This window comes from Pseudomonas sp. B21-017 (assembly GCF_024749245.1).
In the GTDB taxonomy this organism is placed as follows: domain Bacteria; phylum Pseudomonadota; class Gammaproteobacteria; order Pseudomonadales; family Pseudomonadaceae; genus Aquipseudomonas.
Window position 1 is genome coordinate 1689880 of record NZ_CP087194.1, and the last position, 115343, is coordinate 1805222.

General features: G+C 56.6%; 105 protein-coding genes (2 of these 105 only partly in view). 80 read left to right on the forward strand and 25 right to left on the reverse strand.

Annotation, left to right across the window (positions count from 1 at the left end):
• The 3 genes from LOY28_RS07470 to LOY28_RS07480 form a co-directional block, all read left to right on the forward strand.
• Positions 1–400, forward strand: the 3' portion of a protein-coding gene (locus tag LOY28_RS07470; RefSeq protein ID WP_018926212.1) for a GTP 3',8-cyclase MoaA. Its footprint begins 569 nt before the window's first position; 400 of the gene's 969 nt are visible here — the last part of the coding sequence; its start codon lies off the left edge, out of view; the stop codon is at positions 398–400.
• 246 nt (positions 401–646) lie between these two features.
• Positions 647–1252: a DUF4823 domain-containing protein gene (locus LOY28_RS07475; RefSeq protein WP_018926211.1), complete on the forward strand. Its 606-nt coding sequence runs from the start codon at positions 647–649 to the stop codon at positions 1250–1252.
• 16 nt (positions 1253–1268) lie between these two features.
• Positions 1269–1829, forward strand: coding sequence for a DUF1285 domain-containing protein (locus tag LOY28_RS07480; RefSeq protein WP_258613287.1), 561 nt, complete (start codon positions 1269–1271; stop codon positions 1827–1829).
• 57 nt (positions 1830–1886) lie between these two features.
• Here the strand turns inward: LOY28_RS07480 and LOY28_RS07485 are convergent, their stop codons facing one another.
• Positions 1887–2759, reverse strand: a complete 873-nt coding sequence (locus tag LOY28_RS07485) for a triacylglycerol lipase (RefSeq protein ID WP_258613288.1) — start codon at positions 2757–2759, stop codon at positions 1887–1889.
• 243 nt (positions 2760–3002) lie between these two features.
• On the opposite strand from LOY28_RS07485, the gene LOY28_RS07490 reads away from it, so the two are divergent.
• The 10 genes from LOY28_RS07490 (at position 3003) to LOY28_RS07535 (ending at position 13899) form a co-directional block, all read left to right on the forward strand.
• A complete protein-coding gene (locus LOY28_RS07490) occupies positions 3003–3719 on the forward strand; it encodes a FadR/GntR family transcriptional regulator (RefSeq protein WP_018926208.1) in 717 nt (238 codons plus the stop codon).
• Positions 3720–3760: 41 nt separating this feature from the next.
• Positions 3761–4636: an SMP-30/gluconolactonase/LRE family protein gene (locus LOY28_RS07495; RefSeq protein ID WP_258613289.1), complete on the forward strand. Its 876-nt coding sequence runs from the start codon at positions 3761–3763 to the stop codon at positions 4634–4636.
• A gap of 273 nt (positions 4637–4909) precedes the next feature.
• Entirely contained in the window at positions 4910–5728 is an 819-nt protein-coding gene (locus tag LOY28_RS07500; protein WP_018926206.1) for an SDR family oxidoreductase, read from the forward strand.
• Between the two features lie 130 nt (positions 5729–5858).
• Positions 5859–6863, forward strand: a complete 1005-nt coding sequence (locus LOY28_RS07505; RefSeq protein WP_018926205.1) for a substrate-binding domain-containing protein — start codon at positions 5859–5861, stop codon at positions 6861–6863.
• Positions 6864–6928: 65 nt separating this feature from the next.
• Positions 6929–8473: an L-arabinose ABC transporter ATP-binding protein AraG gene (gene araG / locus LOY28_RS07510; protein ID WP_019650447.1), complete on the forward strand. Its 1545-nt coding sequence runs from the start codon at positions 6929–6931 to the stop codon at positions 8471–8473.
• Positions 8474–8482: 9 nt separating this feature from the next.
• On the forward strand, positions 8483–9451 hold the full coding sequence (gene araH, locus LOY28_RS07515; RefSeq protein WP_018926203.1) for an L-arabinose ABC transporter permease AraH: 969 nt from the start codon (positions 8483–8485) through the stop codon (positions 9449–9451).
• Between the two features lie 195 nt (positions 9452–9646).
• On the forward strand, positions 9647–10360 hold the full coding sequence (locus LOY28_RS07520; RefSeq protein WP_026286427.1) for a GntR family transcriptional regulator: 714 nt from the start codon (positions 9647–9649) through the stop codon (positions 10358–10360).
• Positions 10357–11355 carry an ADP-ribosylglycohydrolase family protein gene (locus tag LOY28_RS07525; protein ID WP_258613290.1) on the forward strand — a complete coding sequence of 333 codons (999 nt, stop codon included), beginning with the start codon at positions 10357–10359 and terminating at the stop codon, positions 11353–11355. The genes LOY28_RS07520 and LOY28_RS07525 overlap by 4 nt, the downstream gene beginning before the upstream one ends.
• A 155-nt stretch (positions 11356–11510) precedes the next feature.
• Complete coding sequence (locus LOY28_RS07530) at positions 11511–12977, forward strand: cytosine permease (RefSeq protein WP_018926200.1); 1467 nt, start codon at positions 11511–11513, stop codon at positions 12975–12977.
• Positions 12970–13899: a PfkB family carbohydrate kinase gene (locus LOY28_RS07535; RefSeq protein WP_258613291.1), complete on the forward strand. Its 930-nt coding sequence runs from the start codon at positions 12970–12972 to the stop codon at positions 13897–13899. The genes LOY28_RS07530 and LOY28_RS07535 overlap by 8 nt, the downstream gene beginning before the upstream one ends.
• Before the next feature lie 42 nt (positions 13900–13941).
• Here the strand turns inward: LOY28_RS07535 and LOY28_RS07540 are convergent, their stop codons facing one another.
• The 3 genes from LOY28_RS07540 to LOY28_RS07550 all read right to left on the reverse strand — a co-directional run bounded on the left by LOY28_RS07540 (position 13942) and on the right by LOY28_RS07550 (position 15411).
• Positions 13942–14322: a Rho termination factor N-terminal domain-containing protein gene (locus LOY28_RS07540; protein WP_018926198.1), complete on the reverse strand. Its 381-nt coding sequence runs from the start codon at positions 14320–14322 to the stop codon at positions 13942–13944.
• Between the two features lie 53 nt (positions 14323–14375).
• Positions 14376–14630, reverse strand: a complete 255-nt coding sequence (locus LOY28_RS07545) for a hypothetical protein (RefSeq protein ID WP_018926197.1) — start codon at positions 14628–14630, stop codon at positions 14376–14378.
• A gap of 127 nt (positions 14631–14757) precedes the next feature.
• Positions 14758–15411: an HD domain-containing protein gene (locus tag LOY28_RS07550; RefSeq protein WP_019582749.1), complete on the reverse strand. Its 654-nt coding sequence runs from the start codon at positions 15409–15411 to the stop codon at positions 14758–14760.
• Between the two features lie 356 nt (positions 15412–15767).
• Between LOY28_RS07550 and LOY28_RS07555 the strand changes: the two genes are divergently transcribed.
• The 10 genes from LOY28_RS07555 to LOY28_RS07600 all read left to right on the forward strand — a co-directional run bounded on the left by LOY28_RS07555 (position 15768) and on the right by LOY28_RS07600 (position 24281).
• Positions 15768–16250, forward strand: coding sequence for a GNAT family N-acetyltransferase (locus tag LOY28_RS07555; protein ID WP_018926195.1), 483 nt, complete (start codon positions 15768–15770; stop codon positions 16248–16250).
• A 155-nt stretch (positions 16251–16405) separates the two neighbouring features.
• A complete protein-coding gene (locus LOY28_RS07560; RefSeq protein ID WP_258613292.1) occupies positions 16406–17047 on the forward strand; it encodes a hypothetical protein in 642 nt (213 codons plus the stop codon).
• A 14-nt stretch (positions 17048–17061) separates the two neighbouring features.
• On the forward strand, positions 17062–17556 hold the full coding sequence (locus LOY28_RS07565; protein ID WP_258613293.1) for a PAAR domain-containing protein: 495 nt from the start codon (positions 17062–17064) through the stop codon (positions 17554–17556).
• 6 nt (positions 17557–17562) lie between these two features.
• Positions 17563–18294, forward strand: a complete 732-nt coding sequence (locus LOY28_RS07570; RefSeq protein ID WP_258613294.1) for an alpha/beta hydrolase — start codon at positions 17563–17565, stop codon at positions 18292–18294.
• Between the two features lie 7 nt (positions 18295–18301).
• Positions 18302–18799: a hypothetical protein gene (locus LOY28_RS07575; protein WP_177325186.1), complete on the forward strand. Its 498-nt coding sequence runs from the start codon at positions 18302–18304 to the stop codon at positions 18797–18799.
• Positions 18800–19138: 339 nt separating this feature from the next.
• Positions 19139–20131: a 2-dehydro-3-deoxygalactonokinase gene (locus LOY28_RS07580; protein WP_258613295.1), complete on the forward strand. Its 993-nt coding sequence runs from the start codon at positions 19139–19141 to the stop codon at positions 20129–20131.
• 19 nt (positions 20132–20150) lie between these two features.
• Positions 20151–20771: a 2-dehydro-3-deoxy-6-phosphogalactonate aldolase gene (locus tag LOY28_RS07585; RefSeq protein ID WP_018926189.1), complete on the forward strand. Its 621-nt coding sequence runs from the start codon at positions 20151–20153 to the stop codon at positions 20769–20771.
• Positions 20772–20818: 47 nt separating this feature from the next.
• Positions 20819–21967, forward strand: a complete 1149-nt coding sequence (dgoD, locus tag LOY28_RS07590) for a galactonate dehydratase (protein ID WP_018926188.1) — start codon at positions 20819–20821, stop codon at positions 21965–21967.
• Between the two features lie 139 nt (positions 21968–22106).
• Positions 22107–23417, forward strand: a complete 1311-nt coding sequence (locus LOY28_RS07595; RefSeq protein ID WP_258613296.1) for an MFS transporter — start codon at positions 22107–22109, stop codon at positions 23415–23417.
• A 60-nt stretch (positions 23418–23477) separates the two neighbouring features.
• Entirely contained in the window at positions 23478–24281 is an 804-nt protein-coding gene (locus tag LOY28_RS07600; protein ID WP_018926186.1) for an IclR family transcriptional regulator, read from the forward strand.
• On the opposite strand, the gene LOY28_RS07605 is transcribed toward LOY28_RS07600, so the two are convergent.
• A complete protein-coding gene (locus LOY28_RS07605; protein ID WP_258613297.1) occupies positions 24278–25330 on the reverse strand; it encodes an NAD(P)-dependent alcohol dehydrogenase in 1053 nt (350 codons plus the stop codon). The two genes, LOY28_RS07600 and LOY28_RS07605, sit on opposite strands and share 4 nt — an antisense overlap.
• Positions 25331–25520: 190 nt before the next feature.
• Between LOY28_RS07605 and LOY28_RS07610 the strand changes: the two genes are divergently transcribed.
• Entirely contained in the window at positions 25521–26411 is an 891-nt protein-coding gene (locus LOY28_RS07610; RefSeq protein WP_018926184.1) for an AraC family transcriptional regulator, read from the forward strand.
• Positions 26412–26494: 83 nt separating this feature from the next.
• Here LOY28_RS07610 and LOY28_RS07615 read toward each other — a convergent pair whose 3' ends face one another.
• Positions 26495–28159 carry an electron transfer flavoprotein-ubiquinone oxidoreductase gene (locus LOY28_RS07615; RefSeq protein WP_258613298.1) on the reverse strand — a complete coding sequence of 555 codons (1665 nt, stop codon included), beginning with the start codon at positions 28157–28159 and terminating at the stop codon, positions 26495–26497.
• 546 nt (positions 28160–28705) lie between these two features.
• On the opposite strand from LOY28_RS07615, the gene LOY28_RS07620 reads away from it, so the two are divergent.
• The 10 genes from LOY28_RS07620 to LOY28_RS07665 all read left to right on the forward strand — a co-directional run bounded on the left by LOY28_RS07620 (position 28706) and on the right by LOY28_RS07665 (position 38201).
• Positions 28706–29455 (forward strand): electron transfer flavoprotein subunit beta/FixA family protein, encoded by a 750-nt coding sequence (locus LOY28_RS07620; protein WP_007903904.1) that lies wholly within the window; start codon positions 28706–28708, stop codon positions 29453–29455.
• A gap of 2 nt (positions 29456–29457) precedes the next feature.
• Positions 29458–30387: an electron transfer flavoprotein subunit alpha/FixB family protein gene (locus LOY28_RS07625; protein ID WP_086944612.1), complete on the forward strand. Its 930-nt coding sequence runs from the start codon at positions 29458–29460 to the stop codon at positions 30385–30387.
• An 80-nt stretch (positions 30388–30467) separates the two neighbouring features.
• Entirely contained in the window at positions 30468–31316 is an 849-nt protein-coding gene (locus LOY28_RS07630) for an ABC transporter substrate-binding protein (protein ID WP_258613299.1), read from the forward strand.
• Between the two features lie 9 nt (positions 31317–31325).
• Positions 31326–31682 (forward strand): DUF4398 domain-containing protein, encoded by a 357-nt coding sequence (locus tag LOY28_RS07635; RefSeq protein ID WP_064616625.1) that lies wholly within the window; start codon positions 31326–31328, stop codon positions 31680–31682.
• Positions 31679–32491, forward strand: a complete 813-nt coding sequence (locus LOY28_RS07640) for an OmpA family protein (protein WP_064616627.1) — start codon at positions 31679–31681, stop codon at positions 32489–32491. Before LOY28_RS07635 ends, LOY28_RS07640 begins: the two co-directional genes overlap by 4 nt.
• A 202-nt stretch (positions 32492–32693) precedes the next feature.
• Positions 32694–34133 (forward strand): PLP-dependent aminotransferase family protein, encoded by a 1440-nt coding sequence (locus LOY28_RS07645; RefSeq protein ID WP_018929883.1) that lies wholly within the window; start codon positions 32694–32696, stop codon positions 34131–34133.
• A gap of 87 nt (positions 34134–34220) precedes the next feature.
• A complete protein-coding gene (locus tag LOY28_RS07650; protein WP_086944614.1) occupies positions 34221–34688 on the forward strand; it encodes a translation initiation factor 2 in 468 nt (155 codons plus the stop codon).
• A gap of 167 nt (positions 34689–34855) precedes the next feature.
• The gene (locus LOY28_RS07655; protein ID WP_007942053.1) at positions 34856–35110 is read left to right on the forward strand and encodes a YkgJ family cysteine cluster protein; all 255 of its coding nucleotides are present in this window, start codon (positions 34856–34858) and stop codon (positions 35108–35110) included.
• Positions 35111–35151: 41 nt separating this feature from the next.
• Complete coding sequence (locus tag LOY28_RS07660) at positions 35152–35754, forward strand: START domain-containing protein (protein ID WP_258613300.1); 603 nt, start codon at positions 35152–35154, stop codon at positions 35752–35754.
• A gap of 353 nt (positions 35755–36107) precedes the next feature.
• Positions 36108–38201, forward strand: a complete 2094-nt coding sequence (locus LOY28_RS07665) for an LTA synthase family protein (RefSeq protein WP_018929880.1) — start codon at positions 36108–36110, stop codon at positions 38199–38201.
• Between the two features lie 60 nt (positions 38202–38261).
• Here LOY28_RS07665 and LOY28_RS07670 read toward each other — a convergent pair whose 3' ends face one another.
• On the reverse strand, positions 38262–38420 hold the full coding sequence (locus LOY28_RS07670) for a DUF3309 family protein (protein ID WP_172901242.1): 159 nt from the start codon (positions 38418–38420) through the stop codon (positions 38262–38264).
• A 288-nt stretch (positions 38421–38708) separates the two neighbouring features.
• Between LOY28_RS07670 and LOY28_RS07675 the strand changes: the two genes are divergently transcribed.
• The 3 genes from LOY28_RS07675 to csrA all read left to right on the forward strand — a co-directional run bounded on the left by LOY28_RS07675 (position 38709) and on the right by csrA (position 40261).
• Positions 38709–39524 carry an SDR family oxidoreductase gene (locus LOY28_RS07675; RefSeq protein ID WP_018929879.1) on the forward strand — a complete coding sequence of 272 codons (816 nt, stop codon included), beginning with the start codon at positions 38709–38711 and terminating at the stop codon, positions 39522–39524.
• Positions 39525–39589: 65 nt separating this feature from the next.
• A complete protein-coding gene (locus tag LOY28_RS07680) occupies positions 39590–39922 on the forward strand; it encodes a YnfA family protein (RefSeq protein ID WP_258613301.1) in 333 nt (110 codons plus the stop codon).
• A 153-nt stretch (positions 39923–40075) separates the two neighbouring features.
• A complete protein-coding gene (csrA, locus tag LOY28_RS07685) occupies positions 40076–40261 on the forward strand; it encodes a carbon storage regulator CsrA (protein ID WP_064616631.1) in 186 nt (61 codons plus the stop codon).
• 5 nt (positions 40262–40266) lie between these two features.
• Here csrA and LOY28_RS07690 read toward each other — a convergent pair whose 3' ends face one another.
• The 5 genes from LOY28_RS07690 to mnmC all read right to left on the reverse strand — a co-directional run bounded on the left by LOY28_RS07690 (position 40267) and on the right by mnmC (position 47417).
• On the reverse strand, positions 40267–40494 hold the full coding sequence (locus LOY28_RS07690; RefSeq protein WP_003199186.1) for a YheU family protein: 228 nt from the start codon (positions 40492–40494) through the stop codon (positions 40267–40269).
• A gap of 65 nt (positions 40495–40559) precedes the next feature.
• Positions 40560–41750, reverse strand: coding sequence for an osmoprotectant NAGGN system M42 family peptidase (locus tag LOY28_RS07695; protein WP_018929876.1), 1191 nt, complete (start codon positions 41748–41750; stop codon positions 40560–40562).
• A gap of 37 nt (positions 41751–41787) precedes the next feature.
• Positions 41788–43536: an N-acetylglutaminylglutamine synthetase gene (gene ngg / locus LOY28_RS07700; protein ID WP_138867012.1), complete on the reverse strand. Its 1749-nt coding sequence runs from the start codon at positions 43534–43536 to the stop codon at positions 41788–41790.
• A 3-nt stretch (positions 43537–43539) separates the two neighbouring features.
• Positions 43540–45312: an N-acetylglutaminylglutamine amidotransferase gene (locus LOY28_RS07705; RefSeq protein WP_111454906.1), complete on the reverse strand. Its 1773-nt coding sequence runs from the start codon at positions 45310–45312 to the stop codon at positions 43540–43542.
• A 122-nt stretch (positions 45313–45434) separates the two neighbouring features.
• A complete protein-coding gene (gene mnmC / locus LOY28_RS07710; RefSeq protein WP_258613302.1) occupies positions 45435–47417 on the reverse strand; it encodes a bifunctional tRNA (5-methylaminomethyl-2-thiouridine)(34)-methyltransferase MnmD/FAD-dependent 5-carboxymethylaminomethyl-2-thiouridine(34) oxidoreductase MnmC in 1983 nt (660 codons plus the stop codon).
• 320 nt (positions 47418–47737) lie between these two features.
• Between mnmC and pap the strand changes: the two genes are divergently transcribed.
• Together pap and LOY28_RS07720 are read left to right on the forward strand one after the other, a co-directional pair.
• Positions 47738–49261 (forward strand): polyphosphate:AMP phosphotransferase, encoded by a 1524-nt coding sequence (gene pap, locus LOY28_RS07715; RefSeq protein WP_028938966.1) that lies wholly within the window; start codon positions 47738–47740, stop codon positions 49259–49261.
• Positions 49262–49366: 105 nt separating this feature from the next.
• A complete protein-coding gene (locus LOY28_RS07720; RefSeq protein ID WP_258613303.1) occupies positions 49367–50551 on the forward strand; it encodes a thiolase family protein in 1185 nt (394 codons plus the stop codon).
• A gap of 86 nt (positions 50552–50637) precedes the next feature.
• Here LOY28_RS07720 and LOY28_RS07725 read toward each other — a convergent pair whose 3' ends face one another.
• Positions 50638–50841 (reverse strand): DUF6316 family protein, encoded by a 204-nt coding sequence (locus LOY28_RS07725; protein WP_258613304.1) that lies wholly within the window; start codon positions 50839–50841, stop codon positions 50638–50640.
• A 201-nt stretch (positions 50842–51042) separates the two neighbouring features.
• Here LOY28_RS07725 and LOY28_RS07730 point away from each other — a divergent pair, with 201 nt between their 5' ends.
• A complete protein-coding gene (locus tag LOY28_RS07730; RefSeq protein WP_258613305.1) occupies positions 51043–52002 on the forward strand; it encodes a DMT family transporter in 960 nt (319 codons plus the stop codon).
• Between the two features lie 131 nt (positions 52003–52133).
• Here LOY28_RS07730 and LOY28_RS07735 read toward each other — a convergent pair whose 3' ends face one another.
• Complete coding sequence (locus LOY28_RS07735; protein ID WP_018929868.1) at positions 52134–53528, reverse strand: class II fumarate hydratase; 1395 nt, start codon at positions 53526–53528, stop codon at positions 52134–52136.
• A gap of 192 nt (positions 53529–53720) precedes the next feature.
• On the opposite strand from LOY28_RS07735, the gene LOY28_RS07740 reads away from it, so the two are divergent.
• The 7 genes from LOY28_RS07740 (at position 53721) to LOY28_RS07770 (ending at position 61565) form a co-directional block, all read left to right on the forward strand.
• Positions 53721–54251 (forward strand): DUF2059 domain-containing protein, encoded by a 531-nt coding sequence (locus LOY28_RS07740; RefSeq protein ID WP_018929867.1) that lies wholly within the window; start codon positions 53721–53723, stop codon positions 54249–54251.
• Between the two features lie 12 nt (positions 54252–54263).
• On the forward strand, positions 54264–54563 hold the full coding sequence (locus tag LOY28_RS07745; protein ID WP_007939900.1) for a BolA family transcriptional regulator: 300 nt from the start codon (positions 54264–54266) through the stop codon (positions 54561–54563).
• Positions 54564–54665: 102 nt separating this feature from the next.
• Positions 54666–55607, forward strand: coding sequence for a rhodanese-related sulfurtransferase (locus LOY28_RS07750; RefSeq protein ID WP_258613306.1), 942 nt, complete (start codon positions 54666–54668; stop codon positions 55605–55607).
• A 36-nt stretch (positions 55608–55643) separates the two neighbouring features.
• Complete coding sequence (locus tag LOY28_RS07755; RefSeq protein WP_172901241.1) at positions 55644–56246, forward strand: DsbA family protein; 603 nt, start codon at positions 55644–55646, stop codon at positions 56244–56246.
• Complete coding sequence (locus LOY28_RS07760; protein ID WP_258613307.1) at positions 56239–58065, forward strand: ABC transporter ATP-binding protein; 1827 nt, start codon at positions 56239–56241, stop codon at positions 58063–58065. Before LOY28_RS07755 ends, LOY28_RS07760 begins: the two co-directional genes overlap by 8 nt.
• Before the next feature lie 201 nt (positions 58066–58266).
• On the forward strand, positions 58267–60726 hold the full coding sequence (locus LOY28_RS07765) for an EAL domain-containing protein (RefSeq protein WP_018929862.1): 2460 nt from the start codon (positions 58267–58269) through the stop codon (positions 60724–60726).
• Between the two features lie 77 nt (positions 60727–60803).
• On the forward strand, positions 60804–61565 hold the full coding sequence (locus tag LOY28_RS07770) for a TenA family transcriptional regulator (protein WP_218584820.1): 762 nt from the start codon (positions 60804–60806) through the stop codon (positions 61563–61565).
• Positions 61566–61625: 60 nt separating this feature from the next.
• On the opposite strand, the gene LOY28_RS07775 is transcribed toward LOY28_RS07770, so the two are convergent.
• From LOY28_RS07775 to LOY28_RS07795, 5 genes are all read right to left on the reverse strand, one after another.
• Positions 61626–62552: a GGDEF domain-containing protein gene (locus tag LOY28_RS07775; RefSeq protein ID WP_018929860.1), complete on the reverse strand. Its 927-nt coding sequence runs from the start codon at positions 62550–62552 to the stop codon at positions 61626–61628.
• A 374-nt stretch (positions 62553–62926) separates the two neighbouring features.
• Entirely contained in the window at positions 62927–63667 is a 741-nt protein-coding gene (locus LOY28_RS07780) for a YciK family oxidoreductase (RefSeq protein ID WP_007939907.1), read from the reverse strand.
• A 181-nt stretch (positions 63668–63848) separates the two neighbouring features.
• Complete coding sequence (gene mupP, locus LOY28_RS07785) at positions 63849–64520, reverse strand: N-acetylmuramic acid 6-phosphate phosphatase MupP (RefSeq protein ID WP_018929859.1); 672 nt, start codon at positions 64518–64520, stop codon at positions 63849–63851.
• A gap of 4 nt (positions 64521–64524) precedes the next feature.
• Positions 64525–65223, reverse strand: a complete 699-nt coding sequence (gene ubiG / locus LOY28_RS07790; protein WP_018929858.1) for a bifunctional 2-polyprenyl-6-hydroxyphenol methylase/3-demethylubiquinol 3-O-methyltransferase UbiG — start codon at positions 65221–65223, stop codon at positions 64525–64527.
• 57 nt (positions 65224–65280) lie between these two features.
• On the reverse strand, positions 65281–66615 hold the full coding sequence (locus tag LOY28_RS07795; protein ID WP_258613308.1) for a TRZ/ATZ family hydrolase: 1335 nt from the start codon (positions 66613–66615) through the stop codon (positions 65281–65283).
• Positions 66616–66723: 108 nt separating this feature from the next.
• Between LOY28_RS07795 and mtnA the strand changes: the two genes are divergently transcribed.
• From mtnA to LOY28_RS07920, 25 genes are all read left to right on the forward strand, one after another.
• On the forward strand, positions 66724–67800 hold the full coding sequence (gene mtnA / locus LOY28_RS07800) for an S-methyl-5-thioribose-1-phosphate isomerase (RefSeq protein WP_018929856.1): 1077 nt from the start codon (positions 66724–66726) through the stop codon (positions 67798–67800).
• 336 nt (positions 67801–68136) lie between these two features.
• Complete coding sequence (gyrA, locus tag LOY28_RS07805) at positions 68137–70806, forward strand: DNA gyrase subunit A (RefSeq protein ID WP_018929855.1); 2670 nt, start codon at positions 68137–68139, stop codon at positions 70804–70806.
• Positions 70807–71025: 219 nt separating this feature from the next.
• Complete coding sequence (gene serC / locus LOY28_RS07810) at positions 71026–72111, forward strand: 3-phosphoserine/phosphohydroxythreonine transaminase (protein ID WP_258613309.1); 1086 nt, start codon at positions 71026–71028, stop codon at positions 72109–72111.
• The gene (pheA, locus tag LOY28_RS07815; protein ID WP_007899727.1) at positions 72111–73205 is read left to right on the forward strand and encodes a prephenate dehydratase; all 1095 of its coding nucleotides are present in this window, start codon (positions 72111–72113) and stop codon (positions 73203–73205) included. The genes serC and pheA overlap by 1 nt, the downstream gene beginning before the upstream one ends.
• A gap of 12 nt (positions 73206–73217) precedes the next feature.
• Positions 73218–74330 (forward strand): histidinol-phosphate transaminase, encoded by a 1113-nt coding sequence (gene hisC, locus LOY28_RS07820; protein ID WP_086944627.1) that lies wholly within the window; start codon positions 73218–73220, stop codon positions 74328–74330.
• A 28-nt stretch (positions 74331–74358) separates the two neighbouring features.
• Positions 74359–76566, forward strand: a complete 2208-nt coding sequence (locus LOY28_RS07825; RefSeq protein ID WP_018929852.1) for a bifunctional prephenate dehydrogenase/3-phosphoshikimate 1-carboxyvinyltransferase — start codon at positions 74359–74361, stop codon at positions 76564–76566.
• Positions 76563–77252 (forward strand): (d)CMP kinase, encoded by a 690-nt coding sequence (gene cmk, locus LOY28_RS07830; protein WP_007939921.1) that lies wholly within the window; start codon positions 76563–76565, stop codon positions 77250–77252. The genes LOY28_RS07825 and cmk overlap by 4 nt, the downstream gene beginning before the upstream one ends.
• Before the next feature lie 119 nt (positions 77253–77371).
• On the forward strand, positions 77372–79063 hold the full coding sequence (gene rpsA / locus LOY28_RS07835; protein WP_018929851.1) for a 30S ribosomal protein S1: 1692 nt from the start codon (positions 77372–77374) through the stop codon (positions 79061–79063).
• 217 nt (positions 79064–79280) lie between these two features.
• Positions 79281–79559, forward strand: coding sequence for a hypothetical protein (locus tag LOY28_RS07840; protein WP_019650498.1), 279 nt, complete (start codon positions 79281–79283; stop codon positions 79557–79559).
• A gap of 150 nt (positions 79560–79709) precedes the next feature.
• Positions 79710–80006 (forward strand): integration host factor subunit beta, encoded by a 297-nt coding sequence (gene ihfB, locus LOY28_RS07845; RefSeq protein WP_003369729.1) that lies wholly within the window; start codon positions 79710–79712, stop codon positions 80004–80006.
• A gap of 27 nt (positions 80007–80033) precedes the next feature.
• The gene (locus LOY28_RS07850; protein ID WP_018929849.1) at positions 80034–80273 is read left to right on the forward strand and encodes a LapA family protein; all 240 of its coding nucleotides are present in this window, start codon (positions 80034–80036) and stop codon (positions 80271–80273) included.
• Between the two features lie 227 nt (positions 80274–80500).
• Positions 80501–81577, forward strand: a complete 1077-nt coding sequence (gene rfbB, locus LOY28_RS07855; protein WP_258613310.1) for a dTDP-glucose 4,6-dehydratase — start codon at positions 80501–80503, stop codon at positions 81575–81577.
• On the forward strand, positions 81574–82467 hold the full coding sequence (rfbD, locus tag LOY28_RS07860) for a dTDP-4-dehydrorhamnose reductase (protein WP_018929847.1): 894 nt from the start codon (positions 81574–81576) through the stop codon (positions 82465–82467). The genes rfbB and rfbD overlap by 4 nt, the downstream gene beginning before the upstream one ends.
• Positions 82464–83372: a glucose-1-phosphate thymidylyltransferase RfbA gene (rfbA, locus tag LOY28_RS07865; RefSeq protein WP_018929846.1), complete on the forward strand. Its 909-nt coding sequence runs from the start codon at positions 82464–82466 to the stop codon at positions 83370–83372. The genes rfbD and rfbA overlap by 4 nt, the downstream gene beginning before the upstream one ends.
• A 423-nt stretch (positions 83373–83795) precedes the next feature.
• Positions 83796–85238 carry a mannose-1-phosphate guanylyltransferase/mannose-6-phosphate isomerase gene (locus LOY28_RS07870; RefSeq protein WP_026286698.1) on the forward strand — a complete coding sequence of 481 codons (1443 nt, stop codon included), beginning with the start codon at positions 83796–83798 and terminating at the stop codon, positions 85236–85238.
• A gap of 148 nt (positions 85239–85386) precedes the next feature.
• Positions 85387–86760 (forward strand): phosphomannomutase/phosphoglucomutase, encoded by a 1374-nt coding sequence (locus LOY28_RS07875; RefSeq protein ID WP_018929844.1) that lies wholly within the window; start codon positions 85387–85389, stop codon positions 86758–86760.
• A 101-nt stretch (positions 86761–86861) separates the two neighbouring features.
• Complete coding sequence (gmd, locus tag LOY28_RS07880; protein ID WP_018929843.1) at positions 86862–87956, forward strand: GDP-mannose 4,6-dehydratase; 1095 nt, start codon at positions 86862–86864, stop codon at positions 87954–87956.
• A 10-nt stretch (positions 87957–87966) separates the two neighbouring features.
• Positions 87967–89052 (forward strand): DegT/DnrJ/EryC1/StrS aminotransferase family protein, encoded by a 1086-nt coding sequence (locus LOY28_RS07885; protein ID WP_018929842.1) that lies wholly within the window; start codon positions 87967–87969, stop codon positions 89050–89052.
• A gap of 101 nt (positions 89053–89153) precedes the next feature.
• Positions 89154–89936 (forward strand): ABC transporter permease, encoded by a 783-nt coding sequence (locus LOY28_RS07890; RefSeq protein ID WP_026286697.1) that lies wholly within the window; start codon positions 89154–89156, stop codon positions 89934–89936.
• Positions 89933–90703, forward strand: coding sequence for an ABC transporter ATP-binding protein (locus tag LOY28_RS07895; RefSeq protein WP_018929840.1), 771 nt, complete (start codon positions 89933–89935; stop codon positions 90701–90703). Before LOY28_RS07890 ends, LOY28_RS07895 begins: the two co-directional genes overlap by 4 nt.
• Entirely contained in the window at positions 90693–92978 is a 2286-nt protein-coding gene (locus LOY28_RS07900) for a glycosyltransferase (protein ID WP_018929839.1), read from the forward strand. The genes LOY28_RS07895 and LOY28_RS07900 overlap by 11 nt, the downstream gene beginning before the upstream one ends.
• Positions 92969–94618 carry a glycosyltransferase gene (locus LOY28_RS07905; RefSeq protein WP_245220370.1) on the forward strand — a complete coding sequence of 550 codons (1650 nt, stop codon included), beginning with the start codon at positions 92969–92971 and terminating at the stop codon, positions 94616–94618. Before LOY28_RS07900 ends, LOY28_RS07905 begins: the two co-directional genes overlap by 10 nt.
• Positions 94618–95247, forward strand: coding sequence for an acetyltransferase (locus LOY28_RS07910; protein ID WP_018929837.1), 630 nt, complete (start codon positions 94618–94620; stop codon positions 95245–95247). Before LOY28_RS07905 ends, LOY28_RS07910 begins: the two co-directional genes overlap by 1 nt.
• Before the next feature lie 38 nt (positions 95248–95285).
• Positions 95286–96353, forward strand: a complete 1068-nt coding sequence (locus tag LOY28_RS07915; protein ID WP_050563968.1) for a glycosyltransferase family 4 protein — start codon at positions 95286–95288, stop codon at positions 96351–96353.
• Positions 96354–96452: 99 nt separating this feature from the next.
• Entirely contained in the window at positions 96453–97805 is a 1353-nt protein-coding gene (locus LOY28_RS07920; protein ID WP_018929835.1) for a hypothetical protein, read from the forward strand.
• Positions 97806–97928: 123 nt separating this feature from the next.
• Here LOY28_RS07920 and LOY28_RS07925 read toward each other — a convergent pair whose 3' ends face one another.
• Complete coding sequence (locus tag LOY28_RS07925) at positions 97929–99938, reverse strand: acyltransferase family protein (RefSeq protein ID WP_258613311.1); 2010 nt, start codon at positions 99936–99938, stop codon at positions 97929–97931.
• A gap of 320 nt (positions 99939–100258) precedes the next feature.
• Between LOY28_RS07925 and LOY28_RS07930 the strand changes: the two genes are divergently transcribed.
• Entirely contained in the window at positions 100259–101368 is a 1110-nt protein-coding gene (locus LOY28_RS07930; RefSeq protein WP_258613312.1) for an acyltransferase, read from the forward strand.
• 161 nt (positions 101369–101529) lie between these two features.
• Positions 101530–102681: an acyltransferase gene (locus LOY28_RS07935; RefSeq protein WP_258613313.1), complete on the forward strand. Its 1152-nt coding sequence runs from the start codon at positions 101530–101532 to the stop codon at positions 102679–102681.
• Positions 102682–103083: 402 nt separating this feature from the next.
• On the opposite strand, the gene LOY28_RS07940 is transcribed toward LOY28_RS07935, so the two are convergent.
• From LOY28_RS07940 to LOY28_RS07970, 5 genes are all read right to left on the reverse strand, one after another.
• Complete coding sequence (locus tag LOY28_RS07940; protein WP_258613314.1) at positions 103084–105201, reverse strand: glucosyltransferase domain-containing protein; 2118 nt, start codon at positions 105199–105201, stop codon at positions 103084–103086.
• An 80-nt stretch (positions 105202–105281) separates the two neighbouring features.
• Entirely contained in the window at positions 105282–105695 is a 414-nt protein-coding gene (locus LOY28_RS07945) for a GtrA family protein (protein WP_258613315.1), read from the reverse strand.
• The gene (locus tag LOY28_RS29915; protein ID WP_018929829.1) at positions 105695–106648 is read right to left on the reverse strand and encodes a WxcM-like domain-containing protein; all 954 of its coding nucleotides are present in this window, start codon (positions 106646–106648) and stop codon (positions 105695–105697) included. The genes LOY28_RS07945 and LOY28_RS29915 overlap by 1 nt, the downstream gene beginning before the upstream one ends.
• On the reverse strand, positions 106641–107588 hold the full coding sequence (locus LOY28_RS07965) for a glycosyltransferase family 2 protein (protein WP_018929828.1): 948 nt from the start codon (positions 107586–107588) through the stop codon (positions 106641–106643). The genes LOY28_RS29915 and LOY28_RS07965 overlap by 8 nt, the downstream gene beginning before the upstream one ends.
• On the reverse strand, positions 107585–108682 hold the full coding sequence (locus tag LOY28_RS07970; protein WP_018929827.1) for a DegT/DnrJ/EryC1/StrS aminotransferase family protein: 1098 nt from the start codon (positions 108680–108682) through the stop codon (positions 107585–107587). The genes LOY28_RS07965 and LOY28_RS07970 overlap by 4 nt, the downstream gene beginning before the upstream one ends.
• 279 nt (positions 108683–108961) lie before the next feature.
• Here LOY28_RS07970 and LOY28_RS07975 point away from each other — a divergent pair, with 279 nt between their 5' ends.
• From LOY28_RS07975 to fabF, 6 genes are all read left to right on the forward strand, one after another.
• Positions 108962–109975, forward strand: a complete 1014-nt coding sequence (locus tag LOY28_RS07975; protein WP_258613316.1) for an SDR family oxidoreductase — start codon at positions 108962–108964, stop codon at positions 109973–109975.
• Entirely contained in the window at positions 109972–110994 is a 1023-nt protein-coding gene (locus LOY28_RS07980) for a glycosyltransferase family 4 protein (RefSeq protein WP_018929825.1), read from the forward strand. The genes LOY28_RS07975 and LOY28_RS07980 overlap by 4 nt, the downstream gene beginning before the upstream one ends.
• Positions 110995–111109: 115 nt before the next feature.
• Positions 111110–113104 carry a nucleoside-diphosphate sugar epimerase/dehydratase gene (locus LOY28_RS07985; protein WP_032834265.1) on the forward strand — a complete coding sequence of 665 codons (1995 nt, stop codon included), beginning with the start codon at positions 111110–111112 and terminating at the stop codon, positions 113102–113104.
• A gap of 113 nt (positions 113105–113217) precedes the next feature.
• Positions 113218–113553 (forward strand): helix-hairpin-helix domain-containing protein, encoded by a 336-nt coding sequence (locus tag LOY28_RS07990; RefSeq protein WP_018929823.1) that lies wholly within the window; start codon positions 113218–113220, stop codon positions 113551–113553.
• Between the two features lie 193 nt (positions 113554–113746).
• Entirely contained in the window at positions 113747–114541 is a 795-nt protein-coding gene (locus LOY28_RS07995; RefSeq protein WP_258613317.1) for an SDR family oxidoreductase, read from the forward strand.
• A 31-nt stretch (positions 114542–114572) separates the two neighbouring features.
• Positions 114573–115343 carry the 5' portion of a beta-ketoacyl-ACP synthase II gene (gene fabF, locus LOY28_RS08000; protein WP_258613318.1) on the forward strand. Its footprint extends 504 nt past the window's final position, so the window shows 771 of its 1275 coding nt (coding positions 1–771); its start codon is at positions 114573–114575; its stop codon lies off the right edge, out of view.

Sequence of the window (115343 nt, forward strand, 5' to 3'; positions counted from 1 at the left end):
GGGGCACTTGGCCAGTGATTCCAACGCCTTCCTGCAACAGTTCGTCAGCCTTCAGCAATTGCTGAGCCTGATCGGCGAACACTACGAATACCTGCAGGCCGACGCGCCGGTCGATGCCACGGCGGTGCGCTACGAGATTCCGGGACAGGGCCACTTCGGCGTGATCGCCAACGAAAGCGTGCCGTTCTGCCGTACCTGCTCGCGTCTGCGCTTGTCGTCCACTGGCTGGCTGCATGGCTGCCTGTCGTCGAGCAATCGCCACTATGTCGGCGATCTGCTGGACAAACCCCGTCATCAGGCATTGCCGGCCTTGCAGCGACTGCTGGTGAAGGCTCTGGGGGACAAGCAGGAAGTGGCGTTCTCCGGTGGCGCGACCATCATGAAAATCATCGGCGGCTGACCGGGTCTTGCGGTGAAGGGCGCTTGCTGTGGCGAGGGAGCTTGCTCCCGCTGGGGCGCGAAGCGGCCCTAAAATTACCAAACGCTCCGCATTCCCTGGAACTTACGACTGCTGCGCAGCCGAACGGGAGCAAGCTCCCTCGCCACAGGTCTGTTCAGACTGAAAATGCACATGACCTGAGCTGGCGCGGAAGCTGCATCCCTCGGCCATTCGCCGGTTTTCCGTCACCGGCTTCTGGAGGGAAGGATGCGTAGCCTGGTTTTGCTGCTGGCCGTTTTGGCGCTTGGCGGCTGCATGAATGTCAGCGATATGGCCGAAGGAACTCGCTACCACATGAGCGACGCGGGGCTGCTGGACCACAGCGACAGCCGTCGCGTGAATAACATCCGCATTCAGCCAGATTCGTTCATCTACATCGCCCAGGGCGCCTTCGCGCCACCGGGCATTGCTTCTCCGCGACCTAACGTGGTGGCCGAAGAAGCCTTCAACGGCTTTATCGAATATTTCCCGATGGTCCGCCGCGCCCGCGCACCGGAAGGCCTCGACGCCGCCATGGGAGAAGCCCGTGCCGCCGGTGCTCACTACCTGCTCTATACACGTTTTGCCAAGGCCGACGACCGCATCGGCAACGCGGACGATTTGATCGACCAGGAGCGCTCGGATCGCCTCGGGATCGACAGTGGCGTCATTCAGATCATGTTGATCGAGACCAGCACCCAGTATTTGATCGATACTGCACGTATCAAGAGTCGTGGCGGTTTACTGACGTTCTACGATAACAGGCCAGAAGATCTTCTGGGCCCGCCGCTGGAGCAATACGCTCGTAGCCTGTTGGGGCTCAGCGATCAGTAATTAAAAGGAGAACGCCATGAGTGGCCCGCAAAAAGCCAATGACCTGTTGGGACAAATCCCCAAAACCAAAGGTTTGCCACCGGTCCACTTGTGGAACCCCGACTTCTGCGGCGACATCGACATGCGCATCTCCCGCGACGGCACCTGGTATTACCTGGGCACGCCGATCGGGCGCAAGCCGATGGTCAAGCTGTTCTCCACCATCATTCGCCGCGACGGCGATGATTACTTTCTGATTACTCCAGTCGAAAAGGTCGGCATCAAGGTCGACGACGCACCGTTCGTGGCGATAGCCGTGGAAGTCGAAGGCGAGGGTGAGGCTCAGGTCTTGCGCTTTACCACCAACGTCGATGAAACCACCGACGCCGGTGTCGAGCACCCCATGCGCGTGGTGATCGACCCGGTGACTCAGGAGCCCGCGCCGTACGTGCATGTGCGCAGCAACCTTGAAGCGCTGATTCACCGCAATGTGTTCTACCAATTGGTAGAGCTGGCGGTGAGCCGTGAGATTGACGGGCAGGGCTGGCTCGGTGTCTGGAGCGGTGGCGAGTTTTTCCCGATCGGACTTGAGCCGTAAGCGCTGAACCCGAGAAACGAAACGGCCCGTTATTGCAGCGGGCCGTTTTTTATGGGCTTACAAACCCTTGCTCTTGAGCCGGGCGGCGTGTTCAAGGTAGAGCATCACCGGGCTCACGTTCCAACTGTTGATCCCGGCCATCTGGTTGACTGCATCAAAGTGGTCCATGGGGTAATCCGAGCGGATCACTTTGCCCAAATGAGAGCTGTAGCGGCCGACCAGCCCATCATTGGCGTGCTTCTCTTTATAAAATAGCTGCGACAGCACTTTACAGTTCAAATGGGTCGGGTCGAGGAGTTGCAGGCTTTGAAAGTTCTGCACGATCCCGCTCCAGGAGAAGTAATACACGCCGTTCTCAACTTCGTTGCCTTCCCCGCCCCAAACCTTTGGCAGCCCTTGCGGGTACTTGCGATTGAAGGCGGCCAGGCCTGCGCTGGTCAGCGATTCGAACGCCGCTTGAGGGTCGATGGGGTTTTCCGGATGGCCACTGATCAACGAAATGAAGGTGCCGACTGCGCCTAACAGGGCTAATACCAAGGCTTCGGGTAATTCTCCGGGTGTCAGTGCCTTGTGCAGTTGGTCGGCAATCTCGGAGCCGTGGTTAGGGCAACTGACCGAGGTGACCGACGCAACCTTTTCCGGGTACAGGGCTGCGACGTAGCGTGCGGCCAGCGGACCTTGGCTATGGCCGATCAGATTGACCTTGGCGGCGCCCGTTTCCCGCAAAATACGGTCGACGTGTTCGAGCAGTTTTTCACCGCGTTCCTCATTGCCGTTGACGGTTGGAATATTCACGGCAAACACCTGGGCACCAGCACGTTCCAGGGCTTCCTCGATTTCGAAGAAGTACGGATAACCGGCGATTCTGTCGAAGCCGAAAAGACCGTGAACCAACACAATGGGGTATTTCGTAGACGCATCCATGTCCATGTTCATACCTGACGATAGCGGATTTTAGTGAAGCAGCCTGATCTGTTGCGGGCTAACCGTAGTTTACAAAGTGGGTGGGTTCAAAGCGCCGGGGGAGTAATCGGACGAACAGTCATGCCTGTGTTGGCAAGAACTCCAGAAAAATCCAATTGACACCCAATCATATGATGATTAGCGTGGGCATCCATTGCGAACGGCTTTCGTGTCGTTTCATTTTTATTTTCACCGGGCGGTGAGGTACCCATGTCCAGCAGTTTTCACGCGTCGACGGTTGATTGGCTGGGGTGCTGGATTGCCGCTGGCCAGGTGAAGCCCGGTCAGACCATCAAGGTTGAAGCCGACTTGGGCGAGCAGCTTGGGGTCAGCCGTACGGTCATCCGCGAAGCGATCAAAACCCTGGTCGCCAAAGGCATGCTCGAAGTCGGGCCGAAGGTCGGCACGCGGGTGTTGCCGGTACGGCGCTGGAACCTCTTCGATCCACAAGTCGTCGGCTGGCTGTCGCGCAGCGGTTTGCCGGAAAACTTCGTCGACGACTTGCTTGACCTGCGTCGTACCATCGAGCCGATGGCGGTGCGTTGGGCCTGCGAGCGCGCGACGGTGGAACAAGTGCAAGCCGTGCTTCAGGCCTACAACGCGCTGGAACGAGCCGTAGACAGCGGCATCGATTACAACCGCGCCGACCAGTTCTTCCACGAGTGCATCCTCGCCGCCAGCCACAATCAATTCATCGAACAAATGGTCCCGGCCCTCGGCGCGCTGCTGGCGGTGTCGTTCGAAGTGTCTGCCGCCGACCCGGACGAACTGCGCCGAACCTTGCCGATTCACAAAGACATGGCCGACGCCATCGCCGCCCGGGATGCTGCGCGGGGTGTGTGGGCCTGCATGACCCTGATCGATAACGCCGACCTGGCGATCAAACGGTTTTACCCCCAAGTCATGGCCGACAAGAAGGCAAGCTGACCAGGCTCGCTCCCACATAAAAAGCATAAAAAGGAGGTTTCATGACGTGGACTGCGGTTACCGAACACCGTGCGCGACTCGGTGAAGGTCCGTTCTGGGACGCACCGACCCAGGCGCTGTACTGGGTCGATATCGCCGGCCAACAGGCGCTGCGATTGATCGGCGCCAATGTGGAAATCTGGCAGATGCCGGAACACGTGTCCGCATTCATCCCCTGCGAAAGTGGCGATGCCCTGGTGACATTGAGCAGTGGGGTTTATCGGCTGGACCTGAACTCTCCCGGCCTGGAGCCTCGGCTGACCTTGCTCTGTGTGGTCGATCCGCAACCCGGCAATCGCGCCAACGAAGCCCGCTGCGATGCCTTGGGCCGGCTCTGGCTGGGCACCATGCAAAACAACATCGGTGAGCAGGGCGAAGATTTGCCGATCGTGCGCCGCTCCGGTGGCCTGTTTCGCATCGACCGCGATGCTCGGGTCACGCCGCTGCTTCGAGGGCTCGGCATCCCCAACACATTGCTATGGAGCGACGACGGCACAACCCTGTATTTCGCCGACAGCCTCGACGGTACGTTGTACCAACATTTCATCCATACCGACGGCAACCTCGACACCGCCTGCGTCTGGTTTGGCCCCCACGAACGGGGTGGCCCCGACGGCTCGGCGATGGATGCCGAGGGCTATATCTGGAACGCCCGCTGGGACGGCAGTTGCTTGCTCAGGCTGAGCCCGGACGGTCATGTCGATCGGGTGATCGAACTGCCTGTCAGTAGCCCCACCAGTTGCGTGTTTGGTGGGGAAGACTTCAAAACCTTGTACATCACCAGTGCGGCGAGCCCGCTCAACCATCCATTGGATGGTGCGGTGTTGTCGGTTCGAGTCGATGTGCCCGGAAAGCCCTGTCAGAGATTTGCAGGTTAAATCCCAATATATGGGATGCAAAATTATATATTGAGATTTGTTGGTGGCCGGGTTTATAGTCGGCCCCATCAGTTACACGCACTCACACTTAAAAAAACAAAACAGGTGAAGTGATGCAGCGATATTCCACCGTCCTCCCTTGGGTCGACAGTGCTTCAGGCCGCCCCGGCGCCCGGGCGTTTGCACGCCTGCCTGCCTATTCCCAAAAGCCTTTTGACCGGACATCGACAGATGTCCGGTTTTCGTCGTGCCCTCGAACAGGAGTGTTGATCCATGGCTGAACCCCTTTCCTTGCCACCGGTGCCCGAACCGCCGAAGGGTGAGCGCCTGAAAAACAAGGTCGTGCTGTTGACCGGCGCCGCTCAGGGGATCGGCGAAGCGATTGTCGCGACCTTTGCGTCCCAGCAAGCCAAACTGGTCATCAGCGATATCCAGGCCGAGAAAGTCGAAAAAGTCGCGGCGCATTGGCGTGAACAAGGCGCGGATGTCGTGGCGATCAAGGCCGACGTATCGCGCCAGCAAGACCTGCACGCCATGGCCAAGTTGGCCATTGAGCTTCACGGTCGCATCGACGTGCTGGTCAACTGCGCCGGGGTCAACGTGTTCCGTGATCCGCTGCAAATGACCGAGGACGACTGGCATCGTTGCTTCGCCATCGACCTGGACGGCGCCTGGTATGGCTGCAAAGCCGTGCTGCCGCAGATGATCGAGCAGGGCATCGGCAGCATCATCAACATCGCCTCGACCCATTCCACTCACATCATTCCCGGCTGCTTCCCGTACCCGGTGGCCAAGCATGGCTTGCTCGGGCTGACCCGCGCCTTGGGCATCGAATACGCACCCAAGGGCATTCGCGTCAACGCCATCGCACCGGGCTATATCGAAACCCAACTGAACGTCGACTACTGGAACGGCTTTGCCGACCCTCATGCCGAACGTCAACGGGCCTTCGACTTGCATCCACCGCGCCGCATCGGTCAGCCAATCGAAGTGGCGATGACTGCCGTGTTCCTGGCCAGCGATGAGGCGCCATTCATCAACGCTTCGTGCATCACCATCGATGGTGGTCGTTCGGTCATGTACCACGACTGAATAACTTGGGTTTCAGGCGCAAAACTACGCCTGAAATACAATCATCATACGATATGACTATTGGCTACATGCTTCGACCGCTGTATTGGCTTTCAACTAACGCTCAAAAAAAATAACAAGGAGTCAGCTTATGAAACGTCGTCGTGGGATCCGTTCCCTGTGCTGTGCCGCTTTGGCGGTCACCGCGGTCAGCCTGAGCAGTACGTTGCTGGCGGCCGAGGAAGTGAAGATCGGTTTTCTGGTCAAGCAGGCCGAAGAGCCCTGGTTCCAGACCGAGTGGGCCTTCGCTGAAAAGGCCGCCAAGGACAAGGGCTTCACCGTCATCAAGATCGCTGTGCCTGATGGCGAGAAAACCCTTTCGGCCATCGACAGCCTGGCGGCGAACGGCGCCAAGGGCTTCGTGATCTGCCCGCCGGACGTCTCCCTCGGCCCGGCGATCATGGCCAAGGCCAAGCTCAATGGTTTGAAAGTGATCGCTGTCGATGACCGTTTCGTCGATGCCGGCGGCAAGTTCATGGAGGACGTGCCATACCTCGGCATGGCAGCTTTCGAAGTTGGCCAGAAGCAGGGTGCCGCCATGGCCGCCGAAGCGAAAAAACGCGGCTGGGACTGGAAACAAACCTATGCGGTGATCAACACCTTCAACGAACTCGATACCGGCAAGAAACGCACCGACGGTTCGGTTAAAGCCCTGGAAGACGCCGGGATGCCGAAAGACCACATTCTGTTCTCGGCCCTGAAAACCCTCGACGTACCTGGCAGCATGGACGCCACCAACTCGGCGCTGGTGAAGCTCCCGAGCGGGGCGAAAAACCTGATCATCGGCGGGATGAACGACAACACCGTGCTGGGCGGCGTGCGCGCCACCGAAAGCGCCGGTTTTGCCGCCGCCAACGTAATCGGTATCGGCATCAACGGCACCGATGCCATCGGCGAACTGAAGAAAGCCAACAGCGGCTTCTTCGGCTCGATGCTGCCGAGCCCACACATCGAGGGCTACAACACCGCCAGCATGATGCACGAGTGGGTCACCACCGGCAAAGAACCGCCGAAATACACCGCCATGGACGACGTGACGCTGATCACGCGCGACAACTTCAAGCAGGAACTGGAAAAGATCGGCCTGTGGAATTGAGGGTCGGTTGATTTCATTGGTGGCCCCGGCGACGGGGCCGCCTGATCGGTGTGATGAGGTGGGTTATGCACGCACACGTACAAACAGATGAACAGCGCATTGGCGGCAGCCTGCGCTTCAACGGGATCGGCAAAACCTTTCCCGGGGTGAAGGCGCTGGACGGCATCAGCTTCGTCGCGCATCCGGGGCAGGTTCATGCCTTGATGGGCGAGAACGGCGCCGGTAAATCCACACTGCTGAAGATCCTCGGCGGTGCTTACACGCCGAGCAGCGGCGACCTGCGGATCGGCGAGCAGACGAGGGTCTTCAAATCCACTGCCGACAGCATTGGCAGCGGGGTCGCGGTGATCCATCAGGAGCTGCACCTGGTGCCGGAAATGACCGTGGCCGAGAACCTGTTTCTTGGGCATCTGCCGGCAAGTTTCGGCCTGATCAATCGCAGCGTTTTGCGGCAACAGGCACTGGCCTGCCTCAAAGGCCTGGCCGATGAAATCGATCCACAAGAGAAAGTCGGGCGCTTGTCCCTCGGTCAGCGGCAACTGGTGGAAATCGCCAAGGCGCTGTCCCGTGGCGCGCATGTGATTGCGTTCGACGAACCCACCAGCAGCCTGTCGGCGCGGGAGATCGACCGCTTGATGGCGATCATCGGTCGTCTGCGCGACGAAGGCAAAGTGGTGCTCTACGTCTCCCATCGCATGGAAGAGGTCTTCCGCATCTGCAACGCGGTAACGGTGTTCAAGGACGGTCGCTTCGTGCGCACCTTCGAGGACATGAGCGCGCTGACCCATGACCAGTTGGTGACGTGCATGGTCGGCCGCGACATTCAGGATATCTACGATTACCGCAGCCGCCCGCGTGGCGCGGTGGCGCTCAAGGTTGACGGTTTGCTGGGGCCGGGTTTGCGTGAACCGGTGAGTTTCGAGGTGCACAAGGGCGAGATTCTGGGTCTGTTCGGCTTGGTTGGCGCGGGCCGCACCGAGCTGTTTCGCATGCTCAGCGGACTTACCCGCAACACGGCCGGACGCCTGGAGTTGCGTGGACATGAACTGAAACTGCGTTCACCGCGCGATGCCATTGCGGCGGGGATTCTGCTGTGCCCCGAGGACCGCAAGAAGGAGGGCATCCTGCCGCTCGCCAGTGTCGCCGAGAACATCAACATCAGTGCTCGTGGTGCTCATTCCACCTTCGGTTGCCTGTTGCGCGGGCTGTGGGAAAAGGGCAACGCCGACAAGCAGATCAAGGCGCTGAAGGTGAAGACGCCCAACGCGGCGCAGAAAATCATGTACCTGTCCGGCGGCAATCAGCAGAAGGCGATTCTCGGTCGCTGGCTGTCGATGCCGATGAAAGTCCTGCTGCTCGATGAGCCTACACGCGGCATCGACATCGGCGCCAAAGCCGAGATCTACCAGATCATCCACAACCTGGCCGCCAGCGGTATTGCGGTGATTGTGGTGTCCAGCGACCTGATGGAAGTCATGGGCATTTCTGACCGCATCCTGGTGCTCTGCGAAGGCACGATGCGCGGCGAACTGACCCGCGAACACGCCAATGAATCCAACCTGCTGCAACTGGCTTTGCCACGCCAACGCGCTGCCGACGTGGCGAACTGAGAGGTGACTATGACCATCCAAAACAACGCTCTGCCAACCCCGCGCAAACCGCTGGACCTGCGACGCTTTCTCGATGACTGGGTAATGCTGCTGGCGGCCGTCGGGATCTTCGTGCTCTGCACCTTGCTGATCGACAACTTCCTGTCGCCGCTGAACATGCGGGGTCTGGGCCTGGCGATTTCCACCACCGGAATTGCCGCCTGCACCATGTTGTATTGCCTGGCGTCGGGGCACTTCGACTTGTCGGTGGGCTCGGTGATTGCCTGCGCCGGCGTGGTCGCGGCGGTGGTGATGCGCGACACCAACAGCGTGTTCCTCGGCGTCAGTGCGGCGCTGGTGATGGGGCTGATTGTCGGGCTGATCAACGGGATCGTGATCGCCAAGCTGCGGGTCAATGCATTGATTACCACGCTGGCGACGATGCAGATCGTTCGTGGCCTGGCTTACATTTTTGCCAACGGCAAAGCGGTGGGCGTGTCCCAGGAGTCATTTTTCGTCTTCGGTAACGGCCAGTTGTTCGGCGTGCCGGTGCCGATTCTGATCACCATCGTTTGCTTCCTGTTTTTCGGCTGGCTGTTGAATTACACCACCTACGGGCGCAACACCATGGCCATCGGTGGCAACCAGGAAGCGGCGTTGCTGGCTGGGGTAAACGTTGACCGAACCAAGATCATCATCTTCGCCGTGCACGGGGTGATTGGTGCATTGGCCGGGGTGATTCTGGCGTCGCGCATGACCTCGGGTCAGCCGATGATTGGCCAGGGTTTCGAGCTCACAGTGATCTCGGCTTGCGTGTTGGGCGGGGTGTCGCTGAGCGGCGGGATCGGGATGATTCGGCATGTGATTGCCGGAGTGCTGATTCTGGCGATCATCGAGAATGCGATGAACCTGAAGAACATCGATACCTTCTATCAGTACGTGATTCGCGGTTCGATCCTGTTGCTGGCGGTTGTGATCGACCGACTGAAACAGCGCTGATTTTCCCCGGGGGAGCAGGATGTCCGGCACATGGATACTGGATGTGCCGACGCCTTCGCGGGCAAGCCTCGCTCCTATAGTACCGTGCAGATCCCCCTGAGCGAGGCTTGCCCGCGAAAGCGGTCTGTCTGTCACACAATCCAGCCACAAAATATCCCTTGCTCGCCCTAATCCCTTTCGGTTATCACTTTGTACATGGTTAGACAGGTACGATTTGACAAGAAACAACGGATTATCGATGAGCTTGTCCGGCGCATCGAAAGCGGCCTCATGGAGGACGGCTTGCTATTGCCGGGTGAACATCAGTTGGCTCAAGAATTCAAGGTCAGCCGCGGCACGCTGCGTGAAGCCCTGGCCGAACTGAAACGGCGTCACTACATCGCCACGCAAAGCGGAGTCGGTTCCATCGTTACTTACGACGGCGTAGTGCTCGATCAGAGCAGCGGCTGGGCCCAGGCACTGGCGGACAGCGGGGCGTTGATCAATACCGAAGTGCTGCGGCTGGAGGCGGTGACTCGGCCTGACCTGCTGTCGCGGTTCGGCACCGATCAATTCATTACCCTCGACCGTCGCCGGCGCGCCACCGACGGCACGCTGGTGTCTCTGGAGCGCGCGTTGATGCCCGCGACCGGAGGCCTGGAAGGCCTGCCGCGAGTGGGACTGATTGATAACTCCCTGACCATCACGTTGGCTGCCTACGGCTATGTCGGCGAGCACGGCGATCAGTGGATCGGTGCTGAACCCTTGAACGCCGAAGACGCCGAACTTCTCGGGCGCCCGGTCGGCACGGTATTTCTCAAGGCCCTGCGCACCACCTACGACCGTCAGAACCGTTTTATGGAGCAGGTCGAAAGCCTGCTCGATCCGGTGCACTTTCGCCTGCATTTGCAGTTTGGAGCTCCAAAATGACCGCGCTCAACCGTGCCCTCGGCGCGTTCTATGGACTGGCCCTGGGCGATGCGCTGGGCATGCCGACCCAATCCCTGAGCCGCGCCGAAATCAAGGCGCGCTTCGTTGAAATTACCGATCTGCAAGACGCCGGCCCCAATCAACCGATTGCCGCGAACTTGCCCAAAGGTTCGATCACCGACGATACCGAGCAGGCGATTCTGGTCGCTCGGTTGTTGATCGAGGGCGAGGGCCGGATCGAACCGGCGGTACTGGCCCAACGATTGATCGAGTGGGAAGCCGGGATGCAGGCCAAGGGCTCGCAAGACTTGCTCGGCCCTTCGACCAAACGCGCGATCGAAATGATCCTCGCCGGCCACTCGCTGGAAGAGGCGGGGCGCTATGGCACCACCAATGGCGCGGCGATGCGCATCACCCCGGTGGGGATTGCGGCCGATGTCGCCGATCCTGAGCGTTTCATCCGTGCCGTGGTGCAAGCCTGTCAGGTGACCCACAACACCACGCTGGGGATTGCCAGTGCGGCGGCGGTGGCGGCAGTGGTTTCCGCCGGGATCAACGGCATGGACCTGGGCGAGGCGTTGAACCTTGGCCAGCAATTCGCGCAGCAGGCAGAAAGTCACGGCCACTGGGTCGCCGGCGGGCGGATTGCCTCGCGCATCAGTTGGGCGCGGAGTATCGGCATCGACAGCGACAAGGCGTTGCTGGCGGATTTGCTGTACGACGTGATCGGCACTTCGGTGGCCGCACAGGAATCGGTGGTGGTGTCGTTTGCGCTGGCCCAGCAAGTGGCCATCGGCGAGATGACGGCCTTTGAAGCGCTGTGCATGGCCGCGAGCCTGGGCGGTGACACCGACACTATCGCGGCGATGCTCGGCGCGATGCTCGGGGCCTGTCTGGGGCTTGAGAGTTGGCCGATGGCGATGATCGAGCAGGTTAAAGCGGTTAACTCGTTGGAGTTGGAACCGTTGGTAAAAGGTCTGTTGGCTTTACGTTGACTGAGCTGGCCCCCATCGCGGGCTTGCCCGCGATGAATACGCCGCATACTTGAATTTTTCACCCGCAATGGAATGCACAAACACGGGCAGGACAGCCGGCTGTTGTTTTGTCCTCCGAGATTGCCCACACCATAACAATTGCAAGGAGCATTTTCATGAGTTCATCGAACGCCGGGCAAAGCGCCGGACAACTGGAAACCCGTGGTATAGAACCGGTGCCGGAGGGGGAGTGCAACGGTCATCCGCTGCAACTGTTCTGGGTCTGGTTTGCGGCCAACATTTCCATTCTCGGCTTGCCGTTGGGTGCCACGCTGGTGGCCTTTCGCGGCCTGGCGATCTGGCAAGCGATCATCGTCGCGATCCTTGGTGCCGCCGGTTCTTTTGCGGTGGTGGGGATCATCTCCATTGCCGGTCGTCGTGGCCGCGCACCGAGCCTGACATTGTCGCGGGCGATCTTCGGCGTACGCGGCAATATCGGCCCGACGCTGGTCTCGCTGATGTCGCGCCTGGGTTGGGAAACGGTCAATACCACCACCGCCGCGTTCGTCCTGCTGTCGCTGTGCTCGATAGTGTTCGGCTCGCCGGTGGAAGCCAAAAGCGCGCCGCTGCTGACCCTGGTGTTCATCGCGATTTTCGTGCTGCTGACGTTGTCGGTGTCCGGTCTCGGCCACGCCACATTGTTGGTGATCCAGAAATGGGCAACCTATGTGTTCGGTGCGCTGAATATCCTGGTCGGTGGTTTCCTCTGCGCGACCATCGATTGGAGCGCCGTATTCAATGCCACGCCAGCACCGCTGAGCGCGATGATCATCGGCATCGGCACCATGGCCGCCGGCACCGGGATCGGTTGGGCCAACGCCGGCGCGGACATGTCGCGCTACCAGCACCGCAGCGTCAAAGCGGTGCGCCTGGTGGCGTCGGCGGCGTTCGGTGCGGGGATTCCGCTGGTGCTGCTGATCACCCTTGGCGGTCTGCTGTCGGTGGGTAACAACGATCTGGCCTCGGCCACTGACCCGATTGTCGCGATCCGCGACATGCTGCCGAGCTGGATGGCGGTGCCGTACCTGATCACCGCGTTCGGCGGGCTACTGCTGTCGAACAACCTGTCGGTGTACTCCGCCGGGCTGACCACCTTGACCCTCGGTCTGAAGGTCAAGCGCGTGTACGCGGTGGTGGTCGATATCGTGGCGATCTTCGCCGGCTCGATCTACTTCATGCTGATCGCCGAGAGCTTCTACGGTCCGTTCATTACCTTCATTTCCTTGCTGGCGGTGCCCATCACGGCGTGGGTCGGAATCTTCGTGGTCGACCTGATCCATCGTCATTACTACAGCCCCAAGGACCTGCTGGACGTCAGCCCGAGCAGCGCCTACTGGTATCGCGGCGGCGTCGAATGGCGTGCATTCGGTGCGTGGGCGGTGGCGATTGTGTTGGGTTTCAGCTTCACCACCATTGGCACCACTGAACAAGATGTCTGGTTCCGGGGCTTCCTGTCCGACTCATGGCTGGGCCACAACGGCTTGGGCTGGATCGTGACGTTCGTGGTGGCTGGCGGGATTTACTGGGTGCTCGGCGGCGCCAAGGACCGTCGTACCGCGTTGCTCGAGCCTGCGCATGTCTAGGCTGCTGCACACCGGCCAGGTCATCATCGACCTGGTCATGGCCGTGGACAAATTGCCTCATTCGGGCGGTGACGTGCTGGCGCAATCCGCCCATTTTGAGGCGGGCGGCGGTTTCAATGTGATGGCCGCGGCCCGACGGAACGGCTTGTCGGTGGTCTACCTCGGGCGCCATGGCAATGGCCGTTTTGGTGATCTGGCCCGGGAGGCGATGACGGCAGAAGGCATTCGGATCGGCATCGCTCACCGTGCTGAGCGCGACACCGGGTTGTGTGTCGCACTGACTGAAGCCTCGGCCGAACGCACGTTCATTTCCTACATCGGTGCCGAAGGCGAATTGACCGCCGAAGACCTGGCGAGTGTGCCGGCCGAGGCGGGCGACTTTGTCTATGTCAGCGGCTACAGCCTGCTGCATGCCGGCAAGGCTCAGGTGCTGGTGGATTGGGTGCTGGAGTTGCCGGACGGGATCAAAGTGGTATTCGATCCGGGACCGTTGGTGGATTCGCCGGACGCACCGCTGATGAAGGCCTTGCTGCCGCGCATCGATCTGTGGACCAGCAACCGTGTCGAGGCGCTTCGGTTTACCGGGGCGTCGGACACTGCCGAGGCGTTGAATATTTTGGCGGATCAGTTGCCGACGGACGCCCTGGTGGTGGTTCGCGATGGGCCGCAGGGTTGCTGGATCAGCCAGCATGGCGACCGTCAGCAGGTGTCGGGATTCAAGGTCTCGGCCGTCGACAGCAACGGTGCGGGGGATGCCCATGCCGGGGTGTTTGTGGCCGGGTTGGCGCAGGGCTTGTCGGCGGCTGAAGCGGCACGGCGGGCGAACGCGGCAGCGGCGTTGGCGGTCACTCGTTGGGGGCCGGCGACTTCGCCGGGGGCGGCGGAGGTGGACGCGTTGATCCGCGAGACTTTTAGCGCCTGATCAGCCGCCATCGGCCCTCAAATTCACCCTCAATCCTGACTTTCAACCCGCCTTGCGCAACGCCTCGATCAACTCTTGCTTGCGCATGCTCGAGCGCCCCGGAATCTTCTTCGCCCGGGCTTCCCTCATCAGGCTGTCCACCGTCTGGGTATCGCGTGACGCCTTGCTGTTGCGCGGTTTGCCCTCACGGGTGGCGACTGCACGGCGGGCTGATTCCTTGCGATCGGCAGACTTGGCAGCGGCCGGTTTCTTGCGTCCCGAGCCGCCGGCGCGCTCACCGCCACCCGACTGCTTGTTTACCGTCGCCCAGGCGCGGGCCTCGGCTTCATCTTTCGACACGCCTTTGCGTTCGTAGCTTTCTTCGATGTGTTCGGCCTTGCGTTTCTGCTCGGCGGTGTATTTGTCTTTGCTTCCACGAGGCATGGGATTTCTCCTGGCTATAGGAGCTGGCGCAGGCTTCGCCAGCTCCTGCTCGGTTAGTTATCCAGTTTGCGCGCCGCCTCAACCCCAGCGGCGCTGAGTTTGATCGGCAGGTTCAGCGAGTGCTCGCCGGCTTCGTTGCAGATCACATGACCGTGCTGGATCAGCCCACGCTCCTGCAGCGTCGCAAGGGTGCTGGCCACGACTTTCTCCCCCCGGTAATTGTCCAGAACCTCCTTGCCCAAGCCGCTTGGATGGGCATGCAGCAGGCGGGTCAGGACTTCTTTTTCCAGGTTTTTATCGACGTTCATGGTGACCTCTTGGTTGGGATGGACGAGTGTTGCTCCTCGCTCGCATTGGCGAGCCCTTACTCGATATTGGTCCGTCCCCGACCGGGATTGGTGCCTGATGAACGACGAGCGGTGTGGCTCTGGCTCCTCAGCCGACGCCGATTTCTTCCTTGAACAGCTCCATGAATCCCTTCAAGCGTTGATGGCGAACCTGTGCCAGACGCTGGCCGGTGGTCGTTTGGAAGCCGTCCGCCAGGTGCAGCAATTTGGTCTGGAAATGATCGAGGCAAAAGCGTTTGTCATCGTAGTCCCGCTCGTTTGCCTCCGGGTCCACAGGGTCGTACAGCGCGCTACCCATGCGCCCGGCAATGTAGAAAGTACGCGCCACGCCGAGCATGCCAAGGGAGTCGAGGCGGTCGGCGTCCTGGATGATTCTGGCTTCGAGGGTCGTGGGTGTGATGTTGGCGCTGAAGCTATGGGCCTCAATGGCATGGACGACCGCAGTGATTTTTGCGTCAGGCCAATCCATGGCTGTCAGCACTGTCGACGCTTTCTGCGCCGCCAGCCGTGACGCCTGGGAACGCAGCGGCGAGTTCTTCTCCACCGCCACGCAATCGTGCAACAGCACGGCGGCCAGCAGCACCTCAAGATCACCGCTTTCTTCAGCATGAAGCGTGCGCACGTTGTGCCATACCCGTTGCAAGTGCGACAGATCGTGGGCGCCATCCTCGCCAGGTTCCAGCGCATGGGGCAGCAGTTCAGAAGCCAGATTCTGCAGAGGTGCGAAAGCAGCGGTGCTCATAAATGTCCTAAGTATGAAAACGCTTTTGTGGCGAGGGAGCTTGCTCCAATGCCAGTAAGTTAAACCGTAAATGCAATCCGTAGCAGCTGCCGAGCCTGCGAGGCTGCGTTCGGCTGCGCAGCAGTCGTGAATCCGGCTGACGCGGTCTGCCTGACGCACCGCAAGTTCTGGTTTGACGACTGCTTTGCAGCCGAACGCAGCCTCGCAGGCTCGGCAGCTGCTACGGAGAGTGTGTTACGGCTGAGATTACTTAGCGAATCGACATTAGCCACAAAGGCCCCCTCCATCATTTCAAATGTGACGAGCGCCGCGCGCGGACTTAGTATGGCGTTTTCAACTTTTGACAAGGCACGTCCATGACGATCGAAATCCGCCCGGCAACCCCCAGCGATGCTCCGCAAATCCTCGCGTTCATCACTGAACTGGCCGACTTCGAACGTGCCCGCCACGAAGTCATCGCCAGCGTCGCCGACATCGAGCGCAGCCTGTTCAGCGAAGGCGCCACCGCCCATGGCCTGATCTGCCTGCGCGATGGCCTGCCGATCGGCTTCGCGGTGTTCTTCTTCAGCTATTCCACCTGGCTGGGCAGCAATTGCCTGTACCTCGAAGACCTCTACATCACCCCTGAACAACGGGGCGGCGGCGCCGGTAAAACCTTGCTGCGCCACCTGGCAAAAATCGCCTGCGCCAACGACTGCGGCCGTTTCGAATGGAGCGTGCTGGACTGGAACAAACCGGCGATTGAATTCTACAAATCCCTAGGCGCACAACCGCAGGAAGAGTGGGTGCGGTATCGGATGGATGGGGCGGTGTTAAGGGATTTTGCCGAGGGCGGCTGATCGATTGATGGCGATCTGATACGCATCGGTTGTCTACACCGCTCTAGTCCGGCATTCTGTGCGCCTTTTGCGCGCTCACGGACGACACTTGCAATGCCCTTGGCACTCTTCCTCCACGCCCGTGGAGCCTTTGCTACGTCAATGAGTGACTGGCGATGAGCGGACTTCGGGCGACGATGCGTTTGTATGGCCTGGTGAAAAACCTTGGCTCCACGGACGACCGCCATCGCCAGCCGGTGGACATCCTTTGCACTCTCAACCGCACGGGCGGTAAGGCGATCCGGGCGTTCGTCTCGCGTCTGGATGCCGAGTTGATGACGCGTAGTCGCGGTCTTGAGGAGTACCGCGTTGTTCCGCTTCGCACGTTCGATCCAAATCAGTTGATCCAGGATCAACAGGGCTGGCTGACGCTACACGTCTGCTGTGGCTTCGTTGTCCTGGCGGATCAATCATTATTGAATAATGGCACATTGTTACCCATGGGCTGGTACGTCTATTCCGACATCGGTCAATGGACCGCAGAGCATTACATCGACTTCGGCCCGCAGATGACCAGCCTGCTGCAAACATCCTATGACCGGATCGGCTTGCGCGACTACAACGCCTGGCTCAACGACTTCGACAGCGTCTCGGATGCGGATATGGAATGGCAAGTCGCCGAGGCCTGGCAAACCCTTCACAACGTTTCATCTCCCAGCCATGACGATTGTCACGCGCTATTCGACCCGGTCGATAACCGCTGGCGCTTCGCCGCGGCCGAAATTGATATCTATCAGCCTCACCCTGAACCTCAGTAGCAAGGAGCTTTGACTTGAGTGGAAAACCCGCTGCGCGCGTCACCGACCCGACCGCGTGCCCGTTGCCGGGCCATGGCACCAACCCGATCGTGTCCGGTTCCCCGGATGTGTTCTTCGACGGCCTCGCCGCTGCACGCATGACCGATAAATCCGCCTGCGGCAGCCCGATCACCGGCGCCGTCTCCAGCACGGTATTTATCAATGGCCTCAACGCTGCAACGCTCGATAGTACTGGTGGTCACGGCAACGTGGTGGTTGGTGGCTCCGGAACTGTGATTATTGGGCAAAGTGGAGGAGGCGCTGCATTTAGTGGATTGCTGCCGATGCCGGTGCACTTCACGGACAGGTTGCAAGTGGTCAATGAGGCGACTGGAGAGCCGGTTCCCTATCACCCCTACACCATTCAGCGTGGGGACGGCAGCGAAGAGCATGGCATCACGGATGCGTCCGGGTTTACCCATACCGTCAGTTCGCATTTGGCTGAAACCATTAAATTGTTTGTGGAGTGACCAAGGATGGCCGGTGAAAACGCGACGGTAGAAACACCCTTGGCAAAAAGAGAGGTGAAAACTCATACGCTTACGTGCAAGACAGATCAGTCTGTCAAGCAGGTTTCTGTTGGCTTACGAGATTTGGTTATATTTTTTATAGGTGGCGCGGGGGATCAAGAAAGCTATTATCTTACTGGCCCTAATAATAACATTGGTTATGTTCGTGATATAGCTATTGCAGATGCAAAAAAGTTGAATATATTTAATCGCTGTCCTTCGTGGGCTCTCAGCTATAATGCATTTATTAGTGATGAAGACTTAGAAAAGAATGTAATCAGTCGAATACCCAATTGCTCCACAGCGGTTTACATTGTGGGCCATAGTCTCGGTGGATGGAATGGTGCTCATTTATCTAGTATTTTGACCGATAGGGGGTTTAAAGTAAAGATGTTGATGACTTTAGATCCTGTCGGTGAGGGTAAAGTTGTTTACGGTATATCAAACATTTACAGGCGAGAGCCAAAGCCGAAAGCCGAATACTGGGTGAATATTCGAGCAGCTGCTGTCAACTGGAATTTTTCGGATCTGGTGGCAGACTTTGGTGAGCAATGGGAAGTCACGCAAGGTCCGAATGTCATGGGCAGGGTCGATATCAACCATGCGGATGCCAACCTGATGTTTATGCAAGTATTGCCAACCGGAAAGTCGGCTCGTCAGATATTCAATGAGTCTATTTTAAGCTATTTCAGGGAGTGATATCTGTATGCGTAAGCTCTGTCTTTTTTTTGTAATTTTAATGTGCTCGGCCTGTTCTTTAAATCATGGAAAACCTATCGCTACGCTCCATTATTCAAAAGTTGAACAGCTTCGAGATACAGGTATCTATCAAGTTTATTTTACGTCTGATGTGGCGATTCTCGGATTGTTCAAGTCACGAATTGGTGAAGGGCTTGTATGTTCGTTGGAAGATGACATGGATTTCTCTCAAGCGCATCACATTAGACGTTCCGGTTTTGGCTTTGTAGAAAGGGTTGTGGACAGTCCACAAGAAATCTATAAGGCTGACGTTATTTTCAGTGAGTCTGAAAGTGGTAAGGGAGGGGAGAAGTATTTGCAGGGTGAAGCATTAGTCCCGTTGTTGAGAGGGCGTGATTATATTTCTTGTGTGTTTAGAGTTCATACCACCACATACAAGACGTATTTCTCAAACCTCATGTATGTACCAGTCGGAGAGTTGTTGAAGGCTGCCACTAAAAAGTAAAAGTAAAAAACTCCCTGCCAATAAGGCTCGCTGTTTTAAAAGGGCAAGCGGCCTTATCACTCCGTTGCTTCCCAGTTACCGCTCATCAAACTCTTGAAAATCCCGGTCTTCCCTTCATCGAAGGCCGATTTCCAGTACGTATACCCCTGACTGAAATCAGCAATCTCGGCGGTCTAACCCACGCGGTGGGTGAGGCCGAGTTGCAGAGCTTTGGCGAAGAAAATCTAGCTATATTTGTAAATCCCATAATGTGGGAATGATATTTATATATTGAGATTTCTCTGCGTCCAGGTCTATAGTCCAGCTCACTCACTGCCAAAAAACAAAACAGGTGAAGCGATGCTGGCGCAATTGATCGCGCTCGATTGGGGGACAACCTCATTACGTGCTTACAAACTCGGCTTCGGTGGCCAGGTGCTGGAACAGCGGGCGCTGTCGTCCGGAATCATGCAGCTGCCCAGGACGCCGCGAACCATCGCCGGTCAGGCATGCACCGACGGTTTTGAACTGGCCTTCGATGAGGCTTGCGGTGACTGGCTCGACGCGCAGCCAGATTTGCCGGTGATTGCCTGTGGCATGGTCGGCAGTGCTCAGGGCTGGCGCGAAGCGGCTTACTGCGACACGCCGGCGAATGTCGCCAATCTCGGAACTTCCCTACAAACCGTTCGCAGTCTTCGCGGTGTCGATGTGCATATCGTGCCGGGTGTGATTCAGCGTTCGCGCTTGCCCAACGTCATGCGCGGCGAGGAAACCCAGGTGCTCGGTGTGCTGCAGAATCTGCCGAGCGGGGCGGGTAGCGATCTGTTGATCGGCCTGCCGGGCAGCCATTCGAAATGGGTGGAAGTGGCCGACGGCTGCATCGTGCATTTCGATACCTTCATGACCGGCGAAGTCTTCGCCGTGCTCAGCGAACACAGCATTCTGGGGCGTACTCAGCAGCGCGGTGGGGCTTTCGATGGCGATGCTTTTGACCGTGGCGTGCAAGTGGCGCTGTCGGCGGATGGCGAGATCGGGCCGCTGTCGACGTTGTTCAGTGCCCGCAGCCTGGGGCTGACCGGCGAGCTGAGCGCTACCGCTCAGCCGGACTATCTGTCCGGCCTGTTGATCGGCCATGAACTGTCGGCCCTGGCCAATGTTCAGCGGCGTCGACGCAATAGCGTGCACCTGCCCTCGATCATCCTTATCGGCAATGCCCAACTCTGCACTCGCTACAGCCGGGCGCTCGACGCCTGCGGTTTTACCCGGGTGACCCTGGCCGAGCAGGCCACCGAACGCGGCTTGTGGCAGTTGGCGGTCGCCGCCGGACTGGTCACTGCAAACCCATCCCGTTAAACCTGACTGGAGGTCTGACATGCTCAAGCAAGCATTGGCACAAAACGGTCTGATCGCGATCTTGCGTGGCCTGCGTCCGCAAGAGGCGGCAGCCGTCGGCGAAGTCCTGTATTCGGCCGGATTTCGCGTCATCGAAGTGCCGCTTAATTCCCCTGAACCGTACGAAAGTATCCGCATCCTGCGCAGCACATTACCCGCCGATTGCCTGATCGGCGCGGGCACGGTGTTGACGCCGGAACAGGTCGAGCAGGTGAAAGCGGCGGGCGGCCAGGTGATCGTCATGCCCCACAGCGATGCCAAGGTGTTGCGCGCGGCGAAGGCAGCGGGGCTGTTCCTGTCGCCGGGCGTGGCGACGCCGACCGAAGCCTTTGCCGCGCTGGCCGAAGGGGCGGATGTGCTGAAGATGTTCCCGGCCGAGCAGATGGGCCCAGCCGTAGTGAAAGCCTGGCTGGCGGTGTTGCCCGCGGGGACGGTGCTGGTGCCGGTGGGCGGGATTACGCCAGACAACATGCAGGTGTTTGTCGAGGCCGGCGTCAAAGGTTTCGGTCTCGGCTCCGGGTTGTTCAAACCGGGCATGACGGCTGACGAAGTAGCGGTGCGCGCCAAGGCATATGTCGCTGCATGGAACGCTCTGCGTTAAGACTTTCTGGCGCTGTGAGCGCTGCATCTACAAGAGAGACAATAGAGATGAAAATCACCAAACTCACCACCTTCATCGTTCCGCCGCGCTGGTGCTTCCTCAAGGTCGAGACCGACGAGGGAGTGACCGGTTGGGGCGAGCCCGTGGTCGAAGGCCGCGCGCACACCGTCGCTGCTGCGGTCGAGGAATTGTCCGACTACCTGATCGGTAAAGATCCACGCAACATCGAAGACATCTGGACGGTGCTCTACCGTGGCGGCTTCTACCGGGGCGGGGCGATCCACATGAGCGCGCTGGCCGGTATCGACCAGGCATTGTGGGACATCAAGGGCAAGGCGCTGGGGGTGTCGGTCAGCGATCTGTTGGGCGGCCAGGTGCGGGACAAGATCCGGGTGTATTCGTGGATCGGTGGTGATCGCCCGGCGGACACTGCTCGCGCCGCGAAGGAAGCGGTCAGCCGTGGTTTCACCGCGGTGAAAATGAACGGCACCGAAGAGTTGCAGTTCCTCGATTCCTTCGAGAAAGTCGACCAGGCGCTGGCCAACGTTGCCGCCGTGCGCGATGCGGTCGGCCCGAATGTCGGCATCGGCGTGGACTTCCATGGTCGGGTGCACAAGCCGATGGCCAAGGTGCTGATGAAGGAACTCGACCCGTACAAACTGATGTTCATCGAAGAACCGGTGCTCAGTGAAAACTACGAAGCGCTGAAGGAGCTGGCGCCGCTGACCAGCACACCGATTGCCCTCGGTGAGCGGTTGTTCTCGCGTTGGGATTTCAAGCGTGTGCTCAGCGAAGGCTACGTCGACATCATCCAGCCTGATGCGTCCCATGCGGGCGGCATCACCGAAACCCGCAAGATCGCCAACATGGCCGAAGCCTACGACGTGGCGCTGGCGCTGCATTGCCCATTGGGGCCGATTGCCCTGGCGGCGTGCCTGCAACTGGACGCGGTTTGCTACAACGCGTTCATTCAGGAACAGAGCCTGGGCATCCATTACAACGAGAGCAATGACCTGCTCGATTACGTGAAAGACCCGCGAGTGTTCGACTACGACAAAGGCTTCGTGAAGATCCCCAATGGGCCGGGCCTGGGCATCGAGATCAACGAGGAATACGTGATCGAACGCGCCGCCGTCGGCCACCGTTGGCGCAATCCGATCTGGCGCCATGCCGATGGCAGTTTTGCCGAGTGGTGATACTCACGCGGTGATCGTTCCCACGCTCTGCGTGGGAACGCCTCACCGGACGCTCTTGGGCCGTATGGCTGCGTTCCCACGCAGAGCGTAGGAACGATCAACCACCATGACCTCAATAAACATAAGAAGAGGCACCCCCATGCAACCGCAAACCCTCACCGGGCAGGCGTCGTTGGTGACGCCCAGTCGCAAGCGCTTTTTCATCATGGTCCTGTTGTTCATCACGGTGGTGATCAACTACCTGGACCGCAGCAACCTGTCCATTGCCGCCCCGGCGCTGACCAGCGACCTGGGCATCGATCCGATCCACGTCGGGCTGATTTTTTCCGCGTTTGGCTGGACCTACGCCGCCATGCAGATCCCAGGTGGCTGGCTGGTGGACCGGGTGCCGCCGCGCATTCTCTATAGCGTCGCATTACTGCTGTGGTCGCTGGCCACGGTGATGCTCGGCTTCGCCGCCAGTTTCATTGCATTGTTCGTTTTGCGCATGGCGGTCGGTGCACTGGAAGCGCCGGCGTACCCGATCAACAGCCGCGTAGTGACAACCTGGTTCCCCGAGCGCGAACGCGCAACAGCCATCGGTTTCTACACCTCCGGGCAGTTCGTCGGCCTGGCGTTCCTGACGCCGGTGCTTGCCTGGCTGCAACACCAATATGGCTGGCACATGGTGTTTGTCAGCACTGGTGTGGTGGGCATTCTTTGGGCGGTGATCTGGTACGCGGTGTATCGCGAACCACGGGATTTCAAGGGCGCCAATGACGCGGAAATCGAGCTGATCCGCGAGGGTGGCGGGTTGGTGGATATTCAGGCCGAAGCCGCCAGGGCCAAGGCGAAATTCAGCTGGATCGACCTCGGAATTGTCCTGAGCAAGAGCAAATTGTGGGGCATTTACCTCGGCCAGTTCTGCCTCAATTCGACTTTATGGTTCTTCCTGACGTGGTTCCCGACTTACCTGGTGAAATATCGCGGCATGGACTTCATCAAGTCTGGCTTGCTGGCGTCACTGCCGTTTCTCGCAGCGTTTGTCGGCGTGCTGTGCTCGGGGTTCTTCTCGGACTTTTTGATCCGTCGCGGCTACACCGTAGGCTTCGCCCGCAAGCTACCGATCATTGGCGGACTGCTGATTTCCACCTCGATCATCGGCGCCAACTTCGTCGAATCGACGCCGCTGGTGATTGCCTTCCTCGCGCTGGCTTTCTTCGGCAACGGTCTGGCCTCGATCACCTGGTCGCTGGTGTCGACCCTGGCCCCGGCACGCTTGCTCGGACTGACCGGTGGGGTGTTCAATTTCATCGGCAACCTGGCGGCGATTACCACGCCAATCGTCATCGGTTTCCTTGCCTCCGGTGATTCGTTTGCCCCGGCGATCACCTATATCTCTGTTCTGGCGTTGCTGGGTGCGCTGTCCTACGTGTTGCTGGTGGGCAAGGTCGAGCGTATCAAGTTGTAGTCGCAGCCGTCCGGCGACCATAATGCCGCCCGTTCCCTCGCTCAACGGTAAAGGCTGGATATGCAGGAAGACGCCCCAAAAATCGCCAAGGACGCCGCGCCGACCGGCACCCAGACACTGCTTCGTGGCCTGGGTGTGGTGCAGGCGGTGGCCAGTGGCGCCCGCGATCTCAAGGAAATCGCCCGGCTGATCGGCACGACGCGCAGCACCACCCATCGTCTGGCCAGTTGCCTGGTGGACGAGCGTTATCTGCGGGTCGTGCCGCAGGTCGGCTATCTGTTGGGGCCGAAACTGATCGAGCTGGGTTTTCAGGCGCGCGAAGAGCTGCCGTTGGTGACGCTGGCCGGGCCGTATCTGGATGAGTTGTCGGCATTGACCGGCGACACCATTCACCTGGCGATTCGTGAAGGCGACGAGGTGCTGTACCTGCTCAAGAATCCGGGGCGCAATGGCCCGGAAATGCGTTCGCGGGTCGGCCATCGCATGCCGTTGGCGCGTACCGGGATTGGTAAGGCGCTGATGCTCGATGACTCGCAGGAAGAATGGCAACGGCTGTATGAAATCAGCTTGCCGGTGGGCGGGAAAAATCAGTTCTGGCCGCAGCACCCAGAGCAATCCTGGGAGCAGTTTCAGCAGCGCATGATCGAGTACGTGGCCGGCGGTTATGCCTTCGACCTGGAAGACAACGAACCGTCGATCCGCTGCGTGGCGGCACCGATTCGCGATGCCAGCAAGCGCATTGTCGCCGGCATCAGCATCGCCAGCACCGTGCCGTACATGCCGCTGGAAAAAATGGCCGAGCTGATTCCCCTGATCAAAGGGGTCACAGCCCGGCTGTCGGCGGAGTTGGGCCTGAAGGTTTAGAGTTTCAGCGTCGCCATGTCGATCACGAAGCGGTATTTCACGTCACCGGCGATCATGCGGGTGTAAGCCTCGTTGATCTGGTGGATGTCGAGCATTTCGATGTCGCAGGAGATGCCGTGCTCGGCGCAGAAGTCCAGTACTTTCTGGGTTTCGGCGATGCCGCCGATCAGTGAGCCGGCCAGCATGCGACGACCCAATACCAGTTTGGCAGCATGCACCGGCGGATCGATCGGCTCGATCAAGCCCACCAGAATGTGCACGCCGTCGAAACGCAGGGTATCGAGGTAGGGGTTGAGGTCGTGCTGCACCGGAATGGTGTCCAGCAGGAAGTCGAATTGTCCGGCGGCGGCCTTCATCTGTTCGGCATCGGTGGACACGATCACGTGGTCCGCGCCTTGGCGACGACCTTCTTCAGCCTTGCTCGCCGAGCGGGTGAACAAGGTCACCTCAGCGCCCATCGCCTTGGCGAACTTGATCCCCATGTGACCGAGACCGCCCATGCCAAGAATCCCGACCTTGTCACCGGCCTTCACGCCGTAGTGCTTGAGCGGCGAGTAGGTGGTGATGCCGGCACATAGAATCGGCGCGGCGCTGGCCAGGTCGAGCTTCTCCGGGATGCGCACGACAAAGTGCTCGCTGACCACGATGCTGTCGGAGTAACCGCCCATCGTGTTGCTGCCATCGACCCGGTCCGGGGTGGCGTACGTCATGGTCGGGCCTTCGAGGCAGTATTGCTCCAGATCGGCCTGGCAGGCTTCGCAATGGCGGCACGAGTCGACCATGCAACCGACGCCGACCAGATCGCCGACTTTGTGTTTAGTAACGTTCGCGCCGACGGCGGTCACTTTGCCGACGATCTCATGGCCGGGCATCAGCGGGTAAACCGCAATGCCCCACTCGTTGCGCGCCTGGTGGATGTCGGAATGGCAGACGCCGCAGTAGAGAATCTCGATTGCAACGTCGTCGGGCCGTGGACTGCGGCGTTCGAATTTCATCGGGGCGAGGGGAGTGGTGGGCGACTGAGCGGCGTATCCGATGGCGGTGTACATGGTGAACCTCGCAAAGCAGTGACAGGTGAGGCGAGCCATTCTGGGCTCCGCACGGGTGACCGGCCATGGCGATTCCTCCGGGTGTCATGCCTAATCCTCCGGTATGCGCCGTTGATTGGCCGCATTGGCGTTCAGACCTGCGATGATGTTTTCATCCCTTTTTTCGCGACTTTTTTGTGAAGAGCTCTCCATGTTGTTGACCCGTCATCTCGATGCCAATGCCACGCTGGTTTCGCTGATCCAGCCGCTGACCACCCGCGATGGTTTCACGCCTACCACGTTGCCGGGCGTGCAGATTTTGCGGGCCAGTTGTGATTTGGCCCGTGGCCCGCAAATCTACGAGCCAAGCCTGGTCATCATCGCCCAGGGCAGTAAGTTGGCGTATCTGGGGTCGCGTACTCTGGAGTACGGTGCCGGGCATTATTTGATTCAGGCGCTGCCGGTGCCGTTCGAGTGCGAGACGTTTTCCGCGCCCGATGGCCCGATGCTGGGCATTTCCATCGCCATTGACCGGGTGTTGCTCGGTGAGTTGGTGTTGGCCATGGGGCTGGCGTCGGGGCGCTGTATCGCGGCGCAGACGCCAGAGTCCATGACTTCGGCGGTGCTCGATGATGCGATGCGTGGTTGTGTTGAACGGTTGTTGCGCTGTCTGCACGACCCGCTGGAGAGCCAGGTTATGGGACAGGCGCGATTGCGTGAGTTGTTGTTCGTCGCCTTGCGTGGGCCGCAAGCTGATGTATTGCGGGCGCTGGTGGAGCAACAGGGGCAGTTCGCCCGGATCGCGGCCTCCCTGAGCCATCTGCATGCGCATTACACCGAGCCGCTGAACGTCGACGCCCTGGCCAGTTGCGCGAACATGAGCGCGTCGACGTTTCATGAGCATTTCAAACGCTGCACCTTGTTGTCGCCAGTGCAGTATCTGAAGCGTTTGCGCTTGCTCAAGGCCCAGCGCTTGCTGCAGGGCGAAGGATTGGGCGTGGCCCAGGTGGCGCATCGGGTGGGGTATCAGAGCACGTCGCAGTTCAGCCGTGAGTACAAGCGCTACTTCGAGCGTAATCCGGGGGATGAGCGCGCTGCCTGATCCACAGGTTCTTGTGGTGACGCTTGAATTGCGGGCAACAAAAAGGCCCCCGTTCAGGGAGCCTTGTTGTTCAGATGGTCGACTTACATGTTCGGATAAGTCGGGCCGCCGGAGCCTTCCGGCGCCACCCAGGTGATGTTCTGTGCAGGGTCCTTGATGTCGCAGGTCTTGCAGTGAACGCAGTTCTGGGCGTTGATCTGGAAGCGCTTCTCGCCGTCTTCCTGGGTGACCACTTCGTACACGCCGGCCGGGCAGTAACGCTGGGCAGGTTCATCGTACAGCGGCAGGTTCTTGCTGATCGGGATGCTCGCGTCGGCCAGCTTCAGATGGCACGGCTGCTCTTCTTCGTGGTTGGTACCGGAGATGAACACCGAGCTGAGTTTGTCGAAGCTGATCTTGCCGTCCGGTTTCGGGTAGTCGATCTTCTTGCAGTCGGCCGCCAGTTTCAGGCACGCGTAATCCGGCTTGGTGTCGTGCAGGGTGAACGGCAGTTTACCGCCGAAGATGTTCTGGTCGATCCAGTTGAAACCAGCGCCGAGGATCGGGCCGAACTTGTGCATCGCCGGGCCGAAGTTTCGGCTGGCGAACAGTTCGTCGTAGAGCCAGCTCTTCTTGAATGCTTCGACATAAGTGGTCAGCTCTTGCGTGCCGTCCAGATCGGCGAACAGCGCATCGGCCACCGCGTCAGCGGCGAGCATGCCGGACTTCATCGCCGTGTGGCTGCCCTTGATCTTGGCGAAGTTCAGGGTGCCGAGGTCGCAACCGATCAGAGCGCCGCCCTTGAAGACCATTTTCGGCAGCGAGTTCAGGCCGCCTTTGCAGATGGCGCGAGCGCCGTAGCTGACGCGCTTGCCGCCTTCCAGGTATTGCTTGAGCACCGGGTGATGCTTGAGGCGCTGGAACTCATCAAACGGCGACAGGAAGGTGTTGCTGTAGGAAAGATCGACGATCAGACCGACCACCACCTGGTTGTTTTCCAGGTGATAGAGGAACGAGCCCCCGGTGTTCTCGGTGCCCATGATGTCCAGCGGCCAGCCGGCGGTGTGGACCACCAGGCCAGGCTGGTGCTTGGCCGGGTCGATTTCCCAGATTTCTTTCAGGCCGATACCGTAATGCTGGGCGTCGGCTTCGCTGTCGAGGTTGAAACGCTTGATCAGCTGCTTGCCGATGTGGCCGCGGCAACCTTCGGCGAACAGCGTGTACTTGGCGCGCAGTTCCATGCCTGGGGTGTACAGGCCTTCTTTCGGATTGCCTTCGCGGTCAACGCCCAGATCGCCGGTGATGATCCCGCGGACTATGCCGTTCTCGTCGAACAGCGCTTCCTGGGCGGCGAAGCCCGGGTAGATTTCCACGCCCAGGTTCTCGGCCTGCTGGGCCAGCCAGCGGCACAGGTTGCCCAGGGAGATAATGTAGTTACCTTCGTTGTGCATGGTCTTGGGCACAAAGAAGTCTGGAATCTTCTGCGCGCTGTCAGCGTTTTTCAGAACGAAGATGTCATCGCGGGTGACTGGCGTGTTCAACGGCGCGCCGAGTTCTTTCCAGTCCGGGAACAGTTCGTTCAGGGCCCGTGGTTCGAACACGGCACCGGACAGGATATGAGCGCCGACTTCGGAGCCTTTTTCGACCACGCAGACGCTGATTTCCTTACCGGCTTCGGCGGCCTTCTGCTTCAAACGGCAGGCGGCGGACAGGCCAGCGGGGCCGGCACCGACGATGACCACGTCGAATTCCATGTATTCGCGTTCCACAGGCTATCTCCTACTCAAGGCTCAACAGTTTTTTTTCTAATTGGAGGTTGGGTGTCGCATTCATGAATTCCCCATAGTTCGGCACAGAGGACAATCGATGAACCACCTTTCTCTTTGGGTGGCGCATTATATCTACACCACTCTTAGCGTCCAATACAAACGTTTGTTTGAATCGGCTCAAAGCCAGATAAATCAAAGTCACGCGGCTTATGACTGGCCATTTTGCCGTATTGACCGGAATAGGTGTTCCGGTCAAGATACGGGCGGTTTTGCGCTCGCCGTAGGCTGAATACAGGTTTCAAGAGCACCTCTAAAGACAGGGCGATGGCAGTACAAGGTGAAGCGCTGCGCAGGTATCGCGCGCAGTTTACACGCCACGGTAATGAATGACTTGTCGGTCACCCCTGACGAACGGTCATCAGCCTTGTGAGCAAGGTTCACCCAATACACCTGCCAGCGTTTTTAGAGGTGCCCTTGCGCCGATGAGCATCAACCGCCAGGTTCGCCTAGGCGACTTTCTTTTCACCGGAGAGTAACGAGGAATCCATGAAGGTTCTTGTAGCTGTCAAACGCGTTGTGGATTACAACGTCAAGGTTCGCGTCAAGGCGGACAATTCCGGCGTCGACCTCGCCAACGTCAAGATGTCGATGAACCCGTTCTGCGAAATCGCAGTGGAAGAAGCCGTACGTCTGAAAGAGAAAGGCGTGGCGACTGAAATCGTCGTCGTCTCCATCGGCCCATCCACCGCTCAAGAGCAACTGCGCACCGCGCTGGCTCTGGGTGCCGACCGCGCCATCCTCGTCGAATCCGCTGAAGATCTGACTTCCCTGGCCGTGGCCAAGCTGCTCAAGGCAGTGGTCGACAAGGAGCAGCCACAGCTGGTGATCCTCGGTAAACAAGCCATCGACAGCGACAACAACCAGACTGGCCAGATGCTCGCGGCATTGAGCGGCTACGGTCAGGGCACGTTCGCGTCGAAAGTCGAAGTGTCCGGCGATACAGTTGCCGTGACCCGAGAAATCGACGGCGGCGCGCAGACGGTTTCCCTGAAACTGCCGGCCATCGTCACCACCGACCTGCGTTTGAACGAGCCGCGCTACGCGTCCCTGCCAAACATCATGAAAGCCAAGAAGAAGCCTCTCGAAGTGCTGACTCCGGACGCTTTGGGCGTTTCCACCGCCTCCACCAACAAGACCCTGAAAGTCGAAGCGCCAGCTGCACGCAGCGCGGGTATCAAGGTCAAGTCGGTGGCTGAACTGGTCGAGAAACTGAAAAACGAAGCGAAGGTAATCTAATCATGACTATCTTGGTAATCGCCGAACACGACAACAAAGTGCTGGCCCCGGCCACGCTGAACACCGTTGCTGCTGCCGCCAAGATCGGTGGCGACATCCACGTTCTGGTTGCAGGCCAGGGCGCTGGCGCCGTGGCTGAAGCCGCTGCGAAAATCGCTGGCGTGAGCAAAGTCCTGAACGCTGACAATGCTGCTTACGCGCATCAGCTGCCGGAAAACGTTGCTCCACTGGTAGCCGAGTTGGGCAAGGGCTACAGCCACATCCTGGCTGCCGCCACTTCCAACGGCAAAAACATCCTGCCGCGCGTCGCCGCTCAGCTGGACGTTGACCAGATCTCCGAGATCATCTCGGTCGAAAGCGCCGATACCTTCAAGCGCCCGATCTACGCCGGTAACGCCATCGCTACTGTGCAATCGAATGCTGCAGTGAAAGTGATCACCGTGCGGGCTACTGGTTTCGACCCGGTGGCGGCTGAAGGTGGTTCGGCCGCCGTTGAAGCTGTTGCCGCTGTTCACAACGCCGGCACTTCAAGCTTCGTCAATGAAGAACTGGCCAAGTCCGATCGTCCGGAACTGACCGCTGCCAAGATCGTCGTTTCCGGTGGTCGTGGCATGCAGAATGGCGACAACTTCAAACACCTGTACGCCCTGGCCGACAAGCTGGGCGCTGCCGTCGGTGCTTCGCGCGCTGCGGTTGACGCAGGTTTCGTACCCAACGACATGCAGGTCGGTCAGACCGGCAAGATCGTTGCGCCACAGCTGTACATCGCCGTCGGGATCTCCGGCGCGATCCAGCACCTGGCCGGCATGAAAGACTCCAAAGTGATCGTGGCGATCAACAAGGACGAAGAAGCGCCGATCTTCCAGGTGGCCGATTACGGCCTGGTGGCAGACCTGTTCGAAGCCATCCCTGAGTTCGAGAAGCTGGTCTAATCCGGCGGCTTGACTTATAAAGAGCCCGGCCTTTTGGTCGGGTTTTTTTTGTTCCGGATTTGAGTGGGGAGAGTGTTGCCATGGATCTGCGCCACTGGTTTGGCTGCTCTTTTTTGCCAGGATTGTGTTTAAGTCTGGCGCTGATGCCGGGGCTGTCCAGCGCTGCAGGCAAATGCGAACGCTTGATCGTGACCGGCAGTCCCGACGCACCGCCGTACCTGTGGCAAGACCCGCAAAACCCTAAGCACCTGATTGGCGCCAGCGCTGATTTGTTGCAACAAGTGGCGGGGGAGTTGGGCATCAAGGTTGAGCTGCTCTATGCCGGCAAACGCTCCCAGGCCCTGGATGAAGTGCGCAGCGGGCGGATGGACATGCTGGCCGATGCGCCGTTGATGGTCACTGAACTGGAAAATCTGGATTACATCCATCCTGCGCTGCTGGAAAACGATTATCTGGTCTGGACTCGCAACGACTCGTTATTGGTTTACAACGAAGCGCAGGACCTCCACGGTCATCCCGGCGCGTTGTCGGAAAAGGCTCGAGTGAGCCCTTCATTCGGCACTTTCGCCGAGCAGCAATTGACCCTCGTGCGCACACCCAATCTGACTCAGGCCTTTCAGAAATTGCTGCTGGGCGAGGTGGAATTTGTCCTCGCCGGTCGCTACTCGGGCATGGCCATGGTGCAAACGCTGGGGATGGCCAATGACTTGATGGCCCACCCACAACCCATCGACAAACCCGGCCTGTACCTCGCGGTTTCCCATAACTCCGCCTGTAACGATCCTTGGTTGCGCGGACAGCTGGCCAAAAAGATGACAGAATTGCCCGCGTCCGGACTGACGGAAGCTGCGTTGCTGCGCAATATTGAGCGTTGGAAAGCGCAAGGCTCACAATCGCAGCCACAACCTGTCAGTACCCCAAAACAGTAGGGATTTTTAGTGAGTATTCGACCTCTTTTCGCTGCCCTGGCCGTTCTGGCTCTGGCGGGTTGTGCAGCCGATCCGGCGCCGAATGAACAAATACGCCTGACCGAACAGGCCCTCGAACAAGCCAAGGCCGTGGGCGCTACCGCCGAGGAAGTGCCGGAGCTGAAACTGGCCCAGGACAAGTTCAACCGCGCCAAGGGCAACATGGCCGACCAGTCCTTCAAGAATGCGCGCATGCGGGCCGAGCAGGCCGAGCTGGACGCGCGCCTGGCCGAAGCCCGGGTTCTGACCCTCAAGAGTGAGGCGCAGTTGAACGTGCTCAATACCCGCATCGCCCGCCTGCGCAAGCAACTGGGAGATGCTCAATGAACCTGAAGACCAAAGCACTCGGCGGCTTGATCCTGGCCGGCTGCGCAAGCCTTTATGGCTGCGCCGGTCAACACAGCGAAGTGGCGTTGCAGCAGGCCGGTGCCGACTTCCAGAAGGTCAAGGAAGACTCCAACGTGTTGCGTATCGCGCCCAAGGACGTGATTCGTGCCGGCGAGTCCCTGGCCCGCGCCGATCGACTGTCCAGCTACTGGGGCAGCGGTTCGGACGTGGCCCATTACGCCTACCTGAGCCAGCGCTACAGCGAAATCGCCCGGGAACATACCAATCAAGTGCTCAACGAAGAGCGCGCAGCGAAGCTCGAACTCGAGCGTCAGCGCCTGCAATTGGCGCTGCGTGAGTCCAAGTTGCTTAGCGTGCAGCAACAGGGCAAATGGCTCGAAGAGCAGATCGTGGCGTTGGCGACCACCCAGACTGACCGTGGTCTGGTGATGACCCTGGGTGATGTGCTGTTCGATACCGGTGAAGCGGAGCTGAAGAGCTCGGCGAACCGCGTGGTGTTGAAAATCGTCCAGTTCCTGCAGCTCAACCCTAAGCGTGTGGTGCGGATCGAGGGTTATACCGACAGCACTGGCGGTAAACAGGAAAACCTCAAGCTGTCCCGCGACCGGGCGCAATCGGTAGCTGACGTATTGACGGACCTGGGCATCGACGACAAACGCATCCAGGTTGAAGGGTACGGCGATGAGTACCCGGTGGACGCCAACGCTTCCGAGCGCGGTCGTGCGCAGAACCGTCGGGTGGAAATTGTGTTCTCCGACGAAAAAGGCCAGCTCGGCGCGGCCCGTTAAGGGCTGCGTCACTGGAAAAACCCGGCCTGCTCAGCAGCGCCGGGTTTTTTTGCGCCCGTCAAATGCGTCGTAAAACAGTACAGCTTTTGCTGACACCGCACTGTATGGTCGACTATTGTAGTAACTGTCCCAGTACACTTCTAAACTGTTCCGGTATTGTTTCACACAAGAATAAAATGCCCGTGAAATCGAGTGCTGCGTCATGACCAATCTCTTGCTCTATCAACGTATTGCTCAGCAACTGGCCGAAGACATCCGCCGTGGCGTCTATCAGCCGGGGGAGCGCGTGCCTTCAGTGCGCAAGATGAGCTCGCAGCTCAACGTCAGCCATGCGACGGTGTTGCAGGCCTACGCCAACCTTGAAGATCAAGGGCTGATCCGTGCCCGGCCGCAATCCGGTTACTACGTGCACCAGACACCCGCCCTGACGGCACCGACCCCGGACATCGCCCGGGTCGAGCGCCCAGGCCTGGTCACCCGCAGCAGCATCATTCAGCAAGTCCTGGTCGAATCCCGCCGTGAGGGGGTCTTCCCGTTGGGCGCGGCTGTACCGAGTGTCGATTATCTGCCGGTGCGGGCACTGCATCAGCAACTGGCCAAAGTCACCCGTTTCCATAGTCCGCGCGCGTTCAGCTATATGTTCAGCCCTGGTTTCGAGCCGTTGCGTCGGCAAGTGGCGATCCGCATGCGCGATGCCGGCGTGGTGGTTGATCCGTCGGAAGTGGTAATCACCCACGGCTGCGTCGATGCATTGCAGATGTCTCTGCGCGTATTGACCCGGCCGGGCGATCTGATCGCCGCCGAGTCGCCGACCTATTACGGGTTGCTGCAACTGGCCGATCTGCTGGGGCTGAAAGTCATCGAGATCCCCAGCGATCCGGCCACCGGCATGAGCCTCGAAGCCTTGCAATTGGCGGCCAACCAGTGGTCGATCAAGGCACTGGTGCTGACCACGCGCCTGAGCAATCCCTTGGGCGGCACCATGCCCGAAGAGCGGCAGAAACAACTGCTGCGCCTGGCCTCGGATTTCGATATCCAGATCGTTGAAGACGATATTTATGGCGAGCTGATGTTCGAGCAGGGGCGCACCAAATCGCTCAAGGCCTATGACCGGCTGGATCGGGTGATTTATTGCTCCAGCTTCTCCAAAACCCTGTCGCCCGGCGTGCGGATCGGCTGGATGATTGCCGGCAAGTACCAGCAGGAAATTCAGCGCTTGCAGACGTTCAGCACGCATTCGGCCTGCAGTGTCACGCAAATGGGCATTGCCGCCTATCTGGAGAACGGCGGGTACGACCGGCATTTGCGTTACATCCGTCAGGAGTACCGCAAGAACCTCAGCGCTTTCCAACTGGCAGTGCAGCAATACTTCCCGGAAGGCACACAGATGACCCGGCCTACCGGCGGTTTCATTCTGTGGGTCAGTTTGCCGGGGCGGGTCAATACGCAAGAGTTGCATGTGCGTGCGCTGCAGCAGGGCATCAGCATTGCGCCGGGGCTTATTTTCAGTAACACCGAGCAATTCAATCACTGCATTCGCCTGAACTGCGGCATCCCCTGGAACCGCGAGGCCGAGCGTGCATTGATGACACTGGGGCTGCTGGCGACGCAATTGTGTCAGGAGACAACGAGCGGTTTTTGACTTGCGGGGCAGTTATGAACTGCCCGCTTGTCTTGTCGCCTCCAACAGGCGAGCATATAACCTTCTGCCGTTCGCACCGTTGGGTCCATGAAGCCGATTTTTCCTTCTGCCTGGTTATTGATCTGCCTGTTGATGACTTGTCATGCGGAAGGTGTCATGGCGGCTTCCGTTCAGGAAAAACCGACAGCCGCCGCAACCGCGAAAAAACCGGCGACGGCTATAAAAACCGCTCCGGCCAAAAAGATGGCTGCACCGGTCAAAAAGCGTTCTCCCATTGCTTCCAAGCCAAAACCAGCCAGTGAAGCGCTGAAAACCAAACTCCCTCCCGCCAATCTCGACTTGAGCTTGCCCAAGGATAAGGTCGATGAATTGAAACCGGTCGGCACGGTACCGTTGCCTCGACACGATGCGGTGTTGCCGCAAATGTTCGGTGGCAAAAGCAGTCCGTTTCAGCTGAACGGTCGCCTGATCAGCAACGAAATGCAGCTGCAACGGCGCAATGAAGAGCGCCGGGACGTTGAAGGCGCGGCACTGGAATTCGAGTTCAAGCAGTAAATTTCCCCCTGTTCGTGACCCGCGAAACAGACGCTTTGTCGGAGACTGGTCAGTCACGTTCGTTTGAGCGTAAAAACCCGGGCCCGGGTAATTTAAAACAACTGTTTTAGCCGTTACTCTGTGCCGCGTCCCTTTAACACATTGCTCGTCGCGAGGAGCTTGTCGTCATGAGATGCCGTGAAGGCTGTGGCGCCTGTTGCATTGCCCCTTCCATCAGTTCGCCGATTCCCGGCATGCCCAATGGCAAAGCCGCCGGAGAACGATGCGTACAACTGTCTGCCGATAACCTGTGCAGCATTTTCGGCAAGCCGGAACGCCCCGCGGTGTGTTCGGCATTTGAGGCCGATGTCGAGGTTTGCGGAAGCAGCCGCGACGAAGCGATCAAATTGCTGGGCTGGTGGGAGCAAATGACGGCCGCGTGATGTGTTCAACGAACGGAACTTCAACAATAAGGAATAAGACTATGGGTTCGCTGCATCGTATCGCTGTGCTGTGTGGTTTGACGGTTTTGCTGGCCTCCACGGCCCAGGCCGAAGACTGGAAAACCGCCAAGGACGAAGATGGCATCAAGGTGTCCTTGAGTGAGGTGGCCGGTTCCCAATACAAGGCTTACCGTGGTGTAACGATCATGAAGACCACCATGGCGAAACTGCGTGCACTGCAGGAAGATGTTCCGGGAGCCTGCGCCTGGATTCACGAGTGCAAGGTCCAGAAGCTGCTCAAGCACGAAGGCAACCAGAGCTGGACCTACACTCAGTTCAATACACCCTGGCCGGTCACTGCTCGCGATTCGGTGTTGCATGTCACTACCGTTGACGGCGCTGATGGCAGCCTGACCCGCGAGCTGGAAGGGCAGCCGAAGTACCTTCCGGAAGAAAAGGGTTTTGTACGGGTCGCCCAGGTCAAGGGTTTCTGGAAGTTCGTGCCTAAAGGCGATCAAGTCGAAGTGACTTATCAGGTTCACACTGATCCAGGCGGCAGCGTGCCGCCGTGGTTGGCCAACAAGTTCGTGGTCGATGCGCCGTTCAATACTCTCAAAGCCCTGAAAGAACGCGCCGAGAAGTAGCCGCGTATCCAGTTGATGCGGCCTGTTCAACAACGCCCCGATCAAATCGGGGCGTTTCATTTCTACCAGGGGAGGGGAGTTATTTTGTTTCCGGATATGCGTTGAACGAAATTTTCACAATCTCTCCAAGACAATTCGCCTCAACGAATCAACCCCGCAACTTTGCGCCCACGCCGCTTGTCCCTGACCGCTATGAGCGGCAGTTTGGCTGTCGGGCAGTAATCAATGGCAATGCCGCGGTTGATCGTGCAACATTTGCGCACCGCGCACGCCCCGGGGCCGAGGATGGCCAACAGAGGGCAAGGCGCCACTGTATTTTTGTAACTTCAACTTCCAATGGGTCCTAAAACGACATGGCAAACCCGGACGCCCTGAATCAGCAGCGAGCTACTAGTCGCCTGCTGCAACCGACCGTCAAATCGCATCTGGCCTACACGCTGTTGTGCGCCCTGATCATGATGGTCATGTTCAGCCTGCTGCGCGTCGCGCTGCTGGTCTACAACCGCTCGATGATCCTCGACACACCGGCTTCGACCTTCCTGGAAGCGTTCGCCAATGGCTTGCGTTTCGACCTGCGCCTGGTGGTTTACCTCAGCGTTCCGCTGCTGCTGGCCCTGTTCAGCGCCCGGGCCATGGCGGCCCGCGGGTTCTTCCGGCTCTGGTTGACTGTTGCCTCGAGTATCGCGCTGTTCCTCGGCCTGATGGAGATGGACTTTTACCGCGAGTTCCACCAGCGCCTCAACGGCCTGGTCTTCCAGTATGTGAAAGAAGACCCGAAAACCGTGATGAGCATGCTCTGGTACGGTTTTCCGGTAGTTCGCTACCTGTTGGCCTGGGGTGTGGGCACGTTGATTCTGACCCTCGCGTTCAAAGGCGCCGACCGCGCCACACGTCCTCGCGGGCCGTTCAGCGGTGGCAGCATCGGCACGCGCCAGGTCGCTCCGTGGTATGCGCGCGGCGTGGTGTTCGTGGTCTGCCTGATGGTCTGTGTGGTCGCGGCGCGTGGCACCCTGCGCCAGGGCCCGCCGCTGCGTTGGGGTGACGTCTACACCACCGACTCGAATTTCGCCAACCAGTTGGGCCTCAACGGCACGCTGTCGCTGATCGCCGCGGCCAAGAGCCGGATGTCCGAAGAGCGCGACAACATCTGGAAAGCCACACTGGAACAACCTCTGGCCCAGCAGACCGTGCGCGATATGCTGCTGACTCCGAGCGACAAACTGGTGAACCCGGAGACCGCCGCGGTGCGTCGCAACTACACCCCCGACGCCAACAAGACACTGCCGATCAAGAACGTCGTGGTGATCCTGATGGAAAGCTTCGCCGGTCACTCGGTGGGCGCTCTGGGACGTCCGGGCGAGATCACGCCTTCCTTCGACAAACTGTCGAAAGAAGGTCTGTTGTTCGACCGTTTCTTCTCCAACGGCACCCATACCCACCAAGGTATGTTCGCCACCATGGCCTGCTTCCCGAACCTGCCAGGTTTCGAATACCTGATGCAGACCCCGGAAGGCAGCCACAAACTGTCCGGCCTGCCACAGTTGCTCAGCACTCGTGGCTACGACGATGTGTATGTTTATAACGGCGACTTCGCCTGGGACAACCAGTCGGGCTTCTTCAGCAACCAGGGCATGACCAACTTCATCGGGCGCAATGACTTCGTCAACCCGGTGTTCTCCGACCCGACCTGGGGCGTGTCTGACCAGGACATGTTCAACCGTGGCCTGGAAGAGTTGAAAGCCCGCGACGGCAAGGACAAGAAACCGTTCTATGCCTTGCTGCAAACCCTGTCCAACCACACGCCATACGCCTTGCCGACACCATTGCCGGTGGAGCGCGTGACCGATCGTGGCAGCCTCAACGAACACTTGACCGCCATGCGCTACTCCGACTGGGCATTGGGTCAGTTCTTTGAAAAGGCTCGCAAAGAGCCGTACTTCAAGGAAACCCTGTTCGTGATCGTCGGCGACCACGGTTTTGGCAATGAACAACAGATCACCGAAATGGACCTGGGCCGCTTCAACGTGCCGATGCTGATGATCGGGCCGGGCATACAGGAAAAATTCGGTCAGGTCGACCACACTGTGGGCACCCAGATCGACATCGTGCCGACCATCATGGGCCGCGTGGGTGGCGATGTGGTCCATCAATGCTGGGGGCGTGACTTGCTGAACCTGCCGGAAGGTGACAAGGGTTTCGGCATGATCAAGCCGTCGGGCAGCGATCAGACGGTCGCCTTGCTCACCGCGGACCGCGTGCTGGTACTGCCTAAAGAGATGCCGCCAAGGTTGTATCAATACGAACTGGGCGCTAACCCGAAAGGTGAAGTGATCCCAGCATCGGCTGACGAAGCGGCGCTCAAGCAGAAGCTCGAGTCGTTCATCCAGACGGCTACCAAGAGCTTGTTGGACAACACCGCCGGTGTGGTTGACGGCAAACCGGACTAAGTTTTTCCGGAATGCAAAAGAGGCCCTTCGCAGGGCCTCTTTTTTTTGCCGGTAGAATCTCTATATCTTGCCAAGCAGCAATAGGATTAACAGCACCACCAACACCACGCCGATGATACCGGACGGGCCATAACCCCAACTTCTGGAGTGCGGGAAGACCGGCAGGCCGCCTATCAGCAACAGGATAAGAATAACGATAAGAATTGTGCCCATGTCTATTTCCTTGTTGGAAGCGTTGTGGGTTTGACCTGGCGTTTTAGCCATCAGCTGGACTTGTATTAATCCTAGCTGCTTAAAAAATCCGACTCATGGCTATGAAGAAAAATTCCAAGTTTTTTTAATGTTTTTGGAAAGTATGTTTATTTCTTTTGCTGTGTTTCGAAGTTGAAACAACCGCACCGCTCCGTGGTTCATCGCTGGCCATTCAGCACTCTGATGGAGCGTGGGTCGCGCATTATCCTTCGCTACACTCGGTGCATCTTCCCCGGAACAACAAGGCTGTTTGCTATGCAAAATCGCATGATGATCACTGGCGCGGGCTCAGGCCTGGGTCGCGAAATCGCGCTGCGCTGGGCGCGTGAAGGCTGGCAGCTGGCCTTGTCGGATGTCAGTGAGCCCGGCCTGCAGGAAACCCTCAAGTTGGTGCGCGAAGCCGGCGGTGACGGCTTCATTCAGCGCTGCGATGTGCGCGACTACAGTCAGTTGACCGCCTTCGCCCAAGCCTGCGAAGAGAAACTCGGCGGTATCGATGTCATCGTCAATAATGCCGGCGTGGCCTCGGGCGGGTTCTTCAGTGAACTGTCGCTTGAGGACTGGGACTGGCAAATCGCGATCAACCTGATGGGCGTGGTCAAGGGCTGCAAGGCCTTCCTGCCGCTGCTGGAGAAAAGCAAAGGCAAAATCATCAACATCGCCTCGATGGCGGCGCTGATGCAAGGCCCGGCCATGAGCAACTACAACGTGGCCAAGGCGGGTGTGGTGGCGTTGTCCGAAAGTTTGCTGATTGAACTGGCCCATGAGGAAGTCAGCGTGCATGTAGTTTGCCCGTCGTTCTTCCAGACCAATCTACTGGACTCCTTCCGTGGCCCGACCCCGGCCATGAAAGCCCAGGTCGGCAAATTGCTGGAAAGCTCACCGATCACCGCTGCTGACATTGCCGACTACATCTATCAGCAGGTCGCCGCTGGCGAATTCTTGATCCTGCCTCACGAGCAGGGCCGTATGGCCTGGGCGATCAAACAGAAAGACCCGCAATTGCTCTACAACGAAATGACTGTGATGGCCGACAAAATGCGCGCCAAGGCCAAACAAAACGCAGGCTGAACTTGCCTGTGCGCAACACCGTCGTTAGGGTGGCCGCCAACCGGCCATCCCAACGAGACGTCTGCATGCTCAATTACCTGTGGTTTTTCCTCGCCGCGCTGTTCGAAATCGCCGGCTGCTTCGCTTTCTGGATGTGGCTGCGCCAGGGTAAAAGCGTGTGGTGGGTCATCCCGGCCTTGTTCAGCCTGACGTTATTCGCGCTGCTGCTGACCCGGGTCGAAGCGAACTACGCCGGTCGCGCCTATGCCGCCTACGGTGGCATCTACATCATCGCGTCGGTTGGTTGGCTGGCGGTGGTCGAGCGGATTCGACCACTGGGCTCGGACTGGATCGGCGTGGCGCTGTGTGTACTCGGGGCGACTGTCATTTTGTTTGGTCCGCGCCTTACCGCTTCCTGACGGATCGGTCCTTCATTCAAGCGGTTTGTCAGACACGTCCGTCAGGGTGATGCAGCCTGCATTGTAGGGCGGGACTGTTTTGCGGTCGTTGCATTGAAGACCCGCTCTGCGCAGGGCATCTTCAGGGACCGGTAACCCTGAAGGATGAATGCCATGCTTGTACTCAGTCGCGTTGTGGGCGAATTGATATCCATTGGTGACAACATTTCCGTGCGGGTGCTCGCCGTCAACGGAAGCAGTGTGCGCTTCGGTGTTGAAGCGCCACAGCAGGTCAACGTACACCGCGCCGAAGTCTACGAGCGCATCCAGATCAAACAGGCAAAAGCCAAGGCTCGTTAAGGGCTTCAGTCGAACAGGTGCTTGGGCACGTCGTGCTTGAGCATCAACTGGCATTGCTCGCTTTCCGGATCGAAGACGATCAGCGCCTGGCCCTTGGTCAATGCCTGACGCACACGCAACACACGGGTTTCCAGCGGCGTGTCATCGCCGTTGTCCGTGCCGTCACGGGTCACGAAATCCTCGATCAGGCGGGTCAGGGTGTCGACTTCAAGTTGGTCGTGGGGGATCAGCATAAGGCACCTCGGTTAAACATTGGCGCGATGCTACGGCGGATATGAACACATCACCAGTGTTCGCCTCAGCTTTCTGTGCGCTGTCCCAGCAGGCTATCCACCGACGGTACCCGGGTATCGCTTTCCATCTGCGTCTCGTGCTCGATCTGGTGACTGAACCGCTCCAGCGATCCCGTGGCTGGTTGTGCATCGCTGGCGAATACCGGCGGGCTGAGAATGTAGGCGCCGAGCAAACGGCTGAGAGCGGCAAGGCTGTCGATGTGGGTACGTTCGTAGCCGTGAGTGGCGTCGCAACCGAAGGCCAGCAGGGCGGTGCGAATGTCATGGCCGGCGGTGACGGCCGAGTGAGCATCGCTGAAGTAATAGCGGAACAGGTCCCGACGTGCCGGCAGTTCGTTGTCAGCGGCCAGGCGTAGCAGATGCCGCGACAGATGATAGTCATAAGGCCCGCCGGAATCCTGCATCGCCACGCTCACCGCGTGTTCGCTGGAGTGCTGGCCGGGCGCGACCGGCGCGATGTCGATGCCGACGAATTCGCTGACATCCCAGGGCAGGGCAGCCGCCGCACCGCTGCCGGTTTCCTCGGTGATGGTGAACAGCGGATGGCAGTCGATCATCAACTCTTCGCCGCTGTCGACAATCGCTTTCAGTGCCGCCAGCAGTGCGGCAACGCCGGCCTTGTCGTCGAGGTGACGGGCGCTGATGTGGCCGCTTTCGGTGAACTCCGGCAACGGGTCGAAGGCGACGAAATCGCCGACGCTGATCCCCAGCGAATCGCAATCGGCGCGGGTGGCGCAATAGGCGTCCAGGCGCAATTCGATGTGATCCCAGCTGATCGGCATTTCATCCACGGCGGTGTTGAACGCGTGCCCGGAAGCCATCAGCGGCAACACGCTGCCGCGGATCACGCCGTTGTCGGTGAACAGGCTGACGCGGCTGCCCTCGGCAAAACGGCTGGACCAGCAGCCGACGGGCGCCAGGGTCAGGCGTCCGTTGTCCTTGATCGCGCGAACCGCCGCGCCAATGGTATCCAGGTGAGCGGAGACTGCTCGGTCCGGACTGTTCTTCTTGCCCTTGAGAGTCGCGCGGATGGTGCCGCGACGGGTCATTTCAAAGGGAATGCCCAGCTCTTCGAGGCGCTCGGCCACGTACCGCACGATGGTGTCGGTGAACCCGGTGGGGCTGGGAATGGCGAGCATTTCCAGCAGGACTTTTTGCAGGTAATCGAGATCCGGTTCGGGAATTTTGCTGGTCATGGAAACTCCTGATGGTGTTGGTACAGACAACACATCACTAAGGGACTGCCGGCTGACTATGTGCAAACAACAAATCTACAAACCGCTCGGCCGTCGGCTGCGGTTCATGGTTGGCCAGGCCGGCGCGTTCATTGGCTTCGATAAACACGTACTGCGGCTGGTCGGCGGCCGGTACCATCAGGTCGAGCCCGACCATCGGAATATCCAGCGCTCGCGCCGCGCGCACCGCCGCGTCCACCAAGGCTGGATGCAGAATCGCCGTGACGTCTTCAAGGATGCCGCCGGTATGAAGATTCGCCGTGCGCCGTACGAACAAGTGCTCGCCGGCCGGCAGAATGCTGGCGTAGTCATAACCCGCCGCCTGCAAGGTGCGTTGGGTCTCCTGATCCAGCGGGATTTTGCTTTCGCCGCTGGTTGCCGCCTGACGGCGACGACTCTGGGCTTCGATCAGCGCACCGATGGAATGCTGACCATCGCCCACCACTTCCGCCGGCCGGCGAATGGCAGCCGCGACCACCTCGAAGCCGATCACCAGAATCCGCAAATCGAGGCCTTCGTGAAAACTTTCCAGCAGCACTCGACTGTCGAATGCACGGGCGTTTTCGATGGCTTGCTGGACCTCCTCAATGCTGCGTAAATCCACCGCCACCCCTTGGCCCTGTTCACCGTCCAGCGGTTTGACCACCACACGTTCGTGCTCGTCGAGAAACGCCAGATTGTCGTCCGCGCTTCCCGCCAGTTGTTGGGCGGGCAGTTTGAGGCCGGCGTTTTTCAGCACCTTGTGAGTCAGGCTTTTGTCCTGGCACAAGGTCATGCTGATGGCGCTGGTCAGATCGCTCAGGGATTCGCGGCAACGCACCCGACGACTGCCGTGGATCAAGGTAAACAGACCGGCTTGCGCGTCATCCACCTGCACCTCAATACCGCGCCGATGAGCCTCTTCGACGATGATCCGCGCATACGGATTGAACTCGGCTTCGGGGCCGGGGCCGAGAAACAACGGCTGGTTGATACCGTTCTTGCGCTTGATCGCAAAGGTCGACAAGTTGCGAAAACCGAGCTTGGCGTAAAGACTCTTTGCCTGACGGTTGTTGTGCAGCACCGACAGGTCCAGGTAACTCAGCCCACGGCTCATGAAGTGTTCGATCAAGTGCCGCACCAGCACTTCACCGACGCCTGGGCGGGAACATTGCGGATCCACCGCCAGGCACCACAGGCTGCTGCCGTTTTCCGGATCGTTGAATGCCTTGTGGTGATTGAGGCCCATGACGCTGCCGATAATCGCGCCGCTGTCCTCGTCTTCGGCCAGCCAGTACACCGGGCCGCCCTGGTGATGGGGCGTCAGCAAACCTGCATCGATCGGCAGCATGCCGCGGGCCTGATACAGCTGATTGATCGCCTGCCAGTCCGCCTCGCTTTGCGCCCGACGAATGCGAAAACCGCGAAACACCCGGGTGGCCTGACGGTAATCGCTGAACCACAGGCGCAAAGTATCGGACGGGTCGAGAAACAGTTGCGCCGGTTCCAGCCCCAGCACTTGCTGGGGGGCGGCGACGTACAAGGCGATATCCCGCTCACCGGGCTGCTCATTGAGCAACTCTTGGGCGAGGCTCGCCGCATCGGGAAAGGTATGGCCGATCAACAACCGGCCCCAACCGCAATGCACGGCGATGGGCACGGCGCTCAATGCACTGCCGTCTTCGGCCAGGCGTGCCTGCAAGCGTTCGTAGGAGGGCGCCTGACCGCGCAACAGGCGTTGGCTGTAAGCCGTGGCGTGGGGTTTCATCGATCAGATTCCTTGTTCACTGAGCCACAGGTTCAGGGCCGCCAATTGCCACAGCTTGGAGCCGCGCAACGGGGTCAACTGGCCTTGCGGATCGGTCAGCAGGCGGTCGAGCATGGCGGGGTTGAACAAGCCGCGATCCTGACTCGGATCGAGCAGCAGTTCACGCACCCAGTTCAGTGTGTCGCCCTGCAAATGCTTGAGACCGGGCACCGGGAAGTAACCCTTTTTTCGGTCGATCACTTCGCTTGGAATCACCCGCCGCGCCGCCTCTTTCAGGACTTGCTTGCCGCCATCCGGCAGTTTGAATTTGCCCGGCACCCGCGCTGACAATTCCACCAGGCGATAGTCGAGAAACGGCGTGCGCGCTTCCAGGCCCCAGGCCATGGTCATGTTGTCGACCCGTTTGACGGGGTCGTCCACCAGCATCACGGTGCTGTCCAGGCGTAGGGCTTTGTCCACCGCCGCGTCGGCACCGGGCTGTGCGAAATGTTCCTTCACGAAGTCGCCGGCGGCATCGTTGGCTGTCAGCCATTTCGGCTGCACTGTGGCGGCATAGTCGGCATAGCTGCGGTCGAAAAACGCATCGCGATATGCCGCATACGGATCGCTCGCGCCGTCCACCTGCGGATACCAGTGATACCCGGCGAACAACTCGTCCGCGCCCTGGCCGCTCTGCACCACTTTGCAATGCTTGGCCACTTCCCGGGACAGCAGGTAGAAGGCAATGCAGTCATGGCTGACCATCGGCTCGCTCATGGCGCGGAACGCCGCCGGCAATTGCTCGATGATCTCTTGTTCGTCGATACGCAGTTGATGGTGCCGGGTGCCGTAGTGTTTGGCGATCAAGTCCGAATACTGAAATTCATCACCGCGCTCGCCACCGGCATCCTGGAAACCGATGGAAAAGGTCGACAAGTCTTCTACCCCGACTTCGCGCAACAGCCCGACCAACAGACTCGAATCGACGCCACCGGACAGCAGCACACCGACATCCACCGCCGCCCGTTGACGGATCGCCACCGCTTCACGGGTGCTGTCGAGCACGCGATCGCGCCAGTCTTCGAGGGTCAGATTCAGTTCGTCGGCATGTGGGCCGTAGGGCAGGGTCCACCAGGTTTTCTGCTCGGTGGTGCCGTCGGCTTCGATACGCATCCAGCTCGCCGGGGGCAGTTTTTCGATGCCCGCCAGCAAGGTGCGAGGGGCCGGGACCACCGCGTGGAAGTTCAGGTAATGATTGAGCGCCACCGGATCGAGGATCGGGTTGATGTCGCCGCCCTTAAGCAATGCCGGCAATGCCGAGGCAAAGCGCAGGCGCTGGCCGGTGCGCGACAGGTACAGCGGCTTCACACCGAGACGGTCGCGGGCGATGAACAGACGCTGGGCGTCACGTTCCCAAATGGCGAAGGCGAACATGCCGTTGAGCTTGGGCAACAGCGCTTCACCCCAGGCGTGATAGCCCTTGAGCAGCACTTCGGTGTCGCCACCGGAGTAGAAGGCATAACCGAGGCTTTCCAGCTCGGTGCGCAGTTCCGGGAAGTTGTAGATAGCGCCGTTGAAGGCCAGGGACAGGCCCAGTTGGTTATCGATCATCGGCTGCGCCGAGCCGTCCGACAGGTCCATGATTTTCAGGCGCCGATGGCCCAGGGCAATCGGGCCTTGGCTGTGGAAACCCCACGCATCAGGGCCGCGAGGGGCCAGGTGATGGGTGATTCGTTCAATGGCTGCGAGGTCCGCAGGTTGATGGTCGAAACGTAATTCTCCAGCTAATCCGCACATAAGTCCTTACCGGTTTTTCCGTTGGGGAGGGTCAATCGATACCCGCCAAAAACGGCGGGTACCCGGAAACTGACCCGGCTGAATCCCTGGAGTTTTAGACCGATAAGTTATAAGTCGGTGTATCAGAATTTTCCGCGGATCAACTGGCGCAAGGCAAAACGGTTGGGATGGCAGGCCTCGGCCACGGCTTTGGGCAAGGGCAAAGGCTCGTTCTCAAGCCATCCCGCCAACAGTTCGCCGGACAATGGCGCGGTGATCAAACCGCGAGAACCATGACCGCTGTTGACGTAAAACCCATCAAGCCACGGGCAGGGCACATCGGGCACTTGCCGGGCATCTTTACTCAGCGCGGCATAGGCATCGGCGAAGCTGGCCTGATCGGCCAGTGGTCCGACGATCGGCAGGTAATCGGGACTGGTGCAGCGGAACGCCGCGCGCCCTTCAAGCTGCTGCGGGTCCAGGTCTTGAACATGCAGGCGGGTGACCAGGTCGGTGGAGATTTCTTCGAGCAACGCCAGGTTGCCGAGGTGCTCGGCGACGGTCGGGGCCAGATCGTCACTCTTGAAATCGAAGCTGGCGCCGAGGGTGTGTTCGCCTAGGCGCGCGGGTGCCACATAGCCTTCGGCGCAGACAACGGTCGCCAGGCTCTGGCTTTCAGGGGTTTGCGCCAGTCGGGTGATCTGGCCGCGAATGCGTTTGAGGGGCAGCTCGGCGCTCTGGGGAAAACGCTTGATCTCGGCGGCGCCGGCCAGAATCACCACAGGCGCGCTGGCCAGCAGTGTCTCGCCGTCCCAGGCCTGCCATTGATCCTCCACCTTGCGCAGTTCCAGCACCTCGCGATGGGGCAGCCACTGAATGTTCGTTGAAGACGCCTGCCACTGGCACAACGCAGGAGGATGAACCCAGCCGCCTTCGGGGAAGAACAGGCCGCCGTGCTCCAGTTCGATACCGGCCCGGGCCTGTGCTTGCGGTTGATCGAGCAGGTGTACCAGGTCTGGCGGAAAGGCCGTGGCCAATTGCGCCTGACGTTCGGCTTCCTTGGCATTGAAGGCCAGTTGCAAGACCCCGCAATCGTCCCAGTCGACGCCGCGCTGCAACTGTTCCAGCAGGCGCCGGGTGTAACCAAAACCGCTGACGATCAATTGCGACAGCGCGGTGCCGTGGGCCGAAAGCTTGAGGTACAGCACACCCTGAGGGTTGCCCGAGGCTTCCTGCGCCAGTGCTTCGTGGCGCTCCAACAGGCTCACTTGCCAACCCCGCGCGGCGAGACTGGCGGCGCTGGCGCAACCGGCCAGCCCGGCACCGATCACCAGGGCGCGGCGCTCGCCGGTCGGCGGGGTTGGGCGAGCGAACCAGGGTTTAGTCGCGGCAGGTGGTGCGGTCTCTTCAGGCCAGCCAAGAAAGGTGCCCCGCAGGATCTCCCACTTGTGACCGATGCCCGGCGTGCGTTTCATCTTGAAGCCTGCGGCGTTCAACAGACGGCGTACCCAGCCGGTGCTGGTAAACGTGCTGATGGTAGAGCCGGGTGCCGCCAGACGTGCCAGTTCGGCAAACAGCTCGGCAGTCCACATGTCGGGGTTTTTCGCCGGGGCGAAACCGTCGAGGAACCAGGCGTCGATCTGAGCGTCCAGTTGTGGCAACTGCTCCAGTGCATCGCCAATCAGCAGGGTCAGTGTGACGCGGCCATTGCCCAGCACCAGGCGCTGGAAACCTTGATGAATCGCCACGTATTGCGCCAGCAATTGATCGGCGAACGGCTTGAGATCCGGCCATAACGCCAGGGCCCGTTGCAGATCGGCGGTGCTCAGCGGGTACTTTTCGACACTGACAAAATGCAGCCGCGCACCGGCCACTGCGTGCTGTTCGAACAACTGCCAGGCACAGAGAAAATTCAGTCCGGTGCCGAAACCTGTTTCGCCAATCACCAGACGCCCGCCCGCCGGCAATGCGGCGAAGCGGTCGCGCAAATCGTTTTGCTCCAGAAACACGTAACGGGTTTCTTCAAGGCCCGACTGGTCGGAAAAGTACACATCATCGAACACCCGCGAACGCGGGCGACCTTGGTCGTCCCAGTCGAGCTGGGCGTGGGGCAATACAGGTTTCATGGCAGGCTCGGCAACGGCAAGACCGCCATTCTAGCCGATCGCCACGGTGGTGCTTGATCCGTGGCAAGTGGCACATTTGGGAGGCAGGGAGAATCGTCGCTTTGTGGCGAGGGAGCTTGCTCCCGCTCGGGTGCGAAGCAGCCGCAAGTTGGTTGTCTGTGTACCCCCGGAGTACAAGTTTTTTGGTATCGGGACGGCTTCGCCGTCCAGCGGGAGCAAGCTCCCTCGCCACAGGGTTCGTATCAGTCTCAAAGATGGATTTGTCCTGCGCATGAGACGTCAATCCGCTAGTCTTGCTCAATCCTGGAAGGAGCGTCTCCATGTTCGAATCCGCCGAAATCGGTCATGCCATTGACAAAGAAACCTATGAAGCCGAAGTGCCGGCCCTACGTGAAGCCTTGCTCGAAGCGCAGTTCGAACTTCGGCAGCAACACCGTTTTCCAGTGATCATTTTGATCAACGGCATCGAAGGGGCCGGCAAGGGCGAGACGGTCAAATTGCTCAACGAGTGGATGGACCCGCGCCTGATCGAGGTCCGCACTTTCGACCAGCAGACTGACGAAGAACTGGCTCGGCCACCCGCCTGGCGCTATTGGCGGATGCTCCCGGCCAAGGGGCGCATGGGGATTTTCTTCGGTAACTGGTACAGCCAGATGCTGCAAGGGCGGGTTCATGGTTTGTTCAAGGATCCGCGACTCGATCAAGCCATCAACGGCGCCGAACGGCTGGAGAAGATGTTGTGCGACGAAGGCGCGCTGATCTTCAAGTTCTGGTTTCACCTCTCCAAGAAACAAATGAAAGCGCGGCTCAAGGCGCTGAACGACGATCCGCTGCACAGCTGGCGCATCAGCCCGCTGGACTGGCAACAATCCGCGACCTACGACAAGTTCGTGAAGTACGGCGAACGGGTACTGCGCCGCACCAGTCGCGACTACGCGCCGTGGCACGTGATTGCTGGCCTGGATGCGCGTTATCGCAGCCTGGCGGTCGGCAAGATTCTGCTCGAGGGCCTGCAGAGCGCGCTCAAGAGACCCAGGATTCACCCGCACAAAGTCAGTGCCGCGCCCTTGTCTCCCAGCGTCGATCACGTGAATCTGCTCGACAGCCTGGACCTGACCCTGAACCTGGACAAGGACGATTACGAAGAGCAACTGATTACCGAGCAGGCACGGTTTTCCGGGCTGATGCGCGACAAACGCATGCGTCGTCACGCGTTGATCGCGGTGTTCGAGGGCAACGACGCGGCAGGCAAGGGCGGGGCGATCCGTCGGGTGGCCGCGGCACTCGACCCACGTCAGTACAACATCGTGCCGATCGCCGCGCCTACCGAAGAAGAGCGGGCGCAGCCGTATCTCTGGCGGTTCTGGCGGCATATTCCGGCGCGGGGAAAATTCACTGTGTTCGATCGTTCCTGGTATGGCCGGGTGCTGGTGGAGCGCATCGAGGGTTTTTGCAGCGAGGCGGACTGGTTGCGTGCCTACAGCGAGATCAACGACTTCGAAGAGCAGCTCGACGATGCCGGGGTGATCGTGGTCAAGTTCTGGCTGACCATCGACAAACAGACTCAGATGGAGCGCTTCCAGGAGCGCGAAGAGATCCCCTTCAAGCGTTTCAAGATCACTGAAGACGACTGGCGTAACCGCGACAAGTGGGACGATTACCGCGCTGCGGTCGGCGATATGGTGGACCGCACCAGCACCGAGGTATCGCCCTGGACCCTGGTGGAGGCCAACGACAAGCGCTGGGCGCGGGTCAAGGTATTGCGCACCCTCAATGAGGCGCTGGAAGCAGCATTCGAAAAGTCCGACAAACGGGAGAAGAAACTGCAAAAGCGCAAGCGCTGAGCCGATGGTTACGCATACGCGGGGTGAATGATTGTCGCGGTCAGTCATGAGTGGGGCTTATGCTCGATCCAACTCCCGACTGACAACAACAATGAGGTGTATGCCATGCGTGAAGTGGTGATCGTCGACAGCGTGCGGACCGGCCTGGCCAAATCCTTTCGCGGCAAGTTCAACATGACCCGTCCCGATGACATGGCGGCCCACTGTGTCAACGCGCTGCTCACGCGCAATGACGTCGACCCGGCCAGCGTCGAGGATTGCATCGTCGGCGCCGGTTCCAACGAAGGTGCCCAGGGTTACAACATCGGTCGCAACGTCGCGGTGCTGTCGCACCTGGGCATCGGCACGGGTGGCATGACCCTTAACCGCTTCTGTTCGTCGGGCTTGCAGGCCATCGCGATTGCCGCCAATCAGATCGCTTCCGGTTGCAGCGACATCATCGTCGCCGGCGGTGTCGAGTCGATCAGCCTGACCATGAAAAGCGTCAACACCGATCACCTGATCAACCCGCTGCTGAAAGAGCAGGTGCCAGGTATCTATTTCCCCATGGGCCAGACGGCCGAGATCGTCGCGCGTCGTTACAGCGTCAGCCGCGAGGAGCAGGATCTGTACGCCCTGCAAAGCCAGCAACGTACCGCTCTGGCGCAGGCCGCCGGGTTGTTCAACAATGAAATCGTGCCGATGGCGGTGAAGTATCGCGTTGAAGACAAGGCCACCGGCCAGGTGCAGATCCTCGACGGCATTGTCGATCACGACGACTGCAACCGCCCCGACACCACCCTGCAAAACCTGGCGGGATTGAAACCGGTGTTTGCCGAAGACGGCTCAGTAACGGCCGGCAACTCTTCGCAGCTGTCCGACGGTGCTTCGATGACCCTGGTGATGAGCCTGGAAAAAGCCCTGGCGCTGGGGCTCAAGCCCAAAGCCTTCTTTCGCGGTTTCACCGTGGCCGGGTGCCAGCCGGACGAGATGGGCATCGGCCCGGTGTTCTCGGTGCCGAAGTTGCTCAAGGCCAAGGGGTTGCAGATTGCCGACATTGATTTGTGGGAGCTCAATGAAGCGTTCGCCTCGCAATGCCTGTACAGCCGCGATCGGCTGGAAATCGACAACGACAAATACAACGTCAATGGCGGCTCGATTTCCATCGGCCACCCGTTCGGCATGACCGGCTCGCGTCAGGTCGGGCACATCGTGCGCGAGTTGCAGCGGCGTAACCTGCGTTACGGCATCGTCACCATGTGCGTGGGGGGCGGGATGGGGGCTACGGGGTTGTTTGAGGCGGTGCGGTAATTCCGTGAGGTCGCCTCCGCGGGCAAGCCTCGCTCCTTGTATGTTGCGCTTACACCCCGCGAGAGCAGTTATGCTCGCGGGTGTTGTCATCTCGATGACATGTTCATGCTCAAAGCCTGCATCCGCTCGATATAAGCCTGGATCTCCTTCTCGGCCGTCGCCGGATTATCGAACGGCCCCTCCAGGGTCTGTTCCCGGGTGGTGAAATACAACTCCCCATTGACACGACACAACCGGTCACAGCGAAAGTGTGTGGCGGGGGCGGTGTCATGGGCGCGCATGCCGTACATGGGCGATCTCCTGCAGAGGGCGGTTTCAATGAGCTTATGCATGAACCCTTTGCAACGCCTGGCGAGCTGATCGACGGCATCCCGTCAATGTCATGGTGCGACCCGCACAGTTTCATTCGCGGCCCGAGGGCAACTGTCCCTGTGTCGCGCTTCGGTCTGAGCCTAGAATGAGCATTCTTGCCAATGGGCTTCGGGGGCAGCATGCATATTTCATCGGGTCGCTGGGTGTACGGTTTATTCCTGGCCTTGCTGACCGCGTTGTTGTGGGGAATTCTGCCGATCAAACTCAAGCAAGTGCTGCTGGTGATGGACCCAGTGACAGTGACCTGGTTTCGCCTGATGGTGTCCGGCGGGTGCCTGTTAATATATCTGGCGGCGACCAGACGCTTGCCGAGTCGCAAAGTCCTCGGTCCGCGCGGTGGCTGGTTGGTGTTGATGGCGGTACTCGGACTGGTCGGCAACTACGTGCTGTACCTGATGGGCCTGAACCTGCTCAGCGCCGGCACCGCACAACTGGTGGTGCAGATGGGCCCGATCATGTTGCTGATCGCCAGTCTGTTCGTGTTCAAGGAGCGTTTCAGCGTGGGGCAGGGGATTGGCCTGCTGGTGCTGCTGATCGGCTTTGCACTGTTCTTCAATCAGCGCCTGGGCGAGTTGCTCACCTCCCTGACCGATTACACCGCGGGTGTGCTGATGGTGCTGTTGGCGTCGACGGTCTGGACCTTCTATGCCTTGGGCCAGAAGCAGTTGCTCACGGTGTGGAATTCGTTGCAGGTGATGATGGTGATTTACCTGTTCTGCGCGCTGTTGCTGACGCCGTGGGTGCATCCGCTGGAAGCGCTGCAACTGAGCCCGCTGCAAGGCTGGCTGCTGCTGGCGTGCTGCTTGAACACCCTGATCGCGTATGGCGCCTTCGCCGAAGCCCTGGCCCATTGGGAAGCGTCGCGGGTCAGCGCGACGCTGGCGATCACGCCGCTGGTGACCTTTGCCGCGGTGGCCGTGGCGGCCTGGTTATGGCCTGATTTTGTGCATGCCGAAACGATCAACGGTCTGGGTTATGGCGGGGCAGTGCTGGTGGTGCTCGGGTCGGCGCTGGTGGCGTTGGGGCCATCGTTGATCGCCGGGCTCAGGGCACGGCGGGTGCGGATGGCAGCCAGTTAGACCGCATTATCGTTCATCGCGGGCAAGCCACGCTCCCACAGGTTTTGGGTCGCTCACGGGTGTTGTGATTGACACAAATCCTGTGGGAGCGTGGCTTGCCCGCGATGACTGACTGTCGGGCGCTAGAGAACTCAGCCCTTGGCCCCTGCCTCCAGCATATTCTCCGGCCTCACCCACGCATCGAACTCTTCATTGGTCAGATACCCCAACTTCAACGCCGCCTCACGCAGTGTCAGCCCCTCGCTGTAGGCCTTCTTGGCAATCTCGGCTGATTTGTCGTAGCCGATGTGCGGGTTCAGCGCCGTCACCAGCATCAAGCCTCGTTCCAGATGCTCGGCCATTTTCTCGGCATCCGGTTCCAGGCCGGCGATGCAATGCTGCTGGAAGTTACTGCAGCCGTCGCCCAGCAAGCGGATCGATTGCAGCAGGTTGTGGATGATCACCGGTTTGAACACGTTCAATTGCAGGTGCCCCTGACTGGCGGCAAAACCTATGGCGACGTCGTTACCCAACACCTGACAGGCCAGCATCGACAGGGCTTCGCACTGAGTCGGGTTGACCTTGCCGGGCATGATCGAGCTGCCCGGCTCGTTGGCCGGCAGTTTCACCTCGGCAAAACCGGCTCGTGGTCCGGAGCCCAGCACGCGCAGGTCGTTGGCGATTTTCATCAGGGTCACGGCGAGGGTTTTCAGGGCGCCGGACAGCGTGGTCAGTGGCTCATGACCGGCCAGTGCGGCGAATTTGTTCGGCGCGGTGACGAACGGCAGGCCGGAGAGGGCGGCCAGTTCGGCGGCGATCGCTTCGCCAAAACCGTGGGGTGAGTTCAACCCGGTGCCGACCGCGGTGCCGCCCTGGGCCAGTTCACAGACCGCCGGCAACGCGCTGCGGATTGCCCGCTCGGCGTAATCCAGTTGTGCGATGAACGCCGAGAGTTCCTGACCGAAGGTAATCGGCGTGGCGTCCATCATGTGGGTACGACCGGTCTTGACCAGTTTCATGTGCCGCGCGGACAGCTCCGCCAAGCCGCCGGACAACTCAGCGATCGCCGGCAGCAAATGCTGTTGCACCGCCTGAACCGTCGCGATGTGCATGGCCGTGGGAAAGCAATCGTTGGAACTCTGGGAGCGGTTGACGTGATCGTTGGGGTGCACCGGGCTCTTGCCACCGCGCGGGTTGCCGGCCAGTTCGTTGGCGCGACCGGCGATCACTTCGTTGACGTTCATGTTGCTCTGGGTGCCGCTGCCGGTCTGCCAGACCACCAGCGGGAACTGGTCGTCATGTTGGCCGTCGAGCACTTCGTCGGCCGCTTGTTCGATCAGGCGGGCGATGTCGGCGGGCAGGTCGCCATTACGATCGTTGACGCGTGCCGCGGCTTTCTTGATCAGGGCCAGGGCATGCAACACAGCCAGCGGCATGCGTTCGTTGCCAATGGCGAAATTAATCAGCGAGCGTTGCGTCTGAGCGCCCCAGTAAGCGTCATCCGGGACTTCCACCTGGCCCAGGCTGTCGGTTTCGATACGGCTCATCATGCACACTCCTGTAGGTCTGATAGCGCAGTTTAGGCTGTGATCGCCGGTTGTGGTTCCATCAGTCTGGAATTTGACCGTTCAACCCCTCTAAATCAGTCGCGACAAGGCTTGGGGTTGAGCGACACACTTTTTTAGGCGCAGAATGGGCGCCCTTGGGGTTATACCTCGCCTGCTAGAAAAGGAAACTCGATGACTCGTCTTCGTGCCATCTGTACCGCGGTTGCACTGGTTTGCGCCAGCGGCCAGGTTTTTGCCGATACCGCCAGCCACAACGCCAGTGCCGAAGCTTTCCTGACCCTGGCGCACGCTGACAAACTGGGCACTCCGGTGTACATGCAAGTGCAGCAAATGTTCGCTCAGCGCTTTGAACAGACCAAAGCCCCTGAGTCGAAGAAAGCCGTTCTGGAAACTTATCAGGCCAAGGCCAACGCAGCGCTGGACGCAGCCATTGGCTGGAACAAGCTGAAGCCGGACATGGTCAAGCTCTACACCACCAACTTCAGCGAATCCGAGCTCAAGGATCTGGTGGCGTTCTACCAGTCGCCACTGGGCAAGAAAGTCCTGGAAAAAATGCCGCAGCTGACTCAGCAATCGGCCCAGATGACTCAAGCCAAGCTGGAAAGCGCGGTGCCTGTGGTCAACAAACTGCTGGCTGACATGACTAACGAGCTGGATCCTAAAGCCGGCGCCGCTGCTCCTGCAGCCAAGAAAAAGCCTTAAGCGGAGCCGGGTATGACCATGCAACAACGCATCGAATCGACGCTGGGGCTGCTACAGCCCGAGCACCTGCAAGTGCTGGATGAAAGCCATATGCACAGCCGTGGGTTGCAGACCCACTTCAAGGCGGTGGTGGTCAGCCGGCAGTTCGAAGGGCTCAATCGCGTCAAGCGTCACCAGAAGGTGTACGGCACTTTGGGCGAACTGATGGGCGAGTTCCATGCGTTGGCACTGCATACCTACACGCCGGAGGAATGGGCGCAGATCGATGCGGCTCCGGCCTCGCCGACCTGTGCTGGCGGCAGCAAGCATTAACCCTTGGTTTTTTGCTAGAATCCGCAACGCGCCGCTTACCCGGCGCGTTTTTTTTCGCATCCGGTTCACCCCTTACGAGGGTAGCCACCTGGAGAATTACCCATGACACAACAGATTGTCGTGGCGGCACTGTATAAGTTCGTCACCCTGGAAAATTACGTTGATCTGCGCGAGCCACTGCTGCAAGCGATGATCGACAACGGCATCAAAGGCACGCTGCTGATCGCCGAAGAAGGCATCAACGGTACCGTGTCCGGCAGCCGCGAAGGCATCGACGGGCTGATGGCCTGGCTCAAGAACGACCCGCGCATGGACGACATCGACCACAAAGAGTCGTACTGCGACGAACAGCCGTTCTACCGCACCAAAGTCAAACTCAAGAAAGAAATCGTCACCCTGGGCGTTGAGGGCGTGGACCCGAACAAAAAGGTCGGCACCTATGTGGATCCGCAGAACTGGAACGCACTCATCAGCGATCCGGAAGTGCTGTTGATCGACACCCGTAATGACTACGAAGTCTCGATCGGCACCTTCGAAGGCGCCATCGATCCGAAGACCACCAGTTTTCGCGAATTCCCCGACTACATCAAAGCCAACTTCGACCCGGCCGTGCACAAGAAAGTCGCGATGTTCTGCACCGGTGGCATTCGCTGCGAGAAGGCGTCGAGCTACATGCTCAGCCAGGGTTTCGACGAGGTCTATCACCTCAAGGGCGGCATCCTGAAGTACCTCGAAGAGGTGCCGCAGGAAGAAACCAAATGGCAGGGCGACTGCTTCGTGTTCGATAACCGCGTGACCGTTCGTCACGATCTCAGCGAAGGCGACTACGATCAATGTCATGCCTGTCGTACGCCCGTCAGCGTTGAAGACCGCGCATCCGAGCACTATGTGGCCGGCATCAGTTGCCCGCACTGCTGGGATAAGCTGAGCGAGAAAACCCGTCGCAGTGCCATCGACCGGCAGAAGCAGATCGAACTGGCCAAGGTGCGCAACATGCCGCACCCGATCGGTTACAACTACAAGCAATCCGCTTCCGAGGCTTGAACCATGTCTGCACGCCTGCTCTATGTGATGGATCCGATGTGTTCCTGGTGCTGGGGCTTCGCTCCGGTGGCCAAAGCGCTGGTTGAGCAGGCGCAGGCGGCGGGTGTGGAGTTGCATCTGGTGGTGGGTGGTTTGCGCACCGGCAGTGGCGCGGCGCTGGAGCCGACCACCCGGCGCTATATCCTTGAGCACTGGCAGGCGGTTCACGAGGCCACCGGCCAGCCGTTCAAGTTTGAAGGCGCGTTGCCCGACGGGTTTGTCTACGACACCGAGCCTGCCTGTCGGGCGCTGGTGACTGCGCGCAGCCTGGCGCCGGATTGCGCCTGGACACTGCTCGGGCTGATCCAGCATGCGTTCTATGCTGAAGGTCGCGACGTTACCCGTGCCAGCGTGTTGGTGGAACTGGCGGAGCAGGCCGGTTTGCCACGCATCGAATTTGCCGCAGCCTTCGATCGTGCCGATCAGCACGCTGCGACCGCCGCCGATTTCACTTGGGTCCAGGACCTGGGTATTGCCGGTTTTCCGACCTTGCTGGCAGAGCGCAATGGTCAATTGGCGCTGCTGACCAATGGCTATCAGCCCTTGAGCGAGTTGTCACCGTTGCTCGGCCGCTGGCTGGAGCGCGCTGCCTGTGCATGATCTGCCCGATGATGCAGCAGCTCCCAAACGTGTCGATCGGCTGAGCTGGGCGGAAGTCCGCCGCCTGGCCCTACACCATAAAAAATCCCTGTGGATTGCCAACGGCGTTGCGGTATTGGCAACGCTGTGCAGTGTGCCGATCCCGTTGCTGTTGCCGTTGCTGGTGGATGAAGTGCTGCTGGGGCATGGTGACGTTGCGCTGAAAATCATGAACCACGCGCTGCCCGACGTCTGGCAGAAAGCCGCGGGTTATATCGGCCTGATGCTGCTGGTGACCCTGGCGCTGCGTTGCGCCGCGTTGTTGTTCAACGTGGTGCAGGCGAAATTGTTTGCGGCGCTGGCCAAGGACATCGTGTATCGGATTCGGGTGCGGTTGATCGACCGGCTCAAGCGCATCTCGCTGGGCGAATACGAAAGCCTGGGCAGTGGCACGGTGACCACGCATCTGGTCACCGACCTGGACACGCTGGACAAATTCGTCGGCGAAACCCTCAGTCGTTTCCTCGTGGCGATGCTGACACTGGTGGGCACCGCATCGATCCTGATGTGGATGCACTGGAAACTCGCGCTGCTGATTCTGCTGTTCAACCCGCTGGTGATCTACGCCACGGTGCAGTTGGGCAAGCGGGTCAAACATCTGAAGAAGCTCGAGAACGACAGCACCTCACGCTTCACCCAAGCCTTGACCGAAACCCTGGACGCCATCCAGGAAGTGCGTGCCGGTAATCGTCAGGGTTTTTTCCTCGGACGGTTGGGGCAGCGAGCGCGGGAAGTGCGCGATTACGCGGTGAGCTCGCAGTGGAAAACCGATGCATCGAATCGGGCCAGCGGTTTGCTGTTCCAGTTCGGCATCGATATTTTCCGCGCCGCGGCCATGCTCACCGTGCTGTTTTCCGACCTGTCCATCGGCCAGATGCTGGCGGTGTTCAGCTACCTGTGGTTCATGATCGGTCCGGTGGAACAACTGCTCAATCTGCAGTACGCCTTTTACGCCGCCGGCGGTGCGCTGTCGCGGATCAACGAGTTGCTGGCCCGTGCCGACGAGCCGCAATACACCGGCAGTGTCGATCCGTTCCAAGGGCGCGACACGGTGGGCATCGAAGTGCAGGGGCTGAGTTTCGGCTACGGCGACGAGTTGGTGCTGAATCAAATGAACCTGTCGATTGCCCCCGGTGAAAAAGTCGCGATTGTCGGCGCCAGCGGTGGAGGCAAAAGTACTCTGGTGCAGTTGCTGCTGGGCTTGTACACGCCGCTGGCCGGGACTATCCGTTTCGGTGGTTCGACTCAGCAAGAAATCGGCCTGGAAACCGTGCGCGAAAATGTCGCCGTGGTCCTGCAACATCCCGCCCTGTTCAACGACACCGTGCGCGCCAACCTGACCATGGGCCGCGAACGCAGTGACGAGGCCTGCTGGCAGGCACTGGAAATTGCTCAGTTGCAACACACGGTGCGTGAACTGCCCAATGGCCTGGACAGTATCGTCGGGCGATCCGGCGTGCGTTTATCCGGCGGGCAGCGTCAACGCCTGGCGATTGCCCGAATGGTGTTGGCCGAGCCCAAAGTGGTGATCCTCGACGAAGCCACGTCCGCACTGGACGCGGCCACTGAGTACAACCTGCACCAGGCGCTGGCGCGGTTCTTGAGCCACCGCACCACGTTGATCATTGCGCATCGATTGTCGGCCGTGAAGCAGGCCGATCGGGTGCTGGTGTTCGATGGCGGGCAGGTTGCCGAGGATGGCGACCATCAGCAGTTGATTGCCGATGGTGGTTTGTACGCCAAGCTTTATGGGCATTTGCAGCAAATTCAACGACCTTGAACTTTGTACGGTTTTCTGTACTTAGTGTTTGAGCGGTCCCGAGGAATTCAATTTTGGCGTTTTTTGCGCTCTGTCTGGCCAGACAATCGGATTGCAGTGGTGTGCTCGATGATTCGAAGTGTCGGAAATTAGCCTAGTCTGTGCTGTCAGGTGCGGGATTTATTTGGGTGTTCATCCGGCAATGCTTATGCAAGGGACCTCATGAAGCAAAAACGGACTCTCGGAACGCCGCGGCTGTTGGGCATCGTCTGGCCATTTATCGCCGTTGTGTTGTTTCAGGCATTGTTGGGCGGCGTCAGTCTTTACGTTCTTTCAGCGGTTCGTGGCTACGTCGGCGGTGAGAGCCTGTGGTCCAAGGGCCAGAAAGACGCCATCTATTACCTCAATCTCTACGCCGACAGTCGCGACGAGACGATTTTTCTCAAATACCAGAACGCGATTGCCGTGCCTCAGGGCGGCCATGAGTTGCGTATGGCGCTGGATCATCAGCCACCGAATATCGAGGCCGCGCGCCTCGCGATTCTCAAGGGCGGCAATCACCCGGACGACGTCCCCAGCCTGATTTGGCTGTACCTCAATTTCCGGCATTTCAGTTACCTGGAAAAAGCCATCGAGCTCTGGACGATCGGTGACGCGTACCTGGTGCGGCTCGATGACGTCGCGCGGGAAATGCATCAGGGTATCGTCGATAACCAGGCCACCGATGCCGACATCAAGCGCTGGAAGGTGCAGATTTTGGCCATCAACGATGGTGTGACGCCCCCTGCCAAAGCGTTCAGCGATGCCTTGGGCGAGGGCTCGCGCATGATTCTCCGGCTGCTGCTGGCGACGAACCTCGCCACCGCGCTGGGCCTGATCGTGCTGGCGTTGCTGCGTACCCACAAACTGCTCGAACAGCGGCATGCCTTCGCCGATGCCTTGCAGTTGGAGAAAGACCGGGCGCAGATCACCCTGCAATCGATTGGCGACGGGGTGATCACCACCGACGTCGAGGGCGCGATTGCCTACATGAACCCGGCCGCCGAGGCCTTGACTCACTGGAAGGCCGAACAGGCGACGGGGTTGCCATTGGCGGCGCTGTTCAATCTGCTGGACGAGAACGCTCAGGCCGACGGTTTTACCTTGATCGAACACATTTTGAGCGGCCAGCTCAGCGGCGGCAGCGAACATTCCAAACTGATCCAGCGACTGGATGGCAGCACGGTTTCGGTCACCCTGGTTGGTGCGCCGATCCGTAACGCGGGCAAGGTCAGTGGCACCGTGCTGGTGCTGCATGACATGACCCAGGAGCGGCAGTACATCGCCAATCTGTCCTGGCAGGCGACCCATGACGCCTTGACCGGGCTGACCAACCGCCGCGAATTCGAATATCGCCTGGAACAGGCCCTGCATAGCCTGATGCGACAAGCGGGGCGTCACGCCTTGATGTTCCTCGATCTGGATCAATTCAAACTGGTCAACGACACCTGCGGTCATGCTGCCGGCGATGAGTTGTTGCGGCATATTTGTGCGTTGCTGCAATCAGGATTGCGCGAAGGCGACACCCTGGCCCGATTGGGTGGTGACGAGTTCGGCATTCTGTTGGAAAACTGTGCGCCGGAAGCGGCTGAGAAAATTGCCGAAGTCCTGCGCCAGACTGTGCAGAACCTGCATTTTGTCTGGAAAGGCCGACCGTTCGTGACCACGGTGAGCATTGGTCTGGTGCACGTCACTCAGAGTCCGGCCACCCTCGAGGCCTCGCTGCGAGCCGCTGATATGGCCTGTTACATGGCCAAGGAAAAGGGCCGCAACCGGGTTCAGGTCTATCACGCCGACGATTCGGAGCTGTCCCTGCGCTATGGCGAGATGGCTTGGGTGCAGCGCCTGCACATGGCGTTGGAGGAGGACCGCTTTTGCCTGTACTCCCAGGAAATCGCGCCTCTGGGTCTTGGCGAGCGGGACGGCGGACATATCGAAATCCTGCTGCGCCTGCATGACGAAGCCGGGCGCATGATTCTGCCGGACAGTTTCATTCCGGCCGCCGAGCGTTATGGTTTGATGACGTCGCTTGACCGCTGGGTGGTGGAGAACGTTTTCAAGGTCATTGCCCAGGCCATCGCCCAAGAGGGCGAAGAGCCGCTGGCCATGTGTGCGATAAATCTGTCAGGTATTACTATCGGAGATGAGGCGTTTCTGGACTTCCTTCGTGAACAGTTTGTTGCATATTCAATTCCGCCTGAAATGATTTGTTTTGAAATTACAGAAACCAGCGCGATTTCCAATTTGCCTAGCGCAATTAGATTTATTAATGAACTCAAAGGCTTAGGTTGCCACTTCTCATTAGATGACTTCTGTGCCGGTATGTCCTCATTCGCTTACCTGAAACATTTACCTGTAGACTTCCTGAAGATCGACGGGAGTTTCGTAAAGGATATGCTGGACGACCCGATTAACCGCGCCATGGTCGAAGTGATCAATCACATCGGGCATGTCATGGGTAAGCGCACGATTGCCGAGTTCGTTGAAACACCTCAGATCGAGCAGGCATTGCTGGAGATCGGGGTGGATTACGCTCAAGGGTATCTGATTGAACGCCCGCATCTGTTTACCTGCGACAGTTTACAAAGTCGTCCTGCCAGACCCCGGCCTTTGTTATTCAAGGCGCCCGGCACATTCCGTTGAAAGCTCCTGTCGATCTTGAAATCACAATCAAAAGGAGCGCGACAGTGATCGACACATTCAACAGAACCGGACCCCTCATGGAAGCTGCAAGTTACCCCGCCTGGGCTCAGCAATTGATTCAGGATTGCAGTGAGAGCAAGCGCCGCGTCGTCGAACATGAACTGTACCAGCGGATGCGCGATAACAAGCTCAGCGCAAAAACCATGCGTCAGTACCTCATTGGTGGCTGGCCGGTGGTCGAACAGTTCGCCTTATACATGGCACAGAACCTGGCCAAGACCCGTTTTGCACGCCACCCTGGCGAAGACATGGCGCGTCGCTGGCTGATGCGCAATATTCGTGTCGAACTGAATCATGCCGATTACTGGGTGCACTGGAGCCGTGCTCACGGTATAAGCCTGGAAGATCTGCAGGCGCAACAGGTTGCCCCTGAACTTCACGCCTTGAGTCACTGGTGCTGGCACACCAGTTCGTCGGACTCGCTGATCGTGGCTATCGCCGCCACCAACTATGCCATCGAGGGTGCTACCGGGGAGTGGTCGGCGCTGGTTTGTTCCAGTGGCGTCTACGCGGCGTCGTTCCCCGAGGAGGATCGCAAGCGGGCCATGAAGTGGTTGAAGATGCACGCCCAGTACGACGATGCCCATCCTTGGGAAGCGCTGGAAATCATCTGCACCCTGGCGGGGCTGAACCCGAGCAAATCCCTGCAAATGGAATTGCGTCAGGCAGTCTGCAAAAGTTACGACTACATGTACCTGTTCCTGGAGCGATGCATGCAGTTGGAACTGGCGGCAAAAGCCCCGGTAGTCCGTGAGCGGATGGCGTTGGCCGAGAGCTAAAAGACGCAGCCTACGGCAGCTCGTAGGAGCTGCCGTAGGCTGCGATCTCTTCAAAAATATCTACCCCGCCATCGCCAACCGGTTACGCCCCTCGCGCTTGGCCACATACAGCGCACTGTCGGCTCGTCGCAACAGGCTCTCGGCAGACTCGCCGGGCAGCAGGGTCGAGCAACCCAGGCTGACCGTCAGTTCGATGGTCTTGCCTTCGGCCACATAGTCCTGGGCCTGCGCAGCGAACCGCAGTCGTTCGCCGACCATGGCCGCGGCTTCCCGGCTGGTGTTGGACAGCAGGATCATGAATTCTTCGCCTCCAAACCGGAACACCATGTCCACGTTACGCAACTGGCTTTTGATCGAGGCCGCGACGGCCTTGAGCACTTCATCGCCGGCGCTGTGCCCGTAGGTGTCGTTGATCTGTTTGAAGTGATCGATGTCCAGCATCAGCAGCGACAGGGGCTGTGAGTGTCGGCGCGACATCTCGATTTCCCGTTGCAGCGTCTGATCCATCGCGATGCGATTGCCGGTGTCGGTCAGCGGGTCGCGCAAGGCGCTTTGGGTGGCGGCACGGTAGAGCAGGGCATTGCGCATCGGGTAGAGAAGCGCTGATAACAGCGATTCCAGATGGCCTTGCTCTTCATCGCTGAAACGCTGATTGCGACGGAACACCAGTTCACCCAATTGCTCGCCTTCATGACTGAGGCTGTAGCTGATCGAATGATGACCTCGCTGGCCGAACTGCAGGCGCAAGTCGCTGGGCTGATGCTCATAATTCAAGGCATCCAGCGGCACAAGGCGCTGAATTTCACGGAAGAAAAGTCCGAGAATGCGTTGCGGCTCAAGACTGGTTTGCAGTTGCAGGCCCAGCTCCTGACGCAACTGCGCAAGACTGACGGGCCGCTCCAGAAGGGGAGGCTGCTGACCAAAGCCCAGGCGTTGCAATTTGGCGCTGTCGAAGTCAATTGCGTTGGTCTGGGAAGGCGATTTCATATGGCGTGAGCCCCTAAACAGTAAGACTGTCTTACAGGCTGGGTGAGAGCGGCTTTGGGCTGCGCGTCATACTGGTCCATCAGTCCCGTAGGACATTTGGCACGAGTTTAGTCCGCTTTGCCGAAGATTAGTAACCTCTCGGCTCGAGCTCTGCCCCGTCTGCTTTCACACGGCGTGTCTGAGCAAAATTAGAGCGAAAGTCGTGCCATTCGGTTCAGTCGGTTAAAAAGCGTTCTAAATCAACAAGGTTGGGGAGGTTGCGAAGGATGGTGTCGGGGGTATTGGCATTTATTTGACTTGAAACAGCAACAGTTATCACGGGCTTTGCGTGCCGCGACGGGAAGTCGTCGCGGCACAAAAGCGACGCACGGGCATTACTGAGCGTCGAACGCCTGACCGTTGATGCCGGTACTGTCCGGCCCCATCAAGTAAAGGTAGACCGGCATGATCTCCTCGGGTGTCGGGTTGTTCAGCGGATTTTCCCCAGGGTAGGCCTGAGCGCGCATGCTGGTGCGGGTGGCGCCGGGGTTGATGCTGTTGGAGCGCACGGGGGCGACGGTGTCTACTTCGTCGGCCAGGGTTTGCATCAGGCCTTCGGTGGCGAACTTGGACACACCGTAAGCGCCCCAATACGCACGACCCTTGCGACCGACGCTGCTGGAGGTGAACACCACCGAGGCGTCCTGCGATAGCTTGAGCAGCGGCAGCAGGGTGCTGGTGAGCATGAACATGGCGTTGACGTTGACCTGCATGACGCGCATGAAGTTCTCGCCGGACAACTGCTCGATCGGTGTGCGTGGGCCGATGATCGACGCGTTGTGAAGCAAGCCGTCGAGGTGGCCGAATTCGGTTTCGATCATGGCCGCCAGTTCATCGTATTGGTGGGGCAGGGCGGTTTCCAGGTTGAACGGGATCACCACCGGTTGTGGATGCCCGGCCGCTTCGATTTCGTCGTAGACCTGAGTCAGATTGGCTTCGGTCTTGCCCAGCAGCAACACGGTGGCGCCATGAGCGGCGTAGGTTTTCGCGGCGGCAGCACCGATGCCTCGGCCAGCGCCGGTGACCAGGATGACCCGGTCCTTGAGCAATTCAGGACGGGCGGAATAATCAAACATAAAAAACCTCAACACAATTCAACAGGCAGGCATCGTATTTGTGGCGAGGGAGCTTGCTCCCGCTCGGCTGCGAAGCAGTCGTAAACCTGCAAATGCGACATACCTGACACTGCGCGATAATAAAAGGGGCCGCTTCGCAGCCCAGCGGGAGCAAGCTCCCTCGCCACAAAAGCCTCTGTAATCAGCAACTGCACAAAGCGCTATCCAGCACCAGGCGCAACTCCATTGGATGATCGACCACCACATCCGCGCCCCAATGCCGTGGGTTATCCTCCGGATGAATGTAGCCGTAGGTCACGGCGGCTGTTCTGGTGCCGGCATCGCGGCCGGATTCGATATCGCGCAGGTCATCGCCGACGAACAGCACGCTGGCCGGATCGAGGTCGAGCATCTTGCACGCCAGGATCAACGGCTCCGGGTCCGGTTTGCTGTTCTTCACATGATCCGGGCAGATCAGCAGCGCCGAACGCTCGGCCAGCCCCAATTGCTGCATGATCGGCTCGGCGAAGCGCAGCGGCTTGTTGGTGACCACGCCCCAGATCAGGTTGGCCTTCTCGATGTCGGCCAGCAATTCGCCCATGCCGTCGAAGAGCTTGCTGTGCACCGCGCAACCTTTGACATAGCGCTCCAGAAACTCCAGGCGCAGCTCCTCGAAGCCCGGCGATTCCGGGTCCATCGAGAAAGTCACTGCAACCATCGCCCTGGCGCCGCCGGAGATCTCGTCACGGATGTGCTTGTCGTTCATCGGCGGCAAACCACGCTCGGCACGCATCGCCTGGCAGATGGCGATGAAGTCCGGCGCGGTGTCGAGCAGGGTGCCGTCCATGTCGAAAAGAACTGCTCTGATACGCATCGGCTTACTCCTCGCGCAGGGTCTGGATCATGTAGTTGACGTCGACATCGGATGCCAGTTTGTAGTGCTTGGTCAGCGGGTTGTAGGTCAGGCCGATGATGTCCTTGACGGTCAGGCCGGCCATGCGACTCCAGGCACCGAGCTCGGAAGGGCGGATGAATTTCTTGAAGTCGTGAGTGCCACGCGGCAGCAGCTTCATGATGTATTCGGCGCCGACGATGGCGAACAGATAGGCCTTCGGATTGCGGTTGATGGTGGAGAAGAACACCTGGCCGCCAGGCTTGACCATGCGGAAGCAGGCGCGGATCACCGAGGACGGATCCGGAACGTGTTCAAGCATTTCCAGGCAGGTGACGACGTCGAACTGCTCAGGCATTTCTTCGGCCAGCGCTTCGGCGGTGATTTGCCGGTACTCGACGTTTACGCCGGATTCCAGTTGATGCAATTGCGCGACCGCCAGCGGCGCTTCGCCCATGTCGATGCCCATCACGGTGGCGCCGCGCTGGGCCATGGCTTCGCTGAGGATGCCGCCGCCGCAACCGACGTCGAGGACTTTCTTGCCGGCCAGATTGACGCGCTCGTCGATCCAGTTGACCCGCAGGGGGTTGATGTCGTGCAGCGGTTTGAACTCGCTTTCGCGGTCCCACCAGCGATGGGCCAGGGCTTCGAATTTGGCGATTTCGGCGTGGTCGACGTTGCTCATGGTGTCAGTCCTCTAAAACTTGAAAAATTCTGTTGCCCCGGTTTTGGTCCAGGGTGCTTACGATTCGGTGTGGCCGCTGATGCGCCTGCCCCAGGCCTTGGCGGTGGCGCACAGTTGCGCTTCATCCAGGCGGGTCAGGCGGCGGTCGTCGAGCAGTTGCTTGCCGGCGACCCAAAGGTGTTTCACGCAGTCGCGGCCAGTGGCATATATAAGTTGCGAAACCGGGTCGTAGACCGGTTGCTGCGCCAGGCCCGACAGGTCGAATGCGACGATGTCTGCCGCCTTGCCGACTTCCAGCGAACCGGTTTGCGCTTCGATTCCCAGCGCGCGGGCGCCATTGAGCGTGGCCATGCGCAGGGCGCGATGGGCGTCCAGCGCGGTGGCCGAGCCGGCGACAGCCTTGGCCAGCAATGCGGCGGTGCGGGTTTCACCAAGCAGGTCCAGGTCATTATTGCTGGCCGCGCCATCGGTGCCGACTGCCACATTCACCCCAGCCTGCCACAAGCGCTCGACCGGGCAGAAGCCACTGGCCAGCTTCAGGTTCGACTCCGGGCAATGAATCACATTGGTGTTACTTTCTACCAGCAGCGCCAGGTCTTCATCGCTGATCTGGGTCATGTGAACGGCCTGGAAGCGCGGCCCGAGCAGGCCCAGGCGGCCGAGGCGGGCCAGCGGGCGTTCGCCGCGCTGCTCCACCGACTGCTGCACTTCGAAGGCGGTTTCGTGGACATGCATGTGAATCGAGGCGTCAAGCTCTTCGGCGATCACCCGGATTTTTTCCAGGTTTTCGTCACCCACGGTGTACGGGGCATGGGGGCCGAAGGTGACTTTGATCCGTTCGTGATGCTTGAGATCGCCGAATAATTCGACGCCCTGACGAATGGCTTCATCCGCCGTGCTGGCGCCTGGAATCGGGAAGTCGAGGATCGGAATGGCGATCTGGGCGCGAATGCCGCTGTTATGTACGCGTTCGCTGGCGACCTTCGGGAAGAAATACATGTCAGAGAAGCAGGTGATGCCACCTTTGATCTGCTCGGCGATGGCCAGGTCCGTGCCGTCGCGTACGAACGCCTCGTCGACCCATTTGGCTTCGGCCGGCCAGATGTGGTTTTCCAGCCAGATCATCAGCGGCAGATCGTCGGCCAGGCCGCGGAACAGCGTCATTGCTGCATGCCCGTGGGCATTGATCAGGCCCGGGCTGAGCAGCATGCCCGGCAATTCGCGCACTTCGGTTGCGTTAAGCTTCAAGGCTGCTGCGCGTGGGCCGATAAACACGATACGACCGTCGCGGATACCCAGGGCATGCTCTTTAAGGACCACGCCAGCCGGTTCGACGGGTACCAGCCAGGTTGGCAGCAATAATAGGTCGAGCGCAGCGGTGGGGGTCGGCATCGAGAGTCGGTTCCAGTGCTTTTGTAAAGGATGGCGAAGTATACCCGAGCGTCTTCGCGGGGGGATCGCTATAATCGGCGGCTTTTGTTCATGAGTGCGGGGTGTGGGATGCGCGATCGACTGTTGGCTGCGGAGAAGGTGAAGGCCATCGATTGGCGTGATGGCGCACTGTACTTGCTGGATCAGCGTATTTTGCCGTTCGAGGAAACCTGGATCGCCTACACCAGCGCTGCGGGTGTGGCCGAAGCCATTCGCTCGATGGTGGTGCGCGGTGCGCCGGCTATTGGCATCAGTGCGGCCTATGGCGTGGTGCTGGCGGCCCGTACCCGTTTTGCCGAAGGTGGCGACTGGCAAGCGGCGCTGGAAGAGGATTTCGCGCTGCTGGCCGACTCCCGTCCGACCGCGGTCAATCTGTTCTGGGCCTTGGGTCGCATGCGTGAGCGGCTTGAGCGCCTGAGGGAGCACGCCGATCCGCTGTCGGTGCTGGAAGCCGAAGCCATCGCCATCCACGAAAGTGATCGCGAAGCCAACCTGACCATGGCCCAGTTGGGCGTCGACCTGATCCGCAAACATCAAGGCAACGCCCAGGCGATCCTTACGCATTGCAACACCGGTGCACTGGCCACCGGTGGTTTCGGCACGGCGCTGGGGGTGATTCGCGGGGCGTTCATCGAAGGCATGGTCGAGCGCGTCTACGCCGACGAAACCCGGCCATGGCTGCAAGGTTCGCGATTGACTGCGTGGGAATTGGCCAATGAGGGTATTCCGGTGACCCTCAATGTCGATTCCGCTGCCGCGCACATCATGAAAACCAAGGGTGTGACCTGGGTGATCGTCGGCGCCGACCGGATTACCGCCAATGGCGATGTGGCGAACAAGATCGGTACCTACCAGTTGGCGGTCAACGCCATGCACCACGGCGTGCGCTTCATGGTGGTGGCGCCGAGTTCGACCATCGACATGAATCTGGCCAGTGGCGACGAGATTCCTATCGAAGAGCGTGATGGCCGCGAGTTGCTGGAAGTTGGCGGCAAGCGGGTGGGGGCAGATGTGGAAGCGTTCAACCCGGTTTTCGACGTGACCCCGGCCGACCTGATCGATGCGATCGTCACCGAAAAAGGCATCGTCGAGCGTCCGGACACCGCGAAAATGGCTCAATTGATGTGCCGCAAGCGTCTGCATTAAATCATTCAGGCTGCACGAAATCGGTGTTTACAAGTGAAAAATACGGTTGAATGCCGGTTGATCACGCCTCTAAGCCCCTCTCGTCTCCTTCAAGCCTGTCACCGGTCAACTAACTATGCTCCATGCGCATCTGGGGGATAGGTGCGTGGCGGCTCTTGTGATAACATCCGGCGGTTTCCAGGGCAGCCTGATGTGGCTGCCTTTACTGCGCAGATCCATGGCATAACTCGTTGATTTGTCGTAAGTCGGTGCATGGCACTCAGTCTGTACCGGCGAGCTTCGTTCGTCCCATATGGATGTGACGAAGTTTCACCAGAAAAAGGAATCAGGCTTCTCATGGGCGAACTGGCCAAAGAAATCCTCCCGGTCAATATCGAAGACGAGCTGAAGCAGTCCTACCTCGACTACGCGATGAGCGTTATTGTCGGGCGGGCACTGCCGGATGCGCGCGATGGCTTGAAGCCCGTGCACCGGCGTGTGCTGTTCGCGATGAGCGAGCTGGGCAACGACTTCAACAAGCCGTACAAGAAATCTGCCCGTGTTGTCGGTGACGTGATCGGTAAGTATCACCCGCACGGTGATACCGCGGTGTACGACACCATCGTTCGGATGGCGCAGCCATTCTCGCTGCGTTACCTGCTGGTGGACGGTCAGGGCAACTTCGGTTCGGTGGACGGCGACAACGCCGCGGCCATGCGATACACCGAAGTACGCATGACCAAGCTGGCGCACGAGCTGCTGGCCGACCTGCATAAAGAAACCGTGGACTGGGTGCCGAACTACGACGGCACCGAAATGATCCCCGCGGTCATGCCGACCAAGATCCCCAACCTGCTGGTCAACGGCTCCAGCGGTATCGCCGTGGGCATGGCGACCAACATTCCGCCGCACAACCTCGGTGAAGTCATCGACGGTTGCCTGGCACTCATCGACAATCCGGAGCTGACTGTCGATGAGCTGATGCAATACATCCCCGGTCCGGACTTCCCGACCGCCGCGATCATCAACGGTCGCGCCGGCATCATCGAAGCCTACCGCACCGGTCGCGGGCGCATTTACATGCGTGCCCGCTCGATCATCGAAGACATCGACAAGGTCGGTGGCCGTCAGCAGATCGTCATTACCGAACTCCCTTACCAGCTGAACAAGGCCCGTCTGATCGAGAAGATCGCCGAGCTGGTCAAAGAGAAGAAGCTTGAAGGCATCACCGAGCTGCGCGACGAGTCCGACAAGGACGGTATGCGCGTCGTGATCGAGCTGCGTCGCGGTGAAGTGCCTGAGGTGATTCTCAACAACCTCTACGCCCAGACTCAGCTGCAAAGCGTGTTCGGCATCAACATCGTTGCGCTGATCGACGGCCGTCCGCGGATCCTCAACCTCAAGGATCTGCTGGAAGCCTTCGTTCGTCACCGTCGCGAAGTCGTGACCCGTCGTACCGTGTTCGAGCTGCGTAAAGCGCGCGAACGTGGCCACATCCTGGAAGGTCAGGCGGTTGCCCTGTCGAACATCGACCCGGTCATCGCCCTGATCAAGGCTTCGCCGACCCCGTCGGAAGCCAAGGAAGCGCTGATCAGCACGCCGTGGGAGTCCTCCGCGGTGGTTGCAATGGTTGAACGTGCCGGTGCCGATTCGTGCCGTCCGGAAAACCTCGATCCACAATACGGCCTGCGCGACGGCAAGTACTTCCTGTCGCCAGAGCAGGCGCAAGCCATTCTGGAACTGCGTCTGCACCGCCTGACCGGTCTGGAGCACGAGAAGCTGCTGGCCGAGTATCAAGAGATCCTCAACCAGATCGGCGAGCTGATCCGCATCCTCAACAGCGCCACGCGCCTGATGGAAGTGATCCGCGAAGAGCTGGAAGTGATCCGCGCCGAGTACGGCGATGTGCGTCGCACCGAGATTCTCGATGCCCGTCTCGACCTGACCCTGGGCGACATGATCCCGGAAGAAGAGCGCGTCGTGACCATTTCCCACGGTGGCTACGCCAAGACCCAGCCTTTGGCTGCGTACCAGGCTCAGCGTCGTGGCGGTAAAGGTAAATCGGCTACCGGCGTGAAGGATGAGGACTACATCGCTCACCTGCTGGTCGCCAACAGCCACACCACGCTGCTGCTGTTCTCCAGCAAAGGCAAAGTGTACTGGCTGAAAACCTACGAAATCCCGGAAGCCTCCCGCGCGGCCCGTGGTCGTCCGCTGGTCAACCTGCTGCCGCTGGACAGTGATGAATACATCACCACCATGCTGCCAGTCGAGGAATACACCGAAGGTCACTTCATCTTCATGGCCACTGCCAAAGGCACCGTGAAGAAGACCCCGCTGGAATCCTTCAGCCGTCAACGCAGCGTCGGTCTGATCGCGCTGGAGCTGGATGAAGGCGACGTGCTGATCTCTGCGGCCATTACCGATGGCGATCGCGAAGTCATGCTGTTCTCCGACGGCGGCAAGGTGACTCGCTTCAAGGAAACCGACGTTCGCGCCATGGGCCGTACCGCTCGCGGTGTCCGCGGCATGCGTCTGCCGGAAGGCCAGAAGCTGATTTCCATGCTGATCCCGGAAGAAGGCAGTCAGATCCTTACCGCTTCGGCGCGGGGTTTCGGCAAACGCACCGCGATCACCGAGTTCCCTGAGTACAAGCGTGGCGGTCAGGGTGTTATCGCCATGGTCAGCAACGAGCGTAACGGCCGTCTGGTCGGCGCGGTCCAGGTGCTCGACGGCGAGGAAATCATGCTGATTTCCGACCAGGGTACGTTGGTTCGTACCCGCGTCGACGAAGTGTCCAGCCTGGGCCGTAACACCCAGGGTGTGACCCTGATCAAGCTGGCCAACGATGAAACGCTGGTGGGCCTGGAGCGGGTTCAGGAGCCGTCGGAAGTCGAAGGCGAAGAGCTGGAAGGCGAAGGGCTTGCAGGTGAAGAGGGTGCAGTGTTCGAGGGTGAGGTCGTGATCGACGATGTTGCCGACGACCAGCAACTCGACGCCGCCGCCGACGAAGAGCCGCAGGAGTAAGCGGGCAAGCAGGGGGCGGATGAAGATTCGCCCCCTTGTTGTTTGTCCTCAGGGAACTGTGGAATTGTTTTTTATGTAGGAGTTGTCGAGCGAAGCGATGCTGCGATCTCTTGATCTGGCTCTTGCTTTCGCTCAGCACTAAAAGATCGCAGCCTCGCTCTGCTCGACAGCTCCTACAGATTTATTGCGTGATACCACCAAATCAGAGCGAGATTGGATGTGAGCAAGAGAGCCTATAACTTCTGTGCCGGTCCTGCGGCGCTTCCCGAAGCTGTCCTGAAGCGCGCCCAGGCTGAACTCCTTGATTGGCACGGCAAGGGCCTGTCGGTCATGGAAATGAGCCATCGCAGCGATGAGTTCGTGTCCATTGCCACCAAGGCCGAGCAGGATCTGCGTGATCTGCTGAATATCCCCTCGAACTATAAAGTGCTGTTTCTGCAAGGTGGCGCGAGCCAGCAATTTGCTCAGATTCCGCTGAACCTGTTGCCGGAAAGCGGCACCGCCGACTATATCGACACCGGTATCTGGTCTCAGAAGGCGATCGAAGAAGCCTCGCGCTACGGTCACGTCAACGTTGCCGCAACCGCCAAGCCTTACGACTATTTCGCTGTGCCTGGTCAGAACGAATGGAACCTGTCGAAAGATGCGGCCTACGTTCACTACGCGCCGAACGAAACCATCGGCGGCCTGGAATTCCAGTGGATCCCGGAAACCGGTGATGTGCCGCTGGTCGCCGACATGTCCTCGGACATTCTTTCGCGCCCGGTGGATGTCTCGCGTTTCGGCATGATCTACGCCGGGGCCCAGAAAAACATCGGTCCGAGCGGCATCGTCGTCAACATCGTTCGCGAAGACCTGCTGGGTAAAGCCCGCTCCATCTGCCCGACCATGCTCAACTACAAGGTCGCGGCCGACAACGGCTCGATGTACAACACGCCGCCAACCCTGGCCTGGTACTTGTCCGGCCTGGTGTTCGAGTGGCTGAAAGAGCAGGGCGGCGTCGAAGCCATCGGCAAGCTCAATGAAGTGAAGCAGCGCACGCTGTACGACTTCATCGACGCCAGCGGCTTGTACAGCAACCCGATCAACAAGTCGGACCGCTCGTGGATGAACGTGCCGTTCCGTCTGGCCGACGATCGTCTCGACAAGCCGTTCCTGGCCGGTGCCGACGAACGTGGCCTGTTGAACCTCAAAGGTCACCGTTCCGTGGGCGGTATGCGTGCCTCCATCTATAACGCCGTCGATATCGTTGCGGTCAACGCACTGGTTTCGTACATGGCAGAGTTCGAGAAGGAACACGGCTAATGTCTGAGCAAGAACTCAAGGCACTGCGCCTGCGCATTGATGCTCTGGACGAAAAGGTCCTGGAGCTGATCAGTGAGCGCGCACGCTGCGCCCAGGAAGTTGCGCGAGTAAAGATGGCCTCGCTGGCCGAAGGCGAAGTGCCGGTGTTCTATCGTCCTGAGCGTGAAGCTCAGGTGCTCAAGCGCGTGATGGAGCGTAACCAGGGGCCGCTGGGCAACGAAGAGATGGCGCGGCTGTTCCGCGAAATCATGTCCTCGTGCCTGGCCCTCGAGCAGCCGCTGAAAGTGGCTTACCTCGGCCCTGAAGGTACCTTCACTCAGGCTGCGGCCATGAAGCACTTCGGTCACGCGGTGATCAGCAAGCCAATGGCGGCGATCGACGAAGTGTTCCGTGAAGTGGCGGCCGGTGCGGTGAACTTTGGCGTGGTCCCGGTGGAAAACTCCACCGAAGGCGCGGTCAACCACACTCTCGACAGCTTCCTCGAACACGACATGGTGATCTGTGGCGAAGTCGAGCTGCGTATTCACCATCACCTGTTGGTTGGCGAAAACACCAAGACCGACAGCATCAGCCGCATCTATTCCCACGCCCAGTCCCTGGCCCAGTGCCGCAAGTGGCTGGACGCCCATTACCCGAATGTCGAGCGCGTGGCGGTGTCCAGCAACGCCGAAGCGGCCAAACGGGTCAAGGGTGAGTGGAACTCGGCAGCGATTGCCGGCGACATGGCTGCCGGCCTCTACGGGTTGACCCGTCTGGCTGAGAAAATCGAGGATCGCCCGGACAACTCCACGCGATTCCTGATGATCGGCAGCCAGGAAGTGCCGCCGACCGGTGATGACAAGACCTCGATCATCGTTTCCATGAGCAACAAGCCCGGCGCTCTCCACGAGTTGCTGGTGCCGTTCCACGACAATGGCATCGATCTGACACGGATCGAGACCCGTCCGTCGCGCAGCGGTAAATGGACCTACGTGTTCTTCATCGACTTCGTCGGCCATCACCGCGACCCGCTGGTCAAAGGTGTGCTGGAAAAGATCAGTCAGGAAGCGGTGGCACTCAAAGTGCTGGGTTCCTACCCGAAAGCAGTTCTCTAAGGGCGGTAGCAAATGAGTGGCAACTTCCTCGCTCTGGCACAGCCGGGCGTGCAACAACTTTCGCCTTACGTTCCGGGCAAGCCTGTGGACGAACTGGCCCGTGAGCTGAACCTCGATCCGGCCAGCATCGTCAAGCTGGCGAGCAACGAAAACCCGTTGGGCGCCAGTCCCAAGGCGCTGGCGGCGATTCGCGAAGCGCTGGCCGAGCTGACCCGCTATCCGGACGGCAATGGTTTTGCGCTCAAAACCCTGTTGGCCGATCAGTGTCGCGTCGAGCTGAACCAAGTGACGCTGGGCAACGGCTCCAACGATATTCTGGAGCTGGTGGCGCGTGCCTATCTGGCGCCGGGCCTGAACGCGGTGTTCAGCGAGCATGCGTTTGCGGTCTATCCGATCGCGACCCAGGCCGTTGGTGCCCAGGCAAAAGTGATCCCGGCCAAAGACTGGGGTCATGATCTGCCGGCGATGCTGGCCGCGATCGATGCCGATACCCGCGTGGTGTTCATCGCCAACCCGAACAACCCGACCGGGACCTGGTTCGATGCCGAGGCGCTGGATGAATTCCTGCAGGACGTTCCGGCCCATGTGCTGGTGGTGCTGGACGAGGCCTACATCGAGTACGCCGAAGGCAGCGACTTGCCGGATGGCCTGGACTATCTGGCGGCCTATCCGAACCTGCTGGTCTCGCGCACCTTCTCCAAGGCCTATGGTCTGGCGTCGCTGCGGGTCGGCTACGGTTTGTCCTCGGCCATCGTCGCTGATGTGCTCAATCGCGTGCGTCAGCCGTTCAACGTCAACAGCCTCGCGCTGGCCGCCGCTTGTGCCGCGCTGCAAGACGTCGAGTACCTGGCTGAAAGCCGTCGCCTGAACCAATCCGGCATGCAGCAGCTTGAGGCGGGTTTCCGTGAGTTGGGGCTGAGCTGGATTCCATCCAGAGGCAACTTCATCTGTGTCGATCTGGGGCGCGTTGCTGCCCCGGTTTTCCAGGGGTTGTTGCGCGAAGGCGTGATCGTGCGTCCGGTGGCCAACTACGGCATGCCGAATCACCTGCGCATCACCATCGGTTTGCCAGCGGAAAACAGCCGCTTCCTCGAGGCGCTGACCAAGGTTATGGCTCGTGGTTGATGTCACTGCACTGCAATCTGCTGAACCTATGATCGGTCGCCTGGTGGTGGTCGGTCTGGGGTTGATCGGCGGTTCGTTTGCCAAAGGCCTGCGTGAAAGCGGTCTGTGCCGCGAAGTGGTCGGGGTTGATCTCGACCCGCAGTCGCGCAAGCTGGCGGTCGAGTTGGGTGTGGTGGATCGCTGCGAAGAAGACCTGGTGGCGGCTTGTCAGGGCGCGGACGTGATTCAGTTGGCGGTGCCGATCCTGGCCATGGAGAAACTGCTCGCGCTGTTGGCGGGCATGGATCTGGGACAGGCGATCCTGACTGACGTCGGCAGTGCCAAGGGCAATGTGGTGCGCGCGGCGACCGAAGCGTTTGGCGGCATGCCGGCGCGTTTCGTGCCAGGGCATCCGATTGCCGGTTCCGAGCAGAGCGGGGTGGAAGCCTCCAATGCTGACCTGTTCCGTCGCCATAAAGTGATTCTGACGCCGCTGGATCAGACCGATCCGGCCGCGCTGGCGGTGGTCGACCGGTTGTGGCGCGAATTGGGCGCCGACGTCGAGCACATGCAAGTCGAGCGTCATGACGAAGTGTTGGCGGCGACCAGCCATTTGCCGCACTTGCTGGCGTTCGGTTTGGTCGATTCATTGGCCAAACGCAATGAAAATCTTGAGATCTTCCGTTACGCTGCGGGCGGTTTCCGCGATTTCACAAGAATCGCCGGTAGCGACCCGGTCATGTGGCACGACATCTTCCTCGCCAACCGCGAAGCTGTCCTGCGCACACTCGATACATTTCGCAGCGACCTCGACGCCTTGCGCGACGCGGTCGATGCAGGGGATGGGCACCAATTGTTGGGCGTGTTCACTCGCGCCCGGGTTGCCCGCGAGCATTTCAGTAAAATCCTGGCCCGCCGGGCCTATGTGGACGCTATGAATTCCAACGATCTGATTTTCCTGGCACAACCTGGTGGCCGCCTGACTGGGCGGATTCGTGTACCGGGCGACAAATCGATTTCCCACCGCTCGATCATGCTCGGTTCCCTGGCCGAAGGCGTCACTGAAGTGGAAGGTTTCCTCGAGGGCGAAGACGCCCTGGCGACCCTGCAAGCTTTCCGCGACATGGGTGTCGTCATCGAAGGTCCGCACCATGGTCGCGTGACCATTCACGGCGTCGGCCTGCATGGCCTGAAGCCTGCGCCGGGCCCGATCTATCTGGGTAACTCCGGCACTTCGATGCGTCTGCTGTCTGGCCTGCTGGCTGCGCAGAACTTCGACAGTACCCTGACCGGCGACGCTTCGTTGTCCAAGCGTCCGATGAATCGCGTGGCCAATCCGCTACGTGAAATGGGCGCTGTGATCGAGACCGCCGCTGACGGTCGTCCACCGATGACCATTCGTGGCGGCAACAAGCTCAAGGGCCTGACTTACACCATGCCGATGGCCAGTGCCCAGGTTAAATCGTGCCTGCTGCTGGCGGGTCTGTATGCCGAAGGCAAGACCACGGTCACCGAGCCGGCACCGACTCGCGACCACACCGAGCGCATGCTGCGTGGCTTCGGCTACCCGGTGACCGTTAACGGGGCGACCGCCTCGGTCGAGTCCGGCCACAAGCTGACCGCGACCCACATTGAGGTGCCGGGCGATATCTCGTCGTCGGCGTTCTTCCTGGTGGCGGCGTCGATTGCCGAAGGTTCGGAGCTGGTGCTCGAGCACGTCGGCATCAACCCGACCCGTACCGGCGTAATCGACATCCTGCGCCTGATGGGCGCTGACATCACTCTGGAAAACCAGCGTGAAGTCGGTGGCGAGCCGGTAGCCGACCTGCGCGTACGGGCGGCTAAACTCAAAGGTATCGAGATTCCCGAAGCGCTGGTGCCACTGGCTATCGACGAGTTTCCGGTGCTGTTCGTGGCGGCTGCATGTGCCGAAGGTCGCACTGTGCTGCGTGGTGCCGAAGAGCTGCGCGTGAAGGAATCGGACCGGATCCAGGTCATGGCGGACGGTCTGCTGGCGCTGGGCGTCAAGTGCGAGCCCACTCCGGACGGCCTCATCATCGACGGCGGCCAGATCGGCGGCGGCGAAGTGCACGGTCACGGCGACCACCGGATTGCCATGGCCTTCAGCGTGGCTTCACTGCGCGCCACTGCGCCGATCCGCATCCATGATTGCGCCAACGTCGCGACCTCGTTCCCGAACTTCCTCGCGCTGTGCGCGCAGGTCGGTATCCGTGTTGCACAAGAGGCTCAGTCGTGATCAGCATTGCACCGGTCATCACTATTGATGGGCCAAGCGGCTCTGGCAAAGGTACTGTCGCCGGGATTCTGGCCAAGCGCCTGGGCTGGAACCTGCTGGATTCCGGTGCACTTTATCGATTGCTGGCTTTCGCCGCGCATAACCATGGCGTCGACCTGACCAATGAGGAATTGCTCAAGAAGCTCGCCGCTCATCTGGATGTGCAGTTCATTGCGGCGACCGACGGTCAGTTGCAGCGCATTATTCTGGAAGGTGATGAAGTCAGCGATGTGATCCGTACCGAGAGTGTCGGCTCGGGTGCCTCGCAGGTCGCCGCGTTGCCTGCGGTTCGCGAGGCGTTGCTGCAGCGTCAGCGGGCTTTTCAGGAGGCGCCGGGTCTGGTGGCCGATGGTCGCGACATGGGTACGGTGGTATTTCCCGACGCGCCCTTGAAGATTTTCCTCACTGCCAGTGCCGAAGAGCGTGCGCGCCGACGTTACTTGCAGTTGAAGGGCAAAGTCGATGGTGTTAGTCTGTCGAGTCTGCTAGATGAGATACGTGCGCGCGATGAGCGTGACACCCAGCGAGCGGTAGCCCCGCTCAAACCGGCGGCTGACGCCATACAGCTGGATTCCACGGAATTATCCATCGACCAGGTGCTGGAACGCATCATGAGCGAGATCGCCATTCGCGATATCGCCGGGTGACCAAGAGGGCCGCAGGGGACCAGTCATAGTCCTGCGGAGCTTCTTTTAAATGAAACTAACCCACATCGTCTGGGATGTGGAGATGGGCGTATTCTTCGCCCTTATCAACAGGAATTAAAATGAGCGAAAGCTTTGCGGAACTCTTTGAAGAAAGCCTAAAAACCCTGAACCTTCAGGCAGGCTCCATCATCACCGGTGTTATCGTTGATATCGATTACCAAGCTCGCTGGGTAACCGTTCACGCTGGCCTGAAGTCTGAAGCACTCATCCCGCTTGAGCAGTTCTACAACGACGCTGGCGAACTGAACATCAACGTCGGTGACGAAGTTCACGTTGCTCTGGACTCGGTTGAAGACGGCTTTGGTGAAACCAAGCTGTCCCGTGAAAAAGCCAAGCGCGCTGAATGCTGGATTGTTCTGGAAGCAGCCTTCGCAGCCGAAGAAGTGGTCAAGGGCGTTATCAACGGTAAGGTTAAAGGCGGCTTCACTGTCGACGTTAACGGCATCCGTGCGTTCCTGCCAGGTTCTCTGGTTGACGTCCGTCCAGTGCGCGACACCACGCACCTGGAAGGCAAAGAGCTGGAATTCAAGGTCATCAAGCTCGACCAGAAACGCAACAACGTTGTCGTTTCCCGTCGCAGCGTCCTCGAAGCCGAGAACTCCGCCGAGCGTGAAGCTCTGCTGGAATCCCTGCAGGAAGGCCAACAAGTCAAAGGTATCGTCAAGAACCTCACCGATTACGGCGCATTCGTCGATCTGGGTGGCGTCGATGGCCTGCTGCACATTACCGACATGGCTTGGAAGCGTATCAAGCATCCTTCCGAAATCGTCAACGTTGGCGACGAGATCGATGTCAAGGTTCTGAAGTACGATCGCGAGCGCAATCGTGTTTCCCTGGGCCTCAAGCAACTGGGCGAAGATCCATGGGTTGCTATCAAAGCCCGTTACCCAGAAAGCACTCGCGTTACCGCTCGTGTAACCAACCTGACCGACTACGGCTGCTTCGCTGAGCTGGAAGAAGGCGTTGAAGGTCTGGTGCACGTTTCCGAAATGGACTGGACCAACAAGAACATCCACCCTTCGAAAGTCGTACAAGTCGGCGACGAAGTGGAAGTTATGGTTCTGGACATCGACGAAGAGCGTCGTCGTATCTCCCTCGGCATCAAGCAGTGCAAATCTAACCCATGGGAAGATTTCTCTGGCCAGTTCAACAAGGGCGATAAAATCTCCGGCACCATCAAGTCGATCACCGATTTCGGTATCTTCATTGGTCTGGACGGCGGCATCGACGGTCTGGTTCACCTGTCCGACATCTCCTGGAACGAAGTGGGCGAAGAAGCCGTACGCCGCTTCAAGAAAGGCGACGAGCTGGACACCGTTATCCTGTCGGTTGACCCAGAGCGCGAGCGCATCTCCCTGGGTATCAAGCAACTGGAAAGCGATCCGTTCTCCGAGTACGTTCAAGAGAACGACAAAGGCGCCATCGTTAAAGGCATCGTGAAAGAAGTTGACGCTAAAGGCGCCATCATCACTCTGGCCGACGATATCGAAGCGACTCTGAAAGCCTCCGAAATCAGCCGTGACCGCGTTGAAGACGCGCGTAACGTTCTGAAAGAAGGCCAGGAAGTTGAAGCCAAGATCATCAGCGTTGATCGCAAGAGCCGCGTAATCCAGCTCTCCATCAAGTCGAAAGATGATGCTGAAGAGAAAGAAGCAATCCAGAGCTTGAAAGACAAGCCTGCTGCTGACATCGCTGCTGGTCCTACCACTCTGGGCGACCTGTTGCGTGCACAAATGGAAAAACAGAACTGAGTTCTGTCAGACCATAGAAAAAGGGCGACTTCGGTCGCCCTTTTTTGTGTCTGCGATTTGGTGAATCCCAAACGTGCTGACGCTGCAATATTTCTTTCGTGAAACCAATGATCTACATAAGTTGTCTGTAACTTCATACAGGTCAATCGTCTATTCAAGGCTAGGCTTAGTCTGAAGTGAACGACCGCCGGGTTGCGTATCCGGCATAAGGAAGTGAATGAATAAGCTCATTGTCGTGATAGCAGTAATGACATTGGCAGGTTGTACCACCAGCGCCAAGACTCATGTGGTGCGCGGCGTCAGTGGTATAGAGGTCGATTGTTCGGGATTGGGCTCAGGATGGGAGAGGTGTCACAAGCGAGCGGCCAAGGAGTGTAAAGGGGCAGGTTATAAAGTCATCGTAAGGTCTGATGACGCCAAGGAGGAAGATATATTCCCTTTCGGTTTCAATCCCGCGGGCTATCTGACACGCACCATGCTGGTTATCTGCAGGTGAGTGTGTGGGTTCGATCAGAGTTCCGGTGCCTTGAAATCGGGCATCTCGCTGCTGGGGACGATATGTCAACACTCGGGCTGTTCAAATTACTCGGGGCATGCTAAAACCTTTGAAGCGCTGATCTAGCTGCTTGAAAAAGAAGGGAAAAATATGACGAAGTCGGAGTTGATCGAACGAATTGTCACCCATCAAGGGCTACTCTCATCTAAAGATGTGGAGCTGGCCATCAAGACCATGCTTGAGCAAATGTCCCAATGTCTGGCCACTGGTGATCGAATCGAGATCCGTGGTTTTGGCAGCTTTTCACTGCACTATCGCGCGCCGCGCGTGGGGCGTAATCCAAAAACCGGTCAGTCCGTCAGCCTTGACGGCAAGTTCGTTCCACATTTCAAGCCAGGCAAAGAACTGCGTGATCGTGTGAACGAGGATGAGGAGGAAGGGCTTTGACGGCTGTTGCACTCCAGGGAGCCGCTGATGCGTAACTTCAAGCGCGTACTCCTCGCTGTATTTGTCCTGTTGCTTGTTCTGGCGATCCTGGCGTTCGTTCTTGAGAACCAGCAAGGCGTGTCCCTACTGTTCCTTGGTTGGGCGGGGCCGCAATTGCCAGTATCGCTGATCATGGTGATTGCGCTGCTGATCGGCATGGTGATCGGGCCGGTTCTCGGCTGGTTTCTGGGGCGTACATCCAGAGCCTCGCGCAAACGCCTTGTCTGATTCCGGGAAACCCGCTGTAGGCATGGAATTTGCCTCGCAGCTTGTCCATATCCATTAGTAAAACCTTCATTAAGCTGTAAAATGCTGCGCTTGGCCGATAGGGGTGTTCCCATTTCGGTTCAGACTGACTCTGTCAGAAGCCTCGGCTGACTTGATGGCTTTTGCATTCATGGATTAGACAGTGCGCGGTTGGCGGCCCTGTCAGTAACTTAAGGGTATGGTTTCGCGTGAAAATTTTAGTAACCGGCGGCGCCGGATTTATCGGCTCGGCAGTCATTCGTCATATCATCTCCAACACTGCCGACTCTGTCGTTAACGTCGATAAACTGACCTATGCCGGTAACCTTGAGTCGTTGGCTGAAGTCAGCCAGAACTCGCGTTACGTGTTCGAACGCGTCGACATCTGCGACCGTGATCAAGTGGACCGTGTTCTGCGTGAACACCAACCGGATGCAATCATGCACCTGGCCGCAGAATCCCACGTTGACCGCTCGATCTCCGGTCCGTCTGAATTCATCCAGACCAACATCATCGGCACCTACACCTTGCTGGAAGCTGCGCGCCATTATTGGGCGGCACTGGATGATGCGCGCAAAGCCAACTTCCGTTTCCACCATATCTCCACCGACGAAGTCTACGGAGACCTCGAAGGCCCGGAAGACCTGTTCACCGAAACCACACCGTATCAGCCAAGCTCACCGTACTCGGCCAGCAAGGCCAGTTCAGATCACCTGGTTCGCGCCTGGAGCCGTACCTACGGCCTGCCGACCCTGGTTACCAACTGCTCGAACAACTACGGTCCTTGCCACTTTCCTGAGAAGCTGATCCCGCTGATCATCCTCAATGCACTGGAAGGCAAGCCGCTGCCGGTCTACGGAAAAGGCAACCAGGTTCGTGACTGGCTCTACGTCGAAGACCACGCCCGCGCACTGTACAAAGTCGTGACCGAAGGCGTGATCGGCGAGACCTACAACATCGGCGGCCATAACGAGAAGCAAAACATCGAAGTGGTGCATACCCTTTGCGCACTGCTTGATGAACTGCGTCCAGACTCTGCTCATCGTCCACACGCCAGCCTGATCACCTACGTTCAGGATCGCCCGGGCCACGACCAGCGTTACGCGATCGACGCCAGCAAAATCCAGCGCGAGCTGGGTTGGACACCGGAAGAAACCTTTGAAACCGGTATCCGCAAGACTGTCGAGTGGTACCTGAACAACACTGAGTGGGTGGCTCACGTGAAGAGCGGCAGCTACCAGCAATGGATCGACCAGAACTACATGGACCGTTCGGACAAAGCATGAAAATTCTCCTGTTGGGAAAAAACGGCCAGGTCGGCTGGGAGCTGCAGCGCTCTCTTGCGCCTCTTGGCGAACTGATCGCCCTGGACCGTCATCCGGTCGATGGTTTGAGCGGCGACCTGTCTGACCTCAATGCACTGCGCGCGACGATCCGTCAGGTTAAACCCGACGTCATCGTCAACGCAGCGGCCTACACTGCGGTCGATAAAGCTGAATCCGAGACTGAGCTGGCCGATCGTGTGAACGGTCAGGCGAGTCAGGTTATGGCTGAAGAAGCCGCATCTCTAGGGGCTTGGCTGATTCACTACTCGACCGATTACGTGTTCAGCGGTGAAGGCCTGACGCCGTGGCAAGAAACCAATGCCGTCGCACCGGTGAATCACTACGGTGCCAGCAAACTGGCCGGCGAGCAGGCGATTATTGCCTCGGGATGCAAGTACCTGATCTTCCGCACCAGTTGGGTCTATGGTGCTCGCGGTAACAACTTCGCCAAGACCATGCTGCGCCTGGCCAAGGATCGCGAAACCCTGAGCGTCATCGCCGACCAGATCGGCGCCCCTACCGGCGCAGACCTGATCGCTGACGTGACGGCGCTGGCTATTCAGCAAGTGTTGCAGCGTCCTGAACTGGCGGGTCTTTATCACTTGGCGGCCGCCGGCGAAGTGTCCTGGCACGGCTATGCCAGCCATGTGATCGGTTTTGCCAAGGCCAACGGTGAAGAGCTTGCTGTCACAGCGATCAATCCGATCGAAACGACCGCCTACCCGACACCGGCGCGCCGCCCTCTGAATTCCCGATTGAATACTCAGAAGCTGCGCGACAATTTTTCTTTGCACTTGCCGGATTGGCAAAGTGGTGTCACCCGAATGCTTATGGAAGTCCTGAACAAATGACCACGACAAATCGTAAAGGCATCATCCTCGCTGGTGGCTCGGGTACTCGTCTGCACCCGTTGACCCTCGGCGTGTCCAAGCAGATGCTGCCGATCTACGACAAGCCGATGATCTTCTATCCGCTGTCGGTGTTGATGCTCGCCGGTATACGCGAAATCCTGATTATCTCCACCCCTGAAGATCTGCCGTGCTTCCGTAAATTGCTGGGTGACGGCAGTCTGTACGGCATCAAGCTGACTTACGCTGAGCAGCCAAGCCCGGACGGTCTGGCGCAGGCGTTCATCATTGGTGAAGAGTTCATCGGCAAGGATCCTTGCTGTCTGATCCTGGGCGACAACATCTTTTACGGTCAACACTTCTCGGACAATCTGCGTTCGGCCAGCGCTCAAGAGCATGGAGCGACGGTATTCGGCTATCACGTATCGGACCCGGAGCGTTTTGGTGTAGTGGAGTTCGACGCTGCCGGCCACGCTTTGAGTATCGAAGAAAAGCCACTGAAGCCAAAATCGAGCTATGCGGTGACGGGGCTGTACTTCTACGACAACCAGGTTGTCGAGATCGCCAAGAATATCAAGCCATCCGCGCGTGGTGAGCTGGAGATCACTGATGTCAACCGTGCGTACCTCGAGCAGAAGACCCTCAAAGTCGAAATGCTTGGTCGCGGCTTTGCCTGGCTGGATACCGGTACACATGATTCGTTGCTGGAGGCGAGCCACTTCGTGCATACCATTGAGAAGCGGCAGGGTTTGAAAGTTGCCTGTCTGGAGGAGATTGCTTACAGCAGTGGCTGGATTTCCGCCGCTGAGCTGTCGGCTCAGGCAGTGCGTCTCAGCAAGACTGGTTATGGTTTCTATCTGGAAAAGCTTTTGAAGGCGCAGGATTGTCGAGGCTTGAGTGAGAATTGATCTTGGCTGACGATTGATATTATTTTGATGTCGATTTGAAGAAATCGTTTGTTTTCAAATGATTTTCGTATCTGCCCTTCGCATGAGTTATTTATTCCCGGTACTAGCTGTAGAATGGCCGGCAGAACTATCTGACCCCATTCAGTGCTGCATGCCTCAGGCTTATTGGGCTCGCACTCCTGGCTCCGACTTATCGAGATCGCCTCAAAAAATTGAGGCAGGAATACGGATAAGTGGTCGAGCTAGCGAGTGAGGGGGAGGCGTACTCGGTGTAAAATCAACCGGTTTGGATTGATGCTTGGCTGTCACCCTCGGTCGACTCGAGCAAAAAACTTGCATTACATACGATGCAAGGATGACCAGAAACATAACTGAGCCCACTTTCTGGATGAATCTGCCGGAAGGGGATTAAGGATTTAGAGCATGGAACTGATTCCCGTAATTTTGTCTGGCGGAGTAGGCAGCCGGTTATGGCCTGTTTCCCGGGAGGCCCATCCAAAGCCGTTCATGGATCTGCCAGATGGCCAGAATCTAATCCAGAAAACGTTCCTTCGTGCTTCGCGTCTGGAAGGTGTTGTGGAAGTTCTTACGGTGACCAACCGTGAGCTCCTGTTCAAGACCGAAGACGAGTACGGTGCGGTCAACACGCACAAGCACTCGCAAGGTTTCATCCTTGAGCCTTTCGGGCGTAATACTGCTGCCGCCGTCGCTGCTGCGGCGCTTCAACTGGAAGCTTCGCATGGCCCCGACGCCCAAATGTTGGTGTTGGCGGCAGACCACCTGATCAAAGACGAAAAAGCATTTGCGGCGGCGGTAGCCAGTGCAGTTGCGCTTGCCTCCGAAGGCTGGCTGGTCACCTTTGGTATTCAACCGACCTATCCTGAAACAGGGTTCGGGTACATTGAAGCTCAAAAAGATGCGCCCCTGAAGGGTGGTCTGAAAGTTGCGCGCTTCGTCGAAAAGCCCAATCTTGAAACGGCTGAAGGCTACGTCAGCGCGGGCAACTACTATTGGAACTCCGGGATGTTCTGCTTCCGGGTTGGCACTGTGCTGGAAGAGCTTCGCCAGCATGCTCCGGACGTGGTGGAAGCCGTCAGTAAAACCATTGAAAGCTCGCGCCTTACCATCTCTGAAAAGTATCGTTGCCTGGCACTCGACGCCGATGCATTCGCAGAGGTTCCAGACATCTCCATCGATTACGCATTGATGGAGCGCTCCTCCAAGGTAGCAACCATCCCTTGTGATATTGGTTGGAGTGACATCGGTTCCTGGAACGCGGTCAGTGAACTGACCGAGCCTGATGAAGATGGCAATCGTTTTGAAGGCGAGGTGTTGTCCCACAACTCCCGTAACAATTATGTAAACAGTGAAGATCGACTGACTGCGCTGGTCGGGGTTGAGGACCTACTGGTCATCGATACCCCGGACGCGGTGATGATCGCTCACAAAGATCACGCCCAAGACGTAAAACATATTGTCAATCAGCTCAAGGCGGCCAGCCACACGGTGCATTTGCTCCATCGTACCGTTCATCGCCCTTGGGGGACCTACACAACCCTGGAAAACGGCGAGCGCTTCAAGATCAAGCGCATTGTGGTGAAGCCCAAGGCTTCGTTGTCCTTGCAGATGCACCATCACAGAAGCGAACACTGGATCGTTGTCAGCGGGATGGCTAAGGTCATCAACGATCAGCAGGAGCTGATGTTGAACACCAACGAGTCCACGTTTATTCGTGCTGGTCATCAGCACCGTTTGATGAATCCGGGGGTCATAGACCTGGTGATGATTGAAGTACAAAGTGGTGACTATCTCGGCGAGGACGATATTGTTCGTTTTGAAGATAATTACGGCCGCGTCGATAAGTAAGAGTACTGTCGCTGTTACAAGCCGGATCGGTGGATTTCCACCGGTCAGGCTTTTTTGCATCTGGGCTGGTCCTGATGCATTTCCATCCTGACGAGAAAGCAGAGCCGTTAATCGGCTTCGCTTCCACATACCTCAGCAAGAGAGCGGTATGAATACCCCGATCAAAACCCAGTGTTTCAAAGCCTATGACATTCGCGGCCAAGTGCCATCCGATCTCAATGAAGAGGTTGCTTACCGGATTGGCCGGGCCATGGTTGTCGAGCTACAGGGCAAAAACATTGTGCTGGGGCGGGACATGCGGCTCGAAAGCCCGATGCTGGCAGAGGCGATGACACGTGGTTTGCTCGAGGCAGGTGCCAACGTCATCGATATCGGCTTGTGTGGCACCGAAGAAGTCTACTTTGCCACTAGCTCGTTCAAGGCGGATGGTGGAGTGATGATCACCGCAAGTCACAATCCCAAGGGTTACAACGGGATGAAGCTTGTGAAGTCCGAATCTCGGCCTATCAGTGGCGACACCGGGCTAAATGCCATACGCGACCGTGTGGAAAGTGGTGATTTGGGAACCTTGGCTGCAAGCCCCGGCGAAGTTCGATTCGAACTGGATAAGACGACCTACATTGAGCACCTTCTCAGTTACGTCAACGTTGCGAATCTCAAACCGCTGAAAATACTTGCCGACCCGGGCAATGGCGCTGCCGGGCCAGTGTTGCGGCAGTTGGCCCAAAAGCTACCCTTCGAATGGGTGGTCATCAACGCCGAGCCCGATGGCAACTTTCCCAACGGTGTGCCCAATCCGCTTCTGCCAGAGAACCGCACGCTGACACGGCAAGCGTTGCTGGCAAACGGCTGCGACTTGGCAATTGCGTGGGATGGTGACTTCGATCGCTGCTTCTTCTTCGACCAGGATGGCCGCTTCGTCGAGGGCTATTACCTGGTTGGTCTGCTGGCGGAAATGCTGCTCAAGAAGAACCCAGGCTCCAAAATCATCCATGATCCCAGACTGACCTGGAGCACAATCGATCAGGTTCGATTGGCGGGCGGTGTTTCAGTACAATGCAAAACCGGGCATGCCTTTATCAAGGAGCGCATGCGTCTGGAGAATGCGATCTACGGCGGCGAGATGAGTGCTCACCATTATTTCCGGGATTTCGCCTACTGTGACAGCGGCATGATTCCCTGGTTATTGGTGACCGAATTGATGTCTGCGTCGGGAAAAAATCTGGCCCAGCTTGTTGATGAGCGCATTGCCGCCTATCCATGCAGTGGTGAAATCAATTATCGAGTGAACGATGTGTCAGCGGCGCTGGAAGAGGTCCTGGCACATTATTTACCTCACGGGCCTCACCTTGATCAAACCGATGGAGTCAGTCTGGAATTTTCTGACTGGCGATTTAATCTCCGAGGCTCAAATACAGAACCTCTGTTGAGATTGAATGTGGAAAGTAAAGGAGACCCAGCGCTGGTGGCGTTAAAAGTTAAAGAAATTGAGGGACTGCTGAACAGTAGAAATATGGAATGAAAAAACGGTTCTCACTTCCTGAGGGAAGGTGAGGGGCAGCGATAAGTTGGCTCTCCGATAGAGACTTACTGTTCGATTGATTAATTTAAATTGGTGAAAAAATGAGCGACAAGAAAGTAGCGTTGATTACGGGTATTACTGGTCAAGATGGTGCTTACCTTGCTGAGTTCTTGCTCAAGAAAGGTTATTCGGTACACGGTATCAAGCGCCGTGCCTCCTTGTTCAATACTCACCGTATTGACCATCTTTACCACGACCCGCATAAGAAAGGCTATGATCTGAAACTGCACTACGGCGACCTGACCGATTCGAGTAGCTTGATTCGCATTGTGCAGGAAGTACAACCAGATGAAGTTTACAACCTCGGGGCGCAAAGCCACGTTGCCGTTTCCTTCGAATCGCCAGAATATACTGCTGACACTGATGCCATGGGTACACTGCGCATCCTTGAAGCAATCCGGATCGCCGGTCTTGAGAAGAAGACCAAGTTCTATCAAGCATCCACCTCCGAGCTTTATGGTCTGGTGCAGGAAATTCCTCAGAAAGAAACCACGCCTTTCTATCCCCGCTCCCCATATGCCGTCGCCAAGATGTATGCCTATTGGATTACCGTGAACTATCGTGAGTCTTATGGCATGTATGCCTGCAACGGTATTCTCTTTAATCACGAATCGCCGATCCGTGGCGAAACCTTCGTAACCCGTAAGATCACGCGCGCCTTGGCACGTATCAAGGTCGGTCTGCAAGACTGCCTGTACCTCGGTAACATGGACGCCCTGCGTGACTGGGGTCATGCCCGTGATTACGTGGAAATGCAATGGCTTATGCTGCAACAAGAAACACCAGACGACTTTGTGATCGCGACCGGTGAACAGCATTCCGTTCGGGAGTTTGTTGAAGTTGCAGCGAAAGAAGCAGATATCAAGATTCGTTGGGAAGGCCAGGGTGTAGACGAGAAAGGTTACGACGTCGCAACCAACAAATGCATCGTTGCCGTCGACCCACGTTATTTCCGTCCTGCCGAAGTTGAGACGCTGTTGGGTGACCCAAGCAAAGCCAAAGCCAAACTGGGCTGGGTACCACGTACTACCTTCGCTGAGCTAGTAGAAGAAATGATGCGTGAAGATCTGAGTGAAGCCAAACGCGACAAGCTGGTCGCTGAACACGGCTTTAAATACTTCAAGGGTCAGGAATAAGGGGACTGGGATGATACCGGTATATCAGCCCTTTCTGGGCGGCCGCGAAAAGGAATATGTAAACCAGTGTCTAGATTCGACCTGGATTTCTTCTCGCGGAGAATTCATCTCCCGCTTTGAGAGCGAGTTTGCCCGATACATCGGCGCCGAACATGCGACCACGGTGAGCAATGGCACGGTAGCCCTGCACTTGGCAATGGCCGCTCTGGGGCTTGGGCCTGGCGATGAGGTGATTGTCCCAACGCTCACTTACGTGGCGTCGGTCAACACCATTTTGCAAACCGGGGCCAGCGTCGTGTACGCTGAGTCCCTGGCTGATACCTGGAACGTCAGCGTTCCAGACATCCGAAGCCGCATAACGCCGAAAACCAAAGCCGTCATGGTGGTGCACTTGTACGGTCTGGCGTGTGACATGGATGAAGTCGTCGCGCTGTGTAAAGAGCATAATCTGCTGCTGATCGAAGACTGCGCAGAAGCTTTCGGCTCTCTGTACAAAGGTCAGCACGTAGGGACTTTTGGCGATGTCGCCACGTTCAGCTTTTTTGGCAACAAGACCATTACCACCGGTGAGGGTGGAATGGTGGTGTCCAAGAACAAGGACATCCACGAGAGAGCCTGTCATCTTAAAAGCCAGGGTGTGTCCAAGACCCGCGAGTATTGGCACGATGAGTTGGCATTCAACTATCGGATGACCAACATTTGCGCAGCCATTGGCCTTGCCCAGTTGGAGCGTGCAGACGAGATCATCGCTCTTAAGCGTCAGGTTGCAGACTGGTATCGCGAAGCGCTCGAAGGGCTTCCGCTGCAGATGCACGCAGAGCAGCCAGGTACTCGTCACTCCTACTGGATGTGCTCGATACTGTTGGATGATCAGAGTCAGCGTCAGGCATTGCGTGATCATTTGAAGAACAAGGGCATTGAGACACGCCCTCTGTTCGCTCCTGCTCACCATATGCCACATTGCAAGACGGATGAGTCCTTCCCGGTAGCGCAGGACCTCAGCTTGCGAGGGGTGAACCTTCCAAGTTATCCGACGCTGAGCCGTGAACAGGTGCAGCAAGTCGTAGATGAAATTCGGGCTTACTTTGCCAGCTGATGTTGCGTTGGGGTTGAGGCTGGTAACAGCCTCAATTCTCATAAAATTCAAAGAGGACGAATAATGTCCAAGCTTTCGAATTTAATTATTCAGGGGAAGTAATGTTTTCGTATTTTTCTCGCGTGTGGGCTGCTCGATACTTTTGGGTGCATCTTGCTCTAGCTGATTTGCGTTCTCGCTGGCGCCGATCTTTTTTTGGCGTAACGTGGTCGATTATCCAGCCATTGGGTATGACGATACTCCTGACGCTGGTATTCAGCCGGCTGTTCAATACGGACGTATTAACCTACGCACCCTATGTTCTATCAGGAATCGTAGTTTGGGAGTTTATTTCCGCTAATACAATTGGCGGGTCATTGTCCTTCGTTCAGGCGGATGCCTACATTAAACAATGTAATCATCCCTTGGCCATTTATACCTTGCGAACAGTGCTCGGTAGTTCAATTGTGCTCATGCTGGCCAGCGTTTCGCTCTATCTCTGGGTGGCAATCATGATGCCTCAGAATTTCGGATGGAGCTGGTTGGCGACGCTAACGATATTCCCTGTCGTTGCCTTGATAGCGTGGCCTGTATCCACACTTCTATCCTACATCAGCACCCGTTTTCGCGACGTTCCCCATGCGCTTGGGCTTGTGATGCAATCATTGTGGTTTGTGTCTCCGGTGTATTTTGAAGCGAAAATGTTTCAAAACGGCGGACTGCATGCGCTGGTTGATTACAACCCGATTTATCACATTCTACAGTTGTTCAGGGCGCCGCTACTGCAAGGGGAGTGGCCAACACTTGCAAATTATACATTTAGTTTAGGTACTGCTTTGTTCTTTGGGCTAATTGCAATGTATGTTGGTTACAAAGCAGAGCGGAAGGTGATTTTTTACCTATGAGAATGAATAGAATCAATCAGATCAATGTAAAGAACGTCAATCTTCATTACGCGGCCGCGGCTTATAAGGAACGTTCATTAAAGTCCTTGCTGGCCAATATCTTCTCAAAAAAAGATGCCAACAACCACGTCGCTGATATTCATGCGCTCAAGAACATAAATGTTCAAATTGTCAGCGGCGAACGCGTGGGGCTTCTTGGACATAATGGCGCGGGCAAAAGCACATTCCTCAAGACGGTCGCCGGCTTGTATCCAATCTCCAGCGGTGAACTGGTGGTACAAGGCCAGGTTCGTTCGCTGTTTGATCTGAGCTTGGGCTTTGAACCGGATGCCACGGGACGTGAGAACATTCTCTACCGTGGTTTACTGCTTGGTTTGTCGCCAAAGTTCATGCGAGAGAAGATCGACGAGATTGTGGCGTTTGCCGATCTGGGCGAGTTTATTGATTACCCGATTAAAACGTACTCTGCCGGGATGCAGGTACGACTGGCTTTTGCTATCTCTACTACGGTTGGTGGCGACATTTTGTTGCTGGATGAAGTGATCGGTGCTGGCGATGCCAACTTTATGGCAAAGGCTAAAGTACGTATTACCAGTTTGATCGAAAAGGCCGAAATACTCGTTCTGGCTTCTCATGACTTTGGTGCCTTGCAATCCATCTGCACCCGGGGTTTGGTGTTCCATCATGGTGAGTTGTTGTTCGATGGTGAGATAACAGACGCTATAGCGGAATACAAAAAGATAAATGGACTTTCTGATGCAAACTAAGCCGTTTCGTGTCATGTGGTTGCTGAATCATGGTGCGGCTCGTCGTTTCGAGTTGCAGATGCTCAAAACCTTGGGAGTCACAGAGTTTTTTCTCCCTAAGTCATTTCCACAGGAAATCGGTTTTCGTTCGGCGAGCATAGACTATTCAGAGGATGCCAATCTGACTATTCCGGCCGAAGATCTGGCGGTGTTGAACGCGCAAAATTGGTTTGTCTCACCTTCGAAAGAGGCGTGGGAAATTGCTAATAAATATTTTGATGTGTGTTTTTTCATCTGTCATTCAAAAGGCTTTATGAATGAGGTTGCTCGATCATTTAGTGGTGCAGCAATCTGGCGTGCTTATGGTTTGGATAAAACATTAAGTTACTCCGAAGTCGTCAAGGTCCTGACCTTGGGTACACAGTCAGTAAAGAAACTTGGGCGACGCCTTTGGTTAGGCATCGCCTACGAGCATCTTGCAGATTCTGAGTCCATGTATCTGCAAAAACGAAAGGCATTTTTACCGCTGGGTTTGAGTGATTGCCGGATCAATGATGTTTGGAATGGTAGTCAGAAACACATTTTTTTTGTATGTCCGGATATTGGTTTTAGTAGCTACTATAAAAAAGTATATGAGAAATTTGTCTCAGATATGCAAGGTTTTCCATACAAGATCGGTGGCTCTCAACCGATAGAAGTGGATGATCCGAATGTGTTGGGGTTTGTCACCAACGAAGAGCACGAAAGTAATATGAGAGAGTCGCGAGTGATGTTTTATCATTCAAGCGAGCCTAACCATATTCATTATCATCCTTTCGAAGCTATTCGTGTCGGTATGCCATTGATCTTCATGAGTGGTGGCATCCTCGATCGCATGGGGGGAGCGACCCTTCCTGGCCGATGCGAGTCTGTCAAAGAAGCCAGAGAGAAAATCCGTCGCATCTTGAATGATGACTCAGCGTTCATTGAGCAAGTCCGCAGCAGCCAGGCAGTGTTGCTGGAGCCCATGCGTGCAGAGAACTGCGAAGCTGCTTGGATAAACGGTTTCAGAGAAATCCTGCAAGAGTTGGAAGTCAGCCGTTTAGAACAAAGCCAGCGGCCAATAAAACGTAAGAAAATTGCTGTTGTAGTCCCTGTCGAATATCGAGGGGGGAGCCTTCGTGGAGCCAAGTTATTGGCGGAAGCTTTGCATGAAGGGAGCAGGCAATGGGGAGAAGATGTCGACGTAGTGCTCTTGCATTTGAAGTCTGCTGACGACCAGTCGGAAGATCCTTCAGATAAGAATGAGAGGGTTCAGCAGCGCACATTTAAATGGAAAACCCTCGATGCGCAAACAGCACGTAGGGCTATGCGGTATGCCGGTCACGAAGGCTGGGAACCTGACAGCGTAAAATATATTGTCCCGGATGATGGTATCAAACAGCTTTTGGATTGTGATGCATGGATCGTTGTCTCTGATCGGGTGCAGGCTCCCTTGGTACCTCTGCGACCATGCATATTCATGGTTTATGATTATCTTCAACGATATGAAAAGGTACTTTCCAAAAACGGCGATCAAAACTTTATTAGTGCCGTGCGCAGGGCGCAGAAAGTTCTTGTTACGACTGAATTTACAAAGCAGGACGCCATTCAGTATGCCGGTGTGGAAGTAAATCGAATCGCCAAAGTGCCTATGCTCGCTCCCGATTTTTCAAAAGTTGAGCCAGAAATAGTATCGACACCTGATCATCCGTATTTCTTGTGGACAACAAATGCTGGTGCGCATAAAAATCATGAAAATGCGTTGAAAGCTCTTAAGTTTTACTATGAAACTCTGGGTGGGCAGTTTTTCTGTCATGTGACGGGTGTGAATACAGAGAATCTGCTAGAGCGTGGTTTGCCGCATCTTAAGTCCCTGTCTACACTCGTTGGTACAAGCGCTGCGTTAAAGGAAAAAGTTAAATGGCTCGGCGAACTCCCGGACTTTGAGTATCGCTGTGCTTTGGCAAATGCTACGTTTTTATGGCATGCAGGTAAAATTGATAACGGCACCTTCAGTGTTGTTGAAGCGGCTAGCTTAGGCGTGCCAGCTTTGAGTAGTAATTATCCAGCTATGCATGAGATGGATGTTCAATTTTCACTGCAGTTGTCGTGGATGAATGCTGCCGATTATAAAGAGATGGCACATAAGCTGAAAGAAATGGAATTGACTTACTTGTCCAAGAAGGCCCTGCTTCCATCGCCTGAGGTATTGGCAGAACAAGGCGTTGAGAAGTTGGCGGCACAATATTGGGGAGTCATACGAGAGTGTCTATAAAAAAATATGGTATCTACCTGGCCTACGCACCAGGTTTAGATCTTCGTCACGAAGGATTGGGTAGATACCTGGCTGCCTTCTTGAAAGGGGCAGGGGACCGAGAAGATATCCGTTTTGTACTTGTATGCCCCAGTTGGTCAAAAGAGGGGCTTGAAGATCTATTTCACAGCGAAGGTGTCTCTAAAGAGCGCTTCGAATTAGTCTCACCCTCGAAAAAGCCGATGGTGTTGCGCGTCTACGAAGCCTACATCGCTAGAAAGAAACGAAAGCGGAAGCCGGGAATATTTAAAAGAATTTCCAATGGTTTTGCCGCGATTAAAAGAGCTGCCATTGACCACGTTGAGCATCAATTGGTGACGACCGATTCTTACTCAGGGCTGATATTGCTGTTGATAGAGGGCGCTTTTCTTGCCAGCCTTCTGCTCCTGTTTAGTCCAATCATTGTGTTGGCGTTAATCGTTCTTTTTTTCATAAAATTCAAGTTTGTTTTTAAACGACTGATGCGACCGTTTCGGCGTTATGTATCACGTGCTCAAGGGGCTGTCGGGGAGCCGAAAGACGACGCTTTCATATTCCGGCTTTATAAGCGAATGGAGCGGATTGAGTCGGAGCGGATGCTTCGCTTGATTGATAACCTGGCTGATGTGAAAGCCTGGTACAGTCCTACTGCATTCTGGCCAGCCTTCAACAAAATAAATCGTCCACGCTTGATGTGTGTGCCGGATGTGGTGCTATCGGACTTCCCTGTCGGGTTCTCAAATGTGGGAGGCGAACGCTTTTTGCAGACCTATGAGGATGTCCGTAGATCGATCCAGACAGGGCAGCATTACGTTACCTATAGCAACGCGATCAAGTGGGAGACATTGGTCGATCAGTATTCGATACGCGCTTCTAATGTAGCGGTGATTCATCATGCGCCGAATATGCTAAACCAGTGGGTGACAACCCGTGGGTTTGCAGATCTGGAAGCCACCTCGCTTCATTACTCTCAAACACTTCTCGCTAGTGCGATGCGAAAATCCTCAAATAAGAACTACACTGTAGGTTTTGCAAATACTTCGTTCAAGTTCATATTTTATGCGAGTCAGTTTAGACCGAACAAAAACCTGTTGATGTTGTTGCGGACGTACGAGTTTCTTTTAAGAAAAAAATATGTCAGCCACAAACTGGTTCTGACCGGTGATCCCGAGCGGTATCCAGCTGTCAAAAAATTTATTGCCGAACACGGTTTGGAGAACGATGTTCTATGCTTGCACGGTTTGACGGTGCAGGAACTTGCGGCTTGTTACAAGTTAGCGGATCTGGCAGTAAACCCTAGCCTTAGCGAAGGTGGGTGCCCGTTCACATTCACCGAGGCGCTGTCGGTAGACACTCCTGTGGTTATGGCTCGAATCGCGGTTACCGAGGAGATACTTGATCAGCCAGAACTGCAAGATACGACATTTTTTGACCCGTTTGATTGGGAAGATATGGCTCATCGTATTGAATGGGCTCTTTCTCATCGAGAAGAGCTTCTTACACTACAGAAAAATATCTATCAGGGCCTGATTCAGCGTACCTGGACAGATGTGGTGAATGAGCATATCACCGTTCTTGAAGCTATTTCTGAAGGCGGCGGTAGCCCTTCGGAGGGCCAATAATGAGTCCAATCACAGGGATGCTGATTCTGGGGTTCGGTGGTCATGCCCGGAGTGTGGCTGACGTCGCGCTTGCATCGGGAATAACACAATTGTGTTTTATCGACGCTAAGGCTAAACAAGGCGAATCGTTTTGTTCGTTTCCAGTGAAAGCGTCAGTGGACTTTGAGCTGCCCGCAGATTGGTCAGTCATGCCGGCGGCAGGCGACAACAGAAAAAGAATAGAGCAATGTGAATGGGTCATTCAGCAAGGATGGCGGTTAGCGACACTCATCTCCTCCAGGGCCACGATAGGCGTCGGGGCCCAAATCGGTGAAGGTAGTTTTATCGCTCATCACGCACATGTTGGGCCGATGGCATCGGTGGGACGCGGCTGTATTATAAACACCGGCGCGATCGTTGAGCATGACTGCACAGTGGGTGACTACAACCACATTTCCGTCGGTGCTGTAGTTGCGGGTCGCAGTCGTGTTGGTGATCGCTGCTTCCTGGGGGCTGGCTCAACGGTGATCGATGGACTGCAGATAACAGACGATGTCATGCTGGGCGCCGGTGCGTGCGCTCATCGTAATCTGGAGCAGGCCGGTACCTATGTTGGAGTTCCCGCGAAGTTTCTGGGGCGCAAACATTGAAAATCCTGCATTTTTTCAAGACTTACTACCCCGATACCATGGGTGGTGTAGAGCAGGTTATCTTTCAGCTCGCTGAGGGGGGGAGACAGCACGGTATCGAGTCTGAAGTCCTTTATCTTAGTCCACGTGGCGCGATGCGCAATGAACGGCTCGGACATCATATGACCCACCGGTCGTATGAGAATTTTCAAGTGGCCTCAACCGGGTTTTCAATCGGGGCGATCAAGGATTTCTTCGAGCTGGCAAAACAGGCAGATATTATCCACTACCACTTTCCGTGGCCATTTATGGATATGGTGCACTTTCTAACCAGAATCAAGAAGCCAACCGTTGTCACTTATCACTCGGATATCGTGAAACAGCAGTCGTTGCTTCGACTCTATAATCCGCTCCTGCACGCGTTTCTTCGAAATGTGGACGTAATCGTTGCTTCGTCACCTAACTATGTTGCAAGCAGCGAAACGCTGGGGAAGTATGTAGATAAGGTTAAGGTCATCCCCATTGGTATAGATCGCAATACATACCCTGAGGTTACTGATGCATCGAAGGCTCATTGGCGTGAGGCGTTGGGTGAGCGCTTCTTCCTTTTCGTAGGCGCGCTTCGTTATTACAAGGGCCTTGATTTTCTTCTGGAGGCGGCACAGCAGACAAAGCTGCCTGTCGTGATCATGGGTAAAGGTCCCATGGAAGCGGCACTGAAACAGAAGGCTAAAGATGCAAAGCTGGAGAATGTCTTTTTTGTCGGTGCCTTACCTGACAGCGATAAGGCTGCATTGATGAGTCTGTGTTTCGCGTTGGTATTTCCCTCTCACCTCAGGTCCGAAGCTTTCGGGATTACCCTTCTCGAAGGAGCGATGTATGGAAAACCACTGATTTCCTGTGAAATCGGAACAGGTACGACGTACATCAATATCGAAGGTCAAACGGGCTGTGTGGCACTCCCGGGAGACAGTGTGTCTCTCGCAAGCGCTATGAAGAAGTTGTGGGATGACCCCTATGGGGCCGCCAAAATGGGAGAGAATGCTCTAAAACGTTATGAAGAGTATTTCAAGGCCGATGATATGGTTAAGTCCTACAGTGAAATATATCACTCGCTTTTGAAGTAATGAATATTGAAAGCCGAGATATAACTTAGAACGTTGCGTCTATATTGTGCTCGGAAAATGACAAAAATAGCGCGTTAAAAACCAGGCGTAGAGAATATTATGGATTTATTGGGGTTGCTTCAGCGCCGGCAGCGGGTCTTTTCTTGCTTTACCGTGTTCTTGCTGACTTTTTTAGTTCATCGGGTCATGGATATCTCCTTCTATCCTTTTGATTCGAGTTTGTACTGGGGGCTTAGTTCGCCTTCAGTTATAGTCAATTTTCCCGAAGTGGCTCGTGGATATTTTTATCCACTTGTACTGATGCCGGTTCACGCACTTGCTGATATGGTCGGTGATAACGGTAGAGTGGTTTTTCAGTTCGTATCTTCTGCTGTTTATGCTTGTTTGCTAACAGGCCCCATTGCTGATTTTTTCTTGAAGACCTTTGGCGGTAAACTGTCCTTCGCGCGACGGACAGCCTTTGCATTGCTCACATTCTTGCTGTTTCCTGGTTTATTCTTGTTTCCATTGTCTGATTTGCCCGCACTACTTATACTTATCATTAGTGTGATACTGGCGAGCCGCGCGAACTCAAAATATTGGTTGGGCTGGTTATTTCTATCCGGAGCCGCTGTCAGCGCAGCCTATAATGTTCGGACAATTTATTTGTTCGCAGCAATGGCGCTTTTTTTCGTTATTTTATTCGTGTTTATGCGAGGTAAACCTTGGCGTTTGCGCGTCTTTGGAATGCTTGTTTTCTTATTCGGCGCAGTAATCGTTGCTACGCCCCAGATGTTGATTAACAAGCGTATACATGGGACTGCTACACCATTAGTGATTGCCATGGTGAAAGGAAAACCACTGATGGCCCAGCAGCTCTATTGGGGAGTCGTAGTCCAGCGTTATGAGACCTATGCAGGTAAAGACAGTCCAGCGCCGAGTCTTTATTATCGTGATCCTGCAGGTGTCGCCCTTCGGGATCTTGATGCGTCATCGTTCTCTGAGCCTAATATGCGCGGCTATCTTTCCATGGTTCTAAGACATCCGATGCAATTTTTAGGTATTTATGGCCGGCACCTTGTTAATGGTTTGGATGTGCGTGATGGCATTGTTTATGCCGAGAAGTCATCCACAAACAAAAGTGTTGTATCGTTTCTTTGCTTTTGTCTGTTGTTTTTCTGTGTGTTGATCTATTGGTTGCGTAAGGAAAAACGATGGATTGAGGCGGCTTACCTAGCCCCCATTCTTCTGCCGGTGTTGGCTATCTTGCCTGGAGCGGTAGAGACACGATTCTTTATGCCGGTTTACCTGGTGTTGTTTGGCGCGGTTATTACCCGGTTCGAATGGGGAGCATTCAAAGCCACAATCTGCCAGCATTGGCTGATCCTTTCGTTGGTCTTTCTGTTTCTCTCTTCGGTGTCTCTGGGGATCACAAGCGCAGCAATGGCTTGCATTTCATATGAGTTGCCCTGACTGCTGATACCCGGTTTTTGGGAAGTGTGAATGATTTTACTTATGGAGCCGATTAATCTTGTTATGTCGGCTCCAAAAGCATTTTTATTTATCAGCCTGGATTTGGCTGAAGTTACATTTTCTTTATGGATGCATCTTGAGATCTTTAAGAATAACCTCTGTCAGCGCGGTTTTAGCGACGTAGACCGATGCAATTGAGGTCAAGTGTGTTGCATCGAAGGTTACCAATCCGCTCTTGCGATCGTTTCCTAAATAGGTGATGCATCCGTCTTTATTGCAAAATAGATCAGTCATTGAAAAGTATTCAAAGCCACCTTGACCATTTCCGTACTTTGCTTTAAGGGATGCATCCACTTCGAATACGGAGCTGTCCACATCGTCAATGATACGCCTTGGAGTGTACAACCAATACTTCCTTGTAATGATCTGATAGAGGCTCGCCTGATACTTGGGAACCGGACCTGCGATAACAATGTGGGACACGCCATAACTTTTCAGTAGTTTTGTCATCGCGGTATAGTCGTTCACGGTGTCATGCCCCGTGATCTGCGCAATAATAACTACTTGGGGCGCTTCTCTCTTTATAACGTCGAGTGCTGTCTGGTTGGATACTCGGCAGTACTCGGCTTCAGTTTGGAACTTGTCCGGAAGATTGGGGAAACATCCTGAACTGGCTACCTGGAGAATCGAAACGCTGTCCGGTAGTGTATGCTGAAGACCATAGTTAAGTTGCTGAACATGTGAGTCGCCCCATAAGAGAATTTTTTTGTTCGCAGTAGGTGTGTAACAACTCGGGGCTATACTACTTGCGGGAATATTGGTGGCTTTTCCTTTAAAAAAACTCTTTGTATCATAAAAGTCGCAGTCCATCCGGAAGCGGGCAGCCGTCTCGTTGTTTGTGAAGTAATTCCAGTCAGGGGCTGTGTTTGCGAATGATTGCGCAAATTCTTCACGGTCTTTTTGTCGGAATGGAAAGCCACCGTTGACAACGGTTAATGTGGCAATAGAAGCGAAAGCAATTGCGGTAACTATTAGTCCATTAAAAACTACTCTCGGGTTGGATTTTGCTCTGAACGGCTTTTCGACGAATCGATAGGTCGCCCATGCAAGTCCTACGCTTGCCAGAATAACGACTGTTCTTGTTTGTGGACTTGGTACTTCAGATTCGATAATTCTAGCGAAGGTAAGCAGCGGCCAATGCCACAGATATAGCGGGTAACTGATAAGGCCGATCCAAACAGCAATTCGGTTGTTAAAAATATACTTGTTGATCACGGCCTTAGGGCCTGAGGCGATGATTAGCACAGATCCCAACACTGGAGGGATTGCCCAATACCCTGGAAACTGAAGGCCTTTATTAATTAATACAACGGATGCTATCAATAGCCCAAGGCCGAAAATCGAGGTGAAATGAGGAATTATTAAAGATGAAGGGGCGGGCTTTCTTACTACAATGATGTAGGCTAGCACGCTGCCGCATAGCAGTTCCCAGAAACGGTATTGCGGTAAGAAAAACGCGGCAGAGGAATTAGTTGTAACTTCGACGATATTGCAGTACAGAGATGCCAGTAGCATCAGCGCAATAATTATCAGAGCGTTTAGGTTCCAGCGCCATATGAATAGCGAGATAATTGGAAAAACTAGATAAAACTGTTCCTCTACGCCAAGCGACCACAAGTGCGTGAGCGGTTTTAGCTCAGAGCTGACGTCAAAATAGCCGGACTCTTGAAATAAAATAATGTTCTGGACGAAACCAAGTCCGGCGGCTATATGTTTGTTTAGCTGTTGGAACTCAGTTGCCAGCAGTATTATCCAGCCAAACGCGAATGTCGTAGCTAATACTAGAAGCAACGCAGGAAATATTCGGCGTACTCGACGTCTGTAAAAGTCATAAAAACTGAACGTACCGCTTTCCAGATTCTTGAAAATAATGCTTGAGATAAGATAGCCGGAAATTACAAAAAAAACGTCGACTCCAACAAATCCACCTGTAAGAAGGGTAGGGAAGGCATGGAAAATGACTACGGCGAGGATCGCAAAAGCTCTTAAGCCATCGATATCGGGTCGGTAGACAGGATGATAACTCTGTGGGGGGGATGTACTCACTGAAGAGCTTTTATCGATGCGTAACATTCTGGAAATATAATCCCTTCGGTGTCCATGCTTCATAGTGTTGGTAGAAGACCTGAGCAAGCTCATTTTTCGGGGACTGCGACAAAGTACAGGCGTAACCGATCCCGATCAGGCAGGCATCTTAAGGGGATGATCAGCTATCGACAATTGATTTTTAGGCTGTCGAAATCGTTGCCGATGAACGAGGTGCCATTGCTGGTGGTTTCTTTCAAATCGGTGTGTACGAAACCTGACAGTGACAATCAAGGCTTGTAGAATGCCCGTTGTCGCAATGACTCCCCCGGTCATCGGTCTTCAATTCCTTTATGTGCGGTCAAAAAATGGCTAACAGAATCATCGATAGAATCGTTTTTCTCGATGTAATGCGAATATTTGCATTTATCAGTGTGCTCATTGCTCACAAGATGTATGACTCACTGGCTTTTGCTTCTACTAATGAGGCGTTGCATGTAACTGTCCGGTATTTCGCACAGGCAATCCTTCCGTTGTGCTATGGCGGTGGTGCTGGTGTCGTTGTTTTTTTTCTGACATCTGGATATATCATCACTCACGTGCTGCAATCGGAATCGACGCTTGAGTTCTTGCTAAAAAGATTTTTCAGGATCTATCCGCTTTTTATCGTAGCGGTATTAATGGAAGGTTTATTCGATCACTACCTTAGAGGCGTCGCATTTCCCCCTCTTTCAGTATGGGTGCCACGACTTCTTTTGATCGGCGATTTTTTTGGAACTCCTTTGGCTCTTGGCGGGGTCGAGTGGACTCTCAGGTTAGAGATTGCTTTCTATATAGTTATGGCCATCGTCAAGGCATTAGGCCTGTTCAGACGCCAGAACTATTTACCTATTGTTTTTATTGCCCTTGTTGCTGCGATTGTTTTACTACCGCCTTTTCCTAGTGCCGCAAACCTTCCCTTGGCCTACCAAACAATTTACTCAACGTTTCTGTTTATGGGCGCTTGTGTTTATCTTTGGGAAACCGGAAGCGCCAAAAAAAATCTATGCATCGGTGCGTTTTGTGTTTTGTTTGGCTGTTTTCTCTTTATGGTCGCCAAGTATCAACCTAACTGGAAAGAGTTTAATTATGGGCTCTATGCTGTCATGATTTTTCTATTAGGATGGAGCTTGCGACTGAGAATTGAAGATGGGCCCTTGATACGTATGATTTCCAACATGACATTCGCGGTTTATTTATTTCATAATTGGCTTTGGGGTTATATATCCTCCTTGGTGGATCATTTAGGTCTGGTTTTTATTCCCGCAAAAGCCCAGATTTTGGTTGTATTGTTCTTAGTCTGTTTCGCTATGCATAAAAGTGTGGAGCGGTATGGGTTGCGTGCAGGAAAAATATTCTTGAGTAAGTACCGCGATTCTTCGTTGCGTACAGCCTTTTCAAAAACATCTGAGCCGTTGAACGAAAGCAGATTGAATTAACGCGTGGTCGGGGTTTTCGGAAGACTGATGAGCTATTAACTAAGGTGGTCGCTCAGTGCGCCGGTATACAAAACCGCTCTCCTAGTGAAACTGCGAGGCTACGGTAAGCAAGAGGAAGGAGTAGTGGGCAACTCGATTACATTCTGTTGCCCAGACTTCTGATGAGATTTTTCAAAATTTGGGAGTGCATGATGCCGATTTCATCCGACCGTTCAGGTGCGATACCTGCCCTAACCGGACTTAGGTTTGCTGCAGCCTTAATGGTATTTTTTTCACACTATAATATTCCGGGTCTTAACGGATGGGCTTTACGGGTCCAAGGCTCAGGTTATAGCGGTGTGACGTTTTTCTTTGTACTTTCTGGTTTTATTATTGCTTATAACTATCTTGATAGATTTGAATCGGATCCTATAAAAAATACTTACCAATACATTGTGTCCAGGTTTGCCCGGATTTATCCTCTTTATGCGCTCTGCATAATTTATCCCTGGATGAACTCGGGACTAGAAACGCCTTTGCTCCCATATCTTGTCGGGGTGCAAGCCTGGAGTAGTGATGTTTATTTTTCGTTTGGGATCAACGGGCCGGCATGGAGTGTTAGTGTTGAAGTATTCCTCTATCTAACATTTCCATTGCTTATACCGGTGCTGAGTAAGTTAAATGTTATAAAGTCGCGCAACAGGTTATTGATTTTTGCACTGTTTTCTTTTGCTGCTCAACTTTGTCTTGCAGCCTATTTCTCCATGCCGGGGCGAGCGGAGCTGACGTCAATAAACCCTGACTCCGCGCACAGATGGTTATACCGCATGCCGGCTACCAGGATATTTGACTTCTGTTTAGGTATCGCCGCAGCCATCTATTACAAGCGTCATTTTGTGGCGACCAACAAAGTACAACGGACCTGGAGCAGGGCGGTTACGGCGTCATTGTTATTGATACTGGTGCTTATGGGATGGAGCAAGAACTTTTTGTCCGCGTTTAGCTGGGATGCAGCTTATGCGGCGCTGTTCACTATCGTGATCCTGGGAGTTGCGATAGATCAAAAATCTAAAGTGTCGGCGGCGTTTTCTGGCAAAAGAATGATACTGTTGGGGGAGTCATCATTTGCGTTCTATCTAATACATGCCATCTTGCGCCCACTATATACTGCGCATCCTTCGGGATCGCTTATGTATCAAGTACTGCATTTGGCAATTTTTCTGCTGATTGTTACATGTATTTCTATTGGGTTGCATTTGTCTATCGAGAGACCGCTTCAGAAGTCGATCAAGCAATTGTTTAGCAAAAAGAAATCGACCGTAGCAGTAGCGTGACTACTGCGGGATAATTTATGGCGATGCACGCGCATTGAAAGGGAGTTGTTCATGTTCACTAATGAGCGAGCAGCTTCTTACCCCGACATTACCAGGTAAGCATCCTCCAGATTGCCGGCGATATGGCAGGTGAGGGTCGGGGCGTATGGGGCGCTATGCGACGAACCCTTGTGGGGCGGTGTTCATTTAGCACGTAACTAAAAACGCCGGCAACTTGGCCGGCGTGATTGATTATCTGCATCCACTGCTGTGTGAAGACTGGATTCCTGTGAAGCTTTTGTCCAAAGTTTTGTGCCTCGCTGATGGCGAGCCAGATGCCGCAGGAGAGTCGCGTTAATACAGCGCGATGCTTCCTGCGCATCACTTACGATGGGCAGGAGGCTGAAGTGTATTGGTCTAGTGCTATTTTTTTATCTCAATCCAGTCAAGTCTTCCCGAAAACCCATAGTAATTGTCATCAACGTCACTAATGAAAGTGACTGTATTCATTCCGTCTCGAAGTTGGCTCTTGACGAGTTCAGCCTGAAAGCTGTTGTCGTCCTTCCATTCAAAGGGGATGTTGATACCATTCACTTCAATTTTCATGCTCTTTTTTATTGTCGGGTTGACGATTACATCGAACATTCCGCGCAGCTGATAACGGTCTGATGAAGGTGAAAACTTAAAATCGAGGAATGCCTGTTTATTTGTTTTCCATGCTGAGGCGTTATGCTGAAATTTGTTAACACTCCATTCAGCTTCGCGCCAACCAGAGCCCGCTATTGGCAGTTCCATACTCCACCAGTTACCAAATCCCCAAAAGTAATGCTCATCGGATTTCTGGTCGGTGAAACCAATCAGGCGATTATGATAGTCAGGTTTGTCGATAAATCCACGATAGATCGCGCCAGTGCGGCTTTGGTCACTGCGTAACATTTTCGCGCGGTTTGTATTGGCCTCGGAGTTTTCATCTGGATTTACAATGATTGTAACGGCTTGAGATTTGGCTAACTTTTTGTCTTCCAAACTTTTGGTGGGTTCGAAACCTGGACCACTTATAGGTGTTGGGTAATGAAAAGTCCATTCATTAGCGGTTTCTTCACAGGTTCCCTTTCGGCCAACACTGTCGGTATGCTGCCACTCATTGCCATTTTCGCGGCATACCTCCATTGAATTAAATGGATGCCCGTAAATATAATTAAGAGTGGCCTGTAAGTTTTCGTTTATAAACATCCAGGTGTTATTGAGCTGGTTTGTTTTGTCGACGATTACTAGTGTTTTGTTGTTGGTTTCACCGTCAAAATTTTCGACGATATTCTTTAGAATATTGCGCTGTCTATCCGATATTTTTACATAGTGGTGGAATTGATATAGTTGGCTTGAGAGGCCGATAAAAATGAATAGGGCTACGCCAAGTGCTGCCAGATTTTTGCTGGCTTTGCCAATGCCAATAAGTATGGCGAGCGTCACAAACACACCGCCTGGTGTCGCGAACAAGAACGTACGTTGGCTTATCGCTTGATGTGATACCGAGAGTAGAAAAGGGGCATACCCTAGCAGTACCAAAGTGACGCCAGCAATTAACAGGCGGATAATGACTGGCGAGTAAATATCGGCTTCTGCGGGCTGGCTTTTTCTGTAATTGGAAAGTAAAAGAAAAGACGCGATAAATAATATAAGCACTATGCTTATGGCATACCAGTAGGAGCTGAACTCCGCGGCAGTTATTCTTGTTGCATCATACCATCCCCCCAGGGTTGTTCTCAGCAAGCCTATCGAGAACAGGTTTGGAAGTGCATGCCTGATCGTGGTAATAATACTGGTGCTGCCAGCGATACCACTCTGATAACTGTTAACGAGTGGTGCCGTATGGATAGCGTAAGCAATGTACGAAAATGCACCCGTAAACCAAATCAGATGCTTCCATATGTGTTGGCGTACTTGGAGGATAACTGATTTTAAATCTGATTTTATGGATATTGTTAAAAGTGGTAGTGCAGTCAGTAATAGTGACGCTTCATACATCGCGCAGGAAGCCAGTAATAGTATTGCTGACGCGATACTCAATAAATACGATGTGATTCTCGATGTCGCTTGCAAAGCGGCTATGAATATCGAGGTTCCAAGCAGTACCGAACTAAGCGCCCAGTTTATGTGGAGCGCTCTGAACGATAATTGCATAGTGTCGGCTGGATAAATTATGATCAGCAGGCCTGCGATCACTCCCCATTTTAATGAGCCAGTAATATGGCTTATTATGTAACTCAGGCTTGAGCCTTTTACGCAGAGTGAGAGTGCAAGGAGCACATTCCAATACTTGAAAGAATAGGGGTCTAAATAGTAGGCGATGGCTTGAGGAAGAATCGTTAGTGGGCGTAGCGCATGTGCAGCCAATGGGCTGGTAGTGTCAGTTACAAAGAACAGTCCATGAGTTGTAAACGACCCTAGCAATCCCCACTCTTCTATCAAGCCGATCAGCGAAAATCCGTACGGTACCCACAACGCCAAGACCAAAATAGAAACTGGTAAGATGTGCGCCATCCAAGACTTTATCCCGATACAAGAGCGCGACGGGGAAAACTTTTCGGATAAGGGTTGCTTTGTCAGGTTTGTCATTTGCTTTACTGATCCATTCCTGCCTTGGGCTGATCTGTAGCTTTAAGTATTGTTTTGCTAAGCAAGTAGGTTACAGGCAGAAGCAGTACAATTATCAAAAGCGGTGCTATTTCTTTGGGTATTCCTAGCCTTTCCACCATAAGGCTAAGCATTAAGGCGGATAACATATACTGGAGCAAATACACAATTGGATAGGCCATCAAGCCTTTCCATGATTTTTTCACATTGAAAACAATGTGTGCGTTAAATAGGTACGAGAATAGGATCCCGGTTATGTAAGCGATGACGTAAGATTTTTGATAGCTTATATACATGTTCAGTAGTAAATAGATCCCATAGGTCAGGAGGGTGTTCAAACAACCTCCTGCCAGGAACGATACCCATCGACGTATATTTTCTTTAGAGATGGTAATGCTCACTAGTTTTTTGAGCCCGTTATTTTAACAAAATCAGAATAGTCTCGAATGTAGTCGGCCGAATCGTAGTAGTCTGAAGTGAATACCAGCAGCACTGCATCTTCGGAATATTTGTACTGAATGCCCCAGATCAAAGGTGGCAAATAAATCCCTTTGTTCGGTGCGTCGAGCATTACTTCCGCGCGGTTTTGACCATCATCTACCACGACGGCGCAACTCCCTTTCACGCAGATGAGGAACTGATGGCAGTTGTGATGAGCATGCTCACCACGGGTTTTTTGGTTGGGTACATTGAACACCAGGAAATAGCGCTTCGGAATAAAAGGGATTTCCTTTTCGAATTCGCCTACTGACAAATCGCCCCGCATGTCCGCAACGTATTTGAAGTTGTGTATGGTGACTTCGCCCACACCAACTCTTGCAATTCCTTCTTGCGACTTTGCATTTTCAACGAGTTTCGGTTTTTCGCTGTTGTCGCTTGCCGCTGAATTCTCTACATATCCGGTAATCCGCGCCGGTGACCCTGTCACGATCGCATACGGAGGCACGGATTTGGTGACCACTGCGCCCGCTCCAACCATTGCCCCCATACCGATGGTGACGCCAGGGAGGATGACGGCGCCGCCGCCGATCGAGGCCTTGTCGTGTATCACGGTTGGCAGAAATGCTTCCGGGTAGACCTTGGAGCGTGGAAACTTGTCATTGGTGAAGGTGACGTTTGGGCCAATGAACACATCATTACCAACCCTCAGGCCATCCCAAAGATAAACACCCGACTTGATCGTCGTTCTGTCGCCGATAACAACATCATTTTCAATCAGGCAGTGAGAGCAGATGTTCACATCCGTGCCGATCACCGCTTCAGGAAAAACTACAACATACTGCCAAACACGTGTGTTTTGGCCGATGTTGTTACTTTTGACATCTGCGCTAGGGTGGATCGTCGGGTTAGACATGACGGATTTGCTCTCGGTTGTTCAACTGTATGCTCACGACTGCCAACGGTCGCTGTTTGGTGTTTTCATACGCTCGCCAGGCATAGGTACCTACAAGACCCAGACCCAGAAGATTCAAGGTGCCCAGCAGCAGGACCACGACCATAGTGGCGGCGTAGCCTGGTACTGCAATGGTGCCGTGAATTTTTGCAATGATGACCATCAGGCCTATTGCCGCTGACACTAATGAGCCTATCGCGCCCATTTTGACCAATAAACGAATAGGGTAGTCAGTGAAAGCGAAGACGCTGTCCATCATGTATTCCAGCTTCTTCTTGAACGTCCAGGCTGACTTGCCTTCCTGGCGAACCTGGCGATCGTAGTCGACGAATTTTCTTCTGAAACCGAGCCAGAATATTAATGCGATCAATGACGAGCGAGATTCTTCAAGCTTCAGAAGTTGCTCTTTGAACGCGTTATTGCAGCCAAAGATATCTACGCCACCCTTAGGCATATCGTGGACGACCAGCTTTCTGTAAAGCCCCCAGAACATTGAAGAGGCCATTCGGCTAAAAAGCGGGTCTTTACGGGCGTTACGGGTACCGATGGCAACGTCACACTCATTATTTGAAAGTGAGTGAAAGAAGCTGATCAGCAACTCCGGTGGTTCCTGAAGGTCGGCAGCCATGACACCGAAGTATTTTCCGGTTGCTGCCATGAGGCCCGTTCGAATCGCTGGGAATGAACCGAAATTCCTCGAATGGGCCAATAGCTGCGCTGCAAAAGGCAGGTTTGGCAGTTCTTTTTGAATCAACTCAAACGATGCATCCGGGCTGCCATCGACGACAAAAACCGCCTCTACCTCGTTGTTGAGGCTCTCGTTGATTTCACTGAGTGCCTGAATCAAGCGTGGAATGGATTCTGCGTTTTTGTAAACCGGGATGATGATCGAGTAGGTCATGCCGCCCATCCATTGACGGCTGTGATCACGGCACTGACTTCATGCTCTTCCATTTCTGGGTAGCATGGCAGTGTCAGAATCTCTTTTGCCAAACGCTCGGTGTTGGCCAGGTGGCAGTCAGCGTTCACATTCTTGAATACAGGTTGTTTGTAGTCAGGAATCGGGTAGTGAACCTCAGACGCGATTTCCAGGCTACGCAGATGTTGCTGCAGCGCATCACGTTTCTGGCTCTTGATGACATACAGGTGAGCAACCCAGGCATCACTTGTTCCTTGCGGATGAACAATGTCGGGTTGATTGATTTCGTTGCGATAACGTTCGGCAATCTCATGACGTCGCGCATTGCTCTGATCAAGATGGGGCAGAAATTCGGAGAGAATGGCTGCTTGCATTTCGTCCAGGCGACTGTTTCTGGCTCCATCCAGCTCCACGCAGTACTTGGAGGACCATCCGTATTGACGCAATTGTGCGACTCGTTGCGCAATCTCAGCCGAGTTGGTGACGACTGCGCCACCGTCGCCCAGGGCTCCGAGATTTTTTGTCGGGTAGAAGCTGAAGCTCGAGGCGTCCCCGAACGTACCTACGCGCTTGCCATGCATACTGGCACCGTGTGCTTGTGCGCAATCTTCCAGGAGCACAATGCCTTTGTTTGCACAGAAAACTGCAATCTCCTGGATCTCCGGGATGGCCAGGCCATAAAGATGCGTCACGACGACAGCCTTGGCTCCCGATTCCACGGCGCGTTTCACTTCCGCGAGGGTCACGACCTGGGTTTCGAGATCGACGTCCATGAAGGTGGGTACGGCACCGATGGACAGTACAGAAGTGGTTGTATACATGCCGGCATTGGCAACCGTGGCGACAACGTCACCTTTTTCTACACCCAGAGCCTTGAGGGCCAATTCGATTGCATCGGTGCCATTGGCGACGGTTATGCAGTGGTCGGCGCCCAGGTATTGGGCAAAGGACGCTTCAAAGCGTTTGACCTCGGGCCCCAGCACAACCCATCCGCTGGACACCACGCGTTGGATGGATGCATCGATCTGATCTCGGTATTTGGCGATTTTCGCGCTGAGATTATTGATTTGCTGCATCGATGTGCTCCCTTCGAGGCCTAGCCTGTTGAATTTAGTGTTTATTTTGAATCGCTTGCTGACGCCATTCATCTTGGCGAGGCGCCTCGGGCTCTACTCATAGAGCTTTTGGTCAAAATTGGTGGGATTCTATCTCTCTCGGGTGTTTGCTCCAACCTGTGTGATGGAAATTCACCTTGAATCCGATTGTATTTCCTCATCTACGGACCAGAGGCCAAGCGGTCAGAAGGAGGGCAGGGCTCTAACACGCCAATTCAACGCTCAAAATGAAGCATTTTCGTGGTAGATTGTTCCATTGCTATCAATTTTTTGAATCGGTTTGAAATGTCAAAAAAAATACTCGTGACCGGTGCGACGGGGTTTCTGGGAGGCGCGCTGGTGAGGCGTTTCTGCACTTTGCCGGAAACATCGGTTGTGGCTCCGCTCAGAAATTTGAATAGCAAGTTACCTGACGAAGTAGAAAAAGTTTATATATCGAATATAGATCGAGCCACCAACTGGGCTCAGTCTCTCTCTGGTGTGGATGTGGTTGTGCATTCGGCGGCCCGGGTGCACGTGATGCATGAGGACCCGGAGCAATCACTGGAAAAGTTTCGTGCGATCAATGTAGAAGGGACACTAAATCTGGCGCGCCAGGCCATACAGGCTGGTGTTAAAAGATTTATCTTTATCAGTTCTATCAAGGTTAATGGGGAAAGTACTGCGCCAGGACGTGCGTTCTCGGCAGATGATATTCCATTGCCTTTGGATTCCTATGCGATTTCCAAGTGCGAAGCAGAACAAAAACTCATGCAACTGGCCAATGCGGGAGCCATTGAAGTTGTAATTATCCGTCCAGTACTTATTTACGGTGCAGGTGTAGGTGCGAACTTTCAGCAAATGATGCGATGGTTGATCAAAGGCATTCCACTACCATTCGGGGCAGTGAACAATCACCGAAGCCTTGTGTCACTGGAGAATGTCGTTGATCTGATCAATACATGTGTCGATCATCCCCGCGCAGCGAATCAGGTCTTTCTGGCAAGCGATGATAGTGATGTTTCGACGACCCAGCTGATGCGGCGCCTTGTCACCTGTTTGGGGGCGAAAACCTGGCTTGTCCCCATTCCTTCAGGGGCGTTGGTGTTCCTGGCTGGCTTATTGGGACGGCGCGCGGTGGCTCAACGGCTTTTCGGCTCATTGCAGGTTGATATCCAGAAAAACAAGGAGTTGCTGGGCTGGTGTCCACCAGCAAGTCTGGATGATGGATTGAAATTGACGGCACAGCATTTTCTGGAGTCTCGCCAAAAATGAGTTATGCGTGGTTTATTCCGGTGGCTGTCTGTATTTCCTTTTTGCTGACGGCGGCGTTACGCAAGTACGCGATTTCTCGAAGTTTGATGGATGTTCCGAACGCCCGTAGCTCTCACGTTGTTGCAACACCGCGTGGTGGTGGCGTCGCAATTGTCGTCGCTTTCATTGTGTCGTTGATGTTTCTGTACGCCGCAGAACTGATTACACCATCTGCCTTTGTCGCGAGTGCAGGGGCAGGGCTCTCGGTAGCGTTGATTGGCTTTATGGACGACCACGGACATATCGCCGCACGTTGGCGTTTGTTGGGGCATTTTGCAGCGGCAGTCTGGCTGCTGGGCTGGATGGGGGGGCTACCCCCCGTCGAATTGTTTGGCGCCCATGTCGATATGGGCTGGGCAGGTCATGTGCTGGCCGCTTTTTATCTGGTGTGGTTACTCAATCTCTACAATTTCATGGACGGAATCGATGGCATTGCCAGCGTAGAAGCCATTAGTGCCTGCCTGGGGGCCTGTCTGCTGTATTGGTTGGCAGGTCTGGAAAGTCTGATGTGGGGAACATTGTTTCTCGCCGCTTCTGTGGCAGGTTTCCTTTATTGGAATTTCCCACCCGCGAAGATTTTCATGGGCGACGCCGGCAGTGGATTTCTCGGCATTGTGCTGGGTGGGCTGTCTCTGCAGGCAGCATGGGTGAGTGCGCCGATGCTATGGGCCTGGCTCATTTTGCTAGGGGTGTTCATCGTTGATGCAACATTCACCCTGTTTCGCCGCCTGTTAAGAGGAGACAAAGTCTATGAAGCCCACCGCAGCCACGCCTACCAGTTCGCCTCACGTCGTTTTCGCAAGCATTTACCGGTAACCATCGCTGTTGGCGTGATCAATTTGTTCTGGCTGTTGCCGATAGCCTTGTGCGTGACACGTTTTGGTCTGGATGGCGCTTTGGGAGTCATTTTGGCTTATGTGCCATTGATCGCGCTGGCAATGAAATTTCGCGCCGGAAATCTGGAAGATCCAGCGGTATAGAACTAAGCAGTATCTACTCTGTCATTTGAGTCTAGAGTGATCGCGACGCACCTTTGAGGTTTCACCACGGTGAAGGGGCTGCTGAGAGGAGGAAACTAAGGTGTTTGAAGGGTTGATGGATAAAATCAGAGCGTACCTGGTTGGGCTGCCCCGGCGTCGAAAAAGGTTGATACAGGTCGCTACGGACATCCTGCTGGTCTGGATTGCCTTGTGGTTGGCATTTATCGTGCGTCTGGGCCTTGACGATATGTACAACCCCTTGCGGGTCCACTTTTGGCTTTTTGTCTGCGCGCCCGTCATCGCTATTCCCTTGTTCATACGTTTCGGCATGTACCGTGCCGTCATGCGTTATTTCGGTAATGACGCGCTTATCGCCATTATCAAGGCGGTCAGCCTTTCATCGCTTATTCTCGCTGTCGCTGTGTATTGGTACAGCAATCACGAAACAGTAGTACCGCGCTCAATCGTCTTCAACTACTGGTGGCTCAGCCTCGTGATCATAGGCGGCCTGCGCCTGTGTATGCGCCAATATTTCATGGGCGACTGGTTCGCTGGCGCTCACCATGTGCCGTTTACCAATCGCGATAACGGTCTCACCAAAGTCGCGATCTACGGCGCCGGCGTAGCCGGCAATCAGCTTGTTGCCGCACTTCGCATGGGCCGGGTCATGCGTCCCGTGGCGTTCATCGATGATGACCCAAGTATTGCGGATCGATCGATCGCCGGCCTCCAGGTCTACAAACCCAAACACATTCAACAGATGATCGATGAAACAGGAGCACAGGAAATCCTCCTGGCCCTGCCGTCATCCACCCGCGCACGACGCAGGGAAATTCTCAATCTGCTGGAGGCCTACCCCCTCCATGTGCGAAGCGTCCCGAACTTCACCGATCTGGCCAGTGGTCGGGTCAAGGTTGAAGACATTCAGGAAGTGGATATCGCTGACTTGCTGGGCCGTGATGCCGTGCCAGCCCAGGCGGATTTGCTGGAGCGCTGTATCAAAGGCAAGACCGTGATGGTCACAGGGGCCGGCGGCTCGATTGGTTCGGAGCTGTGCCGACAGATTTTCTCGCTTGGCCCGACCACGCTTCTGCTGTTTGAGCACAGTGAGTTCAATCTCTACAGCATCCTGTCGGAATTGGAGCAGCGCGCCAGCCGTGAGTCGGTCCCGGTCAAATTGCTGCCTATCCTTGGTTCCATCCGTCACCCGCACAAACTGCTCGATGTGATGAAGACCTGGGGGGTGGACACCGTCTATCACGCCGCTGCCTACAAGCATGTGCCAATGGTCGAGCACAACATTGCCGAGGGCGTGCTGAATAACGTTATCGGAACCCTGAATACGGCTCAGGCTGCGTTGCAGTCGGGGGTCGCCAACTTCGTGCTGATCTCCACTGACAAGGCCGTACGTCCAACCAACATCATGGGCAGTACCAAGCGCCTGGCGGAGCTGACGCTTCAAGCCCTGAGCCGTGAAATTGCCCCTGTGCTGTTCGGCGATAAAGCCAATGTATCTCGCGTCAACAAGACCCGTTTCACCATGGTTCGATTTGGCAATGTGTTGGGTTCGTCCGGTTCGGTGATCCCGCTGTTCCACAGCCAGATCAAATCCGGTGGCCCGCTGACCGTTACGCATCCGAAAATCACCCGCTACTTCATGACCATCCCCGAAGCCGCGCAACTGGTGATTCAGGCCGGTTCCATGGGGCAGGGCGGCGATGTGTTCGTGCTGGATATGGGCGAACCGGTGAGGATCGTCGAGCTGGCGGAGAAGATGATTCACCTGTCCGGTTTGAGCATTCGCTCCGAGCGAAACCCCCAGGGCGATATTTCAATCGAGTTCACTGGATTGCGTCCGGGAGAGAAACTCTACGAAGAGCTGCTGATCGGCGATAACGTCGCTGCGACGCCACATCCAATGATCATGACCGCCAACGAAGACCATTTGCCCTGGGACGTGCTCAAGGGGCGTTTGAGCGAGTTGCTGCTTGCCGTCGAACAGGATGATTACTCCCGCGTCCGTCAACTTCTACGCGAAACGGTCAGCGGCTACACACCCGACGGCGAGATCGTCGACTGGATTCACCAGCAACGCCGCCTCGAGCCCTGATTGTTTCACATCCTGTAACGGACACACTTTTGACAGCTCCATCACATCGCCTAAGTTTGGGAGGCAGCTTCGGAAAAGCTGCTTCTTCCAATCGATGTCATGGAGCTTCATTTATGCGTACTGGCTATTTCTACTCTCTGGTTTTTGCCCTGCTCACCAGCGCCTCTATTGCGGCCATCGCTGCGCCGACGGCTGCGCCAGAGGCTGCCAAGGCACCGTTGATGCTGGACGCTGCCGCCAAGCCTCAAACCAATAAGGTCGATCTGAATGGGGCCGATGCGCCAACCCTGCAACGGGAGTTGTCCGGGATCGGTGAGGCGAAGGCCAAGGCGATTGTTGCTTATCGTGAGAGTAATGGGCCATTTTCGTCGGTAGACGAACTGCTGGAAGTGAAGGGTATCGGCAAAGCCATTCTGGACAAGAATCGCGACAAGCTGGAAGTGAACTAAGCTTATAAATCCACACTAGGAGGCCGGTCATTGACCGGCCTTTTTTGCTTATTGCTGCAGAGGGCTATCTGGCACCTTTTATCGGGATGCAAAAAATTACGGCTATCATATGGTGATAAAATTATGCCTATAATAAATCAGTCGTTCGCTGAAGCATTCGTCTTCCCTTAAGCATCCTCCCAGGAGCACTGTCATGAATTCTGTCCAGGCCCAAGGTACGGCCCTTGTCACCGGCGCATCTTCTGGCATCGGTGCGGTTTACGCGCAACGGTTGGCAGCGCGTGGTTTTGATTTATTGCTGGTCGCCCGTGATCGGGAACGGCTGGAGGCTGCCGCGAGCAAATTGCGCGCGGAGCATGGTGTTCAGGTTGAGGTGCTCAAGGCGGATCTGACGCAAAAGGATGATGTATTGAAGATTGAGCAGCGTCTGCGCAGCGATTCAAGCATCAGCCTATTGTTGAACAACGCCGGTATCGCGGCGGATGGTTTGTTGGCCAACGCCGACATGGATCAGATGGAGCGCTTGATTCAGTTGAACGTCACCACGGTGACGCGGTTGGCTTCGGCGGCGGCAGCCGGTTTTACCAAGGCCGGTCGTGGGACGATTATCAATATTGCGTCGGTGGTGGCGTTGTTTCCTGAGCGGTTCAATGCGACGTACAGCGCGAGCAAGGCTTATGTATTGAGCCTGACTCAGTCGTTGAATACTGAGCTGCAAGGGACCGGGGTTCAGGTGCAAGCGGTGTTGCCCGGCGTGACACGCACTGAGATTTTGGAGCGTTCCGGTATTGATGCGTCCCAGATTCCGGAGGACATGATCATGGACGCGGGAGAGATGGTCGACGCGGCGTTGTCGGGTCTGGACCAGGGTGAGTTGATCACCATTCCTTCCTTGCCGAATCTCTCTGAGTGGGAATCCTTTGTGGCGGCGCGTCATGCGATGGCGCCGAATCTGTCCAGAAGCATTGCCGCCGCGCGTTACAAGTGAGGCGCCATGAATCGACTGAGGTATTTGCGCTATGAGTAATCGTCGGGTGGTAGTCACGGGCATGGGCCTGGTGTCTCCGTTGGGTAGCGGTGTCGAAGCGGTTTGGGCGCGTCTGTTGGCCGGGCGCTCCGGGTTGCGGACGTTGCCGGATGAGGTGGTTGCCGGTCTGTCGACCACGGTCGGTGGCGCGGTGCCGACCTTGGCGGAAGATCCCGAGGCGGGTTTTGACCCGGATCGGGCGACGCCGCCCAAAGAGCAGAAGAAGATGGACCGCTTCATTGTGTTCGCCATGGAAGCGGCGCGTCAGGCCGTGGAGCAGGCCGGTTGGCAAGCGCTCGACGCCAATGCCCAGGAGCGCACGGCTACTATTATCGGCTCGGGCGTGGGTGGTTTCGGCGCGATTGCCGATGCGGTGCGCACCACCGACAGCCGTGGTCCGCGACGGTTATCGCCGTTCACCATTCCTTCGTTTCTGGTCAACCTCGCCGCGGGCCATGTGTCGATCCAGCACGGTTTCAAGGGGCCTTTGGGGGCTCCGGTAACAGCGTGCGCGGCCGGGGTTCAGGCGATTGGTGACGCGGCGCGGCTGATTCGTTGCGGTGAGGCGGACATTGCGGTGTGTGGCGGCGCGGAAGCGGCGATCGATCGGGTCAGTCTCGCCGGATTTGCGGCGGCTCGGGCCCTGTCCAGCGGCTACAACGATACCCCGGAGCGCGCCTCGCGGCCGTTCGACAGTGGGCGCGATGGCTTCGTGATGGGCGAGGGTTCGGGCCTGCTGGTGATCGAATCCCTGGAACATGCC

What these genes read in the sequence shown, in the direction of transcription:
- mnmC (WP_258613302.1), bottom strand. Translation starts at nt 47,417, where the DNA reads ATGAAACCTGTATTGCCCCACGCCCAGCTCGACTGGGACGACCAAGGT.
- LOY28_RS07490 (WP_018926208.1), top strand. Translation starts at nt 3,003, where the DNA reads ATGTCCAGCAGTTTTCACGCGTCGACGGTTGATTGGCTGGGGTGCTGG.
- LOY28_RS07775 (WP_018929860.1), bottom strand. Translation starts at nt 62,552, where the DNA reads ATGAAATCGCCTTCCCAGACCAACGCAATTGACTTCGACAGCGCCAAA.
- mtnA (WP_018929856.1), top strand. Translation starts at nt 66,724, where the DNA reads ATGCGCGATCGACTGTTGGCTGCGGAGAAGGTGAAGGCCATCGATTGG.
- LOY28_RS29915 (WP_018929829.1), bottom strand. Translation starts at nt 106,648, where the DNA reads ATGTCTAACCCGACGATCCACCCTAGCGCAGATGTCAAAAGTAACAAC.
- LOY28_RS07555 (WP_018926195.1), top strand. Translation starts at nt 15,768, where the DNA reads ATGACGATCGAAATCCGCCCGGCAACCCCCAGCGATGCTCCGCAAATC.
- LOY28_RS07585 (WP_018926189.1), top strand. Translation starts at nt 20,151, where the DNA reads ATGCTCAAGCAAGCATTGGCACAAAACGGTCTGATCGCGATCTTGCGT.
- LOY28_RS07940 (WP_258613314.1), bottom strand. Translation starts at nt 105,201, where the DNA reads ATGGCGCACATCTTACCAGTTTCTATTTTGGTCTTGGCGTTGTGGGTA.
- rpsA (WP_018929851.1), top strand. Translation starts at nt 77,372, where the DNA reads ATGAGCGAAAGCTTTGCGGAACTCTTTGAAGAAAGCCTAAAAACCCTG.
- LOY28_RS07535 (WP_258613291.1), top strand. Translation starts at nt 12,970, where the DNA reads ATGTCTAGGCTGCTGCACACCGGCCAGGTCATCATCGACCTGGTCATG.
- LOY28_RS07705 (WP_111454906.1), bottom strand. Translation starts at nt 45,312, where the DNA reads ATGTGCGGATTAGCTGGAGAATTACGTTTCGACCATCAACCTGCGGAC.
- LOY28_RS07650 (WP_086944614.1), top strand. Translation starts at nt 34,221, where the DNA reads ATGAAGCCGATTTTTCCTTCTGCCTGGTTATTGATCTGCCTGTTGATG.
- LOY28_RS07495 (WP_258613289.1), top strand. Translation starts at nt 3,761, where the DNA reads ATGACGTGGACTGCGGTTACCGAACACCGTGCGCGACTCGGTGAAGGT.
- ngg (WP_138867012.1), bottom strand. Translation starts at nt 43,536, where the DNA reads ATGAAACCCCACGCCACGGCTTACAGCCAACGCCTGTTGCGCGGTCAG.
- LOY28_RS07910 (WP_018929837.1), top strand. Translation starts at nt 94,618, where the DNA reads ATGAGTCCAATCACAGGGATGCTGATTCTGGGGTTCGGTGGTCATGCC.
- gmd (WP_018929843.1), top strand. Translation starts at nt 86,862, where the DNA reads ATGAGCGACAAGAAAGTAGCGTTGATTACGGGTATTACTGGTCAAGAT.
- LOY28_RS07580 (WP_258613295.1), top strand. Translation starts at nt 19,139, where the DNA reads ATGCTGGCGCAATTGATCGCGCTCGATTGGGGGACAACCTCATTACGT.
- gyrA (WP_018929855.1), top strand. Translation starts at nt 68,137, where the DNA reads ATGGGCGAACTGGCCAAAGAAATCCTCCCGGTCAATATCGAAGACGAG.
- LOY28_RS07740 (WP_018929867.1), top strand. Translation starts at nt 53,721, where the DNA reads ATGACTCGTCTTCGTGCCATCTGTACCGCGGTTGCACTGGTTTGCGCC.
- LOY28_RS07550 (WP_019582749.1), bottom strand. Translation starts at nt 15,411, where the DNA reads ATGAGCACCGCTGCTTTCGCACCTCTGCAGAATCTGGCTTCTGAACTG.
- LOY28_RS07725 (WP_258613304.1), bottom strand. Translation starts at nt 50,841, where the DNA reads ATGTACGGCATGCGCGCCCATGACACCGCCCCCGCCACACACTTTCGC.
- LOY28_RS07870 (WP_026286698.1), top strand. Translation starts at nt 83,796, where the DNA reads ATGGAACTGATTCCCGTAATTTTGTCTGGCGGAGTAGGCAGCCGGTTA.
- pheA (WP_007899727.1), top strand. Translation starts at nt 72,111, where the DNA reads ATGTCTGAGCAAGAACTCAAGGCACTGCGCCTGCGCATTGATGCTCTG.
- LOY28_RS07770 (WP_218584820.1), top strand. Translation starts at nt 60,804, where the DNA reads ATGGAAGCTGCAAGTTACCCCGCCTGGGCTCAGCAATTGATTCAGGAT.
- LOY28_RS07610 (WP_018926184.1), top strand. Translation starts at nt 25,521, where the DNA reads ATGTTGTTGACCCGTCATCTCGATGCCAATGCCACGCTGGTTTCGCTG.
- ubiG (WP_018929858.1), bottom strand. Translation starts at nt 65,223, where the DNA reads ATGAGCAACGTCGACCACGCCGAAATCGCCAAATTCGAAGCCCTGGCC.
- LOY28_RS07595 (WP_258613296.1), top strand. Translation starts at nt 22,107, where the DNA reads ATGCAACCGCAAACCCTCACCGGGCAGGCGTCGTTGGTGACGCCCAGT.
- LOY28_RS07560 (WP_258613292.1), top strand. Translation starts at nt 16,406, where the DNA reads ATGAGCGGACTTCGGGCGACGATGCGTTTGTATGGCCTGGTGAAAAAC.
- LOY28_RS07890 (WP_026286697.1), top strand. Translation starts at nt 89,154, where the DNA reads ATGTTTTCGTATTTTTCTCGCGTGTGGGCTGCTCGATACTTTTGGGTG.
- araG (WP_019650447.1), top strand. Translation starts at nt 6,929, where the DNA reads ATGCACGCACACGTACAAACAGATGAACAGCGCATTGGCGGCAGCCTG.
- LOY28_RS07570 (WP_258613294.1), top strand. Translation starts at nt 17,563, where the DNA reads ATGGCCGGTGAAAACGCGACGGTAGAAACACCCTTGGCAAAAAGAGAG.
- LOY28_RS07875 (WP_018929844.1), top strand. Translation starts at nt 85,387, where the DNA reads ATGAATACCCCGATCAAAACCCAGTGTTTCAAAGCCTATGACATTCGC.
- ihfB (WP_003369729.1), top strand. Translation starts at nt 79,710, where the DNA reads ATGACGAAGTCGGAGTTGATCGAACGAATTGTCACCCATCAAGGGCTA.
- LOY28_RS07645 (WP_018929883.1), top strand. Translation starts at nt 32,694, where the DNA reads ATGACCAATCTCTTGCTCTATCAACGTATTGCTCAGCAACTGGCCGAA.
- pap (WP_028938966.1), top strand. Translation starts at nt 47,738, where the DNA reads ATGTTCGAATCCGCCGAAATCGGTCATGCCATTGACAAAGAAACCTAT.
- LOY28_RS07630 (WP_258613299.1), top strand. Translation starts at nt 30,468, where the DNA reads ATGGATCTGCGCCACTGGTTTGGCTGCTCTTTTTTGCCAGGATTGTGT.
- LOY28_RS07895 (WP_018929840.1), top strand. Translation starts at nt 89,933, where the DNA reads ATGAGAATGAATAGAATCAATCAGATCAATGTAAAGAACGTCAATCTT.
- mupP (WP_018929859.1), bottom strand. Translation starts at nt 64,520, where the DNA reads ATGCGTATCAGAGCAGTTCTTTTCGACATGGACGGCACCCTGCTCGAC.
- LOY28_RS07600 (WP_018926186.1), top strand. Translation starts at nt 23,478, where the DNA reads ATGCAGGAAGACGCCCCAAAAATCGCCAAGGACGCCGCGCCGACCGGC.
- LOY28_RS07660 (WP_258613300.1), top strand. Translation starts at nt 35,152, where the DNA reads ATGGGTTCGCTGCATCGTATCGCTGTGCTGTGTGGTTTGACGGTTTTG.
- rfbA (WP_018929846.1), top strand. Translation starts at nt 82,464, where the DNA reads ATGACCACGACAAATCGTAAAGGCATCATCCTCGCTGGTGGCTCGGGT.
- LOY28_RS07850 (WP_018929849.1), top strand. Translation starts at nt 80,034, where the DNA reads ATGCGTAACTTCAAGCGCGTACTCCTCGCTGTATTTGTCCTGTTGCTT.
- LOY28_RS07935 (WP_258613313.1), top strand. Translation starts at nt 101,530, where the DNA reads ATGAGATTTTTCAAAATTTGGGAGTGCATGATGCCGATTTCATCCGAC.
- LOY28_RS07530 (WP_018926200.1), top strand. Translation starts at nt 11,511, where the DNA reads ATGAGTTCATCGAACGCCGGGCAAAGCGCCGGACAACTGGAAACCCGT.
- LOY28_RS07540 (WP_018926198.1), bottom strand. Translation starts at nt 14,322, where the DNA reads ATGCCTCGTGGAAGCAAAGACAAATACACCGCCGAGCAGAAACGCAAG.
- LOY28_RS07620 (WP_007903904.1), top strand. Translation starts at nt 28,706, where the DNA reads ATGAAGGTTCTTGTAGCTGTCAAACGCGTTGTGGATTACAACGTCAAG.
- rfbD (WP_018929847.1), top strand. Translation starts at nt 81,574, where the DNA reads ATGAAAATTCTCCTGTTGGGAAAAAACGGCCAGGTCGGCTGGGAGCTG.
- LOY28_RS07970 (WP_018929827.1), bottom strand. Translation starts at nt 108,682, where the DNA reads ATGCAGCAAATCAATAATCTCAGCGCGAAAATCGCCAAATACCGAGAT.
- LOY28_RS07675 (WP_018929879.1), top strand. Translation starts at nt 38,709, where the DNA reads ATGCAAAATCGCATGATGATCACTGGCGCGGGCTCAGGCCTGGGTCGC.
- LOY28_RS07720 (WP_258613303.1), top strand. Translation starts at nt 49,367, where the DNA reads ATGCGTGAAGTGGTGATCGTCGACAGCGTGCGGACCGGCCTGGCCAAA.
- LOY28_RS07520 (WP_026286427.1), top strand. Translation starts at nt 9,647, where the DNA reads ATGGTTAGACAGGTACGATTTGACAAGAAACAACGGATTATCGATGAG.
- araH (WP_018926203.1), top strand. Translation starts at nt 8,483, where the DNA reads ATGACCATCCAAAACAACGCTCTGCCAACCCCGCGCAAACCGCTGGAC.
- LOY28_RS07605 (WP_258613297.1), bottom strand. Translation starts at nt 25,330, where the DNA reads ATGTACACCGCCATCGGATACGCCGCTCAGTCGCCCACCACTCCCCTC.
- csrA (WP_064616631.1), top strand. Translation starts at nt 40,076, where the DNA reads ATGCTTGTACTCAGTCGCGTTGTGGGCGAATTGATATCCATTGGTGAC.
- LOY28_RS07795 (WP_258613308.1), bottom strand. Translation starts at nt 66,615, where the DNA reads ATGCCGACCCCCACCGCTGCGCTCGACCTATTATTGCTGCCAACCTGG.
- LOY28_RS07500 (WP_018926206.1), top strand. Translation starts at nt 4,910, where the DNA reads ATGGCTGAACCCCTTTCCTTGCCACCGGTGCCCGAACCGCCGAAGGGT.
- LOY28_RS07665 (WP_018929880.1), top strand. Translation starts at nt 36,108, where the DNA reads ATGGCAAACCCGGACGCCCTGAATCAGCAGCGAGCTACTAGTCGCCTG.
- LOY28_RS07575 (WP_177325186.1), top strand. Translation starts at nt 18,302, where the DNA reads ATGCGTAAGCTCTGTCTTTTTTTTGTAATTTTAATGTGCTCGGCCTGT.
- LOY28_RS07475 (WP_018926211.1), top strand. Translation starts at nt 647, where the DNA reads ATGCGTAGCCTGGTTTTGCTGCTGGCCGTTTTGGCGCTTGGCGGCTGC.
- LOY28_RS07690 (WP_003199186.1), bottom strand. Translation starts at nt 40,494, where the DNA reads ATGCTGATCCCCCACGACCAACTTGAAGTCGACACCCTGACCCGCCTG.
- LOY28_RS07545 (WP_018926197.1), bottom strand. Translation starts at nt 14,630, where the DNA reads ATGAACGTCGATAAAAACCTGGAAAAAGAAGTCCTGACCCGCCTGCTG.
- LOY28_RS07840 (WP_019650498.1), top strand. Translation starts at nt 79,281, where the DNA reads ATGAATAAGCTCATTGTCGTGATAGCAGTAATGACATTGGCAGGTTGT.
- LOY28_RS07485 (WP_258613288.1), bottom strand. Translation starts at nt 2,759, where the DNA reads ATGGACATGGATGCGTCTACGAAATACCCCATTGTGTTGGTTCACGGT.
- LOY28_RS07995 (WP_258613317.1), top strand. Translation starts at nt 113,747, where the DNA reads ATGAATTCTGTCCAGGCCCAAGGTACGGCCCTTGTCACCGGCGCATCT.
- LOY28_RS07755 (WP_172901241.1), top strand. Translation starts at nt 55,644, where the DNA reads ATGTGTTCCTGGTGCTGGGGCTTCGCTCCGGTGGCCAAAGCGCTGGTT.
- LOY28_RS07525 (WP_258613290.1), top strand. Translation starts at nt 10,357, where the DNA reads ATGACCGCGCTCAACCGTGCCCTCGGCGCGTTCTATGGACTGGCCCTG.
- LOY28_RS07920 (WP_018929835.1), top strand. Translation starts at nt 96,453, where the DNA reads ATGGATTTATTGGGGTTGCTTCAGCGCCGGCAGCGGGTCTTTTCTTGC.
- LOY28_RS07480 (WP_258613287.1), top strand. Translation starts at nt 1,269, where the DNA reads ATGAGTGGCCCGCAAAAAGCCAATGACCTGTTGGGACAAATCCCCAAA.
- LOY28_RS07915 (WP_050563968.1), top strand. Translation starts at nt 95,286, where the DNA reads ATGGGTGGTGTAGAGCAGGTTATCTTTCAGCTCGCTGAGGGGGGGAGA.
- LOY28_RS07505 (WP_018926205.1), top strand. Translation starts at nt 5,859, where the DNA reads ATGAAACGTCGTCGTGGGATCCGTTCCCTGTGCTGTGCCGCTTTGGCG.
- LOY28_RS07925 (WP_258613311.1), bottom strand. Translation starts at nt 99,938, where the DNA reads ATGTTACGCATCGATAAAAGCTCTTCAGTGAGTACATCCCCCCCACAG.
- LOY28_RS07640 (WP_064616627.1), top strand. Translation starts at nt 31,679, where the DNA reads ATGAACCTGAAGACCAAAGCACTCGGCGGCTTGATCCTGGCCGGCTGC.
- LOY28_RS07765 (WP_018929862.1), top strand. Translation starts at nt 58,267, where the DNA reads ATGAAGCAAAAACGGACTCTCGGAACGCCGCGGCTGTTGGGCATCGTC.
- LOY28_RS07625 (WP_086944612.1), top strand. Translation starts at nt 29,458, where the DNA reads ATGACTATCTTGGTAATCGCCGAACACGACAACAAAGTGCTGGCCCCG.
- LOY28_RS07735 (WP_018929868.1), bottom strand. Translation starts at nt 53,528, where the DNA reads ATGAGCCGTATCGAAACCGACAGCCTGGGCCAGGTGGAAGTCCCGGAT.
- LOY28_RS07745 (WP_007939900.1), top strand. Translation starts at nt 54,264, where the DNA reads ATGACCATGCAACAACGCATCGAATCGACGCTGGGGCTGCTACAGCCC.
- LOY28_RS07885 (WP_018929842.1), top strand. Translation starts at nt 87,967, where the DNA reads ATGATACCGGTATATCAGCCCTTTCTGGGCGGCCGCGAAAAGGAATAT.
- LOY28_RS07900 (WP_018929839.1), top strand. Translation starts at nt 90,693, where the DNA reads ATGCAAACTAAGCCGTTTCGTGTCATGTGGTTGCTGAATCATGGTGCG.
- LOY28_RS07980 (WP_018929825.1), top strand. Translation starts at nt 109,972, where the DNA reads ATGAGTTATGCGTGGTTTATTCCGGTGGCTGTCTGTATTTCCTTTTTG.
- LOY28_RS07695 (WP_018929876.1), bottom strand. Translation starts at nt 41,750, where the DNA reads ATGACCAGCAAAATTCCCGAACCGGATCTCGATTACCTGCAAAAAGTC.
- LOY28_RS07780 (WP_007939907.1), bottom strand. Translation starts at nt 63,667, where the DNA reads ATGTTTGATTATTCCGCCCGTCCTGAATTGCTCAAGGACCGGGTCATC.
- LOY28_RS07990 (WP_018929823.1), top strand. Translation starts at nt 113,218, where the DNA reads ATGCGTACTGGCTATTTCTACTCTCTGGTTTTTGCCCTGCTCACCAGC.
- dgoD (WP_018926188.1), top strand. Translation starts at nt 20,819, where the DNA reads ATGAAAATCACCAAACTCACCACCTTCATCGTTCCGCCGCGCTGGTGC.
- LOY28_RS07680 (WP_258613301.1), top strand. Translation starts at nt 39,590, where the DNA reads ATGCTCAATTACCTGTGGTTTTTCCTCGCCGCGCTGTTCGAAATCGCC.
- LOY28_RS07825 (WP_018929852.1), top strand. Translation starts at nt 74,359, where the DNA reads ATGATCGGTCGCCTGGTGGTGGTCGGTCTGGGGTTGATCGGCGGTTCG.
- LOY28_RS07655 (WP_007942053.1), top strand. Translation starts at nt 34,856, where the DNA reads ATGAGATGCCGTGAAGGCTGTGGCGCCTGTTGCATTGCCCCTTCCATC.
- LOY28_RS07965 (WP_018929828.1), bottom strand. Translation starts at nt 107,588, where the DNA reads ATGACCTACTCGATCATCATCCCGGTTTACAAAAACGCAGAATCCATT.
- LOY28_RS07985 (WP_032834265.1), top strand. Translation starts at nt 111,110, where the DNA reads ATGGATAAAATCAGAGCGTACCTGGTTGGGCTGCCCCGGCGTCGAAAA.
- LOY28_RS07730 (WP_258613305.1), top strand. Translation starts at nt 51,043, where the DNA reads ATGCATATTTCATCGGGTCGCTGGGTGTACGGTTTATTCCTGGCCTTG.
- hisC (WP_086944627.1), top strand. Translation starts at nt 73,218, where the DNA reads ATGAGTGGCAACTTCCTCGCTCTGGCACAGCCGGGCGTGCAACAACTT.
- LOY28_RS07750 (WP_258613306.1), top strand. Translation starts at nt 54,666, where the DNA reads ATGACACAACAGATTGTCGTGGCGGCACTGTATAAGTTCGTCACCCTG.
- LOY28_RS07930 (WP_258613312.1), top strand. Translation starts at nt 100,259, where the DNA reads ATGGCTAACAGAATCATCGATAGAATCGTTTTTCTCGATGTAATGCGA.